Source organism: Pseudomonas sp. MSSRFD41 (assembly GCF_014230245.1).
Classification (GTDB): Bacteria; Pseudomonadota; Gammaproteobacteria; order Pseudomonadales; family Pseudomonadaceae; genus Aquipseudomonas; species Aquipseudomonas piscis.
The window spans coordinates 1-113,670 of record NZ_JACKZK010000018.1 but is presented as its reverse complement, the minus strand read 5'-3'; the positions used below and the strand labels follow the sequence as shown (position 1 = coordinate 113,670).

Annotated in this window: 111 protein-coding genes and 1 pseudogene; 92 read left to right on the top strand and 20 right to left on the bottom strand. The window is 63.1% G+C overall.

Going from position 1 to position 113,670, the window contains the following annotated elements; all coding sequences use genetic code 11:
* Window positions 1–18 precede the first annotated feature (18 nt).
* The 51 genes and pseudogenes from rfbF (at window position 19) to H7A76_RS23395 (ending at window position 50,657) form a co-directional block, all read left to right on the top strand.
* A complete protein-coding gene (gene rfbF / locus H7A76_RS23645; protein WP_185700734.1) occupies window positions 19–792 on the top strand; it encodes a glucose-1-phosphate cytidylyltransferase in 774 nt (257 codons plus the stop codon).
* Entirely contained in the window at window positions 774–1,856 is a 1,083-nt protein-coding gene (gene rfbG, locus H7A76_RS23640; protein ID WP_185700733.1) for a CDP-glucose 4,6-dehydratase, read from the top strand. The genes rfbF and rfbG overlap by 19 nt, the downstream gene beginning before the upstream one ends.
* Window positions 1,853–2,413, top strand: coding sequence for a dTDP-4-dehydrorhamnose 3,5-epimerase family protein (locus tag H7A76_RS23635; protein WP_185700732.1), 561 nt, complete (start codon window positions 1,853–1,855; stop codon window positions 2,411–2,413). Before rfbG ends, H7A76_RS23635 begins: the two co-directional genes overlap by 4 nt.
* Window positions 2,410–3,636 carry a class I SAM-dependent methyltransferase gene (locus H7A76_RS23630; RefSeq protein ID WP_185700731.1) on the top strand — a complete coding sequence of 409 codons (1,227 nt, stop codon included), beginning with the start codon at window positions 2,410–2,412 and terminating at the stop codon, window positions 3,634–3,636. Before H7A76_RS23635 ends, H7A76_RS23630 begins: the two co-directional genes overlap by 4 nt.
* 5 nt (window positions 3,637–3,641) lie before the next feature.
* The gene (locus H7A76_RS23625) at window positions 3,642–4,499 is read left to right on the top strand and encodes an NAD-dependent epimerase/dehydratase family protein (protein ID WP_185700744.1); all 858 of its coding nucleotides are present in this window, start codon (window positions 3,642–3,644) and stop codon (window positions 4,497–4,499) included.
* Window positions 4,489–5,559: a class I SAM-dependent methyltransferase gene (locus H7A76_RS23620; RefSeq protein ID WP_185700730.1), complete on the top strand. Its 1,071-nt coding sequence runs from the start codon at window positions 4,489–4,491 to the stop codon at window positions 5,557–5,559. Before H7A76_RS23625 ends, H7A76_RS23620 begins: the two co-directional genes overlap by 11 nt.
* A gap of 20 nt (window positions 5,560–5,579) precedes the next feature.
* Window positions 5,580–6,317, top strand: a complete 738-nt coding sequence (locus H7A76_RS23615; protein WP_185700729.1) for a cephalosporin hydroxylase family protein — start codon at window positions 5,580–5,582, stop codon at window positions 6,315–6,317.
* A gap of 47 nt (window positions 6,318–6,364) precedes the next feature.
* Complete coding sequence (locus H7A76_RS23610) at window positions 6,365–9,301, top strand: TIGR00180 family glycosyltransferase (RefSeq protein ID WP_185700728.1); 2,937 nt, start codon at window positions 6,365–6,367, stop codon at window positions 9,299–9,301.
* 351 nt (window positions 9,302–9,652) lie between these two features.
* On the top strand, window positions 9,653–10,579 hold the full coding sequence (locus H7A76_RS23605) for a ketoacyl-ACP synthase III (protein WP_185700727.1): 927 nt from the start codon (window positions 9,653–9,655) through the stop codon (window positions 10,577–10,579).
* A gap of 80 nt (window positions 10,580–10,659) precedes the next feature.
* Window positions 10,660–11,949 carry a motility associated factor glycosyltransferase family protein gene (locus H7A76_RS23600; protein ID WP_185700726.1) on the top strand — a complete coding sequence of 430 codons (1,290 nt, stop codon included), beginning with the start codon at window positions 10,660–10,662 and terminating at the stop codon, window positions 11,947–11,949.
* Complete coding sequence (locus H7A76_RS23595; RefSeq protein ID WP_185700725.1) at window positions 11,946–12,215, top strand: hypothetical protein; 270 nt, start codon at window positions 11,946–11,948, stop codon at window positions 12,213–12,215. The genes H7A76_RS23600 and H7A76_RS23595 overlap by 4 nt, the downstream gene beginning before the upstream one ends.
* A gap of 227 nt (window positions 12,216–12,442) precedes the next feature.
* Window positions 12,443–13,294 (top strand): flagellin domain-containing protein, encoded by an 852-nt coding sequence (locus H7A76_RS23590; protein WP_185700724.1) that lies wholly within the window; start codon window positions 12,443–12,445, stop codon window positions 13,292–13,294.
* 73 nt (window positions 13,295–13,367) lie between these two features.
* Window positions 13,368–13,754 (top strand): flagellar protein FlaG, encoded by a 387-nt coding sequence (locus H7A76_RS23585; protein ID WP_185700723.1) that lies wholly within the window; start codon window positions 13,368–13,370, stop codon window positions 13,752–13,754.
* Between the two features lie 81 nt (window positions 13,755–13,835).
* Window positions 13,836–15,293 (top strand): flagellar filament capping protein FliD, encoded by a 1,458-nt coding sequence (fliD, locus tag H7A76_RS23580; RefSeq protein ID WP_185700722.1) that lies wholly within the window; start codon window positions 13,836–13,838, stop codon window positions 15,291–15,293.
* A 128-nt stretch (window positions 15,294–15,421) separates the two neighbouring features.
* Window positions 15,422–15,817 (top strand): flagellar export chaperone FliS, encoded by a 396-nt coding sequence (gene fliS, locus H7A76_RS23575; RefSeq protein WP_185700721.1) that lies wholly within the window; start codon window positions 15,422–15,424, stop codon window positions 15,815–15,817.
* A gap of 11 nt (window positions 15,818–15,828) precedes the next feature.
* Window positions 15,829–16,125 carry a flagellar protein FliT gene (locus H7A76_RS23570; protein ID WP_185700720.1) on the top strand — a complete coding sequence of 99 codons (297 nt, stop codon included), beginning with the start codon at window positions 15,829–15,831 and terminating at the stop codon, window positions 16,123–16,125.
* 175 nt (window positions 16,126–16,300) lie between these two features.
* Entirely contained in the window at window positions 16,301–17,776 is a 1,476-nt protein-coding gene (locus H7A76_RS23565; protein WP_185700719.1) for a sigma-54 dependent transcriptional regulator, read from the top strand.
* Window positions 17,777–17,885: 109 nt separating this feature from the next.
* The gene (locus tag H7A76_RS23560) at window positions 17,886–19,103 is read left to right on the top strand and encodes a sensor histidine kinase (RefSeq protein WP_409519203.1); all 1,218 of its coding nucleotides are present in this window, start codon (window positions 17,886–17,888) and stop codon (window positions 19,101–19,103) included.
* Window positions 19,103–20,509: a sigma-54 dependent transcriptional regulator gene (locus H7A76_RS23555; protein WP_185700718.1), complete on the top strand. Its 1,407-nt coding sequence runs from the start codon at window positions 19,103–19,105 to the stop codon at window positions 20,507–20,509. The genes H7A76_RS23560 and H7A76_RS23555 overlap by 1 nt, the downstream gene beginning before the upstream one ends.
* 128 nt (window positions 20,510–20,637) lie before the next feature.
* Window positions 20,638–20,964: a flagellar hook-basal body complex protein FliE gene (gene fliE / locus H7A76_RS23550; protein ID WP_031321153.1), complete on the top strand. Its 327-nt coding sequence runs from the start codon at window positions 20,638–20,640 to the stop codon at window positions 20,962–20,964.
* 15 nt (window positions 20,965–20,979) lie between these two features.
* A pseudogene (fliF, locus tag H7A76_RS23545) lies at window positions 20,980–22,768 on the top strand (flagellar basal-body MS-ring/collar protein FliF).
* Window positions 22,761–23,780 carry a flagellar motor switch protein FliG gene (fliG, locus tag H7A76_RS23540; protein WP_011059975.1) on the top strand — a complete coding sequence of 340 codons (1,020 nt, stop codon included), beginning with the start codon at window positions 22,761–22,763 and terminating at the stop codon, window positions 23,778–23,780. The pseudogene fliF and the gene fliG overlap by 8 nt, the downstream one beginning before the upstream one ends.
* A gap of 9 nt (window positions 23,781–23,789) precedes the next feature.
* Window positions 23,790–24,638 (top strand): flagellar assembly protein FliH, encoded by an 849-nt coding sequence (gene fliH / locus H7A76_RS23535; RefSeq protein ID WP_185700717.1) that lies wholly within the window; start codon window positions 23,790–23,792, stop codon window positions 24,636–24,638.
* Window positions 24,628–25,986: a flagellar protein export ATPase FliI gene (gene fliI, locus H7A76_RS23530; RefSeq protein WP_185700716.1), complete on the top strand. Its 1,359-nt coding sequence runs from the start codon at window positions 24,628–24,630 to the stop codon at window positions 25,984–25,986. The genes fliH and fliI overlap by 11 nt, the downstream gene beginning before the upstream one ends.
* A gap of 6 nt (window positions 25,987–25,992) precedes the next feature.
* Entirely contained in the window at window positions 25,993–26,442 is a 450-nt protein-coding gene (gene fliJ / locus H7A76_RS23525; RefSeq protein WP_185700715.1) for a flagellar export protein FliJ, read from the top strand.
* Window positions 26,443–26,529: 87 nt separating this feature from the next.
* A complete protein-coding gene (locus tag H7A76_RS23520) occupies window positions 26,530–26,835 on the top strand; it encodes an STAS domain-containing protein (RefSeq protein ID WP_022643029.1) in 306 nt (101 codons plus the stop codon).
* A gap of 5 nt (window positions 26,836–26,840) precedes the next feature.
* Window positions 26,841–28,547, top strand: a complete 1,707-nt coding sequence (locus H7A76_RS23515) for a fused response regulator/phosphatase (RefSeq protein WP_185700714.1) — start codon at window positions 26,841–26,843, stop codon at window positions 28,545–28,547.
* 30 nt (window positions 28,548–28,577) lie between these two features.
* A complete protein-coding gene (locus tag H7A76_RS23510) occupies window positions 28,578–28,922 on the top strand; it encodes an Hpt domain-containing protein (RefSeq protein ID WP_185700713.1) in 345 nt (114 codons plus the stop codon).
* A 97-nt stretch (window positions 28,923–29,019) separates the two neighbouring features.
* Window positions 29,020–30,423: a flagellar hook-length control protein FliK gene (locus H7A76_RS23505; RefSeq protein WP_185700712.1), complete on the top strand. Its 1,404-nt coding sequence runs from the start codon at window positions 29,020–29,022 to the stop codon at window positions 30,421–30,423.
* A gap of 193 nt (window positions 30,424–30,616) precedes the next feature.
* Complete coding sequence (gene fliL, locus H7A76_RS23500; protein WP_185700711.1) at window positions 30,617–31,117, top strand: flagellar basal body-associated protein FliL; 501 nt, start codon at window positions 30,617–30,619, stop codon at window positions 31,115–31,117.
* A gap of 9 nt (window positions 31,118–31,126) precedes the next feature.
* Window positions 31,127–32,095: a flagellar motor switch protein FliM gene (fliM, locus tag H7A76_RS23495; protein WP_185700710.1), complete on the top strand. Its 969-nt coding sequence runs from the start codon at window positions 31,127–31,129 to the stop codon at window positions 32,093–32,095.
* A gap of 54 nt (window positions 32,096–32,149) precedes the next feature.
* Complete coding sequence (fliN, locus tag H7A76_RS23490) at window positions 32,150–32,611, top strand: flagellar motor switch protein FliN (RefSeq protein WP_185700709.1); 462 nt, start codon at window positions 32,150–32,152, stop codon at window positions 32,609–32,611.
* Complete coding sequence (fliO, locus tag H7A76_RS23485; protein WP_185700708.1) at window positions 32,612–33,061, top strand: flagellar biosynthetic protein FliO; 450 nt, start codon at window positions 32,612–32,614, stop codon at window positions 33,059–33,061. It begins immediately after the preceding gene.
* Window positions 33,061–33,810 carry a flagellar type III secretion system pore protein FliP gene (gene fliP / locus H7A76_RS23480; protein ID WP_185700707.1) on the top strand — a complete coding sequence of 250 codons (750 nt, stop codon included), beginning with the start codon at window positions 33,061–33,063 and terminating at the stop codon, window positions 33,808–33,810. The genes fliO and fliP overlap by 1 nt, the downstream gene beginning before the upstream one ends.
* A 24-nt stretch (window positions 33,811–33,834) precedes the next feature.
* Window positions 33,835–34,104, top strand: a complete 270-nt coding sequence (gene fliQ / locus H7A76_RS23475; RefSeq protein ID WP_022643038.1) for a flagellar biosynthesis protein FliQ — start codon at window positions 33,835–33,837, stop codon at window positions 34,102–34,104.
* Between the two features lie 4 nt (window positions 34,105–34,108).
* Entirely contained in the window at window positions 34,109–34,891 is a 783-nt protein-coding gene (gene fliR, locus H7A76_RS23470) for a flagellar biosynthetic protein FliR (protein ID WP_185700706.1), read from the top strand.
* Window positions 34,892–34,894: 3 nt separating this feature from the next.
* Window positions 34,895–36,070, top strand: a complete 1,176-nt coding sequence (flhB, locus tag H7A76_RS23465) for a flagellar biosynthesis protein FlhB (RefSeq protein ID WP_185700705.1) — start codon at window positions 34,895–34,897, stop codon at window positions 36,068–36,070.
* A 211-nt stretch (window positions 36,071–36,281) separates the two neighbouring features.
* Window positions 36,282–38,411, top strand: a complete 2,130-nt coding sequence (gene flhA / locus H7A76_RS23460; RefSeq protein ID WP_185700704.1) for a flagellar biosynthesis protein FlhA — start codon at window positions 36,282–36,284, stop codon at window positions 38,409–38,411.
* A gap of 11 nt (window positions 38,412–38,422) precedes the next feature.
* A complete protein-coding gene (gene flhF / locus H7A76_RS23455; protein WP_185700703.1) occupies window positions 38,423–39,745 on the top strand; it encodes a flagellar biosynthesis protein FlhF in 1,323 nt (440 codons plus the stop codon).
* Between the two features lie 118 nt (window positions 39,746–39,863).
* Window positions 39,864–40,694: a flagellar synthesis regulator FleN gene (gene fleN / locus H7A76_RS23450; RefSeq protein ID WP_016963180.1), complete on the top strand. Its 831-nt coding sequence runs from the start codon at window positions 39,864–39,866 to the stop codon at window positions 40,692–40,694.
* Complete coding sequence (gene fliA, locus H7A76_RS23445) at window positions 40,691–41,431, top strand: RNA polymerase sigma factor FliA (protein WP_011060003.1); 741 nt, start codon at window positions 40,691–40,693, stop codon at window positions 41,429–41,431. The genes fleN and fliA overlap by 4 nt, the downstream gene beginning before the upstream one ends.
* Window positions 41,432–41,597: 166 nt before the next feature.
* Complete coding sequence (locus H7A76_RS23440) at window positions 41,598–41,969, top strand: chemotaxis response regulator CheY (protein WP_003183998.1); 372 nt, start codon at window positions 41,598–41,600, stop codon at window positions 41,967–41,969.
* Window positions 41,970–41,999: 30 nt separating this feature from the next.
* Window positions 42,000–42,788 (top strand): protein phosphatase CheZ, encoded by a 789-nt coding sequence (locus H7A76_RS23435; RefSeq protein ID WP_085595848.1) that lies wholly within the window; start codon window positions 42,000–42,002, stop codon window positions 42,786–42,788.
* A 12-nt stretch (window positions 42,789–42,800) separates the two neighbouring features.
* A complete protein-coding gene (locus H7A76_RS23430; protein WP_185700702.1) occupies window positions 42,801–45,089 on the top strand; it encodes a chemotaxis protein CheA in 2,289 nt (762 codons plus the stop codon).
* Window positions 45,090–45,136: 47 nt separating this feature from the next.
* Complete coding sequence (locus tag H7A76_RS23425; protein WP_185700701.1) at window positions 45,137–46,255, top strand: chemotaxis response regulator protein-glutamate methylesterase; 1,119 nt, start codon at window positions 45,137–45,139, stop codon at window positions 46,253–46,255.
* Window positions 46,255–46,995, top strand: a complete 741-nt coding sequence (locus H7A76_RS23420; protein ID WP_022643060.1) for a flagellar motor protein — start codon at window positions 46,255–46,257, stop codon at window positions 46,993–46,995. Before H7A76_RS23425 ends, H7A76_RS23420 begins: the two co-directional genes overlap by 1 nt.
* A 2-nt stretch (window positions 46,996–46,997) precedes the next feature.
* Window positions 46,998–47,882 carry a flagellar motor protein MotD gene (gene motD, locus H7A76_RS23415; protein ID WP_185700700.1) on the top strand — a complete coding sequence of 295 codons (885 nt, stop codon included), beginning with the start codon at window positions 46,998–47,000 and terminating at the stop codon, window positions 47,880–47,882.
* Between the two features lie 50 nt (window positions 47,883–47,932).
* Window positions 47,933–48,721, top strand: coding sequence for a ParA family protein (locus tag H7A76_RS23410; RefSeq protein WP_185700699.1), 789 nt, complete (start codon window positions 47,933–47,935; stop codon window positions 48,719–48,721).
* 84 nt (window positions 48,722–48,805) lie between these two features.
* Window positions 48,806–49,702: a CheW domain-containing protein gene (locus H7A76_RS23405; protein ID WP_185700698.1), complete on the top strand. Its 897-nt coding sequence runs from the start codon at window positions 48,806–48,808 to the stop codon at window positions 49,700–49,702.
* 79 nt (window positions 49,703–49,781) lie between these two features.
* Window positions 49,782–50,264 carry a chemotaxis protein CheW gene (locus tag H7A76_RS23400; RefSeq protein WP_011060011.1) on the top strand — a complete coding sequence of 161 codons (483 nt, stop codon included), beginning with the start codon at window positions 49,782–49,784 and terminating at the stop codon, window positions 50,262–50,264.
* A complete protein-coding gene (locus H7A76_RS23395) occupies window positions 50,265–50,657 on the top strand; it encodes a DUF2802 domain-containing protein (protein ID WP_185700697.1) in 393 nt (130 codons plus the stop codon).
* A gap of 39 nt (window positions 50,658–50,696) precedes the next feature.
* Here the strand turns inward: H7A76_RS23395 and H7A76_RS23390 are convergent, their stop codons facing one another.
* Window positions 50,697–51,026: an EscU/YscU/HrcU family type III secretion system export apparatus switch protein gene (locus H7A76_RS23390; RefSeq protein ID WP_185700696.1), complete on the bottom strand. Its 330-nt coding sequence runs from the start codon at window positions 51,024–51,026 to the stop codon at window positions 50,697–50,699.
* Window positions 51,023–52,609, bottom strand: coding sequence for a flagellar hook-length control protein FliK (locus H7A76_RS23385; RefSeq protein ID WP_185700695.1), 1,587 nt, complete (start codon window positions 52,607–52,609; stop codon window positions 51,023–51,025). The genes H7A76_RS23390 and H7A76_RS23385 overlap by 4 nt, the downstream gene beginning before the upstream one ends.
* A 196-nt stretch (window positions 52,610–52,805) precedes the next feature.
* Here H7A76_RS23385 and ccmA point away from each other — a divergent pair, with 196 nt between their 5' ends.
* From ccmA to H7A76_RS23330, 11 genes are all read left to right on the top strand, one after another.
* Window positions 52,806–53,441: a cytochrome c biogenesis heme-transporting ATPase CcmA gene (ccmA, locus tag H7A76_RS23380; RefSeq protein WP_085595838.1), complete on the top strand. Its 636-nt coding sequence runs from the start codon at window positions 52,806–52,808 to the stop codon at window positions 53,439–53,441.
* Window positions 53,438–54,106 (top strand): heme exporter protein CcmB, encoded by a 669-nt coding sequence (ccmB, locus tag H7A76_RS23375; protein ID WP_185700694.1) that lies wholly within the window; start codon window positions 53,438–53,440, stop codon window positions 54,104–54,106. The genes ccmA and ccmB overlap by 4 nt, the downstream gene beginning before the upstream one ends.
* A 78-nt stretch (window positions 54,107–54,184) precedes the next feature.
* The gene (locus H7A76_RS23370; protein WP_068578478.1) at window positions 54,185–54,940 is read left to right on the top strand and encodes a heme ABC transporter permease; all 756 of its coding nucleotides are present in this window, start codon (window positions 54,185–54,187) and stop codon (window positions 54,938–54,940) included.
* A complete protein-coding gene (gene ccmD / locus H7A76_RS23365; RefSeq protein ID WP_022643069.1) occupies window positions 54,937–55,113 on the top strand; it encodes a heme exporter protein CcmD in 177 nt (58 codons plus the stop codon). Before H7A76_RS23370 ends, ccmD begins: the two co-directional genes overlap by 4 nt.
* Complete coding sequence (gene ccmE, locus H7A76_RS23360; RefSeq protein WP_022643070.1) at window positions 55,110–55,565, top strand: cytochrome c maturation protein CcmE; 456 nt, start codon at window positions 55,110–55,112, stop codon at window positions 55,563–55,565. The genes ccmD and ccmE overlap by 4 nt, the downstream gene beginning before the upstream one ends.
* A 3-nt stretch (window positions 55,566–55,568) precedes the next feature.
* Window positions 55,569–57,557: a heme lyase CcmF/NrfE family subunit gene (locus H7A76_RS23355; protein WP_185700693.1), complete on the top strand. Its 1,989-nt coding sequence runs from the start codon at window positions 55,569–55,571 to the stop codon at window positions 57,555–57,557.
* Window positions 57,554–58,090, top strand: coding sequence for a DsbE family thiol:disulfide interchange protein (locus tag H7A76_RS23350; RefSeq protein ID WP_022643072.1), 537 nt, complete (start codon window positions 57,554–57,556; stop codon window positions 58,088–58,090). Before H7A76_RS23355 ends, H7A76_RS23350 begins: the two co-directional genes overlap by 4 nt.
* Entirely contained in the window at window positions 58,087–58,557 is a 471-nt protein-coding gene (locus H7A76_RS23345; RefSeq protein ID WP_185700692.1) for a cytochrome c-type biogenesis protein, read from the top strand. The genes H7A76_RS23350 and H7A76_RS23345 overlap by 4 nt, the downstream gene beginning before the upstream one ends.
* A complete protein-coding gene (gene ccmI / locus H7A76_RS23340; protein ID WP_185700691.1) occupies window positions 58,554–59,759 on the top strand; it encodes a c-type cytochrome biogenesis protein CcmI in 1,206 nt (401 codons plus the stop codon). Before H7A76_RS23345 ends, ccmI begins: the two co-directional genes overlap by 4 nt.
* A 12-nt stretch (window positions 59,760–59,771) precedes the next feature.
* Window positions 59,772–60,185, top strand: coding sequence for a hypothetical protein (locus H7A76_RS23335; RefSeq protein WP_185700690.1), 414 nt, complete (start codon window positions 59,772–59,774; stop codon window positions 60,183–60,185).
* 111 nt (window positions 60,186–60,296) lie between these two features.
* The gene (locus H7A76_RS23330) at window positions 60,297–61,364 is read left to right on the top strand and encodes a hypothetical protein (RefSeq protein ID WP_260498063.1); all 1,068 of its coding nucleotides are present in this window, start codon (window positions 60,297–60,299) and stop codon (window positions 61,362–61,364) included.
* A 106-nt stretch (window positions 61,365–61,470) separates the two neighbouring features.
* Here H7A76_RS23330 and H7A76_RS23325 read toward each other — a convergent pair whose 3' ends face one another.
* Complete coding sequence (locus H7A76_RS23325) at window positions 61,471–62,382, bottom strand: LysR family transcriptional regulator (RefSeq protein ID WP_185700689.1); 912 nt, start codon at window positions 62,380–62,382, stop codon at window positions 61,471–61,473.
* Between the two features lie 175 nt (window positions 62,383–62,557).
* Here H7A76_RS23325 and H7A76_RS23320 point away from each other — a divergent pair, with 175 nt between their 5' ends.
* The 5 genes from H7A76_RS23320 to H7A76_RS23305 all read left to right on the top strand — a co-directional run bounded on the left by H7A76_RS23320 (window position 62,558) and on the right by H7A76_RS23305 (window position 66,560).
* Window positions 62,558–63,745, top strand: coding sequence for a M20 aminoacylase family protein (locus H7A76_RS23320; protein ID WP_185700688.1), 1,188 nt, complete (start codon window positions 62,558–62,560; stop codon window positions 63,743–63,745).
* Window positions 63,746–63,830: 85 nt separating this feature from the next.
* On the top strand, window positions 63,831–64,793 hold the full coding sequence (locus H7A76_RS23315; RefSeq protein WP_221775353.1) for an MFS transporter: 963 nt from the start codon (window positions 63,831–63,833) through the stop codon (window positions 64,791–64,793).
* Entirely contained in the window at window positions 64,790–65,167 is a 378-nt protein-coding gene (locus H7A76_RS32220) for a hypothetical protein (protein WP_221775352.1), read from the top strand. Before H7A76_RS23315 ends, H7A76_RS32220 begins: the two co-directional genes overlap by 4 nt.
* 175 nt (window positions 65,168–65,342) lie before the next feature.
* Entirely contained in the window at window positions 65,343–65,963 is a 621-nt protein-coding gene (locus H7A76_RS23310; protein ID WP_185700687.1) for a hypothetical protein, read from the top strand.
* A 147-nt stretch (window positions 65,964–66,110) separates the two neighbouring features.
* Entirely contained in the window at window positions 66,111–66,560 is a 450-nt protein-coding gene (locus H7A76_RS23305) for a RidA family protein (protein WP_185700686.1), read from the top strand.
* 63 nt (window positions 66,561–66,623) lie between these two features.
* Here the strand turns inward: H7A76_RS23305 and H7A76_RS23300 are convergent, their stop codons facing one another.
* From H7A76_RS23300 to gcl, 8 genes are all read right to left on the bottom strand, one after another.
* Entirely contained in the window at window positions 66,624–67,625 is a 1,002-nt protein-coding gene (locus H7A76_RS23300) for a sulfate ABC transporter substrate-binding protein (RefSeq protein WP_068578499.1), read from the bottom strand.
* Window positions 67,626–67,716: 91 nt separating this feature from the next.
* Window positions 67,717–68,541 (bottom strand): ion transporter, encoded by an 825-nt coding sequence (locus H7A76_RS23295; RefSeq protein ID WP_022643080.1) that lies wholly within the window; start codon window positions 68,539–68,541, stop codon window positions 67,717–67,719.
* Window positions 68,542–68,562: 21 nt separating this feature from the next.
* Window positions 68,563–69,480 carry an urea transporter gene (locus H7A76_RS23290; protein ID WP_185700685.1) on the bottom strand — a complete coding sequence of 306 codons (918 nt, stop codon included), beginning with the start codon at window positions 69,478–69,480 and terminating at the stop codon, window positions 68,563–68,565.
* 107 nt (window positions 69,481–69,587) lie between these two features.
* Window positions 69,588–71,003 (bottom strand): pyruvate kinase, encoded by a 1,416-nt coding sequence (pyk, locus tag H7A76_RS23285; protein WP_185700684.1) that lies wholly within the window; start codon window positions 71,001–71,003, stop codon window positions 69,588–69,590.
* Complete coding sequence (locus tag H7A76_RS23280) at window positions 70,993–72,273, bottom strand: glycerate kinase (protein ID WP_185700683.1); 1,281 nt, start codon at window positions 72,271–72,273, stop codon at window positions 70,993–70,995. Before H7A76_RS23280 ends, pyk begins: the two co-directional genes overlap by 11 nt.
* 141 nt (window positions 72,274–72,414) lie before the next feature.
* On the bottom strand, window positions 72,415–73,308 hold the full coding sequence (locus H7A76_RS23275) for a 2-hydroxy-3-oxopropionate reductase (RefSeq protein ID WP_022643085.1): 894 nt from the start codon (window positions 73,306–73,308) through the stop codon (window positions 72,415–72,417).
* A gap of 100 nt (window positions 73,309–73,408) precedes the next feature.
* Window positions 73,409–74,191 carry a hydroxypyruvate isomerase gene (hyi, locus tag H7A76_RS23270; protein ID WP_185700682.1) on the bottom strand — a complete coding sequence of 261 codons (783 nt, stop codon included), beginning with the start codon at window positions 74,189–74,191 and terminating at the stop codon, window positions 73,409–73,411.
* A gap of 144 nt (window positions 74,192–74,335) precedes the next feature.
* Complete coding sequence (gene gcl / locus H7A76_RS23265; RefSeq protein ID WP_185700681.1) at window positions 74,336–76,111, bottom strand: glyoxylate carboligase; 1,776 nt, start codon at window positions 76,109–76,111, stop codon at window positions 74,336–74,338.
* A 267-nt stretch (window positions 76,112–76,378) separates the two neighbouring features.
* Here gcl and H7A76_RS23260 point away from each other — a divergent pair, with 267 nt between their 5' ends.
* Window positions 76,379–76,819, top strand: coding sequence for a GlcG/HbpS family heme-binding protein (locus H7A76_RS23260; RefSeq protein WP_185700680.1), 441 nt, complete (start codon window positions 76,379–76,381; stop codon window positions 76,817–76,819).
* Window positions 76,820–77,017: 198 nt separating this feature from the next.
* On the opposite strand, the gene H7A76_RS23255 is transcribed toward H7A76_RS23260, so the two are convergent.
* Window positions 77,018–77,629, bottom strand: coding sequence for a TetR/AcrR family transcriptional regulator (locus tag H7A76_RS23255; RefSeq protein WP_185700679.1), 612 nt, complete (start codon window positions 77,627–77,629; stop codon window positions 77,018–77,020).
* Window positions 77,630–77,832: 203 nt separating this feature from the next.
* Here H7A76_RS23255 and H7A76_RS23250 point away from each other — a divergent pair, with 203 nt between their 5' ends.
* Window positions 77,833–78,759, top strand: coding sequence for a DUF808 domain-containing protein (locus H7A76_RS23250; RefSeq protein ID WP_185700678.1), 927 nt, complete (start codon window positions 77,833–77,835; stop codon window positions 78,757–78,759).
* Between the two features lie 8 nt (window positions 78,760–78,767).
* Here the strand turns inward: H7A76_RS23250 and H7A76_RS23245 are convergent, their stop codons facing one another.
* The 3 genes from H7A76_RS23245 to H7A76_RS23235 form a co-directional block, all read right to left on the bottom strand.
* Window positions 78,768–80,801, bottom strand: a complete 2,034-nt coding sequence (locus H7A76_RS23245; RefSeq protein WP_185700677.1) for an FUSC family protein — start codon at window positions 80,799–80,801, stop codon at window positions 78,768–78,770.
* A 151-nt stretch (window positions 80,802–80,952) separates the two neighbouring features.
* Window positions 80,953–81,741, bottom strand: coding sequence for a VacJ family lipoprotein (locus H7A76_RS23240; RefSeq protein ID WP_185700676.1), 789 nt, complete (start codon window positions 81,739–81,741; stop codon window positions 80,953–80,955).
* Window positions 81,734–83,032, bottom strand: a complete 1,299-nt coding sequence (locus H7A76_RS23235) for a serine/threonine protein kinase (RefSeq protein ID WP_185700675.1) — start codon at window positions 83,030–83,032, stop codon at window positions 81,734–81,736. The genes H7A76_RS23240 and H7A76_RS23235 overlap by 8 nt, the downstream gene beginning before the upstream one ends.
* 241 nt (window positions 83,033–83,273) lie before the next feature.
* Here H7A76_RS23235 and H7A76_RS23230 point away from each other — a divergent pair, with 241 nt between their 5' ends.
* Window positions 83,274–83,639, top strand: a complete 366-nt coding sequence (locus tag H7A76_RS23230; protein WP_185700674.1) for a hypothetical protein — start codon at window positions 83,274–83,276, stop codon at window positions 83,637–83,639.
* Window positions 83,640–83,648: 9 nt separating this feature from the next.
* Here H7A76_RS23230 and H7A76_RS23225 read toward each other — a convergent pair whose 3' ends face one another.
* Window positions 83,649–85,202, bottom strand: coding sequence for a beta (1-6) glucans synthase (locus tag H7A76_RS23225; RefSeq protein WP_185700673.1), 1,554 nt, complete (start codon window positions 85,200–85,202; stop codon window positions 83,649–83,651).
* Between the two features lie 316 nt (window positions 85,203–85,518).
* Here H7A76_RS23225 and H7A76_RS23220 point away from each other — a divergent pair, with 316 nt between their 5' ends.
* The 3 genes from H7A76_RS23220 to H7A76_RS23210 all read left to right on the top strand — a co-directional run bounded on the left by H7A76_RS23220 (window position 85,519) and on the right by H7A76_RS23210 (window position 88,525).
* Window positions 85,519–86,367 carry a glycine betaine ABC transporter substrate-binding protein gene (locus H7A76_RS23220; protein WP_185700672.1) on the top strand — a complete coding sequence of 283 codons (849 nt, stop codon included), beginning with the start codon at window positions 85,519–85,521 and terminating at the stop codon, window positions 86,365–86,367.
* A gap of 191 nt (window positions 86,368–86,558) precedes the next feature.
* Window positions 86,559–86,870 (top strand): DUF485 domain-containing protein, encoded by a 312-nt coding sequence (locus H7A76_RS23215; RefSeq protein ID WP_022643099.1) that lies wholly within the window; start codon window positions 86,559–86,561, stop codon window positions 86,868–86,870.
* A complete protein-coding gene (locus H7A76_RS23210) occupies window positions 86,867–88,525 on the top strand; it encodes a cation acetate symporter (protein ID WP_185700671.1) in 1,659 nt (552 codons plus the stop codon). The genes H7A76_RS23215 and H7A76_RS23210 overlap by 4 nt, the downstream gene beginning before the upstream one ends.
* 262 nt (window positions 88,526–88,787) lie before the next feature.
* Here H7A76_RS23210 and gltA read toward each other — a convergent pair whose 3' ends face one another.
* Window positions 88,788–90,077, bottom strand: coding sequence for a citrate synthase (gene gltA / locus H7A76_RS23205; protein WP_185700670.1), 1,290 nt, complete (start codon window positions 90,075–90,077; stop codon window positions 88,788–88,790).
* A gap of 350 nt (window positions 90,078–90,427) precedes the next feature.
* On the opposite strand from gltA, the gene sdhC reads away from it, so the two are divergent.
* From sdhC to H7A76_RS23145, 12 genes are all read left to right on the top strand, one after another.
* Window positions 90,428–90,814 carry a succinate dehydrogenase, cytochrome b556 subunit gene (gene sdhC / locus H7A76_RS23200; protein WP_015634665.1) on the top strand — a complete coding sequence of 129 codons (387 nt, stop codon included), beginning with the start codon at window positions 90,428–90,430 and terminating at the stop codon, window positions 90,812–90,814.
* Entirely contained in the window at window positions 90,808–91,176 is a 369-nt protein-coding gene (sdhD, locus tag H7A76_RS23195; protein ID WP_022643102.1) for a succinate dehydrogenase, hydrophobic membrane anchor protein, read from the top strand. Before sdhC ends, sdhD begins: the two co-directional genes overlap by 7 nt.
* A gap of 3 nt (window positions 91,177–91,179) precedes the next feature.
* Complete coding sequence (gene sdhA / locus H7A76_RS23190) at window positions 91,180–92,952, top strand: succinate dehydrogenase flavoprotein subunit (protein ID WP_185700669.1); 1,773 nt, start codon at window positions 91,180–91,182, stop codon at window positions 92,950–92,952.
* A gap of 11 nt (window positions 92,953–92,963) precedes the next feature.
* Complete coding sequence (locus H7A76_RS23185) at window positions 92,964–93,668, top strand: succinate dehydrogenase iron-sulfur subunit (protein ID WP_185700668.1); 705 nt, start codon at window positions 92,964–92,966, stop codon at window positions 93,666–93,668.
* A gap of 263 nt (window positions 93,669–93,931) precedes the next feature.
* Entirely contained in the window at window positions 93,932–96,763 is a 2,832-nt protein-coding gene (locus tag H7A76_RS23180) for a 2-oxoglutarate dehydrogenase E1 component (RefSeq protein WP_185700667.1), read from the top strand.
* 42 nt (window positions 96,764–96,805) lie between these two features.
* Window positions 96,806–98,026 (top strand): 2-oxoglutarate dehydrogenase complex dihydrolipoyllysine-residue succinyltransferase, encoded by a 1,221-nt coding sequence (gene odhB, locus H7A76_RS23175; protein ID WP_185700666.1) that lies wholly within the window; start codon window positions 96,806–96,808, stop codon window positions 98,024–98,026.
* A 99-nt stretch (window positions 98,027–98,125) separates the two neighbouring features.
* On the top strand, window positions 98,126–99,562 hold the full coding sequence (lpdA, locus tag H7A76_RS23170) for a dihydrolipoyl dehydrogenase (RefSeq protein WP_085597244.1): 1,437 nt from the start codon (window positions 98,126–98,128) through the stop codon (window positions 99,560–99,562).
* Between the two features lie 229 nt (window positions 99,563–99,791).
* The gene (gene sucC / locus H7A76_RS23165) at window positions 99,792–100,958 is read left to right on the top strand and encodes an ADP-forming succinate--CoA ligase subunit beta (protein ID WP_022643107.1); all 1,167 of its coding nucleotides are present in this window, start codon (window positions 99,792–99,794) and stop codon (window positions 100,956–100,958) included.
* The gene (sucD, locus tag H7A76_RS23160; RefSeq protein WP_022643108.1) at window positions 100,958–101,839 is read left to right on the top strand and encodes a succinate--CoA ligase subunit alpha; all 882 of its coding nucleotides are present in this window, start codon (window positions 100,958–100,960) and stop codon (window positions 101,837–101,839) included. The genes sucC and sucD overlap by 1 nt, the downstream gene beginning before the upstream one ends.
* 352 nt (window positions 101,840–102,191) lie before the next feature.
* Entirely contained in the window at window positions 102,192–103,505 is a 1,314-nt protein-coding gene (gene brnQ / locus H7A76_RS23155; RefSeq protein WP_185700665.1) for a branched-chain amino acid transport system II carrier protein, read from the top strand.
* Window positions 103,506–103,672: 167 nt separating this feature from the next.
* Window positions 103,673–104,410, top strand: a complete 738-nt coding sequence (locus tag H7A76_RS23150) for a DUF599 domain-containing protein (RefSeq protein ID WP_185700664.1) — start codon at window positions 103,673–103,675, stop codon at window positions 104,408–104,410.
* A 47-nt stretch (window positions 104,411–104,457) separates the two neighbouring features.
* Window positions 104,458–104,931, top strand: a complete 474-nt coding sequence (locus H7A76_RS23145; protein ID WP_185700663.1) for a hypothetical protein — start codon at window positions 104,458–104,460, stop codon at window positions 104,929–104,931.
* Window positions 104,932–105,045: 114 nt separating this feature from the next.
* Here the strand turns inward: H7A76_RS23145 and H7A76_RS23140 are convergent, their stop codons facing one another.
* A complete protein-coding gene (locus tag H7A76_RS23140; protein ID WP_185700662.1) occupies window positions 105,046–105,297 on the bottom strand; it encodes a hypothetical protein in 252 nt (83 codons plus the stop codon).
* A 157-nt stretch (window positions 105,298–105,454) separates the two neighbouring features.
* Here H7A76_RS23140 and H7A76_RS23135 point away from each other — a divergent pair, with 157 nt between their 5' ends.
* The 4 genes from H7A76_RS23135 (at window position 105,455) to H7A76_RS23120 (ending at window position 109,169) form a co-directional block, all read left to right on the top strand.
* A complete protein-coding gene (locus H7A76_RS23135) occupies window positions 105,455–105,922 on the top strand; it encodes a PaaI family thioesterase (protein ID WP_185700661.1) in 468 nt (155 codons plus the stop codon).
* On the top strand, window positions 105,919–106,371 hold the full coding sequence (locus H7A76_RS23130; protein ID WP_185700660.1) for a PaaI family thioesterase: 453 nt from the start codon (window positions 105,919–105,921) through the stop codon (window positions 106,369–106,371). The genes H7A76_RS23135 and H7A76_RS23130 overlap by 4 nt, the downstream gene beginning before the upstream one ends.
* Window positions 106,372–106,461: 90 nt before the next feature.
* Entirely contained in the window at window positions 106,462–108,366 is a 1,905-nt protein-coding gene (gene htpG / locus H7A76_RS23125; RefSeq protein WP_185700659.1) for a molecular chaperone HtpG, read from the top strand.
* Between the two features lie 74 nt (window positions 108,367–108,440).
* Entirely contained in the window at window positions 108,441–109,169 is a 729-nt protein-coding gene (locus H7A76_RS23120; protein WP_185700658.1) for a dienelactone hydrolase family protein, read from the top strand.
* Between the two features lie 53 nt (window positions 109,170–109,222).
* Here H7A76_RS23120 and H7A76_RS23115 read toward each other — a convergent pair whose 3' ends face one another.
* Window positions 109,223–110,095: a pirin family protein gene (locus tag H7A76_RS23115; protein WP_185700657.1), complete on the bottom strand. Its 873-nt coding sequence runs from the start codon at window positions 110,093–110,095 to the stop codon at window positions 109,223–109,225.
* A gap of 61 nt (window positions 110,096–110,156) precedes the next feature.
* Window positions 110,157–110,573, bottom strand: a complete 417-nt coding sequence (locus tag H7A76_RS23110) for an OsmC family protein (RefSeq protein WP_185700656.1) — start codon at window positions 110,571–110,573, stop codon at window positions 110,157–110,159.
* Between the two features lie 190 nt (window positions 110,574–110,763).
* Here H7A76_RS23110 and H7A76_RS23105 point away from each other — a divergent pair, with 190 nt between their 5' ends.
* From H7A76_RS23105 to H7A76_RS23095, 3 genes are all read left to right on the top strand, one after another.
* Complete coding sequence (locus H7A76_RS23105) at window positions 110,764–111,732, top strand: amidohydrolase family protein (RefSeq protein WP_185700655.1); 969 nt, start codon at window positions 110,764–110,766, stop codon at window positions 111,730–111,732.
* 78 nt (window positions 111,733–111,810) lie between these two features.
* Window positions 111,811–112,275, top strand: a complete 465-nt coding sequence (locus tag H7A76_RS23100) for a DUF3859 domain-containing protein (RefSeq protein ID WP_185700654.1) — start codon at window positions 111,811–111,813, stop codon at window positions 112,273–112,275.
* A 139-nt stretch (window positions 112,276–112,414) separates the two neighbouring features.
* Window positions 112,415–113,670, top strand: a 1,256-nt coding sequence (locus H7A76_RS23095; protein WP_185700653.1) for a methyl-accepting chemotaxis protein, incomplete at its 3' end; no start/stop codon positions are given.

The window sequence follows — 113,670 nt, the reverse complement described above, 5'->3', positions numbered from 1 at the left end:
GAGTCAGAAGGGGGGAAAATGAAGGCAGTAATTCTGGCAGGTGGATTGGGCACGCGTATCAGCGAGGAATCCCACCTCAAGCCCAAGCCCATGATCGAGATCGGTGGCAAGCCAATTCTTTGGCACATCATGAAGCAGTATTCCGCCCATGGGATCCATGATTTCGTGATTTGCCTGGGCTACAAGGGCTACGCGATCAAGGACTTCTTTGCCAACTACTTCCTGCACACCTCGGATGTGACCTTCGACATGCGCAACAACCGCATGGACGTGCACCAGAACTACAGCGAGCCCTGGAGCGTGACGCTGATCGACACCGGCGAGGAGACCATGACCGGCGGACGCCTACGCCGGGCCGGACGCTACCTGCAGGATGAAGAGGCGTTCTGCTTCACCTACGGCGATGGCGTATCGGATCTGGATATCGGTGCGCTGGTGCAGTTCCACAAGGCCCACGGCAAGCTGGCTACGGTCACCGCGGTGCAGCCGCCCGGCCGCTACGGTGCCTTGGAGCGCGATGGCGACCAGGTCCGGGGCTTCGTCGAGAAACCCCGTGGCGACGGTGGCTGGATCAACGGCGGGTTTTTCGTCCTTTCACCCAAGGTGCTGCCCTACATCCAGGGCGACAGCACCACCTGGGAAGCGGAGCCGCTGATGCAATTGGCCCGGGACCAGCAATTGCGGGCCTTCGAGCACAACGGTTTCTGGCAGCCGATGGATACCCTGCGTGACAAGAACCACCTTGAGCAACTCTGGCAAAGCGGGGAGGCCCCGTGGAAGCAGTGGGACTGAGTGCGCAATTCTGGCGGGGCAAGCGTGTCCTGCTCACCGGCCATACCGGCTTCAAGGGCAGTTGGCTGAGCCTGTGGCTGCAAGGCATGGGGGCCCAGGTCAGCGGCTTCGCCCTGGATCCGGGGACCGAGCCGAGCCTATTCGAGCTGGCTCGAGTGGCCGAGGGCATCGAGGACCATCGTGGTGACCTGCGCGACCTGGGCCGTCTGCTGGAACTGATGGCCCGGGTAGAGCCGGAAATCGTCCTGCACCTGGCCGCCCAGCCGCTGGTACGCGAAGCCTATCGTGACCCGTTGGGGACTTATTCGAGCAACGTCATGGGAACCCTGAACCTGCTGGAGGCGATCCGCCAGGTCGGTGGGGTGCGGGCTTGTGTGCTGGTGACCACCGACAAGGTCTACGCCAACCAGGAGTGGCTGTGGCCCTACCGGGAAAACGAGCCCCTGGGCGGGCACGATCCCTACAGCAGCAGCAAGGCTTGCTGCGAGTTGCTGGCCCAGTCCTACGCGTCATCGTTCTTTTCTGTCCAGCGCTATGAGGAGCACGGCCTGGCCTTGGCTACGGCGCGTGCGGGCAATGTCCTGGGCGGCGGTGATTTCGCGCCCGAGCGGTTGATCCCCGATGTACTCAAGGCCTGGTCCGCCGATGAGCCGGTGATCTTGCGTTATCCCCAGGCGGTGCGCCCCTGGCAGCATGCCCTGGAGCCGCTGGCCGGTTACCTGCAACTGGCCGCCAGGCTGTACCAGCAGGGGCCGGAGTTCGCCGGGGCCTGGAACTTCGGACCCGGCGAACAGGACATGTGCAGTGTCGGCGACGTGGTGGAGTTGTTGGCCCGGCGTTGGCCGGCCGCGCCGGGCCTGCGTATCGAACCCAGCGAGTTGCACGAAGCCGGGCTGTTGCGCCTGGACAGCAGTCGCGCGCGCCAGGTGCTGGGCTGGCAGCCGCGCTGGAGCCTGGAGCAGTGCCTGGCACAGACCCTGGATTGGCACCTGGCGTGGAAGAGCGGTGCCGACATGCGCGCCGTTACCCTGGGGCAACTGGATCTGTACCGAGGTGTGCTGTGAGCGAATTCCAGGTCCTGGCCCTGCCATTGCCCGGACTGTATGAAGTGCGCCACAAGCGTTTCGAGGACCAGCGTGGGCATTTCTCCCGACTGTTCTGCGAAGGCAGCTTGAGCGCGTTCGGCCAGCCGTTCCACATCCGCCAGATCAACCATTCCTGCACCCGCGAACGAGGCAGTGTGCGGGGCTTGCATTACCAGACCGCGGCCCGGCCCGAGGCCAAGCTCATCACCTGCCTGCGTGGCGAGGTCTGGGACGTGGCGGTGGACCTGCGTAGCGACTCGCCGACCTTCCTGCACTGGCATGCCGAACACCTGCGCGCGGGTGACGGTCGCAGCCTGTTGTTGCCTGCCGGTTTCGCCCATGGCTTCCAGACCCTGAGCGACGATGCCGAGTTGCTGTACCTGCACAGCGCCGACTATGCCCCGGACCATGAGGCGGGTTTGTCGGTACTGGATCCGAGGCTGGCGATCGATTGGCCACTGCCTGTCAATAATCTGTCGAGCCGTGATGCCAGCCATCCGTTGCTCGATGCCGCCTTCGCTGGAGTGAAACTATGAATTGCCGCGGTTGTGGCGCCTGCCTGAGCCTGCCCCTGATCGACCTGGGCACGTCGCCGCCGTCCAATGCCTACTTGCGCGAGGGACAACTGGACCAGGCCGAGCAATGGGTGCCGCTCAAGGTCCAGGTCTGCCAGCGGTGCTGGTTGGTGCAGACCGAGGATTACACCCGCGCCGACCATCTGTTCGACGCCGACTACGCTTACTTCAGCTCGTTCTCCAGCACCTGGCTCAAGCATGCCCAGGGCTACGTGGCGCAGATGGTCGAGCGTTTCGGGCTCGATGCGCAGAGCCGGGTGGTCGAGGTCGCGGCGAACGATGGCTACCTGTTGCAGTACGTGGCCGAGCGCGGCATTCCCTGCCTGGGGGTCGAGCCGACTCGCAGTACCGCCCAGGCGGCGCGGGACAAGGGCTTGCTGATTCGTGAATCGTTCTTCGGCCTGGACACCGCCCGCCAATTGGTGGAGGAGGGCTGGGCCGCGGACCTGATGGCGGCCAATAACGTCTTGGCCCATGTCCCGGACATCAACGACTTCCTGGCCGGATTCGCCGCCTTGCTCAAGCCAGCGGGCGTGGCTACCTTCGAATTCCCGCAACTGCTGAGCCTGATGGCCGGGCAGCAATTCGACACCCTGTACCACGAACACTATTCCTACCTGTCGCTGATCGCGGTCCAGGCGTTGTGCCAGCGCAATGGCCTGGAAGTCTTCGATGTGCAGACCCTGGCGACCCACGGCGGTTCGCTGCGGGTCTTCGTCCAGCGCCAGGAGGCCTCGCGCCGGCCGGTGCACGACAGTGTCGCCCAGCAACTGCGGTTGGAGCGCGAGGCCGGGGTCGACACTGCCGGTTACTACGGGACCCTGGCGCCGGCCGCCGAGCGGATCAAGCATGAGCTGCTGCGCTTCCTGCTCCAGGCCAAGGCCGAGGGCAAGCGCGTGGTGGGCTATGGCGCGGCGGCCAAGGGCAACACCTTGCTCAACTACGCCGGGGTCCGTTCCGACCTGCTGGCCTGGGTTGCCGATGCCAGCCCGCACAAGCAGGGCAAGTTCCTGCCCGGCAGCCGGATTCCGGTCGTCGCCCCCGAGCGCATCGACCAGGAGCGGCCGGACTATGTGCTGGTGCTGCCATGGAACCTGCTCGCCGAGGTCAGCGAGCAACTGGCCCAGGTTCGCCAGTGGGGCGCGCGCTTCGTGATCGCCGTACCCGAGTTGAAGCTGCTGTGAGCGCCATGACGGTCCTGGTCACCGGTGCCACGGGTTTCGTCGGCCAGCATCTGGTCACGGCGCTGCTGGCCCGGGGTTGCCGGGTACGTGCCGTGGCCCGGAACCTGGACAAGGCGCAGCGGTTGCCATGGTTCGATGCCGTGGAGTTTCGTGCGCAGGACGTGCATGACGCGAGCCTCGACATGGCGGCGCTGGTGGATGGGGTCGATGCCCTGGCCCACCTGGCCTGGCCCGGGTTGCCCGACTACCGGGCGCTGTTCCACCTGGAGCACAACCTGATGGCCGACTACCGCTTCATCAAGGCAGTGGTCGAGGCGGGAGTGCCCCAGGTGCTGGTCACCGGCACCTGCTTCGAATACGGCATGCAGAGCGGGCCGCTGGACGAGCAGGCCGAGGCCCGGCCAGACAATCCCTATGGCCTGGCCAAGCACAGCCTGCATCTGTTCCTCCAGGCCCTGCGCCAGCAGTTGCCGTTCAATCTGCAATGGGCCCGGCTGTTCTACCTGCACGGCCCGGGGCAGAACCCCAGGAGCCTGCTGGCGGCGCTGGACCGCGCCATCGATGCCGGCGATCCGGTTTTCGACATGTCCGGTGGGGAGCAACTGCGCGACTACCTGGCCATCGAGGAGGCCGCCGGTCACCTGGCGGCATTGCTCCAACGGCGGGATTTTTCCGGGGTGGTCAACTGTTCCAGCGGGCGGCCGATATCCGTGCGTGCGCTGGTGGAGCAGCGCATTGCCGAGCGCCGCTCGGCGATCCGCCCGAACTTGGGTCACTACCCCTATCCCGACTACGAACCCATGGCGTTCTGGGGCTTGAACCAGCGCCTGCTGCAATTGACAGGAGCCGAACATGGCGCATGAGTTGTATCGGGTCGCCGACCTGCCGGTCTTGCAGAACCGGACTTTCGCCGATGCCCGCAGTGCCCGGCAGTCTGCCAGCGCGGACATGATCCTGGTGCAGGACCTTGAGAGCGGGCTGATCTACAACCAGGCCTTCGATGCCGACAAGCTCAGCTATGACAGCGACTATCAGAACGAACAGGCGCATTCGGCGCAGTTCCAGCAACACCTGATGGCTGTCGAGGGCATCGTCGCTCGTCATTTCAAGGACCGGCAACTGATCGAAGTCGGTTGCGGCAAGGGCTACTTCCTCGAACTGCTGCGCGGCCTGGGCTACTCGATCACCGGCATCGACCCCGCTTACGAGGGCGATAATCCGCAGGTGATCAAGGCGCCTTTCACGCGCCAGCTGGGGTTGTCCGCCGAGGCCATCGTGTTGCGTCACGTGCTGGAGCACATCGCCGATCCGCTGGCTTTCCTGCAGGCCATCGCCGAAGCCAACCAGGGTGGGCAGATCTACATCGAGGTGCCCTGTTTCGACTGGATCCTCGAGCACCAGGCCTGGTTCGACGTGTTCTACGAGCATGTGAACTATTTCCGCCTCGAAGACTTGCAGCGGATGTTCGGCACCGTGCACGAGGCCGGGCATCTGTTCGGCGGCCAGTACCTGTATGTGGTGGCAGACCTGGGCAGCCTCAAGGCGCGCCTGCAAGCGCCCGAGCGACCCTTGCAGATGCCGGCTGGTTTCACCGCCAGCCTCGAGCGGGCCAAGCGCATCATCGAGTCGGCGCCGGGGACCGGCGCCGGCATCTGGGGCGCGTCCTCCAAGGGCGTGATCTATTCGCTGTTCCTGCAACGAGCCGGGGTGACAGTGGACCAGGTGGTGGATATCAACCCCGCCAAGCAGGGCCGCTACCTGCCGCTGAGCGGCATGCGCGTGTCCTCACCGCAGGAGGCCATGGAGGCGCTGCCGGCGCAGGCCAACCTGTTCGTGATGAACTCCAACTACCTAGAAGAAATCAAGCGCATGACCGATGGCCGTTATGTCTATCACGCCGTCGACAGCGCGTCGTTCCGATAATTTGCCTCGAGAAACCGAACATGAGCGAGAACAACGTCATTCAAGCCTTCGAACAAGAGTGCCAGGCGCAGGTCAGCGCCCAGGGCCAGGATGAGAAGCTCAAGGGGCTGGCCCGGGACTTCTTCAACCAGTCCGCGCAGCACAAGTACAGCTACCACTTCTCCTGGATGGGCCGGCCGATCATCCAGCTGCCCCAGGACATGCTGGCGATGCAGGAGATCATCTGGCGGGTCAAGCCGGACCTGGTGATCGAGTGCGGTATCGCCCACGGCGGGTCGATCATCTACTACGCCTCGCTGCTGGAGTTGCAGGGCCATGGCGAGGTGCTGGGCATCGACCTGGATATCCGTCCGCACAACCGTGAGGCCATCGAGCAGCACCCGATGAGCAAGCGTATCCGCATGATCGAGGGCTCGAGCATCGATCCGGCCATCGCCGAACAGGTGCGGGCCGCGGCAGCCGGCAAGAAGGTGATCCTGGTGCTGGACTCCAACCACACCCATGAGCACGTGCTCGAAGAGCTGCGCCTGTATGCGCCGCTGGTGTCGGTGGACAGCTACTGCGTGGTGATGGATACCGTGGTCGAGGACATGCCGGCGGATTTCTTCCCGGATCGTCCATGGGGCCCGGGCGACAACCCGAAGACCGCGGTCTGGGCCTACCTGGAAGAGAATCGCGATTTCGAGATCGACCAGCAGATGCAGAACAAGCTGCTGCTGACCGTGGCGCCGGACGGCTACCTGCGCCGGGTTCGCTGAACATCAATGGTTGCAGCAGGCTGTCGGCCGGTTGTGGGGAAATACCTATGTGGGTTGAAGATAAAGAAATGAATGACACAGTACCGCTCGATCAACGTTTCACCCTGGTGTTGTTGTCCCACAACCGCCAAGCGTTCATGCGGCGCGCCTTGCAGTTCTACAGCAGCTACCCGTGCTCGATCCTGGTGCTGGACTCCTCGCCCGAGGCGGATGAGTCCATCGCCCAGCGCTATCCGCGGGTGGATTACCGGCACTTGCCGCAATACGCCTACAGCGGCCTGCAGGACAAGCTGACCTTCGGCGTGAACCTGGTGACCACGCCCTACATGGCGTTCGCCGCCGATGACGATTTCCTGATCCATGATGCGTTGACCGCATCGGTGGAGTTCCTCGAAGAGCATCCCGACTACGGGCTGTGCCACGGCTACGGGATGATGTACCTGGCCAGGGCCACGCAGACCAATTACTACCGCCGCGACCGCCGGGTACCCGAGGACTATGCCAGCGCCGACCCGAAGGAGCGGGTCATGGACTTCCTGGGGCACTTCCTGCCGCCGTTCTACGCGGTGACTCGTACCCAGTTGCTGCAGCGCTGGTACAGCCAGTTGCCGGCCGGCACCAGTTTCGAATGGCAGGAAATCGGCCACAGTTTCTACTTGCTGGCCTGTGCCAAGGCGCGGATCCTGCCGATCCCCTCTGCCGTGCGCGAGGTCGCCTATGGGGCTTCCGAGCACAATACCAACGTGTTGACGGTCTTGACGTTCAAGGATGCCCGGTCGGTGGCGCAACGAGAAGCGTTCGCCGAGTTCCTCGCTTCGCTGCCCACCGATTTCAGCGGCCGGGATCCGGCACTGGTCAAGCAGATTGCCCTGGACAGCTTCGCCGCCATGGCCGAGTGCCTGCTCAGCGGGCGTTCGCTCAAGATGACTGCGATCATCAGTTCGGCCTGGACCCAGGTAGGGGAGGAGCCGGTGCGTTCCTTCGGGCCGGAACAGTTCGTCGAGATGCCGTTCTACAACAAGCCGATGTTCGACCTGTTGACCGAGTTCGAATTCCTGTTGCATGCCATGCCCGCCGGGCGCCTGCAACTGCAGGAACTTGAAGGCGTCCTGTTGCGCCAGCAAGAGCTGATGCGGGTGCAGCCCAACGATACGCCGCGTTCCCTGCGCAGCCGGTTGTGGGAAGCCCTGGGGCTGAACCTGTTCAACCGCCAGGTCGTCAAGCGCCTGGCCGAATCGATGCAGGACAGCGATGAGCCCGAGGAGGCGCGCAAGTTGCAAGCCTGGGCCGAGCGCCTGGACTCGGTGCCGGGGCCGGACAGCCACGAGTTGCTCGCTGCGACCGAGTCGGGGCGACTGCTCGCCTGGCTCGAGGGGCGTGTCCCGCAGCCGGCACAACTGAGCGCCATCGCCGCGTACCAGGCTCGCCAGGGGGACGTGCCCCAGGTGCAGATCCTGTTGCTGGACCTGGATGCCGACATGGTCAAGTTGCAGGCCACCCTCGACAGCCTGGTCGCCTGTCACTACAAGGCGTTCAAGCTGGTGGTCTTCACCACCGGCGACTTGCCGGCCACCACCAGCGCCCAGGATACCCTGCATTTCGTCAGGGTCACCCAGGGTAACCATGTGGAGCGCCTCAACCAGGTGCTGGCGCAGTCCCGCGCGGACTGGGTACTGTTGGCCGAGGCGGGCGATCAGTTCACTGCCAGCGGCTTGTTGCGGGCCAGCCTGGAGTTGGCCGGCGCCGAGGGTATTCGCGCAGTGGCCATGGATGAGATCCAACGGCGCGGCGACTCGACGCTGGAGATGGTATGGCGCCCCGGGATCAATCTGGATCAGTTGCAGGGCGCGCCATCGTTGATGGCGCGGCATTGGCTGCTGCAGCGCGAAGCCCTGCTGGAGATCGGCGGTTTCTCCACTGAGCTCAAGCAGGCGCTGGAGTTCGATGTGTTGCTGCGCCTGATCCAGCAAGGCGGCCTGGGTGGTCTGGCGCACCTGGCCGAACCGCTGCTGATCTGCCGCGTTCCGGGCGAGGAAGCCCATGCCGAGGAGCGCCAGGTACTGACGCGCAGCCTTGCGGCGCGGGGCTATCGAGCCCAGGTCTCTTCGGCGCAGCCGGGCACCTACCAGATCGATTACCAACATGCCGAGCGTCCTCTGGTGTCCATCATCCTCGCCAGCCAGGACAACTTCGCCCAGTTGCAACGCTGCCTGGTCAGCGTGCTGCAACGTACCCGCTACCAGCGCTACGAAGTGTTGATCGCCGAGAACCACAGCCAGGACGCCGAACTCGACGGCTGGCTGGCCAGCCTCGAGAGCCGTGGCGAGCGTATCCGCGTGTTGCGCAGCAAGCAGCGCGTGAGCCAGTCGGCGCTTTACAACACCGCTTCTCGGGAGGCCAAGGGCGAGTACCTGGTGCTGTTGTCCTCCGAGGCTGAGGTGGTCAACGCCAACTGGATGGAAAGCCTGCTCAACCAGGCCCAGCGCCCGGAAGTCGGGGTGGTCGGTGCACGGTTGGTGGACGAACGGGGCGCGACGACCCAGGCCGGCCTGGTGCTGGGGCTCGATGGCCACCTGGGCGCGGCATTCGCCGGGGCCGCCAGGGATAGCCAGGGTTACATGAAGAGCCTATGGGTGGAGAAGAACTACTCGGCGGTGTCCGGTGCTTGCCTGATGATCGCCAAGGCGCTCTACGAGGCTGTGGGCGGGCTGGACGAAGGGCACTTCGACCAGGCTTTCGCCGATGTCGACCTGTGCCTGAAAAGCGCTGATGCCGGTTATCTCACCGTGCTCACGCCACAGGCGCAGATCCTGCATCCGGGCACCCTGGCCGATGATTCGCAAGCCGCGGCGGCGTTGCGGGACAAGTGGGCGGAACGCTTTGCCCATGACGCCAATTACAACGAGAACCTCACACTGGCTGGCAAGGGGTTCGCCCTGGATGCTGGTCGCCAGGTGGACTGGCAACAACTGATTGCCGGCTGACCCCTCCCTGAGCCCCTGGCCGGATTCGCAGCCTGTGCTACCAGGTTGCGAATCCGGGGTGGGACACAAGTTTCGATTCCCGATGGCTGGCGCAACGGGCACGGTTGACGATCCTGCTGGCCGGTCTTTATGTGACAGATTGGCAAAATGGCGTGACCTGCGGGTCAGAACGTGCATCTTCACTGTAATGTATGGCCCGGGAAGATGGCGCCAGCGCTGCGTGCCAGGTCCGTGATAGCCCTTGGTTCTTCCCGATGACGCTGTGCTCGACGGAAGTATCCGTGTTTTTTCGGCAGCCCCTGCCAGGCGACTGAGCGGGGGTATTGAGCTGTTTTTTATTGGGAAGCCGTGATGATTGGCATAAAAAGCATTGCGAGCTACGTGCCTGTAGCCGGCCTGGACAATTACGCACAAGGTGCAAAATTCGGCAAGGATGAGGAGTTCATCCTGGGCAAGATCGGTTCGGCCTTCCTGCCGCGCAAGGAGGCTACGCAAGAGACCTCCGATCTGTGTGTCGAAGCTGTCAATGCATTGTTCGCCGCCAACCCCGAACTGAAGCGCGAAGCTGTCGATGCGCTGATCGTCGTTACCCAGAACGGCGACGAAGAAGGCTTGCCCCATACGGCGGCGATCGTCCAGGACAAGCTCGGCCTGCCGACCAACGTGGCGGCGTTCGATATCTCCCTGGGCTGCTCCGGCTACGTCTATGGCATCTATGCCATCAAGGGCTTCATGGAGGCCGCGGGGCTGAAGAACGGCCTGCTGGTGACCGCGGACCCTTATTCGAAGATCGTCGATCCCGAGGATCGCAATACCACCATGCTGTTCGGCGATGCCGCCACCGCCACCTGGCTGGGCGAGGATGCGACCTGGCAGCTGGGCAAGGCCAAGTTCGGCACCGATGGTTCCGGGGCGCCGCACCTGAAGGTCACTGACGGTGTGTTCTTCATGAACGGCCGCCAGGTGTTCAACTTCGCGCTGCTCAAGGTTCCAGCCCACCTGCATGAATTGCTGGAGGAGTCTAACCTTGAGCCTGGGGATATCGACGCGTTCTGCATCCACCAGGGCAGTGCGGCCATCGTCGACGCCGTGGCCCGGCGTTTCGAGGGCGATCCGGACAAGTTCGTCAAGGATATGGTGGAGACTGGCAATACCGTTTCCTCGAGCATCCCCCTGTTGCTGGAGAAACATATGTTCGACTCCAGCTGGCAGCGAGTGGCCCTGAGTGGCTTTGGCGTCGGCTTGTCCTGGGGGTCGGCGATCATTTATCGCGCCTGATACCCGGCCCGCGGCGGCATAACAAGCGCTCGAGGTGTATCTTGAGCGCTTTTTTTTGCATGAAGGATAAGCGAGGCAACATGAGCGACAGCTTTGAACGCAACGCGGCGGTACTGCAAAGGCGCTGGCCAGCGCTGCTGGCGCGGGTGGTGACAGAGGATAGCGCTTCGCTGCAGGCAAACCTGGTGGAGGGGCTGGGCTCGACGCTGAGCATCGCCGGCATCCAGCTCACCAGTCGCCATGATCGTGCGCACGAGGCCCGGCTGCAGGCCGACAACATGCCCGATGAGCCTGTCCTGCATGTGTATGGCTGTGGACTGGGCGATCTGCAGCAGGTGCTATTGGAGCGCCCCGGGTTGCAGCGCCTGTATGTGCATATTCTCAACGGTGCGGTGTTCAAGCTGGTGCTGCAATTGCTGGAGCAGGATGCCTGGTTGGCCGATCCGCGGGTGGAGTTGCTGTATGCCGGCGATTTGCACGAGATCCGGCTGCCATTCTTCGCGCTTCCTGCCGAGTTGGTGCTGGCGGACGATTACAATGCGAAGATTCGCGATCGGCTGATCAGCGAGACTCATCTGGAGTTCAACAACCGATCGTTCAATTTCGATACAACCTCGATCAACGAGCGCTTGGCAGCTGTCGAGCCTTGGGTGGCGTGCGATCGCGATGTAGCCCAGTTGTTCGACACCTGCACCGGGCAGGAGGTCTTCGTGATTGCCACCGGGCCGAGCCTGGAGCGTCATTTTCCTGCGCTGCGCGCGTTGGCTGGACAAGCACGACGACCGCTGTTGATCTGTGTCGACACGGCCTACCAGCCGCTGCTCAGGCAGGGGATCCGGCCCGACCTGGTGTTGAGCATCGATCAGCGTATCTCCAGCCGGCACCTGCCGTCCTTGGGGAGTGAAGGCACGGCCTTGGTCTACTTGCCGTTGGCCGATCCGCAGGTCCTGGAAGGTTGGCGTGGGCCGCGTTATGTGGGGTATTCCACCAGCCCGCTTTTTCAACAGCTACGCCAGCGCTTGCCGCGGGCCTTGCTGCATGCAGGAGGCAGTGTGATTCACCCGGCGGTGGATCTGGCGGTGAAGATGGGTGGCAAGCGTGTCACCTTGTTCGGTGCGGACTTCGCTTTTCCAATGAACCGCACCCATGCCGGCTGGCAGGATGGTGATTTGGGGCCACAGCTCGGTGCTGCCAGGCATTGGGTTCTGGATGGCCATGGCCGGCGGGTGAAGACTCAGCTTAACTTCCGCAGTTATCTGTGCGAGCTGGAGCGTTACATCGGCAGTCAGCCTGAGGTGGCTTTCTTCAATACCAGTCGTGATGGCGCGATGATCGCCGGAACTACTTTCCATGCGGATTTTGTCCAATGAGTCGACTTGAGCCTTTGCTGAGCCGTGCCAGGAACGTTGCCGAACTGTTTCGGCTAGGACGTGATGTCGAGGCGGCGATGGAGATGGTGGAGCTGTTCGAGTCTGTCCAGGTCCTGGTGGATACCGCTGTCGCATCGATGCAACAGGAGTGGGCCCACTTGCTGGGCCTGCTGCTGGCCTGTCAGGAAGCCCAGGACTGGTTGGGCCTGGCAGATTATCTGGAGTACGAACTGGTGGAGTGGTTGCAGGCCTCGTTTGCAGGGTGAGCTTTGCTCGTGGGGTTGGGAGGGCACTTTTTCTGACGTCAGTTTTTCGTTCGGCCGGGGCTTAAGCCCTTGTATTTAAAGGGGTGGCAGGGTGATGGCAAATTTTTTTGAAAAAGCCCTAAAGCAACTTGCATCCGCGACGATAACTATTACGAAGGTTCTCTAGGCCATTACCCGGCGGTTGCCAGGGCCGGAAGCCGCAGTACCCAACCAACGAGGAATTCGTCATGGCTTTAACAGTAAACACCAACGTTACGTCGCTGAACGTTCAGAAAAACCTGAACCGCGCTTCCGACGCTCTGTCGACTTCGATGACTCGCCTGTCTTCCGGCCTGAAGATCAACAGCGCTAAAGACGACGCCGCCGGCCTGCAGATCGCTACCCGTATGACCTCGCAGATCCGTGGCCAGACCATGGCGATCAAGAACGCCAACGACGGTATCTCCATCGCCCAGACCGCTGAAGGCGCGATGCAAGAATCCACCAACATTCTGCAGCGTATGCGTGAACTGGCCGTTCAGTCCCGTAACGATTCCAACGGCACTGCAGACCGCGCCGCTCTGAACAAAGAATTTGCTCAGATGTCGGACGAACTGACCCGTATCGCCAAGTCGACCAACCTGAACGGCAAGAACCTGATCGATGGTTCCGCCGGCACCATGACCTTCCAGGTCGGTTCCAACACCGGTGCTGACAACCAGATCACCATCACCCTGGCCAGCGGCTTCGACGCTTCGACCCTGGGCGTTGATTCCGGCGCTATCGCCATTACCGGTACCGACAGCACCACTGCTGAAGCCAGCACCAAGGCTGCCATGGTCGCTATCGACAAGGCGCTGCAGACCATCAACTCCAGCCGTGCCGACCTCGGTGCCGCTCAAAACCGTCTGACCAGCACTATCTCCAACCTGCAGAACATCAACGAAAACGCCAGTGCTGCACTGGGTCGCGTACAAGATACCGACTTCGCTGCTGAAACTGCCCAGCTGACCAAGCAGCAAACTCTGCAACAAGCTTCGACCGCAGTTCTGGCCCAGGCCAACCAACTGCCATCCGCTGTACTGAAGCTGCTTCAGTAATAGCTGGCTAAGCTTTGGCGGGGGAGTGCGCTGGTCGTGCTCTCTCGCTTTTTTACTTTGAGAGGTGGTGGACATGGATATGAGCGTGAAGCTGAACTTGTCTTATCCTGTGGCCAAGTCCGCGATTCCGGTTGCCGACAAGCCCGTGGAGAAGCCTCGAGATGACGTTTCTGCGGTTCCTGCCATTGCAGAAGTGGCGGTGTCCACGCAGGACAGCAAGAAAGAGGCGCAAGCCGAACAGGAAAAACTGAAGATGGCCGTCCAGGAGATCGAGAAGTTTGTCCAGTCGGTCAAGCGCAACCTGGAGTTCTCCATCGACGAGCCCTCCGGGAAGGTTGTAGTCAAGGTCATTGCCAGCGATTCGGGAGAGGTGGTTCGTCAGATCCCCAACGAAGAAGTCCTGAAGTTGGCCAATAGCTTGAACGATGCCAGCAGCCTGCTGTTTAGCGCCAAGGCTTGATAGCTGGCACGAATTTTGTTTTTTAATCTTTTGATCGCTGTGGTGGTCAAAAGACCGGCGGCATACTGAAGGGAGATACACATGGCAAGTCCAATTCTACCGGGTACCGGTCTGGGTTCTGGTCTCGACACCGGTGCTATCGTCAAGGCGTTGGTGAATGCCGACAAGGCAGCCAAGCAGGGCCAGATCGACCGTGCGACCGAGACCAACAGCGCGAGTATCTCCGGCATCGGTACTTTGCAGTCGTTGTTGTCCTCCTTCCAGAGCACTCTTTCGGTCACTGGCTTGGGCAGCGCTGTAAGTCCTGCCTTTGCTGGTTTTGCCGCCACTTCCAGCGATGCCAAGTTTGTTGATGCCACCGCAACCAATGCTGCGGTAGCCGGTAAGTACAGTGTCAGTGTTTCGCAACTTGCAACTTCATCAAAGGTGGCCACCGCAGCTTTTGCCGGCGGTGCTTCCAGTGCTATTCCGAGTGGTACCTTGAACATCACTCAAAATGGCACTAGCTACTCGCTGGCCATCGGTGCCAATGCGACCCTGCAATCGGTGCGGGATGCGATCAACGCCGACTCCAAGTTGTCCTTGGCGGGGTTCAACGCCAACATCGTTACCGATTCCTTCGGTTCGCGCCTGGTGATCGGTTCGGACAAGACCGGGGCTGGTTCGGATATCTCCGTGAGCGGCATTGCCGGGCTGGAGATCGATGGCACCAAGCCGATGCCGACTGGCAGCCCTACCGATCCCATGAAAGCCGACTCTTCCGGCGCCATTGGTGGTTTGGCCAAGGATGCAATGTTCACCGTCGACGGCATGCCGTTGACCAGCAAGAGCAATACCGTCACCCAGGCTGTTTCCGGCTTGAAACTGAACCTGGTGGCGGTCACCACTGCTCCGATCACCGTGGAAGTGAAGACCAACACCGACGGTCTCAAGGCTTCGATCCAGAAGTTCATCGAGTCCTACAATTCGGTGGTCAACGGTATCAGTTCCCTGACCAAGCCGTCCCTGGACGATAATGGCAAGCTGACCGTGCCGGCGCAGCTGACGGGTGATCCGCTACCACGTTCGATCTTGTCGGCTATTCGAGCGCCACTGTCGGAAGTCGGTGCCGGCGACAAGCTCACCGTGCTGTCGCAGTTGGGTATCACTACCAACCAGAAAACCGGTGCATTGGACTTCGACGAGAAAAAGTTCACGGCAGCGTTGAACGATAAGAAGCTTGGTGGCGAAGTGCAGAAGCTGTTTACCGGCGATGGCACCAGTCCGGGTTTGCTGGATCGCATGACCACCGCGATCAAGCCCTTCACTCAGGGTGTGGGTTCGACCGAGGGGATCCTGGTCACTCGAACCAAGAACCTGGATGTCACCAAGAAGAAGCTCGCTGACCAACAGGCATCGCTGGATCGTCGTGTTGCCACCCTGACCGCTGTATTGACCAAGAAGTACAATGACATGGATACGCTGGTGGGCAAGCTGAAGGCTACCGCCAGCAATATCACTTCCATGTTCGAGGCCATGAACGCGCAGAAGAAAGGCTGATATATAATCTGCGCCAAAAGCCCGGCAGCGTTTTCCAGCGCTCCGGGCTTTTGCATTTGATCTAAAGTTTTTTGACGTTGCGTCGATACGCTGTTTATACGAACCCTTGAGTTTTGAAGAGGTACCACATGAATCCGATGTTAGCCCTTCGGCAATATCAAAAGGTGGGTGGACAGGCACAGACTTCCGAGGCCAGCCCGCATCGCCTGGTGCAAATGCTGATGGAAGGTGGCCTGGACCGTATCGCTCAGGCCAAGGGCGCGATGGAGCGCGGTGATATCGCCAACAAGGGCATCTTCATCACTAAGGCCATTGGCATTGTGGGGGGCTTGCGCGAAGGCCTGGACCTGGAGAACTCCATGGACAGCCTGGCGGACCTGGACGGTCTGTACACCTACATGATGAAGCGCCTGGCCGAGGCCAATATCAAGACCGATCCGAAGATCCTCGACGAGGTGGCAGGTCTGCTGCGTACGGTCAAAGAGGGCTGGGATGCCATTGCGGCTCCAGGCCCGCAGTTTTAAGGAGAAACACCATGAGTGCTGTCCTGCAACGCATTGAAGAAACGCGCGTGGCCCTGGTTGACGCCTTGGCCGAGCGTAATTGGCAGGCTATAGGTGAACTGGACCTGGCTTGTCGTTCATGCATGGAGGACGTGCTCGGGGAGGTCGGGGTCGACGAGGTTGCCCTCCGGAGCAATCTTGAAGAATTGCTGGGGGTCTACCGGCAGTTGCTGGAAGTGGCGACCGGTGAGCGCCAGGCGATATTCGACGAGATGTCGCAGATCCATCAAGCGCAGAACGCGGCAAAGGTTTACCATTTGTTCGGTTAATGTCGAGTTGATCCGAACACTGCGCGCCATAAATTTGACTGTGCACGCTTTTTTGACTTAACTAGTGGCTGTTTTCAGATTTCAGGCGTCTATGAAGGCAGGTAAATGTCTTCAAGCGCGTCTAGCTTGCCCCTTAATTTCCGGGCATTGAGTTGACTAGGGAAGTTGCTATTGCATGTGGCGTGAAACCAAAATTCTGCTGATCGATGACGATAGCGTTCGCCGCCGCGACTTGGCGGTGATTTTAAATTTTCTCGGTGAAGAAAATTTGCCCTGCGCTAGCCATGACTGGCAGCAGGCTGTCGGCTCTTTGTCGTCTAGTCGGGAAGTGATCTGTGTCCTCATCGGGACTGTAAACGCTCCTGGTGCACTGCTGGGCTTGTTAAAGACACTCTCGACCTGGGATGAGTTCCTTCCAGTTTTGCTAATGGGCGAAAATTCTTCTGTCGAGCTGCCGGAAGACCAGCGTCGCCGGGTGTTGTCTACCCTGGAGATGCCTCCCAGCTATAGCAAGTTGCTCGATTCCCTGCACCGGGCCCAGGTCTACCGCGAGATGTACGACCAGGCGCGCGAGCGCGGGCGTCATCGCGAACCCAATCTGTTCCGCAGCCTGGTCGGCACCAGTCGGGCGATCCAGCACGTGCGGCAGATGATGCAGCAGGTGGCGGACACCGATGCCAGCGTATTGATCCTGGGTGAATCGGGTACTGGCAAGGAAGTGGTTGCGCGCAACTTGCACTATCACTCCAAGCGCCGCGACGCGCCTTTCGTGCCAGTCAATTGCGGGGCGATCCCTGCCGAGTTGCTGGAGAGCGAGCTGTTCGGTCATGAGAAGGGGGCCTTCACCGGGGCCATCACCAGCCGGGCCGGGCGTTTCGAACTGGCCAACGGCGGGACCCTGTTTCTCGACGAGATCGGCGATATGCCGCTGCCGATGCAGGTCAAGCTGCTGCGCGTGCTGCAGGAGCGCACCTTCGAGCGCGTGGGCAGCAACAAGACCCAGGGCGTCGACGTGCGCATCATCGCGGCCACCCACAAGAACCTGGAAAGCATGATCGAGGTGGGCAGTTTCCGTGAGGACCTGTACTACCGCCTCAATGTGTTCCCCATCGAAATGGCGCCGTTGCGTGAGCGGGTAGAAGATATTCCGCTGCTGATGAATGAGCTGATTTCGCGCATGGAGCACGAAAAGCGCGGTTCGATCCGTTTCAATTCGGCCGCCATCATGTCCCTGTGCCGCCATGGCTGGCCGGGCAACGTCCGCGAGCTGGCCAACCTGGTGGAGCGCATGGCGATCATGCATCCCTATGGGGTGATCGGCGTGGTCGAGCTGCCGAAGAAGTTTCGCTACGTCGATGACGAAGACGAGCAACTGGTGGATAGCCTGCGCAGCGATCTGGAAGAGCGGGTGGCGATCAACGGCCATGCGCCGGACTTCTCCGCCACTGCCATGCTGCCGCCAGAGGGCCTTGACCTCAAGGATTACCTTGGCAGCCTGGAGCAGGGCCTGATCCAGCAGGCGCTGGATGATGCCAATGGCATCGTGGCGCGGGCCGCCGAGCGCTTGCGCATTCGTCGTACCACCCTGGTGGAAAAGATGCGCAAGTACGGGATGAGCCGTCGTGAAGGGGATGAGCAGGCGGATGATTGACGCCTGTTTTCCAGATCGCTGAAATCCGGGCGGTTTTTTTCGGCACGGGTATTGCTAAGTCTCTCGCAACGTTCCGTTTAACTGACGGTCAGCCACGCGAGAGAGTCCCATGTCCCAAGCCGCCCAGATGTCTCCTGCCCCCGATACCCAGGGGCAATCGTCGTCCGTAGAGCAGGCGAGCCGGCTTGGCCTCGAGCAGGCCTTCGCCCTGTTCAACCAGATGTCGAGCCAACTTACTGACTCCTACAGCATGCTCGAAGCCCGGGTCACCGAGCTCAAGGGCGAGTTGGCGGTGGTCAGTGCCCAGCGCATGCAGGAGCTGGCGGAAAAAGAACGCTTGGCCAATCGTCTGCAGAACCTGCTGGACCTGCTGCCGGGCGGGGTCATCGTCATCGACGGCCATGGCATCGTCAGCGAAGCCAATCCGGCGGCCTGCGAGTTGCTGGGCTTGCCTCTGGAGGGGCAGTTGTGGCGCAGCATCATCGCCCGTAGCTTCGCTCCCCGCGAGGATGACGGTCATGAGATTTCCCTGCGCGACGGTCGGCGCCTGTCCATCTCCACCCGTTCGCTGGATGCCGAGCCTGGGCAGCTCGTGCTGCTCAACGACCTGACTGAAACCCGTCACCTGCAAGACCAGCTGGCGCGCCACGAGCGGCTGTCCTCACTGGGCAAGATGGTCGCTTCCCTGGCCCACCAGATTCGTACACCGCTGTCCGCGGCATTGCTGTACGCCAGTCACCTGACCGAGCAGCAACTGCCGGCGGCCACCCACCAGCGTTTTGCCGGACGGCTCAAGGAGCGCCTGCATGAGCTCGAACACCAGGTGCGCGACATGCTGGTATTCGCCCGCGGCGAGCTGCCGCTCACCGATCGCCTGACGCCCAGATCGCTGTTGCAATCCCTGCAGGCCGCCGCCCAGACCCATGTCCAGGACGTTGCCGTACGCTGGCAGTGCGACAGCCATGAGGGTGAGCTGCTGTGCAATCGCGACACCCTGGTGGGGGCCTTGCTCAACCTGATCGAAAACGCGGTCCAGGCCAGTGCCGGTACTGCGCGGCTGAAGGTGCACCTGTATCGCCGGGACGACGCCTTGCGCCTGTGCGTCAGCGACAGTGGCAGCGGTATCGAGGCCGAGGTGCTGGAGCGTCTGGGTGAACCGTTTTTCACCACCAAGGCCAACGGTACCGGGCTCGGCCTGACGGTGGTCAAGGCAGTGGCGCGTGCCCATCAGGGAGAATTGTCGCTGCGCTCGCGTCCCGGGCGCGGTACTTGTGCACTGGTGACCCTGCCTCTGTTTTCCAGTGCCCCTGGTATGGAGGCAAGGTAATGGCAATCAAGGTTCTACTGGTTGAAGACGATCGTGCCCTGCGCGAGGCCCTCGCAGACACGCTCTTGCTGGCCGGTCATGACTACAAGGCCGTGGGTAGTGCGGAGGCGGCTCTGGAGGCCACGTCGGCCGAGTCCTTCAGCCTGGTGGTCAGTGATGTCAACATGCCGGGCATGGACGGCCATCAGTTGCTTGGCCTGTTGCGTGCACGCCAGCCACAACTGCCGGTGTTGCTGATGACCGCCCATGGCGCGGTGGAGCGTGCGGTGGACGCCATGCGCCAGGGGGCTGTCGACTACCTGGTCAAGCCTTTCGAGCCCAAGGCGCTGCTCGACCTGGTGGCGCGCCATGCCCTGGGTTGCTTGGGGGCGGTCGAGGAGGAGGGGCCGGTAGCCTTCGAGCCTGCCAGCGTACAGTTGCTGGAGTTGGCGACACGGGTGGCGCGCAGCGATTCCACTGTGCTGATTTCCGGCGAGTCCGGCACGGGCAAGGAGGTGTTGGCGCGTTATATCCACCAGCATTCCCATCGTGCCGGGCAACCGTTCATCGCCATCAACTGCGCGGCGATCCCCGACAACATGCTCGAGGCCACCCTGTTCGGGCATGAAAAGGGTTCGTTCACCGGCGCCATCGCGGCCCAGCCTGGCAAGTTCGAGCAGGCCGACGGCGGCACCCTCCTGCTCGACGAGATTTCCGAGATGCCCCTGGGGCTGCAGGCCAAGTTGCTGCGGGTTTTGCAGGAGCGCGAGGTGGAGCGGGTAGGGGCGCGCAAGCCGATCAACCTGGATATCAGGGTGGTGGCCACCACCAACCGTGACCTGGCCGCAGAAGTGGCCGCTGGTCGCTTCCGTGAAGACCTCTATTACCGCCTGTCGGTTTTCCCTCTGGCCTGGCGTCCATTGCGCGAGCGGCCTGCCGATATCTTGCCGCTGGCCGAGCGCTTGTTGGTCAAGCACGTCAATAAAATGAAGCATGCCAGCGCCAAGCTGTCCGCCGAGGCCCGGGCCTGCCTGTTGGGTTACCCCTGGCCGGGCAATGTACGGGAACTGGACAACGCGTTGCAGCGAGCCTTGATCCTGCAGCAGGGCGGGGTGATCCGTCCGCAGGACTTCTGCCTGGCCGGCCCTGTGGCGTGCGCCCCGCTGCCGGCGCTGGCGTCCGTCAGTCGGGGGGCGGTGCCTGCCGTAGCGGGTGAAACCGAGGTCGGGTTCCAGGAGCCGGGCGGCCTGGGCGACGACCTGCGGCGCCGGGAGTTCCAGATGATCATCGATACCCTGCGCTCCGAGCGCGGGCGGCGTAAGGAAGCAGCGGAGCGCCTGGGCATCAGTCCGCGCACCTTGCGTTACAAATTGGCGCAGATGCGTGACGCCGGGATGGATGTCGAGGCTTATCTGTTCGCTACTTGAAGAGTGGCCTGCAAGGCCCGGGATGGCTTTTGTGGGGATGGGCCATGGAGCTGGCACCCTTGTTGCTAACACCTCACTAACCGCGGAGTGAGCGTCAAAAAAATGCGGGTCGTCAGAGAGAGTAGACCATGAGCCAAGGTATTGAATTTAATCGGTTGATGCTGGATATGCGGGCCATGCAAATGGACGCCATGTCGCAGCCAAAATCCGCCGCAGTAGCACAGGTCAGCGGTAGCAGCTTCGCTGATCTGCTTGGCCAGGCCGTGAACAAGGTCAACGACACCCAGCAGGCGTCCAATCAGTTGGCCAGCGCCTTCGAGATCGGCAAGAGCGGCGTCGATCTGACGGACGTGATGATTTCCTCGCAAAAGGCCAGCGTGTCTTTTCAAGCCTTGACCCAGGTGCGTAACAAGCTGGTTCAAGCGTATCAAGACATCATGCAGATGCCGGTTTAAGGACGAGATTGAGTCATGGCAGAAGCAGTCGCCGATAACGTACCGGCCAAGACCACACCGCCGGTAGACGGGAAACCGCCGCTGTTCGGTTTGTCGTTCCTGGAAAACCTGTCCCAGATGACCATGTTGCGTCAGGTTGGCCTGTTGGTGGGCCTGGCCGCCAGCGTGGCGATCGGCTTCGCCGTGGTGTTGTGGTCCCAGCAGCCCGATTATCGGCCGCTGTATGGCAGCCTGGCGGGGATGGATGCCAAGCAGGTCATGGATACCCTGGCCTCTGCCGACATTCCCTACACCGTCGAGCCCAACTCCGGCGCTCTCCTGGTCAAGGCCGACGACCTGCCCCGGGCGCGCCTGAAGCTGGCCGCCGCTGGCGTGGCGCCGGGCGATGGCAACGTCGGCTTCGAGATCCTCGATAAAGAACAAGGCCTGGGTACCAGCCAGTTCATGGAGGCCACCCGTTATCGTCGTGGCCTGGAGGGCGAGCTGGCTCGGACCATCTCCAGCCTGAACAACGTCAAGGGTGCCCGGGTGCACCTGGCGATTCCAAAAAGCTCGGTATTCGTCCGTGACGAACGCAAGCCCAGCGCCTCGGTTTTGGTCGAGTTGTATGCCGGCCGTTCCCTGGAGCCTGGCCAGGTCATGGCCATCGTCAACCTGGTGGCTACCAGCGTCCCGGAATTGAGCAAGTCCCAGGTCACCGTGGTCGACCAGAAGGGCAACTTGCTGTCCGACCAGGCGGAAAACTCCGCGCTGACCATGGCTGGCAAGCAGTTCGACTACAGCCGCCGCCTGGAAAGCATGCTGACCCAGCGGGTGCACAACATCCTGCAACCGGTGCTGGGCAATGATCGCTACAAGGCCGAAGTCTCGGCCGATGTCGACTTCAGTGCGGTGGAGTCCACTTCCGAACAGTTCAACCCTGACCAGCCGGCCCTGCGCAGCGAACAGTCGGTCAACGAGCAGCGCTCCAGCAGCAATGGCCCGCAAGGCGTGCCCGGTGCCTTGAGCAACCAGCCACCGTCGCCCGCTTCGGCTCCGCAGACCACCGGTGGCGCCACCGCCTCGGCAGGCATGGTGCAGCCAGGCCAGCCTTTGCTGGACGCCAATGGCCAGCAGGTGATGGACCCGGCCCGGCCAGCCGATGTTGGCGCCGTATCCGTCGGACAAGCGTCAACAATCCACCAAGAACTTCGAGCTCGACCGTTCCATCAGCCATACCAAGCAGCAGCAAGGTCGCCTGAGCCGCCTGTCGGTGGCCGTGGTGGTGGACGATCAGGTCAAGGTCAACCCGGCCAATGGGGAAACCACCCGTGCGCCGTGGAGCGCCGACGAATTGGCGCGCTTCACTCGCCTGGTCCAGGACGCCGTGGGCTTCGATGCCAGCCGTGGCGACAGCGTCAGCGTGATCAACGTGCCATTCTCCGCCGACCGCGGGGAGGTGGTTGCCGATATTCCGTTCTACTCGCAGCCCTGGTTCTGGGACATCGTCAAGCAAGTGCTGGGCGTGCTGTTCATCCTGGTGCTGGTGTTCGGGGTCTTGCGTCCGGTGCTCAACAACATCACCGGCGGCGGCAAGGGCAAGCAACTGGCAGGCCTGGGCAGCGACGTCGAACTGGGCGGCATGGGCGGCCTGGATGGCGAACTGGCCAACGACCGGGTCAGCCTGGGTGGTCCGCAAAGCATCCTGCTGCCTAGCCCGAGCGAGGGTTATGACGCTCAGTTGAATGCAATCAAGAGTCTGGTGGCAGAAGATCCGGGTCGTGTGGCCCAGGTCGTGAAAGAGTGGATTAACGCAGATGAGTGATAACCGAGCCGCTACCGCCAAACTGACCCGGGTCGACAAGGCCGCGATCCTGCTGCTGTCCCTGGGTTCCACCGATGCCGCGCAGGTGCTGCGCCACATGGGGCCCAAGGAGGTCCAGCGGGTAGGCGTGGCCATGGCCCAGATGGGCAACGTGCACCGCGAGCAGGTCGAGCAGGTGATGAGCGAGTTCGTCGACATCGTCGGCGACCAGACCAGCCTCGGCGTGGGCTCCGACGACTATGTGCGCAAGATGCTCACCCAGGCCCTGGGCGAGGACAAGGCCAACGGCCTGATCGACCGTATCCTGCTGGGCGGCAACACCAGTGGCCTGGACAGCTTGAAGTGGATGGAGCCGCGGGCCGTGGCCGATGTGATCCGCTACGAGCACCCGCAGATCCAGGCCATCGTGGTGGCCTACCTGGATCCGGACCAGGCGGGCGAGGTGCTGGGCAATTTCGACCATAAGGCGCGCCTGGATATCATCCTGCGCGTTTCCTCGCTCAATACCGTGCAACCCGCGGCCCTCAAAGAGCTGAACCAGATCCTCGAGAAGCAGTTCTCCGGCAACTCCAACGCTTCGCGTACCACCCTGGGCGGTATCAAGCGTGCGGCCGACATCATGAACTTCCTCGACAGCTCGATCGAAGGCCAGCTGATGGATTCGATCCGCGAAGTGGACGAGGACCTGTCCGGCCAGATCGAGGACCTGATGTTCGTCTTCAACAACCTGGCCGACGTCGACGACCGCGGTATCCAGGCGCTGTTGCGCGAGGTGTCTTCCGACGTACTGGTGCTGGCCCTCAAGGGGTCGGACGAAGGGGTCAAGGAAAAGATCTTCAAGAACATGTCCAAGCGTGCCGCCGAGCTGCTGCGCGACGACCTGGAAGCCAAGGGCCCGGTACGCGTCAGCGACGTGGAGACCGCGCAGAAGGAAATCCTCACCATTGCCCGCCGTATGGCCGAAGCCGGAGAGATCGTTCTCGGTGGGAAGGGCGGCGAAGAAATGATCTAAGGTCGCTTTATGTCGTCCAGCAGTGATGAAACCCAGAGCGGCCTGATCCGTGCTCGGGACGTCGAGGGTTTCGACGTCTGGGCGTTGCCCAGCTTCGATCCGGAACCCGAGCCCGAGCCGGAACCGGAGCCAGAGGAGGTCGAGGAAGAAATCGAGGAAGTGCCGCTGGAGGAAGTCCAGCCACTGACCCTCGAGGAACTCGAAAGCATTCGCCAGGAAGCCTATAACGAAGGTTTCGCCACCGGTGAGCGGGAGGGCTTCCACAGCACCACGCTCAAGGTCCGCCAGGAAGCCGAAGTCGCGCTGAACGCCAAATTGCAGGCGCTCGAGCGGTTGATGGGCAACCTGTTCGAACCGATCGCCGAGCAAGACACCCAGATCGAGAAAACCCTGGTGGACCTGGTCAGGCATATCGCCCACCAGGTGATCCAGCGCGAACTGGCGATGGACTCCAGCCAGATCGAGCACGTGATGCGCGAGGCCCTGAAGTTGCTGCCCCTGGGTGTTGGCAACGTGCGGCTCTACATCAACCCGCAGGATTTCGAGCAGGTCAAGAGCCTGCGCGACCGGCATGAAGAAAGCTGGCGCATCGTCGAGGACGAGTCCCTGTTGCCGGGCGGTTGCCGGGTCGAGACTGAGCACAGTCGCATCGACGCCAGCGTCGAGACCCGGATCACTCAGGCCATGGGCCAGCTCTTCGATCAATTGCACGAACAATCGCTGCATCCGGCATCGGCGGACCTGAGCCTGGAGCTCGGTCCGCGCACTCCGGACCTGCCGCAGGCTGCGGAAGTCGATCCTGACGTCGCCCCGGATGCCGGGCAACCCGAGCCCGCAGGCCCCGACCATGCGTCTTGAGCGCACCAGCTTCGGCAAGCGCCTGGGTGGCTACGCCGAGGCGATCGCACTGCCGGCCCAGCCGATCCTCGAAGGGCGCCTGCTGCGCATGGTCGGCCTGACCCTGGAGGCCGAAGGCCTGCGGGCCGCCATGGGCACCCGCTGCCTGGTGATCAACGATGACAGCTACCATCCGGTCCAGGTCGAAGCCGAGGTCATGGGCTTCTCCGGGAGCAAGGTCTTCCTGATGCCGGTGGGCAGCGTCGCCGGGATCGCCCCGGGCGCCCGCGTGGTGCCTTTGGCCGATACCGGGCGCCTGCCCATGGGCATGAGCATGCTTGGCCGGGTACTGGACGGGGCTGGCCGGGCGCTGGATGGCAAGGGCGGCATGCGCGCCGAAGACTGGGTGCCCATGGATGGTCCCACCATCAACCCACTCAACCGCGATCCCATCAGCCAGCCACTGGATGTGGGCATTCGCAGCATCAACGGTTTATTGACGGTGGGTCGCGGCCAGCGCCTGGGCCTCTTCGCCGGTACCGGCGTGGGCAAGAGTGTGCTGCTGGGGATGATGACCCGCTTCACCGAGGCCGACATCATCGTGGTCGGGCTGATCGGCGAGCGGGGCCGCGAGGTCAAGGAGTTCATCGAGCATATCCTCGGCGAGGAAGGGCTCAAGCGCTCGGTGGTGGTGGCTTCGCCAGCCGACGACGCGCCGCTGATGCGCCTGCGGGCCGCGATGTACTGCACGCGGATCGCCGAATACTTTCGCGACAAGGGCAAGAATGTCCTGTTGCTGATGGATTCCTTGACCCGTTTCGCCCAGGCCCAGCGGGAAATCGCCCTGGCGATCGGCGAGCCACCGGCGACCAAGGGTTATCCGCCGTCGGTGTTCGCCAAGCTGCCCAAGCTGGTGGAGCGCGCGGGCAATGCCGAGGCCGGTGGGGGCTCGATCACCGCGTTCTATACCGTGCTGTCCGAAGGCGACGACCAGCAGGACCCGATCGCCGACTCGGCGCGAGGCGTGCTCGACGGGCATATCGTGCTGTCCCGGCGTCTGGCCGAGGAGGGGCATTACCCGGCGATCGATATCGAGGCTTCCATCAGCCGGGTCATGCCGGCGGTGATCAGCCCTGAAAACATGGGACGGGCCCAGTACTTCAAGCAACTGTGGTCGCGTTACCAGCAGGCGCGCGACCTGATCAGCGTCGGGGCCTACGTCGCCGGTGGCGACCGCGATACCGATACCGCGATTTCCCTGCATCCGGCGATGGTGACCTACCTGCGCCAGGGACTGAACGACAACGTCAGCCTGGGCCATAGCCAGACCCATCTGGAGATGCTGTTCTCCCAGATCGCGGGCGGGTAATCGATCATGGCCGATAGCCGCGCGGCGCGCCTGGCGCCAGTGGTGGACATGGCGGAAAGCGCCGAGCGCACCGCCGCCCAGCGCCTGGAATACTTTAACGGCCAAGTGCGGGTCGCGGAGAGCAAGCTGGGCGACCTGGAGCGTTTTCGTAACGACTACCAGGAGCAATGGGTCGAACGCGGCAAGCGTGGGGTTTCCGGCCATTGGCTGCTGAACTATCAGTTTTTCCTCAGCCAGCTGGACACTGCCGTGAGCCAGCAGCGCCAGAGCCTGGCCTGGCACCAGAACAATCTCGACCGCGCCCGCGAGACCTGGCAACAGGCCTATGCCCGCGTCGAAGGCCTGCGCAAACTGGTGCAGCGCTACCTCGACGAGGCCCGGGCCCTGGAAGACAAGCGCGAGCAGAAGTTGCTGGACGAGCTGTCCCAGCGCTTGCCCCGGCAATCCCCCTACTGATACGACGGATTTTTTCCCGGCAGGTTGTTCGACCGCTTAGTGGGTGCTACACCTTCTAGACGTCGTCAATGACAAGGAAGCAGTCTCATGTCGGTCGTTACAGAAATATCCCCGGACGGGCAGAAGCTCACGATTTCCATCAAGGGTCGTTTCGATTTCGGGCGGCACCAGGAGTTTCGTGAATCCTACGAACGGCTCAACAAGACGCCGGAGTCCATCGTGGTGGATCTCAAGGAAGCCACCTATCTCGATAGTTCGGCCCTGGGCATGCTGTTGCTGCTGCGGGACCACGCCGGTGGCGACAATGCCGATGTCCGGGTGATCAACAGCAATTCGGACGTGCGCAAGATCCTCGCCATCTCCAATTTCGACAAGCTGTTCGATATCAGTTGAGCGGTATGCGGTCGATGACCGAGTCCTTGTGCGTGCTGATCGCCGAAGATGGCGCGGCCGATCGCCTGCTGTTGTCCAGTATCGTCCGGCGCCAGGGGCATCAGGTGCTGGCGGCGAGCAATGGGGTCGAGGCGCTGGAACTGTTCCAGCGCGAGCGTCCGCAGATCGTGCTGATGGACGCGATGATGCCGGTGATGGACGGGTTCGAGGCCGCTCGGCGGATTCGCGACCTGGCTGGAGAGGCCCTGGTGCCGATCATCTTCCTGACGTCCCTGAGCGAAGGGGAGGCGCTGGCTCGTTGCCTGGAGGCCGGGGGTGACGATTTTCTGGCGAAACCCTACAACCCGGTGATCCTGGCCGCCAAGATCAACGCCATGGACCGCCTGCGGCGCTTGCAGGACACGGTGCTGCGCCAGCGCGACCAGATCACCCGTCACCATGACTACCTGCTCAACGAGCAGCGAGTGGCCAAGGCGGTGTTCGACAAGGTCGCCCATTCCGGTTGCCTGGATGCACCGAACATCCGCTACCTGCAATCGCCCTATGCCCTGTTCAATGGTGACCTGCTGCTGGCCGCCTATACCCCCGCCGGGGACATGCATGTGCTGCTCGGCGATTTCACCGGTCACGGCCTGCCGGCGGCGGTGGGCGCCATGCCCCTGGCCGAGGTGTTCTATGGCATGACCGCCAAGGGTTATGGCCTGCCGGAAACCCTGCGGGAGATGAACGCCAAGCTCAAGCGCATCCTGCCGGTTGACATGTTCTGCTGCGCCACCATGGTCTGCCTGAGTGTCCAGCGGCGCTCCCTGGAGGTCTGGAACGGCGGCATGCCCGAGGGTTATCTCTATGCATGCGCCAGTGGCGGGCGTACGCCCCTGGTGTCCCGCCACCTGCCGCTGGGGGTGCTGAGCGCCGAGGTCTTCGAGGATCGTACCGAGGTGTTTGCCATGGCGCCGGGCGATCGGGTGTTCTTGCTCTCCGACGGGGTGATCGATACCTGCAATGCCGCCGAGGAGCTGTTCGGTGTGCAGCGCTTGCAGCAGGTCTTTGGCGCCAACCGGCACCCGCAGCATTTGCTCGACGAGGTCCGCCAGGCCCTGGAGGATTTCGGCGGTCAGGCCCGGGATGACCTGAGCATGGTCGAGGTCAGCCTGCCGGAGCTGGCCGAACTGGCGCCGCCAGCCCTGGTGTATTCCGACAGCGGCCAGTCGTGCCCGCTGGACTGGTCGGTGAGTTTCGAGTTCCGGGCCCAGACTCTCAAGCGCTTCAATCCCTTGCCTTACCTGTTGCAGCTATTGCTGGAGGTGCACGGCCTGCGCTCCCAGAGCGGAGCCTTGTACAGTGTGCTCGCCGAGCTTTACTCCAACGCCCTGGAGCATGGCGTACTCAAGCTCGACTCACGGCTCAAGCGCGATGCCGAGGGTTTCACCCGCTACTATCGGGAGCGCACTTGCCGCCTGGACGAGCTGCGCGACGGCTTCGTCCGCGTCCACCTGCGGGTCGAGCCGCTGGAGACCGGAGGGCGCCTGACCGTGCGGGTCGAGGACAGCGGCGAAGGTTTCGACGTGGCGGCGGTGATGGCCCGGCCCAGCGATATCGGGCGCCTGTCCGGACGCGGGGTCAGCCTCATTCGGCAGATGAGCCGCCAGGCACAGTGGGCGGACGACGGACGTAGCGTCTGCGTGGAGTTTTCCTGGGAGGCTCTGGCATAATTTCCCGGTTCTTGATCAAGGAGTGAACAAGTGGCTGAGATCCATCTGGACCACACTGTGCTCAACGCATTGCAGGAAGTCATGGAGGACGAGTATCCCGTCCTGCTGGATACCTTCGTCTGCGATTCCGAGGAGCGAGTGCGCTTGCTGCACAAATCCGCGGACAGCATCCAACTGGTGGCCACCGCCCATAGCCTCAAGGGCAGCAGCAGCAACATGGGCGCCATTCGCCTGGCCGAACTGTGCCATCAACTGGAGTTGCGTGCCGCCCGTTCGGGCGATGATGACGTGCGCGAGCTGGTGGGCGCCATCGACGGCGAGTTCGCCATTGTCCGGCAGCTGTGTGAGCAGGAGTTGCAGCGCTTTCATTGCTGATGCCGGTGTTTTTACTGGTGGCCTGGTGAAACTGGCCCAGCCCTTGCATTGAAGTCTCGTACTGTACCTATGATTTCAGTGCAGCGGAGGCTGTTCCATGGCTGTTACCCCCAATTCGCTTCTTCAGGCCACCGCCCAGGCCAGCCCTCAGGCCAAGACGCCAGCGGTCCCTGTCAGCCCTTTGGCAAACGTCGCCCAGCCTGGGGACAAGGCGCCCAGCTTCGCCCAGCTCTATGCCAAGGAATCCCAAGGCAAGCCCCAGGGCAAGTTCCAGGCCGTCGCCGATAACGCTTCGCAGCCGGTGCGCGACCAGGGCGCCGGCGTCGCGCAGAAGCAGGAGGTCGGTAGCGATCAATCTGCCGCGCCGCAACCAGCGGTTGCCGATAGCGGCAAATCCTTGCCTGCCGACAAACCGGCTGGCGACGACAAGCCCGCGGCCAGCGATGATGCCAAGCCGGCCCAGACCGCCCAGGCTGAAACGCCGCCCAGCGCACAACCGCCGTTGGACCCGAGCCCGGTGCAGGGCCCGCCTGTGGTCGCGGTCGAGCCGGCTCCTGTCGTGCCGCCAGCCCAGCCCCAGGTCGAGGCCGCCGCGGTGGCGGTGCCAGCCCAAGTGGCGGCGGCAGTGATGCCGATCCCGCCGCCGACACCGGCGGCGGAACCGTCCAAGGAGGCATTCGATCCAGAGGCCGATCCCCTGGATGCGCTGCCGGCGGTGCGCCTGGCCATGGAGCAGAGTGGCCATGTGTCCGAATCCAGCCGTTCGCAACCCAAGGCAGCCCCGGCCAGTGACAACCCTGATACCCGGTTGGCCTCGACGCAGAACATCGCCAGCGGCATGGCTGGCATGCTCGAGCAGGTTGGCAAGGGCAGCGCCGAGCAGGGTGGCGAGAAGGCCTTCAGTGGCTTGATCGCCGAAGGCCTGAAAGACCTCAAGGGCGCGTCCAGCGATACCCGGGTGGACGACTTCGCCAACCGCCTGGCAGCCCTCACGCAGGCGGCAACGCCCAAGACCGCCAACGCGGTCCCGGTCAACCAGCCACTGGCCATGAATCAGGGTGGCTGGACCGATGAGGTGGTCAATCGGGTGATGTACCTGTCCAGTGTCAATCTCAAGTCGGCGGATATCCAGCTCCAGCCGGCCGAGCTCGGGCGCCTGGATATCCGCGTGCACATGATTCCCGACCAGCAGACCCAGGTCAGCTTCATGAGTGCTCACGCCGGTGTTCGCGAAGCCCTGGAAGGGCAGGTGCACCGCATGCGGGAAATGTTCCAGCAACAGGGGTTGGGCCAGGTGGACGTCAACGTCTCCGACCAGTCCCGTGGCTGGCAGGGCCAGGAGCAGGCGCAGCAGGGCCAGAACCGTGCCAATGGTTCCTCGGGCAACGGCGCGCGCCTGGATGGCGAGATCGGCGATGACGGGCAGCCCCATGCCGTGGCCGAAGTCGCGGCGCCGGTACAGACCGTGATCGGCAGCAGCGTCGTGGACTACTACGCCTGACCTGCTGAGCGGGCGGCCAGGTAAGCTGGCCCCCGCTTCGATCCTCATGACCGCGAGCCGGCTGCCCGGCTGGTCAACTTCGCAGGACGCTCCCGTGCCTGCTTTCTCCTGTCATTCCTGACAAATCTGGCATAACACTTGCTCTTGCCTTGCCGTGCGACTGTGAACCCCCGAATAGTGACGGATTATTGGCATGGCGAAGAGCGAAGCAGCAGAAAAACCCACCGCAGGGAAAAGCAAACTCAAGCTTATCCTGTTGATTGTCTTGGCGTTGTTGCTGGCCATCGGCCTTTCGGTCGGTGCGACCTGGTATTTCATGCACAGTGCCCAGAGCAAGCCCGACCCGGCTGCGCAAACCGCTACCAACGTCAAGCCCGCGGCGATCTACGAGCCCATGGCGCCGGCCTTCGTCGCCAACTACACACAGAATGGCCGGCAGCGCTACATGCAGGTGAGCATCACCCTGCTGGCGCGCAACCAGGCGGACCTGGACGCACTGAAAGTGCATATGCCAGTGATCCGCAACAACCTGGTGATGCTGTTCTCCGCGCAGAATTTCGACACCCTGGCGACCCCGGTCGGCCAGGAAATGCTCCGTCAGAAAGCCACCGCCAGCGTCCAGGAGGTGGCCCAGAAAGAAGTGGGCAAGGTAGTGGTCGAGCAGTTGCTCTTTACTAACTTCGTATTGCAGTAGGAACACGACATGGCCGTGCAGGACCTGCTGTCCCAGGATGAGATCGACGCGCTGTTGCATGGCGTCGACGACGGTCTGGTACAGACCGAACACGCTGCCGAACCCGGCAGTGTCAAAAGCTACGACCTGACCAGCCAGGATCGCATCGTCCGTGGACGCATGCCGACCCTGGAGATGATCAACGAGCGTTTCGCCCGCTACACCCGGATCAGCATGTTCAACATGCTGCGCCGTTCCGCCGACGTGGCGGTGGGTGGGGTGCAGGTCATGAAGTTCGGCGAGTACGTGCACTCGCTGTACGTCCCCACCAGCTTGAACCTGGTGAAGATCAAGCCTCTGCGCGGCACGGCGCTGTTCATCCTCGATGCCAAGCTGGTGTTCAAGCTGGTGGACAACTTCTTCGGCGGCGATGGTCGCCACGCGAAGATCGAAGGGCGTGAGTTCACCCCTACCGAGCTGCGAGTGGTGCGCATGGTGCTGGAGCAGGCCTTCATCGACCTCAAGGAAGCCTGGCAGGCGATCATGCCGGTCAACTTCGAGTACATAAACTCCGAAGTGAACCCGGCCATGGCCAACATCGTCGGCCCCAGCGAGGCGGTGGTGGTCTCGACCTTCCATATCGAACTCGATGGCGGTGGCGGCGATCTGCACGTGACCATGCCGTACTCGATGATCGAGCCGATCCGGGAAATGCTCGATGCCGGTTTCCAATCCGACCTGGACGACCAGGACGAGCGCTGGAGCAAGGCGTTGCGCGAGGACGTACTGGATGTGGCGGTGCCGCTCAGTGCCACGGTCGCCCGTCGCCAGTTGCGCCTGCGGGACATCCTGCACATGCAGCCCGGCGATGTGATTCCCGTGGAACTGCCGGAAGACATGATCATGCGCGCCAACGGCGTACCCTCGTTCAAGGTCAAGCTGGGCTCCCACAAGGGCAACCTGGCGCTGCAAGTGATCGAAGCGATCGAGCGCCGCTGAGGGCGCTCCAACCTGTTTGCTGTTCAATGAATTTTTGCCCGTCGAGGACCCAAGATGGCTGACGAAATTAACCCACAGGACGACCAGGCGCTGGCCGACGAATGGGCTGCTGCCCTGGAAGAGACCGGTGATGCCGGCCAGGCCGATATCGACGCCTTGCTGGCTGCCGATGCCGCTACCGCGCCCACCCATGGCCGCTTGCCGATGGAAGAGTTCGGCAGCATGCCCAAGAGTCATGAGCCGGTGAGCCTCGATGGGCCGAACCTGGACGTGATCCTCGACATCCCGGTGTCGATCTCCATGGAAGTGGGCAGTACCGATATCAACATCCGCAACCTGCTGCAGCTCAACCAGGGTTCGGTGATCGAGCTTGATCGCCTGGCCGGCGAGCCGCTGGACGTGCTGGTCAACGGCACCCTGATCGCCCACGGCGAGGTGGTGGTGGTCAACGAGAAGTTCGGCATTCGCCTGACTGACGTGATCAGCCCCAGCGAACGCATCAAGAAGCTGCGCTAAGTGAACAAGCTGCTTGGCGTACTGCTTGGCTTGCCGCTGAGCGCTCTGGCCGCGGAGCCGGTGGCCAGCGCCGGGGCCGCCGCGACGGCCACGGCCCCGGCGGTGGGTAGCCTTGGCGGGCAGTTGGTCCAGCTGTTGCTGGGCCTGCTGCTGGTGATCGGGCTGATCTTTTTCCTCGCCTGGTTGTTGCGCCGTGTGCAGCAGGCCGGTCCTGCCGGCAAGGGCCAGGTGATCGAGCTGATCGGTTCCCGGGTCCTCGGGCCGCGCGATCGCCTGGTGCTGGTGCAGGTGGGCAAGGAGCAGATCCTCCTGGGCCTGACCCCGGGCACCATCACCCCGTTGCATGTGCTCAAGGAGCCGGTGCAGGTGCCCGCTGCCGAGCAGGCGACGCCCGAGTTCGCCCAGCGCCTGATGGAGCTGTTGGGCAAGGACCAGAAGGATAGGAAGTAATGCCGTTGCGCATCATCTTGATGTTGGCCCTGATGCTGGCTGCGCCGCTGGCGCTGGCGGCCGATCCGTTGTCGATCCCGGCGATCACCCTCGGCACCAATGCCGATGGCCAGCAGGAATACTCGGTCAGCCTGCAGATCCTGCTGATCATGACCGCGCTGAGCTTCATCCCGGCGTTCGTCATGCTGATGACCAGCTTCACCCGGATCATCATCGTCTTCTCGATCCTGCGCCAGGCCCTGGGCCTGCAGCAGACGCCGTCGAACCAGATCCTCACCGGCATGGCGCTGTTCCTCACCCTGTTCATCATGGCCCCGGTGTTCGACCGGGTGAACCAGGACGCACTGCAGCCTTACCTCGCGGAGAAGATCACCGCCCAGGATGCGGTGGCCAAGGCCGAGGTGCCGATCAAGGACTTCATGCTGGCGCAGACGCGCAGCAGCGACCTGGAGTTGTTCGTGCGCCTGTCCAAGCGGACCGACATCGCCAGTCCCGACCAGGCGCCGCTGACTATCCTGGTCCCGGCCTTCGTCACCTCGGAGCTCAAGACGGCGTTCCAGATCGGCTTCATGATCTTCATCCCGTTCCTGATCATCGACCTGGTAGTGGCCAGCGTGCTGATGGCCATGGGCATGATGATGCTGTCGCCGCTGATCATTTCCCTGCCGTTCAAGATCATGCTGTTCGTCCTGGTGGATGGCTGGGCCTTGATCATCGGTACCCTGGCCGGCAGTTTCGGCGGTGTCTAGAACCTTGTTTGCGGGTGATCGATCATGACTCCTGAAGTCGCGGTAGACCTGTTTCGCGAAGCCCTGTGGTTGACCACCATGATGGTTGCCGTACTGGTGGTGCCCAGCCTGCTGGTGGGCTTGATCGTGGCCATGTTCCAGGCGGCCACGCAGATCAACGAGCAGACCCTGAGCTTCCTGCCGCGCTTGCTGGTGATGCTGGTGACGCTGATCGTCGCTGGCCCCTGGCTGGTGCAAACCTTCATGGAATACATCCGTCAGTTGTACGGCAGTATTCCGCAGTTGATTGGCTGACCCCGTGTCATTGCTGGCGCTGACCGATACCCAGATCGGCAGTTGGGTGGCGAGTTTCATGCTGCCGTTGTTTCGCGTCACCTCGCTGCTGATGGTGATGCCGATCTTCGGTACCACCCTGGTGCCGCGGCGGGTGCGCCTGTATTTCGCCCTGGCGATCACCGTGGTGATCGCCCCGGCACTGCCACCCATGCCCGAAGTGCACGCCCTGGACCTCAGCGCCTTGCTGCTGGTGGCCGAACAGATCCTGGTCGGCGCGGTGCTGGGGTTCTCTTTGCAGTTGTTTTTCCAGGCCTTCGTGGTCGCCGGGCAGATCGTGGCGATCCAGATGGGCATGGGCTTCGCTTCCATGGTCGACCCCACCAACGGGGTCTCGGTGGCGGTGATCGGGCAGTTCTTCACCCTGCTGGTCACCCTGTTGTTCCTGGCCATGAACGGCCACCTGGTGGTGTTCGAGGTGCTGACCGAGAGCTTCACCACCTTGCCGGTCGGTGGCGGCCTGATGGTCAATCACTACTGGGACCTGGCGGGCAAGCTGGGCTGGGTCCTGGGGGCGGCGCTCTTGCTGGTGCTGCCGGCGATCACCGCGCTGCTGGTGGTCAACATCGCCTTCGGCGTCATGACCCGGGCGGCGCCGCAACTGAATATCTTCTCCATCGGCTTCCCGCTGACCCTGGTGCTGGGCATGGGCATCGTCTGGATCAGCCTGGCCGACATCCTCAACCAGTATCAACCGCTGGCCTCCGAGGCCCTGCAGTTCTTGCGCGAATTGGCGAGGGCCCGTTGAGCCATGGCTGAGAGCGAGAGCGGTCAGGACAAGACGGAAGACCCCACGGAGAAACGCAAGAAGGACTCCCGGGAAAAGGGCGAGATCGCTCGCTCCAAGGAGCTCAACACCCTGGCCATCATGCTGGCCGGGGCCGGCGGGCTGCTGGTGTTCGGCGCGAGCCTGGCGCAGACCCTCCTGGAAATCATGCGCCTGAACTTCTCCCTGCCGCGCGAAGTACTGCTCAGCCCGGGAGCCATGGGCCTGTATCTGTTGCATTCGGGCAAGATCGCCATTCTGGCGGTGCAGCCGGTGCTGCTGACCCTGTTGCTGGCGGCCATCGTCGGGCCGATCTCCCTTGGGGGCTGGCTGTTCGCCGGCAAGAGCCTGGCGCCGAAGTTCAGTCGCATGAACCCGGCCAATGGCCTGAAGCGGATGTTTTCCTCGACGGCCGTGATCGAATTGCTCAAGGCCCTGGCCAAGTTCAGCCTGGTGCTGTTCGTGGCGCTGTCGGTGCTCTCGGCGGATATCGACGATCTGCTGCGCATCGCCCATGAGCCCATGGAGCTGGCGATCATCCACAGCGTCCAGGTGGTGGGCTGGAGCACCTTGTGGATGGCTTGCGGGCTGATCCTGATCGCCGCGGTGGACGTGCCGGTGCAGCTGTACCAGGCCCACAAGAAGCTGCTGATGACCAAGCAGGAAGTGCGCGACGAGCACAAGGACCAGGAAGGGCGCCCGGAGGTCAAGCAACGGATTCGCCAAGTGCAGCGCGAGATGTCCCAGCGGCGGATGATGGCGGCGATCCCGGAGGCCGACGTGGTCATCACCAACCCGACCCACTACGCCGTGGCGCTCAAGTACGACGCCGACAAGGGTGGGGCGCCGGTGCTGCTGGCCAAGGGTACGGACTTCCTGGCGCAGCAGATCCGCGAGATCGCCACTGCCCACGAGATCATGCTGCTGCAGTCGCCGGCCCTGGCGCGTTCGATCTACTACTCCACCGAGCTTGAGGAGGAGATTCCGGCCGGCTTGTACCTGGCGGTAGCCCAGGTGCTGGCCTACGTCTACCAGATCCGCCAATACCGCGCGGGCAAGGGCAAGCGTCCGGAGCCGCTCAAGGAGCCGCAGATTCCCGGCGACTTGCAGCGTGATAGCGCCGGCAATCGACCGGCCTCGGGTCCGGCCAGCCCTGCCTAATGCAGGGCTTGTCCAAGTCGGACGGGCTCGCCGGAAAAATGGCTATTGCCACAATCCCTCTCCGTGGCCTGTGGGGCGCTTCTCCCTCCGTGATGAAATGCGCGTAAATGCTTGATTGAGCTGCCCGGGTGAAAGTTGGAAGGCTTCTTGCAGTAGCCGTCCTGTATCGCTTCAGGCGTCAAAAGTTTGCTTTACGGAACGGGGTAAATCGGTGGATCGCACTCAGTTAATCAACACGGCTCGCAGTAACCTGGCCGACCTTGGTCGGGGCAACCTGGGTGTGCCGGTGCTGTTGTTGGTCATGCTGGCCATGATGATGCTGCCGGTACCGGCGTTCCTGCTGGATGTGTTCTTCACGTTCAACATCGCCTTGTCGATCGTGGTCCTGCTGGTCTGCGTCTACGCCCTGCGACCGCTGGATTTCGCGGTATTCCCCACCATCCTGCTGGTGGCCACCTTGCTGCGCCTGGCGCTCAACGTGGCCTCGACGCGGGTGGTGATGCTCCATGGCCAGGAAGGGCATGCCGCCGCGGGCAAGGTGATCCAGGCCTTCGGCGAGGTGGTGATCGGCGGCAACTACGTCGTGGGTATCGTGGTCTTCGCGATCCTCATGATCATCAACTTCGTGGTAGTGACCAAGGGGGCCGGGCGGATCTCCGAGGTGAGCGCACGCTTCACCCTGGATGCCATGCCCGGCAAGCAGATGGCCATCGACGCCGACCTCAACGCTGGCCTGATCGACCAGAACCAGGCCAAGGCGCGCCGGGCCGAGGTGGCCCAGGAGGCCGAGTTCTACGGTTCAATGGACGGTGCCAGCAAGTTCGTCCGCGGTGATGCCATCGCCGGCTTGCTGATCCTGTTCATCAACCTGATCGGCGGTATGGCGGTCGGTATCTTCCAGCACGACATGACCTTTGCCGACGCTGGCCGGGTCTATGCCTTGTTGACCATCGGTGACGGTTTGGTGGCGCAGCTGCCTTCGCTGTTGCTGTCCACCGCGGCGGCGATCATGGTCACCCGTGCCTCGGGTTCCGAGGACATGGGCAAGCAGATCAACCGGCAGATGTTCGCTTCGCCCAAGGCCCTGGCGGTGGCCGCCGGGCTGATGGCGGTCATGGGCGTGGTGCCGGGCATGCCCCATGTGTCCTTCCTCAGCCTGGCCCTGGTGGCCGGCGGTGCGGCGTACCTGCTCTGGCGCCAGCAGAACCAGGCCAAGGTCCGCGCCCAGGAAGAGCTCCAGCGCCAGCAAGACCTGCTGCCTTCGCCGGCACGGGCCCTGGAAACCAAGGAGCTGGGCTGGGACGACGTGACTCCGATCGACATGATTGGCCTGGAAGTGGGTTATCGCTTGATTCCCCTGGTGGATCGCAACCAGGGCGGGCAGTTGCTCGCGCGGATCAAGGGCGTGCGCAAGAAGCTGTCCCAGGACCTGGGTTTCCTCATGCCCACCGTGCATATCCGTGACAACCTCGACCTGGCCCCCAGCGCTTACCGCCTGACGCTGATGGGGGTGATCCTGGCCGAGGCCGAGATCTATCCGGATCGCGAATTGGCGATCAACCCGGGGCAGGTCTACGGCACGCTCAACGGTATCGCCGCCCGGGATCCGGCCTTCGGCCTGGAAGCGGTGTGGATCGAGATCAGCCAGCGACCCCAGGCCCAGTCCCTGGGCTATACCGTGGTGGACGCCAGTACCGTGGTCGCCACGCACCTGAACCAGATTCTGTACAAGCACTCCAGCGAGCTGATCGGCCACGAGGAGGTCCAGCAACTGATGCAGGTGCTGGCCAAGAGTTCGCCGAAGCTGGCTGAAGAGTTGGTGCCGGGCGTGCTTTCGCTCTCGCAACTGCTCAAGGTGCTGCAAGCCTTGTTGGCCGAACAGGTGCCGGTGCGTGATATCCGCAGCATTGCCGAAGCTATCGCCAACAATGCCGCTAAGAGTCAAGATACTGCCGCTTTGGTGGCCGCGGTGCGCGTCGGATTGTCTCGCGCTATCGTCCAAAGCATTGTAGGTACTGAGTCCGAGCTGCCTGTGATCACTCTGGAGCCAAGGTTGGAACAGATTTTGCTCAGCAGTCTGCAGAAGGCAGGACAAGGCCAGGAAGAAGGCGTTCTGCTCGAGCCAAGCATGGCAGAGAAGCTGCAGCGTTCGCTGATCGAAGCGGCGCAGCGTCAAGAGATGCAAGGTCAACCGGTGATTCTGTTGGTTGCGGGTCCGGTCCGCGCCATGCTCTCGCGGTTCGGTCGCCTGGCCGTCCCGGGTTTGCATGTGCTGGCGTACCAGGAAATTCCCGACAACAAGCAAGTGACCATCGTCGCGACAGTAGGGCCCAACGGCTGAGGTAGTGGGTTATGCAAGTTAAGCGTTTTTTCGCCGCCGATATGCGCCAGGCCATGAAACTGGTTCGTGATGAGTTGGGGGCCGAGGCTGCCATCATCGGTAACCGCCGGATCGCCGGTGGCGTCGAGCTGACGGCGGCCCTGGATTACAAGTTGTCGGCCTTGTCGCCACGGATTCCGAACATGGAGCTCGAAGACGAGCTACGCAAGACCCAGTCGCGGATCGTCACCGCCCAGGCCGAGCTGAGCCTGCGAGGCGAAGGCGACACGGCCTCGATCAGCAATCGCCAGTTGTTCGCCGGCCTGCCGCTCACGGCGGCCGAGCCCTTGATCGAGCCCACCCTGGCCGAGCGCCCGCGCCCGGCTCCGGCCCCGGTCGCGCCGGCGGTGGACAACCGGGCCCTGGACTCCATGCGCTCCGAGCTCAACGGCTTGCGCGAGTTGCTGGAGGTGCAGCTCGGCTCCCTGGCTTGGAGCCAGTTGCAGGGCAGTCGTCCCGAACAAGCCAACCTCTGGCGCCGCCTGCAGCGCATCGGCCTGTCCGGTCCGCTGGCTCGCGACCTGCTCGCGCTGATCACCGATATCGACGAGCCGCGCCAGGCCTGGCGCATGCTCCTGGCGCACCTGGCACGAATGATCCTGACGCCTGAAATCGAGCCCCTGGAAGAGGGCGGGGTGATTGCCATGGTCGGTCCTGCCGGCATGGGCAAGACCACCACCCTGGCCAAGCTGGCGGCCCGCTACGTGCTCAAGTACGGCGCGCAGAACATCGCGCTGGTGAGCATGGACAGCTACCGTATCGGTGCCCAGGAGCAGCTCAAGACATTGGGGCGCATCCTCAATGTCTCGGTGACCCATGTCGATCCTGGCCAGTCCCTGGCGCAGGCCCTGGACCCACTGTTGCGCAAGCGCGTGGTGTTGATCGATACCGCCGGCCTGCAGGCCAGCGACCCGGCGCTGCGCATGCAACTGGAAAGCCTGGCCGGTCGCGGGATCCGGGCGAAGAATTACCTGGTGCTGGCCACCACCAGCCAGAAACAGGTGCTGACCGCTGCCTACCACAGCTACAAGCGCTGTGGCCTGGCTGGGTGCATCCTGACTAAACTGGATGAAACGGCCAGTCTTGGCGAGGTGTTGAGCCTGGCCATCAGTCACGAATTGCCGGTTGCCTATCTGACCGATGGCCCGCGGATTCCTGATGACCTGCACCTGCCTCGCCGGCATCAACTGGTGAGTCGCGCCGTGAGCGTGCAGATGCAGGAAGAACCCAGCGAAGAAGCCATGGCCGATATGTTCGCTGACCTGTACCACAACCCGGCCAAGCGGGTCGGCTGAGGTACTCATGAATAGATTGCAGTGTATCTACATCGATGGTCTGCCAGGCATTGTTCTCACGGTGAACACGCAGCCAGTTATGTGGCCCCGTCTAAGTAAGACAAGGTAAAGAAAGAACATGGGCAGCATGCATCCCGTACAGGTGATTGCGGTGACCGGCGGCAAAGGTGGCGTCGGCAAGACTAATGTGTCAGTGAACTTGTCCCTGGCTCTGGCTGAGCTCGGTCGACGGGTCTTGCTGCTGGATGCCGACTTGGGATTGGCCAACGTCGATGTCTTGTTGGGCCTGACTCCCAAGCGCACCCTGGCCGATGTCATCGAGGGGCGTTGCGAACTGCGCGATGTGCTGCTCCAGGGGCCTGGCGGCATCCGCATCGTTCCGGCCGCCTCGGGCACCCAGAGCATGGTGCACCTGAGCCCCGCCCAGCATGCCGGCCTGATCCAGGCCTTCAGCGACATCGGCGACAACCTCGATGTCCTGGTGATCGACACTGCCGCGGGTATTGGTGACTCGGTCGTCAGTTTCGTTCGCGCGGCCCAGGAAGTGCTGCTGGTGGTCTGCGACGAACCCACTTCGATCACCGACGCCTACGCCCTGATCAAGCTGCTCAACCGTGACTACGGCATGAACCGCTTCCGGGTCCTGGCCAACATGGCCCAGAGCCCCCAGGAAGGGCGCAACCTGTTTGCAAAGTTGACCAAGGTCACGGATCGCTTCCTGGACGTGGCCTTACAATATGTCGGCGCAGTTCCCTACGACGAAAGCGTGCGCAAGGCCGTGCAAAAGCAGCGTGCGGTCTATGAAGCCTTTCCTCGTTCGAAGTGTGCATTGGCGTTCAAGGCCATCGCACAGAAAGTCGATACCTGGCCGTTGCCGGCGAACCCACGCGGGCACCTGGAATTCTTTGTCGAGCGGCTAGTGCATCAAACAGCGGGACCGGTGCTATGACTGCCAGTGGCTACAACCTCTACAAGAAGTCGGCGCGTGACAGCCAATACGAACTGATCGAGCGCTATGCGCCCCTGGTCAAGCGTATCGCCTATCACCTGCTGGCGCGGTTGCCGGCCAGTGTCCAGGTGGAGGACCTGATCCAGGCCGGGATGATCGGTTTGCTCGAGGTGTCGACCAAGTACGACGCGAGCAAGGGCGCGAGTTTCGAGACCTACGCGGGTATCCGTATCCGTGGGGCGATGCTCGACGAGGTTCGTAAGGGCGACTGGGCGCCGCGGTCGGTGCACCGTAATACACGCATGGTCAGTGATGCCATTCGCGCAATTGAAGCGAAAACCGGTCGTGACGCTAAAGATCACGAGGTTGCGGCCGAACTTCAATTGAGTCTCGACGATTATTACGGGATTTTGAACGACACCCTGGGCAGCCGGCTGTTCAGTTTCGACGACCTGTTGCAGGACGGCGAACATGAAGGGCTGCACGAGGATGGCGCCAGTGCTCATCTCGAGCCGTCACGGGACCTGGAGGACGAACGCTTCCAGGCCGCGTTGGCGGATGCGATTGCCAATTTGCCGGAGCGCGAGCGACTGGTGTTGGCGCTGTACTACGACGAAGAGCTGAACCTCAAGGAAATCGGTGAGGTCCTGGGAGTCAGCGAGTCGCGGGTCAGCCAGTTACACAGCCAGTGCGCGGCCCGCTTGCGGGGGCGTTTGGGGGAGTGGCGAGCGCGCTGACAGGCAGTGTGGGGACACTGCGCCCAAGACCGGTCAGGCCTTGTGCCTTGCCGGTCTTGCAGTATGTGCTCCATGCAGTCGTTGCGTGTTATGCCGGATTGATTGAATGGCGCGTCCAGGAACTGGATGTGTTTAAGACTGCTTGGAGGTCGAATTGGACAAGAACATGAAAATCCTCATCGTTGATGATTTCTCAACGATGCGGCGGATCATAAAAAACCTGTTGCGTGATCTGGGTTTCACCAACACGGTCGAGGCCGACGATGGCACTACCGCCATTCCGGTACTCAACAGCGGGAGCATCGACTTTCTGGTAACGGACTGGAACATGCCGGGCATGACCGGTATCGATCTGCTGCGCCACGTGCGCGCCGATGAAAAGCTCAAGCACCTGCCGGTACTGATGGTGACTGCCGAAGCCAAGCGCGAGCAGATCATCGAAGCCGCCCAGGCCGGTGTTAACGGCTATGTCGTCAAACCATTCACGGCCCAGGCGCTGAAAGAGAAGATCGAGAAGATCTTCGAACGCATCGGTTGAGATGCGTAGCCATTGCGCCACGGGGGAGCTATGGAGCATAACGAATCTTCACTGGGCGACTTTGAGTCGACCCTGAAAAAACATGCGCTGGAACTGGTCGAGAGTCTGGAGAAGGGCAGGTTCGGCGAAGCCGTGCAACTGATCCATGAGCTCAATCAGACCCGTGACCGCGGCCTGTACCAGGAAGTGGGCAAGCTCACCCGCGAGCTGCATAGCGCGATCGTCAATTTCCAGATTGACCCGCACATGCCGCAAGCCGAGGAAGTTTCACAGATCACGGATGCCACTGAGCGCCTGTCCTATGTGGTCCGGCTGACGGAAGCCGCGGCCAACCGCACCATGGACTTGGTGGAGAGCAGCACCCCGCTGGTCAATGGCCTGAGCGCTGAAGCCCAGGCCTTGAGCGTGGACTGGGGCCGTTTCATGCGGCGCGAGGTCGGTGCCGAGGAGTTTCGCGAACTGGCGCGTCGGGTCGACGGTTTTCTGACTCGTAGCGAGCAGGAGACCCGTACCATTTCCGGCCACCTCAACGACATTCTGCTGGCGCAGGATTACCAGGACCTCACCGGCCAGGTGATCAAGCGTGTGACCCAGTTGGTCACCGAAGTCGAAAGCAATTTGCTCAAACTCGTCTTGATGGCCAGTCAGGTCGATCGTTTCGCTGGTATCGAACATGACCGCGCGTCGATCCTGGCGGAAAAAGATCCGCAAAAACATCTCGCCAAGGGTGAAGGTCCGCAGATTCATGCCGATAAACGGGAAGACGTTATGTCCGGTCAGGACGATGTTGACGATTTGCTTTCCAGCCTTGGATTCTAGGAGCACCCATTAATGAGCTTCGGCGCCGATGAAGAGATCCTTCAGGATTTCCTGGTTGAGGCCGGCGAGATTCTAGAGCAACTGTCCGAACAATTGGTCGAGCTGGAAAGCCGGCCAGATGATGCGGATCTGCTCAATGCAATTTTTCGCGGTTTTCACACTGTTAAAGGGGGCGCCGGCTTCCTCCAGCTCAATGAGCTGGTGGAGTGCTGCCACATCGCCGAGAACGTTTTCGACATCCTGCGCAAAGGTGAGAGACGAGTCGACTCGGAACTGATGGACGTGGTGCTCGAGGCTCTGGATACGGTGAACAGCATGTTCGGCCAGGTCCGCGAGCGTACCGAGATCACTCCTGCGACACCTCAATTGCTATCCGCCCTGGCGCGCCTGGCCGAACCGGCCGGTGCGCAGCCCGCTCCTGCCCCTGTGGAGGAGGTCGTCGAGGCCGTGGCGGAACCCGAGCCCGAGCCGCAAGCCCCGGCGGGCGATATCACCGACAACGAATTCGAACTGTTGCTCGACTCGCTGAGCGCTGCCAAGGCCGACGCCGATGCCGCGCCCGCCGCCGTGGCGGCCACCGAGGGTGAGCCGGATGGCGACGAGATTACCGACGCCGAGTTCGAGTCCCTGCTGGACCAACTGCACGGCAAGGGCCAGTTCGCTCCCGATGCGCTCGCTCCCGCCGCGGCCGATGCCGAGGGTGGCGCCGCTGCCGGCAGCGATGAAATCACCGATGACGAATTCGAAGCCCTGCTGGACCAGTTGCATGGCAAGGGCAATTTCGCCGTCGACGCACTGGAGTCGGCAGTGGCCGCCGCACCTGCCGCCGCTGCGCCAGATGCAGCCGCGGCCGGCAGCGACCTGATCACCGATCACGAATTCGAGTCCCTGCTCGATGAGCTGCACGGCAAGGGCAAGTTCTCCGACACCCCGGGCACTGCCAAGCCAGCGGCTGCGGTCGCTGCGGCTCCTGCAGCAGCGGCACCGGCCAGTGCTGCCGTGGCCAAGCCGGCCGCCGCCGCTGCCGCCAAGCCTGAGGCCAAGGCCGAGGCGCCAAAACCCGCCGCGGCTCCTGCTCCTGCTCCGGCCCGTGCTCCAGCTGCCCCGGCCGCCGAGAAACCGGCCAGCGAAGCGGAAACCACGGTGCGCGTGGACACTGCGCGGCTGGACGAAATCATGAACATGGTGGGCGAACTGGTGCTGGTGCGTAACCGCCTGGTGCGCCTGGGTCTCAACAGCGGCGACGAAGCCATGTCCAAGGCGGTGTCGAACCTCGACGTGGTCACCGCCGACTTGCAGACCGCGGTGATGAAGACCCGCATGCAGCCGATCAAGAAGGTCTTCGGGCGCTTCCCGCGCCTGGTTCGCGACCTGGCCCGGCAGCTCAAGAAAGAGATCAACCTGGAGCTGGTGGGGGAGGAAACCGACCTCGACAAGAACCTGGTGGAAGCCCTGGCCGACCCGTTGGTGCACTTGGTGCGCAACGCAGTGGACCACGGTATCGAGTCGCCAGAAGAGCGCGAGGAATCGGGCAAGTCCCGCCAGGGCAAGGTGGTACTGGCCGCCGAGCAGGAAGGCGACCACATCCTGTTGTCGATTTCCGACGACGGCAAGGGCATGGACCCCAATGTCCTGCGCGCCATCGCGGTCAAGCGCGGCGTGATGGACAAGGACGCCGCCGATCGCCTGAGCGATACCGAGTGCTACAACCTGATCTTCGCTCCCGGCTTCTCGACCAAGACCGAGATCTCCGATGTCTCCGGCCGCGGTGTGGGCATGGACGTGGTCAAGACCAAGATTTCCCAGCTCAACGGTTCGATCAACATCTATTCGACCAAGGGCCAGGGTTCGAAGATCGTGATCAAGGTGCCGCTGACCCTGGCGATCATGCCGACGCTGATGGTGATGCTCGGCAACCAGGCGTTCGCCTTCCCGTTGGTCAACGTCAACGAAATCTTCCACCTCGACCTGTCGCGCACCAACGTGGTGGACGGCCAGGAAGTAGTGATCGTGCGGGACAAGGCCTTGCCCTTGTTCTACCTCAAGCGCTGGCTGGTCAGTTCCGCCGCTCATGAAGAGCAGCGCGAGGGCCACGTAGTGATCCTTTCGGTGGGCACCCAGCGGATCGGCTTCGTCGTCGATCAACTGGTGGGCCAGGAAGAAGTGGTCATCAAGCCCTTGGGCAAAATGCTCCAGGGGACCCCGGGCATGTCCGGCGCCACCATTACCGGTGACGGTCGCATCGCGCTGATCCTCGATGTCCCGAGCATGCTCAAGCGTTACGCCGCACGGCGTATTTGATTCGGCGGGGAGGGGCGCTTGGCCTCGCCCCACCTAACGGAGTGTTTATGGCAGTCAAAGTCCTGGTGGTGGACGATTCGGGTTTTTTCCGCCGCCGCGTCTCGGAAATTCTTTCAGCGGATTCGAGCATCCAGGTGGTCGGTACCGCGACCAATGGTAAAGAGGCGATCGATCAGGCCCTGGCCCTCAAGCCGGACGTGATCACCATGGACTACGAGATGCCGATGATGGATGGCATCACCGCAGTGCGGCACATCATGCAGCGCTGCCCGACCCCGGTCCTGATGTTCTCTTCCCTGACCCATGAAGGCGCGCGGGTGACCCTCGATGCGCTGGACGCCGGGGCGGTGGATTTCCTGCCGAAGAATTTCGAGGACATTTCGCGCAACCCCGAGAAGGTCAAGCAACTGTTGTGCGAGAAGGTCCATAGCATCTCGCGCAGCAACCGGCGCTTCAGCAGCTACAGTGCCCCGGCACCGCAGAGCAGTGCGCCAGCTCCGGCCACCTCGAGCTTCGCCAGCAGCCGTCCGGCCGCACCGGCCCCGGTTCCGAGCCGTGCCCCGGCGCCCGCCGCGAGCCCGGCTGCGCCTGCGCCCAAGCGCAAGGCCTACAAGCTGGTGGCCATCGGTACTTCCACCGGCGGCCCGGTGGCGCTGCAGCGGGTGCTGACCCAACTGCCGGCCAACTTCCCGGCGCCGATCGTGCTGATCCAGCACATGCCGGCGGCCTTCACCAAGGCTTTCGCCGAGCGCCTGGACAAGCTCTGCAAGATCAGCGTCAAGGAAGCCGAGGACGGCGATATCCTGCGTCCCGGCCTGGCGCTGCTGGCCCCCGGTGGCAAGCAGATGATGGTCGACGGTCGTGGCGCGGTGAAGATCCTGCCTGGCGACGAGCGCCTGAACTACAAGCCGTGCGTGGACATCACTTTCGGTTCCGCAGCCAAGTCCTACAACGACAAAGTCCTGGCGGTGGTGCTCACCGGCATGGGCGCCGACGGTCGTGAGGGCGCGCGCCTGCTCAAGCAGGGCGGCAGCGCGGTCTGGGCCCAGGATGAAGCCAGTTGCGTGATCTATGGCATGCCCATGGCTATCGTCAAGGCCAACCTGGCGGACGCGGTGTATAGCCTGGACGATATCGGCCGGCACCTGGTCGAGGCTTGCCTGTAATGGATGTACTGAGCCTTATCGGGATCATCATGGCGTTCGTCGCCATCATCGGCGGCAACTACCTCGAAGGTGGCCATCTTTCGGCCCTGGCCAACGGCCCGGCTGCGCTGATCGTGCTCGGCGGCACCATCGGCGCGGCCTTGCTGCAGTCGCCGTTGAGCGCCTTCAAGCGCGCCATGCAGATCCTCGCCTGGATTCTGTTCCCGCCGCGGGTCGACCTGCCGGCGGGCATCGATCGGGTGGTCAACTGGAGCCTGACCGCGCGCAAGGAGGGCTTGCTGGGCCTGGAAGGCGTGGCGGATGCCGAGCCCGATACCTATTCGCGCAAGGGCCTGCAGTTGCTGGTCGATGGCGCCGAGCCGGAAGCCATCCGCAGCATCCTCGAAGTGGACTTCTATACCCAGGAAAGCCGGGATATCGAGGCCGCCAAGGTGTTCGAGAGCATGGGCGGCTACGCGCCGACCATCGGGATCATCGGTGCCGTGATGGGCTTGATCCATGTCATGGGCAACCTGGCCGATCCATCGCAGCTGGGTAGCGGTATCGCCGTGGCCTTCGTCGCCACCATCTATGGCGTGGCCAGCGCCAACCTGGTGCTGTTGCCGATCGCCGCCAAGCTCAAGTCCATCGCCCTGCGCCAGTCGCGGTACCGGGAAATGCTCCTCGAGGGGCTCCTGTCGATCGCCGAAGGCGAGAACCCGCGTTCCATCGAGTTGAAGCTGCAAGGCTTCATGGACTGATCATGGCTCGTCGTCGTCAACATGAAGAACACGTCAACCACGAGCGTTGGTTGGTTTCCTACGCCGACTTCATCACCCTGTTGTTCGCGTTTTTCGTGGTCATGTACTCGATTTCCTCGATCAACGAGGGCAAGTACAAGGTCATTTCCGAAGCGCTGGTCGGGGTCTTCACCGACTCCGATCGCGCCCTCAAGCCGATTCCCATTGGGGACGAACGGCCCAAGACCGTGACTCCGGCCAAGCCGCTGGTCAAGGACAGCGAGCAGATCGATGCCGGCATCTCGGGTGGCAGCGACCCGCTCAAGAGCATCGCCGACGATGTCAACGCCGCTTTCGGCGACCTGATCAGCTCCGACCAGATGACTGTGCGTGGCAACGAGCTGTGGTTGGAGATCGAGCTCAATTCCAGCCTGCTCTTCGGCAGCGGCGATGCCATGCCCAGCGACAAGGCGTTCAACATCATCGACAAGGTGGCGAAGATCCTCAAGCCCTTCGACAACCCTATCCATGTCGAGGGTTTTACCGACAACCAACCGATCCAGACCATGCAGTACCCCACTAACTGGGAGCTGTCTTCGGCCCGTTCGGCAAGTATCGTGCGCATGCTGGCGATGCAGGGGGTGAACCCGGCACGCATGGCTTCGGTGGGTTATGGCGAGTTCCAGCCGGTGGCCAACAATGCCACTGCCGAGGGCCGGGCACGCAACCGCCGGGTGGTGTTGGTGGTATCGCGCAACCTGGATGTGCGCCGTAGCCTGACCGGTACTGGCAGCGCCAATGCAACGCCGGATGCGGCACTCAAGCGGGCTGGCACACAAACTGCACCAACCGCGGTGAGATCGCCGGTACAGGGCAGTGCCGTCAATTCTCCGTCACCTGCTTTATAACTTTGCGCTATGTCTCGCCCTGCTGTGGCTGGGCGGGAGGAACAAACTGAATGAGAGTCTGGGCTGTTGCCAATCAAAAGGGTGGTGTCGGTAAAACCACCAGTTCCATCGCTTTAGCCGGCTTGCTGGCGGAGGCGGGCAAGCGCGTGGTCGTGGTCGACCTCGATCCCCATGGTTCCATGACCAGCTATTTCGGTTATGACCCCGACAGCCTGGAGCACAGCAGCTACGACCTGTTCCTGCACAAGGGCAACGTGCCCGAGGATCTGCCTGGGCAACTGTTGCTGGGCACCAGCCACGAGCGGATTTCGCTGTTGCCGTCGAGCACGGCCCTGGCCACCCTGGAGCGCCAATCCCCCGGGCAGAGCGGCCTGGGCCTGGTAATCGCCAAGAGTCTGGCGCAGCTGTGGCAGGATTTCGACTACGCGGTGATCGACAGCCCGCCGTTGCTTGGGGTGTTGATGGTCAACGCCCTGGCGGCCAGCCAGCAACTGGTGATTCCGGTGCAGACCGAGCACCTGGCGGTCAAGGGGCTGGAGCGCATGGTCAATACCCTGGCGATGGTCAACCGCTCGCGCAAGCAGCCATTGCCGTTCACCATCGTGCCGACCCTGTTCGACCGACGGACCCAGGCCTCGTTGGGTACCCTGCGGATCCTGCGGGACAAGTTCCCGGAGCAGATCTGGCAAGGCTACATTCCGGTCGATACGCGCTTGCGTGATGCCAGCCGGGCGGGGGTCACGCCTTCGCAATTCGATGGCAAGAGCCGTGGTGTGCTGGCCTACAAGGCCTTGCTCAAGCATCTGCTGGCGCAACAAGCTGTGGCGCAGGTGGCCTGACGTGAAGTGCCATTCAAGTCGTCCGGCAGCCCGGCCGATAACCCCTACAGTTCACTGTGTGGGGTTTTGTGCGTGGGTGTCCTCATGAATCGTCCACTGGATGTCAAGAACCGGCCGCAGCTGGCGCTGCAGTCGTACCTGGACGCCTTGCTGCAAGAAGCCACCGAGGACGAGCCGCTTCCCGAGGTCGTTGCAGAGCCGGCTCTGCCTGTCATTGAGGCCCGTACCGATGCCTCCAGCGAGGTGCTGGACGAATTCCAGGCCGCGGTACTGGAGGAGCAGGCCCGGGATGCACGGATCCACTACCAGGCACCGCCTGCCGTTCAGGCCGAGGCACCTGCTGCGGTGCCCGTGGCTCCCGTGCAGGATGCACCGGCACCCCTGCCGGCCTCGATCTCACCCGTGGTGCCGATGCTCCAGGCCTTGGTGCCGCCCGTGGTGGAGGTCCACCTGCCACCTGGCAACACGCCGCCACCGGTCGCCGGTAGCGATCGGCCGGCTTGGGCGGCCGAACCTTTCGAATGCCTGTTGTTCGATGTCGCCGGCCTGACCCTGGCGGTGCCCCTGGTGTGCCTGGGGTCGATCTACTCCCTGGCGGGCCAGGACCTGACGCCGTTGTTCGGCCAGCCGGAATGGTTCCTCGGCATCCTGCCGAGCCAGGCCGGCAACCTGAAGGTGCTGGACACGGCGCGCTGGGTCATGCCGGATCGTTATCGCGACGATTTCCGCCAGGGCTTGCAATACGTTATTTCGGTCCAGGGCTATGAGTGGGGGCTGGCCGTGCACCAGGTCAGTCGTTCGCTGCGCCTGGACCCCAATGAAATCAAGTGGCGCAGCCACCGGGGCCAGCGTCCGTGGCTGGCCGGTACGGTAATCGAACACATGTGCGCGTTGCTCGACGTCGCCGAGTTGGCGCAATTGATCGCCACCGGTGGTGCCAAGCAGCTGGCGATCAGTCAAGCGGCCCACAAGCCGAAGTGAACCAACAACAGGTCGCGCCAGTGGGGCGGGGCCATACAGAACACACGCCGTTGCCAACGGTATTTTGAGGGGTCAGGGTATGAATAAGTCGTCGTCTGCACAGGGTTCCGAAGATCCGATCCTGCAATGGGTCACCTTCAAGCTGGATAACGAGTCCTACGGCATCAACGTGATGCGCGTCCAGGAGGTCCTGCGCTACACCGAGATCGCCCCGGTGCCGGGGGCTCCGAGCTATGTGCTGGGCATCATCAACCTGCGCGGCAACGTGGTGACCGTGATCGACACTCGCCAGCGTTTTGGCCTGGTGCCCACCGAAGTCAACGACAACACCCGGATCGTCATCATCGAGGCTGACAAGCAGGTGGTCGGGATCATGGTCGACAGCGTGGCCGAGGTGGTCTACCTGCGCCAATCCGAAGTCGAGACCGCGCCGAATGTCGGCAACGAAGAATCCGCCAAGTTCATCCAGGGCGTCTGCAACAAGAACGGCGAGCTGCTGATCCTGGTAGAGCTGGACAAGATGATGAGCGAAGAGGAATGGTCGGAACTGGAGAGTATCTGATTGATCCTCGAGGTAGCGGTAATCATCCTGGCGATCCTCTGGGTCGCCACCCTCGCGCTGTTCCTGTCCTTTGCCCGCAACCAGCGGCAGATCGCTGCGCAGCAGGCCGAAGGCGATGCCCTGCGCGACCTGCGAATCAAGGAACTGGCCAAGCGGGTCGATCATTACCAGAACGGCACGGTGCGCATGGGCGAGGACTTGCACGAGCTGCGGGCGGTGGTGGCGCCGTTGCCGGACAAGCTGGCCCAGCTGGAACAGCGCGATCCCTCCACCTTGTCCTTTGCCCAGGCCGTACGGTTGGTGGGCATGGGCGCCAGCGTCGACGAGCTGACCCAATCCTGCGGCCTGACCCAGGCCGAGGCCGAGTTGGTGAGCAAGCTGCATAGAGGCTGAGCATCAGCTTCAAGCATGCAGCTTGCGGCTCATGCTCTTCTAGTCATCGTCGCCGCGCTCGGTGACGTCCTTTTCCGTCTCTATCTGCCGTGGATCGTGGCCTGCCGGGAACTTGCCCTTGAGGTTCCAGGCGAAGGCGATGATCTCGGCGATGGTCCGGTACAGCTCCGGCGGGATGCTGTCGCCCAATTCCAGGCGCGCCAGCAATCTGACCAGTTCGGCGTTCTCATAGATCGGCACTTCATAGTCGCGGGCGATCTTCAGGATCGCTTCGGCCAGTTCGTCATCGCCCTTGGCGGTGAGTGTCGGAGCCTGCTGGCCATCGTATTTGAGGGCGATGGCCTGGCGAGGTGGGGCAGAGTGCTTCATGCGGTTTCGTCGACCCAGCGTTGTTCCAATCGGGTGCGCGGGCCTTGGGGCGGGATGCCGAGATGGCAATCCAGGTCGCCGACATCCAGGCCCGAGGCCAGCAGGCGCTCGCGCAGGCTGCCCAGGTGGCTTTCGATCAGGCTCGCGGTGTAGGGGCGCTCGGCCCATAGTTGGCTGGACAAGCGGCCCTGGAGCAGTTGCGCCTGGACCTGCAGCGGCCCCAGCGGCTCGAGGTCGAAGGCCAGGTCGACCCGCCACAAGGCTTGCCGGGGCTCGCGTTCTTCGCGTTTGTCCTGGGCTTGCTGTTCTGCTTGCGCCGGTTCCTCACGCTGCAACTTGACCTGCAGGGGCACGATGTCCTGCAGGTTGCGCATCGGGATTTCCAGCTGCCAGGTGGTCAGCTGGCGGCCATCGTCGGTACGCCCGCTTTGTTCCAGCCCCGCCAGTTGGTGGCTCTGCAGGCGCGACACCGCCGCGGCGGCCAGGCGCAGCAGTTGTTCCAGGCTGCCCGCGCCTTCCAGGCTTTGCAGCAGGCGCTCCGGCAGCGGGAATCCCCCGGGCGTGGTTTTGGCGCTCACCTGGCCCAGGGTGCCCAGGGCGCTGCGTACAAAGCTGGGCAGGGACTGGGCCAGGGTATTGGCGGCGAGGATCGCGTTGAAACTGGTGGAGGAGGGCAGGGCCGGGGTCAATTGGGCGATCAGGCGCAGCAGGTCGGTCTTCAGATCCGCGGCCTGGCCCGGGTTGCCGGCAGCCAACCGGGCCTCGAGGAACACGCCGCTGCCCAGCAGCGCCTGGGCCACTCCACGGGCGCTGCTCATTTGCTGTGCGTTGGGCAGGTTGCCCAGCAGGCGTTCGACCGCGGCGCGCAGATCGCTGGTCGGGCCGGGCTGGCCGTTGTCGACGGGCAGGTTCTGCAGGGCGTTGAGCAGGCCGCCCAGGGAGCCCTGGCGACTTTGCTGGCTGGCCAGCTGGGCGGCGATCGCCAATTGCTCCTGGCGGTTGCTCAAGGGGACGAAACTCAGGGTCTGGGCATCCGTCACCAGGGCGCTCAGCAGGCTGCCGATACGCAACGGCTGCGGGCTTTCGATGGCCAGGGTGCTGCCGCTCTGGGCGGTATTGAGCAGGCTCACCAGGGAGCGGTACAGCGCTGGCTGGTTGTCGCCCTGGGGCAGCAGTTGCGAGGTCAGGACCTTGCCCTGCAACAGGGTGCCCGGAGGCAGTTGGCTGGTATCCAGGCGGGTCAGGGCGGCGACGCTGGAGGCGATGGCCTGTTGCACGGTAATGGCCAGGTTGGCTGCCGATGGCTGGGTCACCGCCAGGCTGGTGCCCTGGGGCAGGGGTTGGTTGCTGGTGGCTTGCAGGGTGGTTTGCCGGCCATTGTCCAGGGTCAGCTTGAGCAGCAGCTCGAAGGTCTGGTCCGTCTGCTTGAGCGACAGCACTTCGGCCCGGGCGCTCTGGCCGGGCGCGATCAACCCCTCCAGCGGTGGCGTCAGCTTGAGCAGTTCACCGCTGGGCAGCTGCGCGCGCGAGGCTCCGGGAGCGGGCGTCGACGGCAGCGGGAGGATGTTCATTTCGCCTGTCATTCGGACACAACCTGTGGAAATTAACCCCCTGTAAAGTAGGGACTCACATGTATAATGCCGCCCGTCTTTTAAGGAGTGGTAAAAACAATACAATTGTTTGACGCAGCTCTCTAGAACAGGCCGCCAATGCATTTATCCTGCATTCCTTTAACGGCCGCTCCACTGCCGACTTGAACCCGTAAAGGCCCGCTATCCCTTGACCAGCCCTCTTCTCGAAGCCGTTGCACTCGCTTGTGAGCGCGATTGGCGGATGCTCTTTGAACACCTCGAGTTGCGCTTGACGGCTGGAGACATGGTGCAGATCAGCGGTCCCAATGGCAGCGGCAAGACCAGCCTGCTGCGCCTGCTCGCCGGGTTGATGCAGCCCACCAGTGGCCAGGTGCTGCTCAACGGCCAGCCGTTGCAGGCCCAGCGCGCCGAACTGGCCCGCAATTTGTTGTGGATCGGCCATGCCGCCGGCATCAAGGACTTGCTCACCGCCGAAGAGAACCTCAGCTGGCTCTGTGCACTGCACCAGCCGGCCCGGAGCGAGGCGATCTGGCAGGCCCTGGCCGCCGTCGGCCTCAAGGGGTTCGAAGACGTTCCCTGCCATACCCTGTCCGCCGGCCAGCAGCGCCGTGTGGCCCTGGCCCGCTTGTACCTGGACAGTCCGCCGCTGTGGATCCTCGATGAACCCTTCACCGCCCTGGACAAGCAGGGCGTGGCGCAACTCGAGGAACACCTGGCTGCCCATTGCGAGCGTGGCGGCACGGTGGTGCTGACCACCCACCACACGCTTGGCCGCATGCCCTCGGGATACCGCGATATCGACCTGGGACGGTGGGCCGCATGAGTGTCTTTGCCTTGTTGGTGGCCCGTGAGGCACGGCTGCTGTGCCGGCGCCCGGCAGAGTTGGCCAACCCCCTGGTATTTTTCGCGATAGTCGTCGCCTTGTTTCCGCTGGCGGTGGGACCTGAGACACAATTGTTGCAAACCTTGTCTCCTGGCCTGGTCTGGGTGGCGGCGCTGTTGTCCGTCCTGCTCTCGCTGGACGGGCTTTTCCGCAGTGATTTCGAGGATGGATCCCTCGAGCAGTGGGTCCTTTCGTCGCACCCCCTGGCCCTTCTGGTGCTGGCCAAGGTGCTGGCACACTGGATTTTCTCCGGGTTGGCCCTGGTCTTGCTCGCGCCCTTGCTGGCGGTGATGCTCGGGCTGCCGGCCGCCTGCCTGCCCGTGCTGCTGCTCTCGTTGTTGCTGGGGACGCCGGTCCTCAGTTTGCTGGGGGCGGTGGGCGCGGCGCTGACGGTAGGGCTCAAGCGCGGCGGCCTGTTGTTGGCGCTGTTGATCCTGCCCTTGTACATCCCGGTATTGATTCTCGGCAGTGGCGCCTTGCAGGCGGCATTGCAGGGCTTGCCGACTACAGGGTTCTTGCTGTGGCTTGGTAGCCTGGCTGCGCTGGCAGTGACCCTGACACCCTTTGCAATAGCGGCTGGCCTGAAGATCAGCGTCGGCGAATAATGAGGTCTGGTTGTTTTTTAACCAGTAAAGACCCTGGCTGTTCGTGTAGACGAAGAGCAACCGTGATGGAAACAACGAATGAACTGGACCTGGTTTCACAAGCTCGGCTCGCCTAAATGGTTTTACGGCATCAGCGGCAAGCTGTTGCCCTGGCTGAGCGTCGCCGCCGTGTTGCTGATTGGTATCGGCGTGGTCTGGGGCCTGGCCTTCGCGCCACCGGACTACCAGCAAGGCAACAGCTTTCGCATCATCTATATTCATGTGCCGATGGCGATGCTGGCCCAGTCTTGCTATGTGATGCTGGCGGTGTGTGGGGTGGTCGGGCTGGTATGGAAAATGAAGCTGGCCGACGTTGCCCTGCAATGCGCCGCGCCCATCGGTCATTCCATCACGTTCCTGGCGCTGGTGACCGGGGCCATCTGGGGCAAGCCGACCTGGGGTTCCTGGTGGGTCTGGGATGCCCGGCTGACCTCGATGCTGATCCTGCTGTTCCTGTACGCCGGCCTCATGGCCCTGAACGCCGCCATCAGCAACCGTGACAGCGCCGCCAAGGCCTGTGCGGTGCTGGCGATCGTCGGGGTGGTGAACATCCCGATCATCAAGTACTCGGTGGAGTGGTGGAACACCCTGCACCAGGGGGCGACCTTCACCCTGACCGAAAGGCCCGCCATGCCGGTGGAAATGTGGCTGCCGCTGTTGCTGACGGTACTGGGTTTCTATTGTTTCTTCGCCGTGGTCCTGCTGCTGCGCATGCGCCTTGAGGTACTCAAGCGCGAAGCCCGGACCAGCTGGGTCAAGGCCGAAGTCCAACGCAGCCTGGAGGCCGCACAATGAGTTTTGCATCCTTCAGCGACTTTCTCGCCATGGGCCATCACGGCCTGTACGTCTGGTCGGCCTACGGTATCTGCCTGGTGGTCCTGGTGCGTGAGCTGGTGGCGCCGATCCTCGACCGCAGGAGCTATCTGCAACAAGAGGCGCGTCGTCTGCGCCGGGAGAACGGTAAGTGAATCCGCTGCGTAAAAAGCGTCTTTTGATCATCCTGGCGATCCTGGTGGGTGTCGGCATCGCCGTCGGCCTGGCCCTCAGCGCACTGAAGGAAAACATCAACCTGTTCTACACCCCGACCCAGATCGCCAATGGCGAAGCCCCCCATGACACCCGCATCCGCGCCGGTGGCATGGTCCAGGCCGGCTCGCTGGAGCGCTCCGCCGACTCGCTGGACGTCAAGTTCGTGGTCACCGACTTCAACAAGTCGGTGACCATCACCTACCGTGGCATCCTTCCGGACCTGTTCCGCGAAGGGCAGGGCATCGTCGCCCTGGGCAAGATCAACGCCGATGGCGTGGTGGTCGCCGATGAAGTACTGGCCAAGCACGACGAGAAGTACATGCCGCCGGAAGTCACCAAGGCCCTGAAAGACAGCGGCCAGTCGGCACCGACACCGGCCAAGGAGGGTTGAGCCATGAGTTCCGCTTTGTTCGTTCCCGAGCTCGGCCACCTGGCGATGATCCTGGCGTTGTGCCTGGCCCTGGTCCAGGCGGTGGTGCCGTTGCTGGGCGCCTGGCGTGGCGACCGGTTGTGGATGAGCCTGGCGCAGCCGGCGGCCTGGGGGCAGTTCGCCTTCTTGGTATTTGCCTTCGGCTGCCTGACCTACGCCTTCATGAATGACGATTTCTCGGTGGCCTACGTCGCCCACAACTCCAACAGCGCCTTGCCCTGGTACTACAAGTTCAGCGCCGTATGGGGCGCCCATGAAGGCTCGCTGCTGCTCTGGGCGCTGATCCTGGGTGGCTGGACCTTCGCCGTGTCGGTGTTCTCGCGGCAGTTGCCGCAAGTGATGCTGGCCCGGGTGCTGGCGATCATGGGCATGGTCAGTACCGGCTTCCTGTCGTTCCTGATCGTCACCTCCAACCCCTTCGCGCGGATCCTGCCCCAGGTCCCGGCCGATGGCCGCGATCTCAACCCGCTGTTGCAGGACATCGGCCTGATCGTCCACCCACCGATGCTCTACATGGGCTACGTGGGATTCTCGGTGGCCTTCGCCTTCGCCATCGCCGCGCTGCTCGGCGGTCGCCTCGATGCCGCCTGGGCCCGCTGGTCGCGGCCCTGGACCATAGTCGCCTGGGCCTTCCTCGGCATCGGCATCACCCTGGGCTCCTGGTGGGCCTACTACGAGCTGGGCTGGGGTGGCTGGTGGTTCTGGGACCCGGTGGAAAACGCTTCCTTCATGCCTTGGCTGGTAGGCACGGCGCTGATCCACTCCCTGGCCGTCACCGAAAAGCGCGGGGTGTTCAAGAGCTGGACCGTGCTGCTGGCCATCGCCGCCTTCTCCCTGAGCCTGCTGGGCACCTTCCTGGTCCGCTCCGGGGTGCTGACCTCGGTCCATGCCTTCGCCGCCGACCCTGAGCGCGGCGTGTTCATCCTGTTCTTCCTGTTGTTCGTGGTGGGTGGCTCGCTGACCCTGTTCGCCCTGCGCGCACCGGTGGTCAAGAGCCAGGTGGGCTTCAACTTGTGGTCCCGGGAAACCCTGTTGCTGGGCAACAACCTGGTGCTGGTGGTGGCGGCCTCGATGATCCTCCTGGGGACCTTGTACCCGCTGGTGCTGGACGCCCTGAGCGGCGCCAAGCTGTCGGTGGGGCCGCCGTACTTCAATGCGCTGTTCATCCCGCTGATGGCCCTGTTGATGGTGGTGCTGGCGGTGGGCGTGCTGGTGCGCTGGAAAGACACCCCGGTCAAATGGCTGCTGGGCATGCTGGCTCCGGTGTTGCTGGGCAGCGTGGCCCTGGCCGTGGTGGCGGGCATCGCCTATGGCGACTTCAACTGGGCGGTGCTGGCGACTTTCCTGCTGGCGGCCTGGGTGGTGTTGTCCGGAGTGCGGGATATCTTCGACAAGACTCGCCACAAGGGCTTGCTCAAGGGCCTGCCGAGCCTGACCCGCAGCTACTGGGGCATGCACCTGGCGCACCTGGGGATCGCGGTCTGCGCCCTGGGCGTGGTGCTGTCGAGCCAGAGCAGCGCCGAGCGCGACCTGCGCCTGGAGCCGGGCGAGTCCATGGAACTGGCCGGCTACCACTTCATCTTCGAAGGCGCCAAGCACTTCGAAGGACCGAACTTCACCTCGGACAAGGGCACTGTCCGCGTCGTGCGCAACGGCCAGGAAGTGGCGGTGCTGCATCCGGAAAAGCGCCTGTACACCGTGCAGAGCTCGATGATGACCGAGGCCGGGATCGACGCCGGTTTCACCCGTGACCTGTATGTCGCCCTCGGCGAGCCCCTGGGCAATGGCGCCTGGGCGGTGCGGGTGCACGTCAAGCCGTTCGTGCGCTGGATCTGGCTCGGCGGCCTGCTGACCGGCCTGGGCGGGGTGCTGGCGGCGCTGGACCGGCGTTATCGAGTCAAGGTCAAGAGCCGGGTGCGTGAAGCGCTGGGCATGACAGGAGCCACTGCATGAAACGCTGGATGATGATGTTGCCCCTGGCGCTGTTCCTGGTGGTGGCGGTGTTCCTCTATCGCGGGTTGTACCTGGACCCCGCCGAGCTGCCATCGGCGATGATCGGCAAGCCGTTCCCGGAGTTTTCCCTGCCTTCGGTGCAGGGCGACAAGACCCTGACCCGCGCCGACCTGCTGGGCAAGCCGGCGCTGGTCAACGTCTGGGGCACCTGGTGCATTTCCTGCCGGGTCGAGCACCCGGTGCTGAACAAGCTGGCCGAGCGTGGCGTGGTGATCTACGGGATCAACTACAAGGACGTCAACGCCGATGCCCTGAAGTGGCTGGCCGAGTTCCACAATCCCTACCTGCTGGACGTGCGCGACGAGGAGGGCTCCCTGGGCCTGAACCTCGGCGTGTATGGCGCCCCGGAAACCTTCTTCATCGACGCCAAGGGCATCATCCGCGACAAGTACGTCGGGGTGATCGACGAAGTGGTCTGGCGCGAGCAACTGGCCGCCAAGTACCAGGCCCTGGTCGACGAGGCCAAGCCATGAAGCGCTGGTTGATCGCGGCCCTGCTGGGCCTGGGTATCGTCGGGGTGGCCCGGGCGGCCATCGACACCTACCAGTTCGCCAATGACGGCGAGCGTGAGCGGTTCCACGAGCTGACCAAGGAGTTGCGCTGTCCCAAGTGCCAGAACCAGGACATCGCCGACTCCAACGCGCCCATCGCCGCGGACTTGCGCAAGGAAATCTTCCGCATGCTCGGCGAAGGCAAGGACAATCAGCAGATCATCGACTTCATGGTCGATCGCTACGGTGATTTCGTGCGCTACAACCCGGCCCTGACCGGCAAGACCGCCTTGCTCTGGTTCGGCCCCGCCGGGCTGCTGCTGGGCGGCGTGGTGATCATCGCCGTGATTGTCCGGCGCCGCCGCGCTCAGCGTAGCGACAGCCCGAACACGCTTTCCGCCGAAGAGCGGCAGCGCCTCGACCAACTGCTGGATAAAAACCACCCATGACTGATTTCTGGCTCGCGGCAGGCCTCTTGCTCCTGATCGCCTTGAGTTTCCTGCTGATCCCGATACTGCGTGAGCGTCGCGTCCAGCGCGAAGAGGACCGGACCGCGCTCAACGTTGCGCTGTATGAAGAACGCCTGGCCGAGTTGCAGGGCCAGCAGCAAGAAGGTGTGCTCAGCGCCGAACAACTGGACAGCGGCCGGGCCGAGGCCGCCCGCGAGCTGTTGGCGGACACCGAAGGCAACGGCCAGGTGCGCAGTACGCGGCTGGGCAAGCCGCTGCCCTTGCTGGCGGCGGTGCTGGTGCCGCTCCTGGGCCTGGGCCTGTACCTGCACTTCGGCGCCAGCGACAAGGTCGAGCTGACCCGCGAGTTCGCCCAGGCGCCGCGGACCATGGAGGAAATGACCCAGCGCCTGGAGCGTGCGGTGGCGGCCCAGCCGGACTCCGCCGAAGGCCTGTACTTCCTCGGGCGCACCTACATGGCCCAGGATCGGCCGGCGGATGCGGCGAAGATCTTCGAGCGCACCGTGGCCCTGGCCGGGCGCCAGCCCGAGCTGCTGGGGCAGTGGGCCCAGGCCCAGTATTTCGCCGATGACAAGAAGTGGTCGGACAAGGTACAGGCCCTCACCGACGAAGCGCTCAAGGCCGATCCCAATGAGGTCACCAGCCTGGGCCTGCTGGGTATCGCCGCCTTCGAAAGCGAGCGGTTCCAGGACGCCATCGACTATTGGAAGCGCCTGCAGGCGCAACTGCCGCCGGACGACAAATCCCGTGCAGCCCTGCAAGGCGGGATCGACCGGGCCAGCGAGAAGCTGGCGGCAAGCGGTGGCAAGGTGGCCGTCGAGCCCGCGACCAAGGCCAAGGGGGCGCTGCTCAAGGTCCGGGTCGACCTGGCCGCCGAACTCAAGGCCAAGGTCCAGCCGGGCGACAGCGTGTTCATCTTCGCCCGCGCCACCCAGGGGCCACCGGCGCCCTTGGCGGCCAAGCGCCTGACCGTGGCCGACTTGCCGGCCAGCGTCGAGCTGGGGGATGCCGACGCGATGATGCCGCAGCTGAAACTGTCGAACTTCCCTGAAGTCCAACTGGTTGCGCGTGTTTCCCGCGCTGGCCAGCCAACGGCCGGTGAATGGGTCGGACACAGCCAGCCCCTGGCCAGCAGCACCACCACGGCCCAGCAGCTGACCATCGACAGCCCGGATAAATAAAGAGAAACCACCATGACCGCCATCGCTCGCATCACCCTGTTATCCCTGGTCCTGGGGTTGAGCGCTTGTACGGTCCAGCGGCCGCTACCCAGCAGTTCCGAGCCCATCCCGCCTGCGGGGCCGAGCACCCGCCCGGCTCCGTCCACGGCGCCCTCCGGCAAGCCTGCCACGCCCCATGCGCCAGCGCCTGCAACCAAGGCCTTGCCACGCACCTCGGCCAGCTTCGCTCCGCCTCCGGGCGGGCACAGCCACTGGGACCCTCGACTGGGGGTCTACGTGCTGGACAACCAGGACAACACCTTTTATCGCCAGCGCACCTACTATCGTTGGAACAACGGCTGGAGCCGCTCCATCAGCCCCGACGGCCCCTGGGAAGACACCGATATCCATGGCGTGCCCGCCGGGCTCGGCCGCCAGTTCCAGTAAAGCCCTACCCTCGCCAAGGCCCATCCCAGGGCCTTTGTCGCACATGCTTAAGCCTCGTGGACCTTGGCCGATACAGCGAGGTGTTCCTGAGCCGCTGCCGTTGAGCGACCGATGAAAAAATCCCTGAACAAACCCTATTTCCTGCCGATGCTGTTCTGGCTGGCGCTAAGCAGCGTGCTGTTGCTGCTCTACGGATCGGGCCCGGCCGAAGTGCCGGAACTGATCTACCTGTCGGTGCAGCCATTGTCCTTGCTGGTGGTCTTCGCGTTTTTCTATTACTTCTGTTGCTGGACCTTCATCTCGGTATTCCCGCTGACCGAGGTGGGTTGGAAGAAGGTGGACTACGGCTGGCTGACGCTGGCGTCCCTGGCCCTGATCAGTGCCACCCAGGTGGTGCGGGTGGATTGGTTCCAGAGCGACTATCGCCTGGCGCAGGGCGCCCAGGCCGGATTGCAGCGGCGGGTAATGGCGGACATCGACGACCTGCTGGCCCCCGAACTGTGCAAGTCGGCGCCCCAGCGCCTTGAACCCCAGGACGCCGCCCAGGTGCTCAACCTGTGCGAGCGTTTTGCCAGCTTGCCGCGCATGGACGATGGTCGTTTGTCGATACTGGCGGTGACCCAGGTGCAGCAGGCCCTGGGGGATCTGCGCGGCGAGTACTCCTCGGCCGTGGTTGGCCAGTGGCTGGAGCGCCTGGCCGAAGACTTCGCCGAACAGCAGCGCCAGGGCAAGGAGGTCGATCGCCTGCGCGCGCTGACCGAAACCAGCCGGGCCGAAAAAATCTATAGCTACTTCGCCCCCTTGCTGCTGGTGTTCGCCCTGGCCCTGCGGGCCTCGAAGGTCACCGGCGAAGTACGGCTCAAGGTGCCGAAGCGGCGCAAGCTGTGGCTGATCGTCAACCGCCGGGTGGTGCTCGACGGCCTGGGCTTTGCCCGGGGCGCCCGGGCCCGGCTCGACGAGGCGCTGGGCAATTGGCGGGTGGCGGGTGGCGGGTTGGGGCGTGGTGCACCTGGCCTGCGATTTCATCATGGCGGCCGGCCCCCAGGACACCCCGGTGGCGGTGAGCGCCGGCTTCTACGAGAACGAATTCCACCTCGCCAGCCCGGCCGACTTCGATGGCAGCGAGTTCGTCGAGTGGGCGGCCACCCAGGTCATCGACACCCTCTACCTGGTGGGTGAAACCGATCCGCAACTGCTCGCGCTGGTTCGCCGCTGGGGCGCGGCGGCGAACATCGAGGTGCTGATCCGCGAGCGGATCTGAGCCTGGGCCATGCCAAAGCCCGGGTTACCAGCCGAACACCGGGCTTTGGCCGAACCATTGCACCGCCTGTTCCCGCAAGGCGTTGACCAGCTGCGAGTCGCTATGGCTCTGCAACTGCGCCAGGACGATACGCTGCAACGGCAAGGCTTCGCTGATGGGGCGCACCGCCAACGGTTGGCCGTCGTAGCTGTGATCGCCAAATGGCCGGGTATAGGCCAAGCCCACGCCCAGGCCGTTGGCCACCAGCCCGCGTTGCAGTTCGAAGGATTGGGTCTTGGTCAGGCTCCGGGGCTGCAGCCCATGGAAACGCAACAGGTCCAGGAAGTGCTGCCTACTGTAGGCCTGCCCGGTCAGGACCAAGGGGTGCTTGCACAGCTGGCCCAGGCTGACCGCTTGCTGGGCCGCCAGGGGATGCCCGGCCGGCAACAAGGCATGGGCCGCCAGTTCGCATAGCACGGTGGTCTGCACGCCATCCGGCAGGCCCAGGTCGTAACTCAGCGCGGCGTCCAGGCTGCCGTTGCCCAACTGCTTGCCGATCTGGTCGAACCCGCACTCGCGAATGCTCACCTTGATCCCTGGATGGCGCTGTCGCAGGCCGCGCAGCAGCTGCGGCAGGCAGTAGGGGGCCAGGTCTTCGAAGCACGCCAGCATCAGTTCGCCGGACAGTGAATGACCGCTGTCCGCCAGGTGTTCCAGTTCATCTACGCCGGCCAGGATCTGCCGGGCCTTGTCCATCGCCAAGCGGCCGAAGGGAGTGAGGCTCATGCCTTGCCCACGTTGGCGGATGAACAGCAACTGCCCCAAGTGGCTCTCCAGTTCGCCGATCGCCGCCGAAATCGCCGGCTGGGACACGCTCAAGTGCTCGGCGGCCTGGGTGATGTTGGTGTGGCGAGTGACCGCCAGGGCATATCGCAGGTGGCGCAGGCTGATCTTCATAAGAAATTCCGAGGAGCCAGATCGGAACATATTATTTTATTTTTGCCAGGACCTGGGGCGATAGTCGGCGTGCCGTAGCGACGGGGTCCGCCCTGGCGCGCTGGCGACTTCCTACAAGAGCCTGACAGCGTCTCAGCCGACGATCGGGCCGTACGACATCGCTGAGGAGTAACCCATGCCGAACCAAGCGATCCTGCCTGAAGTACAGGCGTTGACCCCCGCCATGACTGCCCTGCGCCAACACCTGCATGCCCACCCCGAACTGAGCTACGAAGAATTCGAAACCAGCCGCCTGGTAGCCGCCAAGCTGCGCGAGTGGGGCTACGAAGTCCACCAGGGATTGGCCGGCACCGGGGTGGTCGGCTCGCTGCGCAAGGGCCGCAGTGCTCGGGTCATCGGCCTGCGGGCGGACATGGACGCGTTGCCGATCCTGGAGACCAGCGGCCTGCCTTATGCCAGCCGCCACGAGGGCAAGATGCACGCCTGTGGCCACGACGGGCATACGGCGATGCTGCTCGCCGCCGGCCAGTGCCTGGCTCGGGATATCGACTTCGATGGCACTGTGCGCCTGATTTTCCAGCCCGCCGAAGAGGGGCATGTGGGGGCGCGCAAGATGATCGAGGACGGCCTGTTCCAGCTGTTCCCCTGTGATGCGGTATTCGCCATGCACAACTGGCCGGGCCTGCCGGTGGGGCGCTTCGGCTTCCTGGCCGGGCCGTTCATGGCGTCGGCCGATACCGTCACTATCCGCATCCATGGTCGTGGTGGGCATGGCGCCATGCCCCACGACACCGTGGACCCGGTAGTCACCGCCGCTTCACTGGTCATGGCCTTGCAGACGGTGGTGGCACGCAACGTACCACCGCTGGACATGGGCGTCGTCGGGGTCGGAGCGATCCACGGCGGCAGCAGTTCGTCGGTGGTACCCGCCAGTGTCGAACTGGCCGTGACGGTCCGGGCCTTGAAGAACGCCACCCGCGACCTGCTGCTCAGGCGTATCGACGAACTGGCCCACGCCCAGGCCCGGGCCTATGGGGCCAGGGCCGAAGTGCTGGTCAGCCCCAATGCCTTTCCGGTGCTGTACAACCATCCGCGCGAAACCGCGCTGGCCCGTGGGGTGGTCCAGGATTGGCTGGGCGACGAGGGCTTGGTGGCCGATATGCAGCCGATGACCTGCAGCGAGGATTTCTCCTTCATGTTGCAGGCCTGCCCCGGCAGCTACCTGGTCATGGGCAACGGCGAGGGCAGCGAAGGCGGTTGCCTGCTGCACAACCCCGGTTATGACTTCAACGATGCCAGCCTGCCCTATGGCGCCACCTACTGGGTGAAGCTGGTGAGCACCTTCCTGGGGCCGGACGACTGATCCGTAGCCGTTGACCGTGATCCGGCCGGGCCTGCCCGGGCTGGCCGGTGGTGAGTGTCTATTGCCTTGTGCCCAGGAGAACGTCATGAGCATTGTTCAGCAGTCCTATGCGCCGCTGGTGGCGCCTGGTCTTCGCGTATCCCGCCGCCGGGTGATTGTCGGTACCACTATCGGCAACGCCCTGGAATTCTTCGACTTCACGGTGTTCAGCTTCCTGATGCTGTTCATCGGCCCGTTGTTCTTTCCCTCGGCTTCCTCCTACGGCCAATTGCTCTTGACCACCGCCACCTTCGGCGTGGGGTTCCTGATGCGTCCGGTGGGTGCGCTGCTGATCGGTTCCTATTCCGATCGTTTCGGCCGGCGTTCGGCGTTGACCCTGACGTTGCTCCTCATGGGCCTGGGTTGCGCGATGATGGCCCTGACCCCGACCTATGCCCAGATCGGCATGGCCGCGCCGCTGGTGATGGTCCTGGCGCGGCTGATCCAGGGGTTCGCCGCCGGGGGCGAGGTGGGGGCGGCGACCACCTTGCTGGTCGAGCATGCCCCGGCATCGCAGCGAGGCTTCTATGCCAGCTGGCAGTTCGGCAGCCAATCCCTGGGGATTTTCCTCGGCGCGATCATGGTCGCCGCCCTGGTGGCTGGCCTGGGCCAGGCGGCGATGGCTGGATGGGGTTGGCGCATCCCGTTCTTCATCGGCATGCTCACCGCCCCGGTGGGTTGGTACATTCGCCGGCACCTGGAAGACACGCTCGTGGCCGGCGTATCCAGCGCCCATAGCCGGCAGGCCATGGAGCGGGCCGCCCGCAGCAGCCCGTTGCGCGAATTGTTCGGCCAGCACAAGGCCACCCTGGGCAAGAGCGTGCTGCTGATGCTGGGCGCGATGGTCTCGACCCAGATCATCGCGTTCTACATGCCGGCCTATGCCGCCCGGGTGCTGGGCTTGCCCACCACCTCCAGCCTGCTGGCCAGCGTGGTGGTGGGAGCCGTGTGCTTCCTCTTGTCGCCGCTGGTGGGCTGGCTGGCCGATCGCTGGGGCGCAAGCGGGTGATCTTCCATTCGCGGCTGTGGACCCTGGTGGCGATCGTCCCGTGCTTCCAGTGGTTGATCGCCGCTCCCAGCCTGGCCAGCCTGTTGCTGATCATCGGTTTGTTATCGGTGCTGCTGACGCTGCAGACCGTGCCGGGGATCACCATGCTGCCGGAAATGTTCCCCAAGTCCGTACGCACCTGCGGCATGGCTGCGGCCTACGGCATCGGCGTCTCGGTGTTCGGCGGTTTCGCCCAATTCTTCGTGACCTGGTTGTTGCAGGTGACCGAACAACCCCTGGCCCCGGCCTGGTACATGATGGGGACGGTCGCCTTGTCCACCCTGGTGCTGGTGTGGGTTCGCGATCGAACCGGTGAAGACATCGACGCCAGCTGAGCCCGGGGCGAGGCATCTCGAGCAACGGCAAAAGCGGGACGTGCCTGGCCGCCATTCCACCCAGGCGCCGGCCAGGCATTTACTTGGCTCACGCCTGGTAGCAGGCTGGTGGTCTTTCCGGGCCGGCTGCTGGCTCGGTCCTGTACCGCTTCGCTCTGCCGAGGACCTTGTTGCCATGAAACCATCTCTGCCTGTGTTGTGCGTTATCCAATGCTTCGCCCTGATGGCCCTGCTCGGCAGTGCCCTGGCCCAGGAGGCGCCCGGCATGCGCATTGGCGTGCGGGGGGAGATCACCGGTGTTAGCGGCGATGTGCTGCGGGTGCATGCCAATAGCGGGGAGAACGTCAGCATCGAGTTGACGCCGCAGACCCAGGTCCGCGCCGTGACCCTGGCCAACATCGAGGACATCAAGCCGGGCAGCTACATCGGCTCGGCGGCCATGCCCATGGCCGATGGCACCCTCAAGGCCCTGGAAGTGCATGTGTTCGCGCCGCAGATGGCCGGCACCGGTGACGGCCACCGGCCTTTCGACCTGGCCCGGGGCAGCAGCATGACCAATGGCAGCGTCGGCGACCTGGTGGTGAGCAATGGCCGGACCCTGACCGTCAACTACAAGGGCGGCCAGCAGAAGATCCTGGTGCCGGACGACGTGCCCATCGTCAACCTGGTGCCGGGGGATCGCAGCTTGCTCAAGGCCGGGGTCAAGGTGGTGATGTTCGTCATCCAGGGCGCCGACGGCAAACTGATCGCGCAATCGATTTCCGCCGGCAAGGACGGGGTGGCTCCGCCCATGTAAGGCCGTTGTCTGCGGCGTGGAAGATCCCGCTCCGGCTCTGCGGTGCCCAGGCTTGCATTGCCAAATGTTGCAGCACGCGGGTTGCAGTGGAAGTCGCCAAAGCCTTGGTTTACGGTTTCCGGTCGTTCAATGCGCCGGGAGTGCCTTATGGAAAAGTCGACGTTCAATCCAGCCAGTGTGTTCAATTCGCTGCAATACGGCTTCAGCCAGGCCGTGGAGGTGCGGGGCGGGCGGCGCCTGCTGCTGTCCGGCCAGGTGGGGGTGGATGAACATGAACGCACCGTGGGCACGGGCCTGCGGGAGCAGACCGAGCAGGCCTTCGACAATATCCAGCGGGTGTTGGCCGAGGCCGGTGGAACGCTGGCGGATGTGGTGATGCTGCGGATCTACATCGCCGAAGCCGCCCGCGACCAGCAGGAACACATCAGCGCGGTGCTGCTGGAGCGCTTTGCCAGCCAGCCGCCGGCGTCTTCGTGGATCATCGTCAGCGGCCTGTCGCTGCCCGAGTGGCTGATCGAAGTCGAGGCCGAGGCGGTGCTGGAGGAGCAGCATCAGGTGGCCACGGCGGCGTTGTTCAATCCGGCACGGGCACTCTGAACTCGCCATCAGGCATGAAAAAAGCGACCGCCAGGGTCGCTTTTTTCATTCACCCGCGAGGGGTCACTTGGCGTTGGTGTAGATCTGGTCGAAGATCCCGCCATCGTTGAAGTGGGTCTTCTGTACGCTGCGCCAGTCGCCGAAGGTCTTCTCCACCGAGAGGAAGTCGACTTTCGGGAAGCGGTCGGTGAACTTGGCCAGCACCTTCGGATCCCGTGGGCGCAGGTAGTTGTTGGCGGCGATCTCCTGGCCTTCCGGCGACCACAGGTACTTCAGGTATTCCTCGGCGGCGGCACGGGTGCCTTTCTTCTCCACCACCTTGTCCACTACCGACACCGGAGGCTCGGCTTCGGCGGAGACGCTCGGGTAGATCACCTCGAACTGATCGCGGCCGAATTCGCGGGCGATCATTTCCGCCTCGTTCTCGAAGGTCACCAACACGTCGCCGATCTGGTTGGTCATGAAGGTCGTGGTGGCGGCGCGGCCACCGGTGTCCAGCACCGGCGCCTGCTTGAACAGCTTGCCGACGAAGTCCTTGGCCTTGTTCTCGTCGCCGCCGTTCTTGAGCACGTAGCCCCAGGCCGAGAGGTAGGTGTAGCGACCGTTACCCGAGGTCTTGGGGTTGGGCACGATCACCTGCACGCCGTCCTTGAGCAGGTCCGGCCAGTCCTTCAATGCCTTGGGGTTGCCCTTGCGCACGATGAACACCGTGGCCGAGGTGAAGGGGGCGCTGTTGTCCGGCAGGCGGGTGACCCAGTTGTCCGGGACCAGCTTGCCGTTGTCCGCCAGGGCGTTGATGTCGGTGGCCATGTTCATGGTGATGACATCCGCCGGCAGGCCGTCGATCACCGAGCGCGCTTGCTTGCTGGAGCCGCCGAAGGACATCTGCAGGGTAATGTTCTCGTTGTGCTCGGCCTTCCAGTGTTTCTGGAAGGCGGCGTTGTAGTCCTTGTAGAAGTCGCGCATCACGTCGTAGGAAACGTTGAGCAGGGTCGGTGCGGCCTGGGCGGCGCCAGCCAGGGCCAGGCCGGCGGCCAGGAGCGAAGCGCTGAAGAGTTTTTTCACTGCACATTTCCTTTTATTCGAGAGTGAAGGCAATTTGCCGCCGACTATAGCCGGGGCGCTATATCTCTTTAAAGATTGAAAGGGACTTTGCTTATTCCATTTTCTTGAACAGCGCATTGCCGCAACGTGAGCAGAAGGCGGCGGCCGGCTCGTGGCTGTTCTTGCGGCACACCGGGCAGTCGTGCTTCTGCTGCTCGCCGCGCATGGCGCTGGCCAGCTCGGCGGTGAAGATCCCGGTGGGCACGGCGATGATCGAGTAACCGGTGATCATCACCATGGACGAGATCACCTGGCCGATCACCGTCTTGGGCACGATATCGCCGTAGCCCACGGTGGTGAGGGTGACGATGGCCCAGTAGATGCCCTTGGGAATGCTGGTGAAGCCGTGCTCCGGACCTTCGACCACGTACATCAGGGTGCCGAACACCGTGACCAGGGTGCAGACGCTGAGCAGGAACACCAGGATCTTCTGCTTGCTGCCGCGCAGGGCATCGAGCAGGTAGTGGGCCTGCTTGAGGTAGGGCGCCAGCTTGAGCACGCGAAAGATCCGCAGCATGCGGATGATGCGGATGATCAACAGGTACTGGGCGTCGCTGTAGTACAGGGCGAGGATCCCGGGGACGATCGCCAGCAGGTCCACCAGGCCGTAGAAGCTGAAGGCATAGCGCAGCGGCTTGGGCGAGCAGTACAGGCGCAGCCCGTACTCGATGGCGAAGATCAGGGTGAAGCCCCATTCGATGTACGCCAGGACGTTGGCGTAGTCGCGGTGCACCTGGTCGATGCTGTCGAGGATCACGATCACCAGGCTGGCGAGGATGATCAGCAGCAGGGTGGTATCGAAGCGTCTTCCAGCCACGGTGTCGGTCTGGAAGATCATCACGTAGAGGCGTTGCCGCCAGTTGTCGCTGTTACCCATGGAAATCGCCTGAATCGAAGATCAGCGAAGCCTAGGTGGATTCGTTGCGCTAGCGCAAGGCGCGTCGCGGCGCGGGGTGCGGCCCAACACCCGGTTGCAGGCCAGCACCAGCCAGCAGGCGAGGACGAAGGGGCCGGTGAGTGGGGGCAAGCCTATCGCGGCGATGCCGGGGGTGATCAGCAGCGCCAGGACCATGCCCAGCAGCGGCCACCAGGGGCGCAGGCCGATCTGCCCCAGCGCCAGGGCCACCAGCGCGCAGTTGTAGCCGGCCAGTCCCGAGAGCGCCTGGCCGGGCTCCTGCAGCATCGCCGCTACGCCCAGGCCGAACCCCGAGCCGCCCAGGGCCCAGATCGCCGCCCGGCGGTTGGCCAGCAGCAGGCCGGCGAAGACCAGCAGCCCCGCCAGCCAGTCGCCGAGGAACATCACCTGGCCCAGGCCCTGGAACAGGCCGCCCAGCAGCCCCATGGGCGATAGTCCGGTGGGCGCCGGGTTGGCGGCCAGCGGCGTGAACAGGCCGGCCAGGAGCCAGCCGAGGCCGACGAAGGGCGCGGTATAGGCCGGCAGCCGGGCGGGTTGCCGGGCGCGCTTGAGCCACTGCTGGGTGAGGATCGCGCTCAGGCCGCCGGCGGCGATGATCAAGGGCGGCAGCAAGATCGTCCAGGGCAGGTACAGGCTCAGCAGCAGCCCGAGCAACACGCCGTTGTAGCTGAACAGCCCGGCTTGCCGGTCGGCCTTGGCGTAGCCCCGTTGCTGGGCCGTCAGCAGCCCGGCCAGGGCGCCGAGCAGGGCGCCACCGAGCAGCGCCGGGGCGCAGGCCAGGATCGCCAGCAGGCACAGCAGGCCGCACAGCGGGTCGCGCTGGAGAAAGATCTGGCTGAAGCCATTGAGCAGGGCAGTGGCCCAATCGGGGCAGAAAGCGTTGAACGACTGTGACGGCATGATGGATATCGGTCAGTGCGGCCGCTGTTGGCTGCGTCCGGTCCATCCGGCTCCCTCTCTGGAGAGTTCTGGATGGACCGGGGCCGCAGCACCGGCAGTGGGGCAGGTCAGAGAAGGGTTTCGACACGCAAGGAGTTAGTCGTCCCCGGCTGGCCGAACGGCACACCGGCGGTGATCACCACCGTGTTCCCACGCTGCGCCAGGCCCTGGGCCTGGGCGATCTCCAGGGCCGTACTGCAGACTTCGTCGACCTGGCGCAGGCGGTCGTTGACCACCGAGTGCACGCCCCAGGCCAGGGACAGGCGGCGCGCGGCCTGCAGGTTGGGGGTCAGGTTGAGGATCGGCACCGACGGCCGTTCCCGGGCGGCGCGCAGGGTCGAGCTGCCGGACTCGCTGTAGTTCACCAGTACCGCCACCGGCAGGATGCTGCAGATACGCCGGATCGCGCAGCTGATGGCATCGGACACCGTGGCTTCGGCCTGGGGCCGGTTGACGTCCAGTTGGGTTTGGTAGTCCGGCCCGGTTTCCACCTGGCGGATGATCTTGCTCATCATCTGCACGGCCTCCAGCGGGTATTCGCCGGAGGCGGTTTCCGCCGAGAGCATCACCGCGTCGGTGCCTTCGGCCACGGCATTGGCGACATCGGTGACTTCGGCCCGGGTGGGCGCCGGGGAGAAGCGCATGGACTCCAGCATCTGCGTGGCCACCACCACCGGCCGGCCCAGCTGGCGGCAGGTGGCGATGATGTCCTTCTGGATCTGCGGCACGGCTTCGGCCGGCACCTCGACCCCCAGGTCGCCCCGGGCCACCATGATCGCGTCGCTGAGCTCGGCGATGTCCCGCAGTTGCGCCACCGCCGAGGGTTTCTCGATCTTGGCCATCAACAAGGCCTGGTTGCCGATCAGTTCCCGGGCTTCGCGAATATCCTGCGCGCGCTGCACGAACGACAGCGCCACCCAGTCCACCCCCAGTTCCAGGCCGAAGCTCAGGTCGCGGCGGTCCTTGGCGGTCAGCGGGCTCAGCTCCAGCACCGCCTGGGGCACGTTGACGCCCTTGCGATCCGACAGCTCGCCACCGGCCAGCACCGTGGTGTCGATGGCCTCGGCATGCCGGGCGTCGACCCGCAGGCGCAGCTTGCCGTCATCCAGCAGCAGGTCCATGCCGGGCTCCAGCGCGGCGATGATTTCCGGATGGGGCAGGTTGACCCGCCGGGCATCGCCCGGGGTCGGGTCCAGGTCCAGGCGCAGCGCCTGGCCGCGTATCAACTGGACCTTGCCGGCGCTGAAGGTGCCGACCCGCAGCTTCGGCCCCTGCAGGTCCATGAGAATCCCCAGGGGTTGGTTCAGCTCGCTTTCCACCTGGCGGATCCAGGCGTGGCGCTGGGCGTGGTCGGCATGGCTGCCGTGGCTGAAGTTGAGGCGGAAGATGTTCACCCCGGCTTGCACCAGCTCACGGATATCCTCGATACCGTCGGTGGCCGGGCCCAGGGTGGCGAGGATCTTGACCTTCTTGTCAGGCGTCATGTTGGGTGGTCTCGAGAATCAGGATGGCGCGGAAGTCGTTGACATTGGTGCGGGTCGGCTCGGTGACGATCAGGCTGTCCAGGGCCGCGAAGTAGCCGTAGCCATTGTTGTTGTCCAGCTCGTCGCTGGCGTTCAGGCCCAGGGCCGTGGCACGGGCGAAGCTGTCCGGGGTCATGATGGCCCCGGCGTTGTCCTCGGAGCCGTCGATGCCGTCGGTGTCCCCAGCCAGGGCGTAGATGCCGGGATGGCCCTTGAGGCTGTCGGTCAGGCTCAGCAGGAATTCGGCATTGCGTCCGCCACGGCCGTTGCCGCGGACTGTGACCGTGGTCTCGCCGCCGGACAGGATCACGCAGGGCGCGGCCAGGGGGTGGCCATGCAGGGCCACCTGGCGGGCAATCCCGGCGTGGACCTTGGCCACCTCGCGGGACTCGCCCTCCAGGTCGCCGAGGATCAACGGGCTGAAACCGGCTTGGCGCGCCTTGACCGCGGCGGCCTCCAGGGATTGCTGGGGCCGGGCGATCAGCTGGAAATGACTGCGGGCCAGGCACGGGTCGCCGGGCTTGACGGTTTCCGACTCGGGGCTCTGCAGCCAGGCGCGCACCGCCGGCGGTACCTCGATGGCGTAGCGCTGGAGAATCGCCAGGGCCTGGGCCGACGTGCTGGGATCGGCCACCGTGGGCCCGGAGGCGATGACCGTCGCCAAATCGCCGGGAACATCGGAAATCGCGTAGGTGTGCACTGTGGCCGGCCAGCAGGCCTTGGCCAGGCGCCCGCCCTTGATCGCCGAGAGATGCTTGCGTACGCAATTCATCTCGCCGATGGTGGCGCCGGACTTGAGCAGCGCCTTGTTCAGCGCCTGCTTGTCGGCCAGGGTGACGCCGGCGGCGGGCAGGGCCAGCAGCGCCGAGCCACCGCCGGACAGCAGGAAAATCACCCGGTCCTGTTCCGTCAGGTCGCTGACCATCTCTAGCACGCGGCGGGCCACGTCCAGGCCGGCGGCATCGGGCACCGGATGGGCGGCCTCGACCACTTCGATCTTGTGACAAGGGGCGCCGTGGCCGTAGCGGGTCACCACCAGCCCGCGGACTTCGCCCTGCCAACTGCGTTCGACCACCTGGGCCATGGCCGCGGCGGCCTTGCCGGCGCCGATGACGATGACCCGGCCGCTGCGGTCGCTGGGCAGGTGGGCTTCGAGGACATGTTGCGGATGGGCGGCGTCGATGGCTGTGGCGAACAGCTCACGCAGCAATTGTTGCGGATCGGCCGGCATGGCGGGCTCCCGGATTCTTGTTATGGGGGACGTAGTCGCCGCCGGGGGCGGCGCCAGGGTCGGCGGGGCCCGTCCATGGCCCGCAGCGATGCGTTTCCCGCGGACCTCGGCACAGCCCGGGGCGGCGACTACGAATACGGCTTACTGCTTGTCGCGGATCGAGAAGTTGGCCATGTGCTCCAGGCCCTTGATCAGGGCCGAGTGGTCCCAGTTGCCACCACCGATGGCGTTGCAGGTGCTGAACACCTGCTGGGCGTTGGCGGTGTTGGGCAGGTTGATGCCCAGCTCGCGGGCGCCGCTGAGGGCCAGGTTGAGGTCCTTCTGGTGCAGGTTGATACGGAAACCCGGGTCGAAGGTGCCCTTGATCATGCGTTCGCCATGCACTTCCAGGATGCGTGAGGAGGCGAAGCCGCCCATCAGCGCTTCGCGCACCTTGGCCGGGTCGGCGCCGTTCTTCGCGGCGAACAGCAGCGCTTCGGCCACGGCCTGGATGTTCAGGGCGACGATGATCTGGTTGGCCACCTTGGCGGTCTGGCCGTCGCCATTGCCGCCGACCAGGGTGATGTTCTTGCCCATGCTCTGGAACAGCGGCAGGGCGCGTTCGAAGGCCTGGCTGTCGCCGCCGACCATGATGCTCAGGGTCGCGGCCTTGGCCCCGACTTCACCGCCGGACACCGGGGCGTCCAGGTATTGCGCGCCTTTTTCGTTGATCTTGGCGGCGAAGGCCTTGGTCGCGGTGGGCGAGATCGAACTCATGTCGATGACGATCTTGCCCTTGCCGATCCCGGCGGCCACGCCGTCGGCGCGCAGCAGCACGTCTTCGACCTGCGGGGTGTCGGGCACCATGATGATCACGAACTCGGCTTCCTGGGCCACGTCCTTGGGGGAGGCCAGGGCCACGGCGCCGGCGGCGATCAGGTCGGCCGGGGCCTTGCCGTGGTGTTCCGAGAGCAGCAGGCTGTGGCCGGCCTTCTGCAGGTTGGCGGCCATGGGGTGGCCCATGATGCCGGTGCCGATGAATCCGATTTTAGCCATGGGGAAAATCCTCTTTTTATTGCTCTATCAGGTTGCGGGGTGCCAAGGCATCCATCTCGCGGGCAGCCTGGCCCTCGATGAACGATGACGCGATGGCCGATCAGATGGCGTTGTGGCTCTTGAGCCAGCCCAGGCCCGCTTCGGTGGTGGTCAGCGGCTTGTACTCGCAGCCGACCCAGCCCTGGTAGCCGATGCGCTCCAGGTGCTCGAAGAGGAAGCGGTAGTTGATCTCGCCGGTGCCCGGTTCGTTGCGCCCGGGGTTGTCCGCCAGCTGCACGTGGTTGATCTGCTCCAGGTGGTTGGCCAGGGTCCGGGCCAGGTCTCCTTCCATGACCTGCATGTGATAGATGTCGTACTGCAGGAACAGGTTGGCACTGCCGACCTGTTCGCGGATCGACAGCGCCTGGGCGGTGTTGTTCAGGTAGAAGCCGGGAATGTCGCGGGTGTTGATGGCTTCCATCACCAGCTTGATGCCCACGGCCTGGAGCTTGTCGGCGGCGTACTTGAGGTTGTCGACGAAAGTCTTTTGCACCAGGGCCTCATCCACGCCTTGGGGGCGGATGCCGGCCAGGCAGTTGACCTGGGTGTTGCCCAGGACCTGGGCATAGGCGATGGCCAGGTCGACCCCGGCGCGGAACTCCGCGACCCGGTCGGGCAGGCAGGCGATGCCGCGCTCGCCCTTGGCCCAGTCGCCGGCCGGCAGGTTGAACAGCACCTGGGTCAGGCCGTGGGCGTCGAGCTGGGCCTTGATCTCGGCCGAACTGAACTCATAGGGAAACAGGTACTCGACCCCGCTGAAGCCGGCATCGGCGGCGGCCTTGAAGCGAGCGAGGAAATCCTGCTCGGTGAACAGCATGGACAGGTTGGCGGCAAAACGCGGCATGGTGGTCTCCTGTGGATCTATCAAGTCCTGTAGTCGCCGGGGCAGTAGGCGCCAAGGCCCGGTGGACCCTGGCGGCGCTCGAAGACGGGGTTGGCTTGGCGCTCGAGCGCGGGCCTGGACGGCTACGGGAGTCGTGCTGGCTGGTTAGTCGAGCAGGGCGATGGCGGTGGGGGCGTCGTTGCCCACCAGCGCCAGGTCCTCGAATTCGTTGATGGCGTTGATCTCGGTCCCCATGGAAATATTGGTCACCCGTTCCAGGATGATCTCCACCACCACTGGCACCTTGAAGGTTTCGACCAGTTCCTGGGCCTGGCGCAGGGCCGGTTGGATGTCCTTGGGCTCGAATACTCGCAGGGCCTTGCAGCCCAGGCCTTCGGCCACCGCGACATGGTCCACGCCGTAGCCATTGAGCTCGGGAGCGTTGAGGTTGTCGAAGGACAGCTGTACGCAGTAGTCCATGTCGAAGCCGCGCTGGGCCTGGCGGATCAGCCCCAGGTAGGAGTTGTTCACCACCACGTGGATATACGGCAGGTTGAACTGCGCACCCACCGCCAGCTCTTCGATCATGAACTGGAAGTCGTAGTCCCCGGACAGTGCCACCACCTTGCGGCTCGGATCGGCCTTGACCACCCCCAGGGCCGCCGGAATGGTCCAGCCCAGCGGGCCGGCCTGGCCGCAGTTGATCCAATGGCGCGGCTTGTAGACGTGGAGGAACTGCGCGCCGGCGATCTGCGACAGGCCGATGGTGCTGACGTAGCAGGTGTCCTTGCCGAACACCTGGTTCATTTCCTCGTAGACCCGCTGCGGCTTGACCGGCACGTTGTCGAAGTGGGTCTTGCGTTGCAGGCTGGCCTTGCGTTGCTGGCAGTCATGCAACCAGGCGCTGCGGTCCTTGAGCTTGCCGGCCGCTTGCCATTCGCGGGCCACTTCCAGGAATACGGTGAGGGCGCTGCCAGCGTCGGAAACGATGCCCAGGTCGGGAGTGAAGACCCGGCCGATCTGGGTTGGCTCGATGTCCACGTGGATGAACGTGCGACCTTCGGTATAGACGTCCACCGAGCCGGTGTGGCGGTTGGCCCAGCGGTTGCCGATGCCCAGCACCACATCGGACTTGAGCAGGGTGGCGTTGCCGTAGCGATGGGAGGTTTGCAGGCCGACCATGCCCACCATCTGCGGGTGATCGTCGGGAATGCTGCCCCAGCCCATCAGGGTCGGGATCACCGGGATGCCGGTGAGTTCGGCGAACTCCACCAGCAGTTCGCTGGCATCGGCATTGATCACCCCGCCGCCGGCCACCAGCAGCGGCCGCTCGGCCTGGGCCAGCATGGCCAGGGCTTTCTCGGCCTGGACCCGGGTGGCCGAGGGTTTAGCCAGGGGCAGGGGCTGGTAGGCGTCGATATCGAATTCGATTTCCGCCATCTGCACGTCGAACGGCAGGTCGATCAGTACCGGGCCCGGGCGGCCGGAGCGCATTTCATGAAAGGCTTTCTGGAAGGCGTAGGGCACCTGGCCCGGCTCCAGCACGGTGGTGGCCCACTTGGTCACCGGCTTGACGATGCTGGTGATGTCCACGGCCTGGAAGTCTTCCTTGTGCAGGCGGGCCCGTGGTGCCTGGCCGGTGATGCAGAGGATCGGGATGGAGTCGGCCGAGGCGCTGTACAGGCCGGTGACCATGTCGGTGCCGGCCGGGCCCGAGGTGCCGATGCACACGCCGATGTTGCCGGCCTTGGTGCGGGTGTAGCCCTCGGCCATGTGCGAGGCGCCTTCGACATGACGAGCGAGCACATGATCGATGCCGCCGACCTTCTGCAAGGCAGAGTACAGCGGGTTGATGGCGGCGCCCGGGATGCCAAAGGCGGTGTCGACCCCTTCGCGGCGCATCACCAGAACGGCGGCTTCGATTGCTCTCATTTTGCTCATTATTTTGTGCCTCTTACGTTTTGTAATTGTATACAAGTGGCTTTGCGCAGAGTGTATTCACGGCAAGCTACGCAGGTCAATGGCTTTTCTTGGACGCTATCGGCTGCGCTTTCAGCCCTGATAAAGCGGTGTCATTTTGTCGCATGGGTTATATTTCAGTAAATATTGTATACAAAAACAATGTTCATTGTGTTCTATTCAGTGCATCGGGCTTCTCCTGAAAGAAGCTCCACCAGGCTTTCCAATAACAAGATGAGGACGGCACCCATGAGCGCTTTAACCTTGAAAGTCGCGGTCAACCTGGCCAATCAGGCCATCCAGGCGGGGCGCAAGATCAGTGCCGCGCCGCTGGCCATCGCGGTACTCGATGCCGGTGGTCACCTGGTGGCCTTGCAAAGGGAGGATGGCGCCAGCCTGCTGCGCCCGCAGATCGCCATCGGCAAGGCCTGGGGGGCGATCGCCCTGGGCAAGGGCTCGCGCTTGCTGGCGCTGGATGCCCAGCAGCGCCCGGCCTTCATCGGCGCGCTCAACGGCCTGGGGCAGGGCTGCGTGGTGCCGGCACCGGGCGGGGTATTGATCCGTGATCAGGCGGGCTTGGTGATTGGCGCCATCGGCATCAGTGGCGACACCTCGGATATCGACGAGCAGTGCGCCATCAGCGCCATCGAGGCCCAGGGCCTGGCCGCGGATGCCGGCGTCGGCGCCTAGGTCGCGCAGTACGTGTAGCCGCTGTCGAGCCTGCGAGGCTGCGATCGACTGCGCAGCGCCCGCCAAACCGGGCGACGCGGAACCTCAGGTTGATTGCCGAGAGCCACCAGGCGGCTCGTGTCGAGCCGTGCGCAGCCTGCGGCAGCGGCTACACGAACCCAGCAGCGCCCGTGGACCGGGCGGCGTCAGGAGGGCGGGTCATGCGGATTCGGGTTCGCAGCCCTTGAGCACCAGGCGGATGATGGTCTGGGCGGCGGCTTCGTAGTCTTCTTCGGTCAATTTGGTCTTGCCGGTGACCACCGAGATCTGCCAGTCGAAGTCGGCGTAGGTCTGGGTCGCGGCCCAGATGCTGAACATCAGGTGGTGCGGGTCCAGCGGGGCGATCTGGCCACGGTCGATCCAGGTCTGGATGCACTCGATGTTGTGCTTGGCCTGGGCGTTGAGCTGTTCCACCTGGTCCGGACTCAGGTGCGGCGCGCCATGCATGATCTCGCTGGCGAATACCTTGGAGGCGAAAGGCAGGTCGCGGGAGATGCGGATCTTCGAGCGGATGTAGCCGCTGAGCACCTCGCTGGGCACGCCATCGGCATTGAACGGGGTGGACGCCTGGAGGATCGGCTCGATGATGCTTTCGAGCACCTCGCGGTAGAGGTTTTCCTTGGACTTGAAGTAGTAGTAGACGTTGGGCTTGGGCAGCCCGGCCTTGGCGGCGATGTCGCTGGTCTTGGTCGCGGCGAAGCCCTTGTCGGCGAATTCTTCACTGGCGGCCCGCAGGATCAGTTCTTTATTGCGCTCGCGGATGGTGCTCATAAACCGGGGGATTCCTTGCCTGTTCGGCGGTTGCGCATGGTAGCACCGGGCTCGCGAAGGGCTCAAGAATGCCCATTGGCCGTGGTCTTGCCTGCATTCGAGGAGCGCGCCGACCGTTTGCCGAGCGGTTCGCCGACATCTCGCCTGGCCCTCCTGCGGCGCGGTATGCTGCGCGCCTCATTTCACGCAGGGAAGCCTGGCCCATGGCAGGAAGCAGTTTGCTGGTTTTGCTCGACGATATCGCCGCGGTGCTGGACGACGTGGCCCTGATGACCAAGATGGCGGCGAAGAAGACCGCCGGTGTGCTGGGCGATGACCTGGCCCTTAATGCCCAGCAGGTGTCCGGGGTTCGCGCCGAACGGGAGGTCCCGGTGGTCTGGGCCGTGGCCAAGGGCTCGTTTCGCAACAAGTTGATCCTGGTGCCGGCGGCCCTGGCCATCAGTGCCTTGGCTCCCTGGCTGGTGATTCCGCTGCTGATGCTCGGGGGCGCCTACCTGTGCTTCGAGGGTTTCGAGAAGCTGGCCCACAAGTTCCTCCACAGCAAGGCCCAGGACCAGGCGGCCCATGACCAGCTGATCGAGGCCGTGGCGGATCCGGCCACCGACCTGGTGGCCTTCGAAAAGGACAAGATCAAGGGGGCGGTGCGCACCGACTTCATCCTCTCCGCCGAAATCATCGCCATTACCCTGGGCACGGTGGCCGACGCGCCGCTGGCCCAGCAAGTGGTGGTGCTGTCGGGCATCGCCATCGTCATGACCGTCGGCGTCTATGGCCTGGTGGCCGGCATCGTCAAGCTCGATGACCTGGGCCTGTGGCTGGCGCGTAAGCCGGGACAGCTGGCCAGGAGCGTGGGCGGGGCGATCCTGCGTGCGGCGCCCTACATGATGAAGAGCCTGTCGGTGATCGGCACCGCGGCCATGTTCATGGTCGGCGGCGGCATCCTGACCCATGGGGTTCCCGCCTTGCATCACTTGATCGAAGGCGTGGCCGAACGCAGTGCCTCGCTGCTCGGCGCCATTGCGGTGCTGACGCCGACCCTGCTCAATGCGGTGGCCGGGGTCATTGCCGGGGCCCTGGTGCTGGCGGTGGTGACGCTGGCGGGCAAGCTCTGGCGTGGCGTGCGCGGTTGAGCCTGGCCTCAGGCCACGGCTTGCGCTGTCCGTGGTCGCGGTGCCTGGGCCTGTCGACGGCACCAGCGGCGCCAGGTGAACTGCAATTGCACGAGTGCGGCGCGGGCCATCTCCCGTGAGGTTTCGGGGAGGGTGGGCGCGGTTGTCAGTGCCTGGAGCAAGGATCGCGTCGGGGCATCCAACTGGTCGTGGCGCAGGGCCGTAGGGCCGCCGTTCCTGAGCAGCAGGGCCAGGTGACTCAGATAGCGATCTCGCTCGATGGCCAGGGCGCCGCGAGTGGTATCCAGGCAGCCGCGCAGTTGTAGCAGCTCGTCTCCCAGGTCCAGCCCCTGGAGGCCATTGTCCCAGTGGTCGCGGCGGTGCTCGGGTTGCATCTGCCAATACCGGGACACGCGGATCAGACGGTCGGCCATGCGTCCGCCGAACCAGCTTTCCGCCTGCTCCAGCGGCCTTGAGGTGAGCTGTGCCAGGTCGAACAACGAGGCTTTGAACATCCGGCGGTAGTGATGCTCCCCCGGGTTCAGGCTGACCAGGCGCAGCACCACCACGGCAATAGCGACGCCCACCAGGGTGGCCATGGCCTTGTTCAGGAACGCGGCCAGGTCATAGGTCATCAGGTTGCCGGGGCCGACGTTGTTGACGAAGAAGATGCAGAAGGCCGACGCGATCGGTGCCAGTTTGGGCCGGCTCATGCAGAGCGACGCGAAAAACAGCGGCACGCCAAGGCCCAGGCACAGCAGGGGAAAGCCATCCCAGCCGGGGAGCAGGCCGAGGCCGACGAAGCCTGCGACAGGAATCGACAGGGCGATGCCCTTGAGGAAGTTCAGGCAGGCCGCTGCGGGGTTCTCGCGGCCGGCGAACAGGCTTAGCACTACACCGCAGATGGAGACCGCCCCCAGGCCCGAAGGCCAGGCGCAGAGGAGCCAGAAAGCGGCCACGGCGAGAAAGGCCAGGGCACTGCGCAATCCGCCCAGCACGCCGTGCTCAAGGTCTCGGTGCCAGGACAAGGCTCCGGGGGCGCCGGGGGGGACCAGGCCCTGCTCCAGGGCACTGACGCTACGAGCGCTTTGCGCCACCAGGTCCAGCACCTGTGACAGTTGCAGTTGGCAGAGACGGGCTTCAGCCGATTGCGAGCGATCGGCCAAGCCTTGTTCCAGGCGCTGGGCCAGGGCGGCCAAGGGTGACTGATGCTCGGTTGCCAGGGCCTGGCTGGTTTCGCGGATCAGCGCTTGCATCGATTGTGCTTCCTGGGGTTCGAGCAACTGTCGCTGTCGGGCCACACTCCTGGCGGCGCGCATCAGGCCCAGCAGATCACGGCTGAGAACGCGCAATGCCTGGGAGCGGCGACGCCCCTGTGCTCCTTCGAACCAGGCGTGGTCGCGCTGGGCATCCACGGTGACGATGCTGCCCAGGGCGAGCAGCAGGCCCTGGCGCTGGTCTTCTCCCAACAGTTCCGAGGCCGCGGCGCGGCGCCCGGCCAGCCAGGCTGCCCGGCCCTGGGCGGCGAGGGTCTGCTCGACCCGGCGTGGCCAGAGCACGATGCTGGCCACGCAGGCGCAAATGATCCCCAGGCCGATTTCCGAGCAACGTGCCACGGCTTGGTCGAACACCTGCAAGGGCGCCACGGTGGCGGGCAGGGCAATGATTGCCGCGGTATAGCCGGCCAGTACGAAACCGTAGGCGGCATGGTTGCGCAGCAGCGAGGCGCCGGTGGTACACAAGGCCAGCCAAAGGGCCATGGCCAGCAGGAACAGCAGTGGTGCCTGCCCCAGCAGACCGATGAGCAGGACCGATGCCAGGGCTCCGACCACCGTGCCCAAGAGGCGATAAACCCCCTTGGCCAGGACCATGCCACTGCTGGACTGGCTGACGATGAACACGGTGGTCAGGGCCCATTGCGGTTGTTGAAGGTCCAGGCGCAGGGCCAGGTAGAGCGCCAGCCCACCGGCAATCAGGTTCCGGGTGGCGAACAGCAGGTCCGACGGCGTGGGAGCGAAGAGGGCTTGCCAGGCATCGGCGACACGAAAGGTCGGCAGTTTCATGTTCTGGTCATATAGGTAGCTAGCTAACGATTAGCATCGTATCTACATTGCCTGAAGCTGCCAATGGGTGTCTTGAGCCTGGCGGAGCCAGTTGAAAGGTAAGGCTGAATGGCGGGAATTGGCCGCCCTGTGATGAAGGGCGGCCGGGTATTTACTCGGCGATCTGTAGCTTGCGCGCTTCGGTGTAGACGTAGCGCACTTGTTCGTACTCGAACGGCGAGTTCAGCTCGCCATAGCGGAAGTTGGTCTGGTAGCGCTTGTCGACGCCACGCAATAGCCAGAGCTCCGGATGGTTCTTGCTGACTTCGGCGACGTTGAGGAAGTTGATCGCCGACTCGGCGCTGTAGTCCACCGCCAGGCCGGCGGTGTCGCGCAGGTTCGACGGGCCGAGGATTGGCAGCATCAAGTAGGGGCCGCCAGGAACGCCATAGAAGCCCAGGGTCTGGCCGAAGTCCTCGCTCTGGCGTGGCAGGCCCATCTTGGTGGCCGGGTCCCACAGGCCGGCGATGCCGATGGTGGTGTTGACCAGCAGGCGGGCGGTGGTCTCCATGGAGCGCTGGCCCTTGAACTGCAGCAGGCTGTTGAGCAGGCTGGGTACATCGCCCAGGTTGTTGAAGAAGTTGCTTACCCCGGTGCGCAGGAAGCTCGGGGTGATGTAGCGGTAGCCGTCCACCACGGGCAGGAACACCCATTGGTCGAAGCGATAGTTGAAGTGGTAGACCCGGCGGTTCCAGGACTCCAGCGGGTCATAGACGTTCAGTGCGCTGAGGGTCGAGCGTTCGAATTCACGCTGGTCCAGGCCCGGGTTGAACTTGAGTTGTTGCAGCGGCTCGGTGAAGCCGTCGGGATCGGGCGCGCGGGTGGTGCCGGCCTGGCTGTTATCGGCCTGGGCATAGCCTGTGCAGAGCAACGCAGCGATAAGCAGGAGATGTTTAGCCACGGAAGAACTCCAGCATGGCGTCGCTATTGACGCGATAGTTGAGGTTGCCGCAATGGCCACCATGGGGGTAGACGGTCAGGCGATCGCCGAAGGTCCTGCGCAGGAAGCCCAGGTCGCCCGGGCCCAGGATGACGTCGTCGGCATTGTGCATCACGGCGATCTTCGGGCTGGCCTTGAGATAGTCCTGCAGGGCGTACAGGCTCACCTGGTCGACCAGTTGCAGCAGGCTGCCGCCATCGGTACGGGCGCGCCACATCGGGATCACCTGTTCGGTCAGGTAGCAGTCGAAGTCGCATTGCAGGGCGCGCTTGAAGAATGGCGTGAGGCTGGTGCCCTCGCGGATCGGGTACTTGGGCGGGGTGATCAGGCCGCGCCGGTTGATCAGGTCCGAGGTGAAGGCGATGTCCGCCGCGGAGAAGCGGAAGGCGGTGCCGATCAGCATCGCCAGTTGCTCGTTGCTCAGGTGCTGCTTGGATTGCTGCAGGTCATAGAGCAGGGCGTCGTTGAGATCGATATAGCCCTTCTGCTGGAAGTAGCGGGTCAGCTTGGCCAGCATCAGCTCGTAGAACGTGGTGCTACTGCTGATGCCCTTGACCTCGGTCTGTACCAGCTTGTCCAGGTTGGTGATCGAGGTGTAGAGGTTGACCGGCGGGTTGAGCAGCAGGACCTTCTTGAAGTTGAAGGTGCGCCGGGTCTCGTCGAGCTTGCTGATGAACGCTGCGTCCAGGGCGCCCAGGCTGTAGCCGGTGAGGTAATAGTCGGTGACCGGCAGCTTGGAGTTCTGCGCGCGCACCGCTTGCATCACCCGGTACATGTCCTGGGCGTCCTCGGCGGTGACCCCGGGGGTGGCGAAGCGCGACGCGGCGCTGATGAAGTCGAAGCTGGTGGGCGAGGACAGCTGCACCACGTGGTAGCCGGCCTTGTAGTAGAGCTTCTTCAGGTATTCGTTGAGGGTGCTGTCGTAGCGCGCGCCGGTACCGGCGATCAGGAAGATCAGCGGGGCGGCGTGGTCCTGGGTGGCGATGCGGTAGGTGAGTTTCTTCACTGCCCAGAAATTGTCCGGCAGGGTGAATTCGCGTTCCGGGCGCAGGGTCAGGCTGTAGTCGGACTGGCGGATGTCATCGTCCGAGGGCAGCTCCGGGCGTAAGTCCGGCGGCGTGGTGGCGATGGTGGCTTCGAAGGGATTGGTCAACGGGTAGCCGTAGCTGGCTGGGTCGACATCGACCGCCAGGGCGGACGCACTCAGGATAAGGCCACCGAACAGAGCGGTGAGGCGCAAGGAACGAAGCATGACTGTATCCCTAGAAGGAAGGTGCCGAATGAGATTCGCAGGCTATGACCACCGCGTTGCTGCCGAAGTGCCATGTGCGGGCGCAAATAACGTCCATGGCGGTCTGGCCTGGGGGTGATGGTGATAGTAGCCGGACGATACACGTTGCCACCCTCGGCTGAATAGCTATGCGCGCATGGTGCTTGCCAAGTGTTTCCGGGGGATTATGCTGGGCGCCGTTTTGATTGCCTGGAGTGCCCCCATGTCCCGCCGCTTTCCCCTGATCTTGTTGCTGTTGGCCCTGGCGCTCTGGCTGGCCGCCAGCTATGGCCTGCGCTATGGCTTCATGGAGGATGCCCGCTGGGTGGGCGTATGCATCGACGAGGCCGGCCGCTGGGAGTGCGCGTTGCGTTCCAGCCTGGGTTGGATGATTCATTTCAAGGTGTTGGGCTGGAGTGCCCTGGGCGCGGCGCTGCTGGCCTTCGTCGTGCCAGGGCGGCTGGGCTGGGGGCTGGCGCTGCTGGCCATGGCGGCCGGGCTCCCGGCGCTGGTGCTGTACAACACCAGCCTGGCGGTCTTCGCCCTGGTGATCGCCAGCCTGCGCCTGGTGCGCGCTCCTCGCCCCTAGCCGGGCGGATCAGCCGATCCGCGCCCGCAAGCTGCGCCACAGCGCGGCGACCATCAGCAGGCTGACCAGGGCCCAGCCCCAGGCCTGCTGGTTGGCCAGGCCTTCCTGGTACAGCTGCGGCGCGATGCCGGCACCGATGATGAAGGTCAGCAGGGCGACCTCGCGCCGCGGTACCCGCACCGGTCGGCAGAGGAAGGCCAGGGCCGGCAGCAGCAGGGCGGCGCTGGGGAAGCTGCGGTAGCGCGGATCGAACACCAGCTCGAGCATCATCACCGCCGCGGCGAAACCGGCTGCCGCCAGGAGCCAGCCGGCACGCTTTTCCAGGATGCAGAACAGCCGCTGGCGCCAGCCTTCACGCGAGCCCAAGGCCAGTGCGGCGTGGGCCAGGACCAGCAGGTTCAGGCCCAGTAGCAGGGCGGCCCAAGCCCACTCGCTGGCGAAGCGGCTGGTGACCCGCGCCAGTTCGGCGAAGGTGCCGATGCTGCATGCCGCCACAGCACCCAGCAGTGGCAGGAGGAAGGCCGCCCGGGTGCTGCCGACCCCGCCGCCCAGCAGCAGGGTGCTGGCCAGGAGCGCCGCTCCCAGGCCCAGCCACAGGGACCAGTAGGGCAGGTTGGATACCGGACCTTCGAGAATCCCCTTGTCCTGGCGATCGGCGTCGAACAGCCCCCAGTAACCACCGACCGCGCCTTCGCTGGCGCGTTTCCAGGGTTGGTCGAAGGCCTCGATCAGGTTGTAGTGCCAGCCATTCTGCTCGGCCAGGGCGACGAAACCGCGGATGAACCGGGCTTCGTTGACCCGGCTGGGGATCGCGGTCTCGCGCTGGCGGCCTTCGCTGGGCCAGCCGGTCTCGCCGATCAGCACATCCTTGGGGGCGAAGCGGTTGCCGAACACCTGGCGCACCTGGGCCACATGGTCCAGGGCCACGTCGATGTTCGAGGGATCGTCTTCCCAGTAGGGCAGCAGGTGGATGGTCAGGAAATCCACGGCCGGGGCCACTTCCGGGTGCTTGAGCCAGAACTCCCAGACGTCGGCGTAGGTCACTGGCTGCTTGACGTTGTGCTTGACCTTGGTGATCAGCCGGGCCAGTTGGGCGCCGGTGATTTCCTTGCGCAGCAGTGCTTCGTTACCGACGATCACCGCGCTGACCACATCCGGGTTGGCGTTGGCCGAGGCGATCAGCAGGTCCACCTCTCTTTCGTTATCCGCCGGGTTGCTGTTGATCCAGGCTCCGATCATCAGCTTCAGGCCATGCTTGCGCGCCAGCTCCGGCAGGGCCTCCAGGCCGCTCATGGAATAGGTGCGGATGCACTCGAAGCGGCTCGCCAGCCGCGCCAGGTCGGCGTCCATGCGCTCTGGGCGCAGCTTGAACGGCTGGTCGAACGGCGACTGGTCCTTGTCGAACGGGGTATAGGAGGCGCATTGCAGCTTGTGGCTGGCGCTGGCGACGTCGGGCAACTGCACCGGCCGGCCGAGGCCGTACCAGTAGCTGCACAGGGCTAGCAGGGCGATCAGGCAGGCGCACAGGTAGGCGAGGAGGGGGAAGCGTGGAGTGGCGGGCATGGTCAGGCCGTCAGGAGGAACAAAGCCGGGCATCTTACCTGTATTCGGCTGCGCCTTGGTGCTGCCATGCGAAGTTCGCGCGGGCTTGTCGTCGTGGGGCGCAAGGGGGCTACTGGCTTTCTGATGTCGCTGGCTGTTGCCTTGAGGTCGCAGTCAGAGCAGGTCGTCGCCGGTGGCGGGTTGATGATCCAGGCATCAGTACTCCGCTGATGATCGAACGTGTTCGCGGTCGGGCGTGATGGAGGCGCCGAGCACCATAACCATACGTTGATGTGTCCGGCAGCCGCCTGGCACTGCACTTTTCGGGGAAGTAACGATGAAGATGCGACGACTCTTAGGCGCAGGTGCCGCAATGGTACTTGCCATCAGCTCCACCTTGGCCAGCGCTGACAGCAAGACCCTGAGCATCGGCTATGTCGACGGCTGGTCCGACAGCGTGGCGACGACCCACGTGGCGGCGGAGGTGATCAAGAAGCTCGGTTATGACGTCAAGCTGCAGGCCGTGGCGACCGGGATCATGTGGCAGGGCGTGGCCACCGGCAAGCTCGACGCCATGCTCTCGGCCTGGTTGCCGGTGACCCATGGCGAGTACTGGGCCAAGAACAAGGACAAGGTGGTGGACTATGGCCCCAACTTCAAGGACGCCAAGATCGGCCTGATCGTGCCGGAGTACGTCAAGGCCAAGTCCATCGCTGACCTGAAGGGCGATGCCAGCTTCAAGAACAAGATCGTCGGGATCGATGCCGGCTCAGGGGTGATGCTCAAGACCGACCAGGCGATCAAGGACTATGGGCTGGACTACAAGCTGCAGGCCAGCTCCGGGGCGGCGATGATCGCCGAGCTGACCCGCGCCGAGGAAAAACAGGAGTCCATCGCGGTGACCGGCTGGGTGCCGCACTGGATGTTCGCCAAATGGAAACTGCGTTTCCTCGAGGACCCCAAGGGCGTGTATGGCGCCGCCGAGACCGTCAACAGCATCGGCAGCAAGGAGCTGGAGAAGAAGGCGCCTGAGGTGGCGGCGTTCCTGAAGAAGTTCCAGTGGGCGTCGAAAGATGAAATCGGCGAAGTGATGCTGGCCATCCAGGAGGGCGCCAAGCCTGATGCTGCGGCCAGGGATTGGGTGGGCAAGCACCCGGAGCGGGTGGCCGAGTGGACCGCTAAGTAAGTAGCGCAGCGTCTATTCCAAGGGTCTTGGGGGCATCCGCGACGGCGTCGCGGATGCCCCCGTTTTTTTGCGGGGGAGCATTGGCGCGGGGGTTAATGTCGTTCTAATACTAAGGTCGTCTAGAACGCGTTTGAGAGCTGCATAGAGTGGATTGCGTTCCACCTAAAATCTGTGCTGCGAGGATAAAAACAATGAACGACAGCATTTACCTCTCGATTCAAAACAGCCCGCGCTTCAAGGAGCTGGTGAGCAAACGGGAGCGGTTCGCCTGGATTCTTTCGGCGATCATGCTTGGGCTTTACTCGGCTTTCATCCTGTTGATCGCCTATGGACCCCAGATCCTGGGGAGCAAACTCAGTCCTTCATCATCCATCACCTGGGGCATTCCCATCGGTGTCGGCTTGATTGTCTCGGCCTTCATCCTGACGGCCATCTATGTGCGGCGCGCCAACGGTGAGTTCGATGAGCTGAACAACGCGATCCTGAAGGAGGCTCAGCAATGATCCGCCGTCTATTCGCAGCGCTCGGCCTGGCCACCTTCGCTCCCGCTCTATGGGCCGCAGACGCCCTGACGGGAGAAGTCCACAAGCAACCTCTGAACGTATCGGCGATCGTGATGTTCGTGGTGTTCGTCGGTGCCACCCTGTGCATCACCTATTGGGCTTCCAAGCGCAACAAGTCGGCTGCCGACTACTACGCGGCGGGTGGCAAGATCACCGGCTTCCAGAATGGCTTGGCGATTGCCGGCGACTACATGTCGGCGGCGTCCTTCCTGGGGATTTCCGCCCTGGTGTTCACGTCGGGCTATGACGGGCTGATCTACTCCATCGGCTTTCTGGTGGGCTGGCCGATCATCCTGTTCCTGATCGCCGAGCGCTTGCGCAACCTGGGCAAGTACACCTTCGCCGACGTGGCGTCCTATCGCCTCGGGCAAACCCAGATCCGCACCCTGTCGGCCTGCGGTTCGCTGGTGGTGGTGGCGTTCTACCTGATTGCGCAGATGGTGGGTGCCGGCAAGCTGATCCAGCTGCTGTTCGGCCTCGACTACCACGTGGCGGTGATCCTGGTGGGCATCCTGATGTGCCTGTACGTACTGTTTGGCGGCATGCTGGCCACCACCTGGGTGCAGATCATCAAGGCCGTGCTGCTGCTCTCCGGTGCGTCGTTCATGGCGTTGATGGTGATGAAGCACGTGGGCTTCGACTTCAACGTGCTGTTCTCCGAAGCGATCAAGGTCCACCCCAAGGGTGAGGCGATCATGAGCCCCGGTGGCCTGGTGAAGGATCCGATCTCGGCGTTCTCCCTGGGTCTGGCGCTGATGTTCGGTACCGCCGGCCTGCCGCATATCCTGATGCGCTTCTTCACCGTGAGCGACGCCAAGGAAGCTCGCAAGAGCGTGCTCTACGCCACTGGTTTCATCGGCTACTTCTACATCCTGACCTTCATCATCGGTTTTGGCGCGATCTTGCTGGTGAGCACCAATCCGGACTTCAAGGACGCCACGGGCGCCTTGCTGGGCGGTAACAACATGGCGGCGGTACATCTGGCCAATGCCGTGGGCGGCAGTGTATTCCTGGGCTTCATCTCGGCGGTGGCCTTCGCCACTATCCTGGCGGTGGTGGCGGGCCTGACCCTGGCCGGTGCTTCGGCGGTGTCCCACGACCTGTATGCCAGTGTGATCAAGAAGGGCAAGGCCAACGAGAAGGACGAGATCCGCGTCTCCAAGATCACCACGGTGACCCTGGGCGTGCTGGCTATCGGCCTGGGCATCTTGTTCGAGAGCCAGAACATCGCGTTCATGGTGGGCCTGGCGTTCTCCATTGCAGCCAGCTGCAACTTCCCGGTGCTGTTGCTCTCCATGTACTGGAAGAAGCTCACCACCCGTGGCGCCATGATCGGTGGCTGGATGGGGCTGGTAAGTGCGGTGGCGCTGATGATCATCGGCCCGACCATCTGGGTGCAGATCCTGCATCATGAGAAGCCGATCTATCCGTACGAGTACCCGGCGCTGTTTTCGATGATCATCGCCTTCGTCGGTATCTGGTTCTTCTCCATCACTGACAAGTCGGCGGCGGCGGCCAATGAACGGGCGCTGTTCTTCCCGCAGTTCGTGCGTTCGCAAACTGGCTTGGGAGCCAGTGGGGCGGTGTCGCACTAAGCTCCTGGCACTGGGCTTCTATCTATATAGAGGCCTGATGATGGCGAAATGCCCTGGTCGCAAGGCCAGGGCATTTTTTATTGGCCATGGGGCTGCAGGTGTCGTTGGGGGCAGGGGCTGGGGATGATTCGGTGGGGCTTGTACAGGCTCCTGCGCTGATCAGCAGACCCTGTGCCGTGGGTGGGAAGGGGAGGGGCAAAAGAATACGGCCTCTGTCAGAGGCCGTATGCGGTGTAGCTAAGACGGGAGCGCAAGGCCGGTCTTACTTGCGGTCTTCCAGCTTGGTGATGTCGCGCGACTCGTAGCCGGTGTACAGCTGGCGAGGACGGCCGATCTTGTAAGGGCTGGAGAGCATTTCCTTCCAGTGGGAGATCCAGCCGACGGTACGCGCCAGGGCGAAGATCACGGTGAACATGCTGGTTGGAATGCCGATCGCCTTGAGGATGATCCCCGAGTAGAAGTCGACGTTCGGGTACAGCGAGCGCTCGATGAAGTATGGGTCGGTCAGGGCGATCTCTTCCAGGCGCATGGCCAGTTCGAGTTGCGGATCGTTGTTGATGCCCAGTTCCTTGAGGACCTCGTCGCAGGTCTGCTTCATCACGGTGGCGCGCGGGTCGCGGTTCTTGTAGACACGGTGGCCGAAGCCCATGAGCTTGAACGGATCGTTCTTGTCCTTGGCCTTGGCGATGAACTTGTCGATGTTCGACACGTCGCCGATTTCATCGAGCATGGTCAGCACGGCTTCGTTCGCACCGCCGTGGGCCGGACCCCAGAGGGCCGCGATACCGGCAGCGATACAGGCGAACGGGTTGGCACCCGAGGAGCCAGCCAGGCGCACGGTGGAAGTGGAGGCGTTCTGCTCGTGGTCTGCATGGAGGATGAAGATCCGGTCCATCGCCTTGGCCAGTACCGGGCTGATCGGTTTGATCTCGCACGGGGTGTTGAACATCATGTGCAGGAAGTTCTCCGCGTACGACAGGTCGTTGCGCGGATACATCATCGGCTGGCCCATGGAGTACTTGTAGACCATCGCTGCCAGGGTGGGCATCTTGGCGACCAGGCGCACGGCGGAGATCTCGCGGTGCTGCGGGTTATTGATGTCCAGGGAGTCGTGGTAGAACGCCGAAAGGGCGCCGACTACGCCGCACATGACGGCCATCGGGTGGGCGTCGCGACGGAAGCCGTTGAAGAAGCTCTTCAGTTGCTCGTGAACCATGGTGTGGTTCTTCACGGTGCTGACGAACTGGGCCTTCTGCTCGGCATTGGGCAGTTCGCCGTTGAGCAGCAGGTAGCAGGTTTCCAGATAGTCCGATTTCTCGGCCAGCTGTTCGATCGGGTAGCCGCGGTGCAGCAGGACACCCTGGTCGCCGTCGATATAGGTGATCTTCGACTCGCAGGAGGCGGTCGACATGAAACCGGGGTCGAAAGTGAAGCGGCCCGTGGCCGTCAGGCCCCTAACATCGATTACATCGGGACCAACGGTGCCGGTTAAAATGGGCAGCTCGACGGGGGCTGCGCCCTCGATGATCAACTGCGCTTTTTTGTCAGCCATGTGGCCTCCTATTTATGCTTGAAATCATCAGACAGACCCCCCACGCAGGGCCCGCACCACTATAGTGGGATAAATCTGAATGTCAATTTGCCTAAAGTCTTGTCCCAGAAGGCTTTGAGAGGGATTTTTTAGCGAAATTCACTGCCATTTACGCCTTTTGCAAAGCTAACGCAATCAGCTATTAGGGGAAGGGGTTTGCGTTGTCATTAGTAGCCTAACTGTCTATACTCGGCCACCGACCGCCATGGGCTTCTGGGCCCGTTTTGATGGGGGTCGCACTCCCTGGGTGGTGGTTACCTGACCAGTGCACTCCCCAACAACTTTGCCCTGATTGTTAGGGGCTCTTCAGTGTGAAAAAAGCCGTGAATAGCCAACGACCTGTAAACCTAGACCTAAGGACCATCAAACTCCCCATTACCGGCGTTACGTCGTTTCTCCACCGTGTTTCCGGCATCATCCTCTTCCTGGGCATTGGCATCATGCTGTACGCATTGAGCAAGTCCCTGGGCTCCGAGGAAGGTTATGCCGAGGTGAAGGCGTGCTTGACCAGTCCGCTGGCCAAATTCGTTGCATGGGGCCTCCTGTCCGCCTTGCTGTATCACTTGGTGGCCGGTGTACGCCATCTGATTATGGACATGGGCATCGGTGAGACGCTGGAAGGCGGCAAGCTGGGCTCGAAAATCGTTATCGCCGTATCCGTGGTGGTAATCGTTCTGGCGGGAGTTTGGATATGGTAACCAGCGTTACGAACCTGTCGCGTTCGGGCCTTTATGACTGGATGGCGCAGCGTGTCTCTGCGGTCGTTCTCGCGGCTTATTTCATTTTTCTGATCGGGTACCTCGTAGCGAATCCGGGCATTGACTACACCCAGTGGCATGGCCTGTTCGCAAACAACTGGATGCGTATCTTCAGTCTGCTGGCCCTGGTGGCCCTTGGCGCTCACGCCTGGGTCGGCATGTGGACCATCTCCACCGACTACCTGACGCATATGGCGCTGGGCAAGTCGGCGACAGCGGTACGTTTCCTTTTCCAGGCAGTATGCGGCGTCGCAATGTTCGCTTACTTCGTCTGGGGTGTGCAGATTCTCTGGGGTATCTGATTCATGGCTAACATTCCAACCATTTCTTTCGACGCCATCATCATTGGCGGCGGTGGCGCCGGCATGCGTGCCGCACTGCAGCTGGCCCAGGGCGGTCACAAGACCGCTGTAGTCACCAAGGTCTTCCCGACCCGCTCGCATACTGTATCCGCCCAGGGTGGCATCACCTGCGCGATCGCCTCGGCCGACCCGAACGATGACTGGCGCTGGCACATGTACGATACCGTCAAGGGTTCCGATTACATCGGCGACCAGGATGCTATCGAATACATGTGTCAGGAAGGTCCGGCCGCGGTCTTCGAGCTGGACCACATGGGCCTGCCGTTCTCCCGTACCGAAACCGGCCGTATCTACCAGCGTCCGTTCGGCGGTCAGTCCAAGGACTTCGGTAAAGGTGGTCAGGCCGCCCGTACCTGTGCCGCTTCCGACCGTACCGGTCACGCGCTGCTGCACACCCTGTATCAGGGCAACCTGAAAGCCGGTACCACTTTCCTCAACGAGTACTACGCAGTTGACCTGGTGAAGAACCAGGACGGCGCGTTCGTTGGTGTGATCGCGATCTGCATCGAAACCGGCGAAACCCTGTACATCAAGTCCAAGGCCACCGTTCTGGCCACCGGCGGTGCGGGCCGTATCTACGCCTCCACCACCAACGCCCTGATCAATACCGGCGATGGTGTCGGCATGGCCCTGCGTGCCGGCGTTCCGGTGCAAGACATCGAGATGTGGCAGTTCCACCCGACCGGTATCGCCGGCGCTGGTGTTCTGGTTACCGAAGGTTGCCGTGGCGAAGGTGGCTACCTGATCAACAAGCACGGCGAACGCTTCATGGAGCGTTATGCTCCGAACGCCAAGGACTTGGCTGGCCGCGACGTAGTGGCACGCTCCATGGTCAAGGAAATTATCGCCGGTAATGGTTGTGGCCCTAACGGCGACCACGTGATGCTCAAGCTGGATCACCTGGGCGAGGAAGTGCTGCACAGCCGCCTGCCTGGTATCTGCGAGCTGTCCAAGACCTTCGCCCACGTTGATCCTGTCGTCGCTCCGGTTCCGGTCGTGCCTACCTGCCACTACATGATGGGCGGCGTTGCCACCAACATCCATGGCCAGGCCATCACCCAGAACGCCGCTGGCGAAGACACCATCATCCCTGGCCTGTTCGCGGTGGGTGAAGTGGCTTGCGTATCGGTACACGGTGCCAACCGCCTGGGCGGCAACTCGCTGCTGGACCTGGTTGTATTCGGTCGTGCGGCTGGCCTGCACCTGGAAAAAGCGCTGACCGACGGTATCGAATACCGCGATGCCAGCGATACCGACGTGGACGTTGCCCTGAGCCGCCTGGCCAAGCTCAACGAGCGCACCACCGGCGAAGACGTCGCCAGCCTGCGTCGCGAGCTGCAGAGCTGCATGCAGAACTACTTCGGTGTATTCCGTACCGGTGAATACATGCAGAAGGGTATTGCCCAGCTGGCCGGCCTGCGCGAGCGCATCGCCAACGTCAAGATCAACGACAAATCCATGGCGTTCAATACTGCCCGTATCGAAGCTCTGGAACTGCAAAACCTGCTGGAAGTGGCTGAAGCCACCGCCATCGCCGCTGAAGTGCGTAAAGAGTCCCGCGGAGCTCATGCTCGTGAAGACTACGAAGATCGCGACGATGAAAACTGGCTGTGCCACACCCTGTATTTCCCGGGTGAGAAGCGCGTTGCCAAGCGTGGTGTTAACTTCTCGCCGAAAACCGTACCGGCTTTCGAGCCTAAAGTCCGGACTTACTAAGGGTGGCAGTCATGTTGCAAGTCGAAGTTTATCGTTACAACCCTGACACCGACGCTGCCCCGAAAACCCAGGTTTTCCAGGTCGATACCGGTGGCAAGGACCTGATGGTGCTGGACGTGCTGGCGCTGATCAAAGAGCAGGACGAGGGTTTCTCCTATCGTCGCTCCTGCCGTGAGGGCGTTTGCGGTTCCGACGGCATGAACATCAACGGCAAGAACGGTCTGGCGTGCATTACGCCGCTGTCCGCCGTGGTCAAGAAGAACAAGCTGGTCATCCGTCCTCTGCCAGGCCTGCCGGTTATCCGTGACCTGGTCGTCGATATGAGCATCTTCTACAAGCAATACGAGAAGGTGAAGCCATTCCTGCAGAACGATACTCCGGCTCCAGCCATCGAGCGTCTGCAGTCGCCGGAAGAGCGTGAGAAGCTCGACGGTCTGTACGAGTGCATCCTGTGCGCTTGCTGCTCGACCTCCTGCCCATCCTTCTGGTGGAACCCGGATAAGTTCCTGGGTCCAGCCGCTCTGCTGCAAGCTTATCGCTTCCTGGCAGACAGCCGTGACACCAAGACCTCCGAGCGTCTGGCTTCGCTGGATGACCCGTTCAGCGTATTCCGCTGCCGGGGCATCATGAACTGCGTCAACGTTTGTCCGAAAGGCCTGAACCCGACTAAGGCCATCGGTCACATTCGTAACATGCTGCTGCAGAGCGGCGTGTGATTCAGCTGTTGTACCCGTAGGACCGCTGTACCGTAAAAGCCGAGGCGCGGGCTTCAACCCGCGTCCTGGCTCTAACCTGAGCAGCAGCTCACAAAGTGGCTGCTCTATATTTTTGAAGAAATGAGACAAGCAGGGGCATCCGGGCTGGTACCCGGACTATCAGCGTGATCCTAAGTGGCTTGTTTTGGTCGCTGCATTCGGACTTCTGCAAGCTTGCTCGGTGTCATCGCCGGTGGCGTTCCCCTAACCGAGGGTGACCAAGCATGCAAGAAAGCGTGATGCAGCGCATGTGGAACAGCGCCTACCTATCCGGTAGCAACGCTGCATATGTGGAAGAGCTCTACGAGCTCTACCTGCACGACCCTAACGCTGTGCCAGAAGAGTGGCGCACTTACTTTGATAAGTTGCCTGCCGACGGCAACACTGCCATCGATGTTTCGCACTCGACGATCCGCGATCATTTCGTCTTGCTGGCAAAGAACCAGCGCCGCGCTCAACCGGTTTCCGCCGGGAGCGTGAGCAGTGAGCACGAGAAGAAGCAAGTTGAAGTGCTGCGATTGATCCAGGCCTACCGGATGCGGGGCCACCAGGCATCCCAGCTGGACCCGCTGGGACTGTGGCAGCGTCCTGCACCTGCAGACCTGTCGATCAATCATTACGGCTTGACCAATGCCGATCTTGATACGACCTTCCGTGCCGGCGACCTGTTCATCGGCAAAGAGGAAGCGAGCCTACGCGAAATTCACGAAGCGTTGCAGCAGACATATTGCCGCACCATCGGCGCTGAATTTACGCACATCACCGATTCCGAGCAGCGCCAGTGGTTCCAGCAACGTCTGGAAAGCGTACGTGGCCGTCCAGCCTATTCGGCCGACATCAAGAGCCATCTGCTCGAGCGCGTAACCGCGGCGGAAGGCCTGGAGAAGTACCTGGGCACCAAGTACCCGGGCACCAAGCGTTTCGGTCTGGAAGGCGGCGAAAGCCTGATCCCGATGCTTGACGAGCTGATCCAGCGTTCCGGTTCCTACGGCACCAAGGAAGTCGTGATCGGCATGGCCCACCGTGGCCGCTTGAACGTGCTGGTCAACACCTTCGGCAAGAACCCGCGCGAGCTGTTCGACGAGTTCGAAGGCAAGAAGAAGGTCGAGTTGGGCTCCGGCGACGTGAAGTATCACCAGGGCTTCTCCTCCAACGTGATGACTTCCGGTGGCGAAGTGCACCTGGCCATGGCTTTCAACCCATCCCACCTGGAAATCGTTTCCCCGGTGGTCGAGGGTTCGGTACGTGCCCGCCAGGACCGCCGCAACGATTCCAGCGGCGACAAGGTCCTGCCGATCTCCATCCACGGTGACGCGGCATTCGCTGGTCAGGGCGTGGTCCTGGAAACTTTCCAGATGTCGCAGACCCGCGGTTTCAAGACCGGTGGTACCGTGCACATCGTGGTCAACAACCAGGTTGGTTTCACCATCAGCAACCCGCTGGACTCGCGTTCCACCGAGTACGCCACCGATGTTGCGAAGATGATCCAGGCGCCGATCCTCCATGTGAATGGCGATGATCCGGAAGCCGTGCTGTTCGTCACCCAACTGGCCATCGACTACCGCATGCAGTTCAAGCGTGATGTGGTCATCGACCTGGTCTGCTACCGCCGCCGTGGCCACAACGAGGCCGACGAGCCAAGCGGCACCCAGCCGCTGATGTACCAGCAGATCACCAAGCAGCGCACCACTCGCGAGCTGTACGCCGAGCGCCTGACCCAGGGCGGCGTGCTCGACGCCGAGCGCGTCCAGGCCAAGGTCGACGAGTATCGCAATGCGCTGGACAACGGCCTGCATGTGGTCAAGAGCCTGGTCAAGGAGCCGAACAAGGAGTTGTTCGTCGACTGGCGTCCATACCTGGGGCACACCTGGACTGCGCGTCACGACACTCGCTTCGATCTGAAGACCCTGCAGGAACTGTCCGCCAAGCTGCTGGAAGTGCCTGAAAGCTTCGTGGTCCAGCGCCAAGTCTCGAAGATCTACGAAGATCGCCAGAAGATGCAAGCCGGCGGCCTGCCCATCAACTGGGGTTATGCCGAGACCATGGCCTACGCCACCCTGTTGTTCGAAGGCCACCCGATCCGCATGACCGGCCAGGACATCGGCCGCGGTACGTTCTCGCACCGCCATGCCGTCCTGCACAACCAGAAGGATGCCAGCACCTACGTGCCGCTCAAGCATCTGTTCGAAGGTCAGCCGCGTTTCGATCTGTACGACTCGTTCCTGTCGGAAGAGGCCGTGCTGGCATTCGAATATGGCTACTCCACCACCACGCCGAATGCGCTGGTGATCTGGGAAGCCCAGTTCGGTGACTTCGCCAACGGTGCCCAGGTGGTGATCGACCAGTTCATCACCAGTGGCGAGCACAAGTGGGGTCGCCTGTGCGGCCTGACCATGCTGCTGCCACATGGCTACGAAGGACAGGGCCCAGAGCACTCCTCGGCACGCCTGGAGCGTTACCTGCAGTTGTGTGCCGAGCACAACATCCAGGTGTGCATGCCGACCACGCCGGCGCAGATCTACCACTTGTTGCGCCGTCAGGTGATCCGCCCGCTGCGCAAGCCGCTGGTGGTCCTGAGTCCGAAGTCGCTGCTGCGCCACAAGCTGGCCATCTCGACCCTGGAAGATCTGGCCGAAGGTTCGTTCCAGACCGTTATCCCGGAAATCGATGCTCTGGATCCGAAGAAGGTCGAGCGCGTGATTCTGTGCAGCGGCAAGGTCTACTACGACCTGCTGGAAAAACGCCGTGCCGAAGGCCGCGAAGATATCGCCATCGTGCGTATCGAGCAGTTGTACCCATTCCCTGAGGACGACTTGAACGAAGTCCTGGCTCCTTACACCAATGCCAAAGCGGCTGTCTGGTGCCAGGAAGAGCCGATGAACCAGGGCGCCTGGTACTGCAGCCAGCACCACCTGCGTCGCAGCATCAGCAACCTCAACAAGTCTCTCGTACTCGAGTACGCGGGCCGTGAGGCTTCTGCTGCTCCAGCATGTGGTTACGCATCGATGCACGCCGAGCAGCAGGAAAAACTGCTGCAAGACGCGTTTACCGTTTAACGCCTTCGCGCACCTGAAACCGAATTTAAGGAACCACAGATAATGGCTATCGAGATCAAAGCCCCCACTTTCCCGGAATCGGTTGCCGATGGCACCGTTGCCACCTGGCACAAGCAACCGGGCGATGCCGTCAAGCGTGACGAGCTGATCGTCGACATCGAGACCGACAAAGTCGTACTGGAAGTGCTGGCTACCGCCGACGGCGTGCTGGGCGCTATCGTCAAGAACGAAGGCGACACCGTTCTGTCCGACGAAGTCCTGGGCTCCATTGTCGAGGGCGGTGCTGCCGCCGCTCCAGCCGCCGCTGCTGCTCCGGCCGCCGCTGCCGCTGCCCCGGCTGCCGCCGAAGGCGAAGACGATCCAATCGCCGCGCCTGCTGCCCGCAAGCTGGCTGAAGAAAACGGCATCAACATCGCTTCCGTTGCCGGCACCGGCAAGGGCGGTCGTGTGACCAAGGAAGACGTAGTGGCTGCCATCGCCGCCAAGAAAGCCGCTCCGGCCGCCGCGCCTGCCAAGGCTCCGGCTCCAGCCGCCGCTGCTCCAGTCTTCGCTGCCGGCGATCGCGTCGAGAAGCGCGTACCCATGACCCGCCTGCGTGCCAAGGTTGCCGAGCGTCTGGTCGAAGCCCAGTCGAACATGGCGATGCTGACCACCTTCAACGAAGTCGACATGACCGAAGTCATGGCCCTGCGTTCGAAGTACAAGGACCTGTTCGAGAAGACCCATAACGGCGTGCGCCTGGGCTTCATGTCGTTCTTCGTGAAAGCTGCCACCGAAGCCCTGAAGCGCTTCCCGGCGGTCAACGCGTCGATCGACGGTGCGGACATCGTCTACCACGGCTACTCGGACATCGGCGTCGCCGTTTCCAGCGATCGTGGCCTGGTGGTACCGGTACTGCGCAACGCCGAGCTGATGAGCCTGGCCGAGATCGAGAACGGCATCGCCACCTTCGGCAAGAAGGCCCGTGATGGCAAGCTGTCGATGGAAGAGATGACTGGCGGTACTTTCACCATCACCAACGGTGGTACCTTCGGTTCGATGATGTCGACCCCGATCGTCAACCCGCCGCAAGCGGCCATCCTGGGCATGCACAACATCATCCAGCGTCCTATGGCGATCAATGGCCAAGTGGTCATTCGCCCGATGATGTACCTGGCATTGTCCTACGATCACCGCCTGATCGACGGTAAAGAAGCCGTGTCGTTCCTGGTGACCATCAAGAATCTGCTGGAAGACCCGGCGCGTCTGCTCCTGGACATCTAAAAAGCAGTTGCAGGTCGCAAGCGCCAAGCCACTGCCTCTAGGCAGTGGTTTGGAGCCTATGGCTTGCAGCTTCTAGCTTGCCGCTAAAAGGAACCTTTTATGACTCAGAAATTCGACGTGGTAGTGATTGGTGCGGGCCCAGGTGGTTATGTTGCCGCCATCAAGGCCGCACAGCTTGGTCTGACGACTGCCTGCATCGAGAAGTACACCGACAAGGAGGGCAAGCTGGCCCTCGGCGGTACTTGCCTGAACGTCGGTTGCATTCCTTCCAAGGCTCTGCTGGACAGTTCATGGAAATTCCACGAGGCCCAGGACGGCTTTGCCATCCACGGTATCAGCCACTCCGGCGTGAGCATGGACGTACCGGCCATGGTCGGCCGCAAGGCCAACATCGTCAAAGGCCTGACCAGCGGTGTCGCCACCCTGTTCAAGGCTAATGGCGTCACTTCGATCCAGGGCCACGGCAAGCTGCTGGCCGGCAAGAAGGTCGAAGTCACCAAGCCTGACGGCTCGGTCGAAGTGATCGAAGCCGAAAACGTGATCCTGGCTCCAGGTTCGCGTCCGATCGACATTCCACCGGCTCCGGTCGACCAGAACGTGATCGTGGATTCCACCGGCGCCCTTGAATTCCAGGCAGTGCCCAAGCGCCTGGGCGTGATCGGCGCTGGCGTCATCGGCCTGGAACTGGGTTCGGTCTGGTCGCGCCTGGGCGCACAAGTGACCGTCCTGGAAGCCCTGGACACCTTCCTGATGGCCGCTGACACCGCGGTTTCCAAGGAAGCGCTGAAGACCCTGACCAAGCAAGGCCTGGACATCAAGCTGGGTGCTCGCGTGACCGGCTCCAAGGTCAATGGCGAAGAAGTCGTGGTGACCTACACCGACGCCAATGGCGAGCAGAACATCACCTTCGACAAGCTGATCGTTGCCGTTGGTCGTCGTCCGGTGACCACTGATCTGCTGGCTGCCGACTGCGGCGTGACCTTGGACGAGCGCGGTTTCGTGCACGTCGACGATCACTGCGCCACCACCGTACCGGGCGTCTACGCCATCGGTGACGTGGTGCGCGGCATGATGCTGGCGCACAAGGCCTCGGAAGAGGGCATCATGGTCGCCGAGCGCATCAAGGGCCATAAGGCTCAGATGAACTACGACCTGATCCCCTCGGTTATCTATACTCACCCGGAAATCGCGTGGGTCGGTAAAACCGAGCAGGCCTTGAAAGCTGAAGGCGTAGAAGTTAACGTCGGCACCTTCCCGTTCGCCGCCAGCGGCCGTGCCATGGCAGCCAACGACACCGGCGGTTTCGTCAAGGTCATCGCCGATGCCAAGACTGATCGCGTATTGGGCGTCCACGTGATTGGCCCAAGCGCTGCGGAACTGGTTCAGCAAGGTGCGATCGGCATGGAATTCGGCACCAGCGCCGAAGACCTGGGCATGATGGTTTTCTCCCATCCGACCCTGTCCGAAGCCCTGCACGAAGCAGCCCTGGCTGTGAATGGCACCGCCATCCACATCGCCAACCGCAAGAAACGCTAAGCAATAATAAGAAACCACGGCGGTTGGCCCGTCGTGAGCCTTGTGCGCAAGACTCACCGCGGAATATCCGCTGGACTCGACCTCTCAGGGTAGCGCCACACACTGGACCGGGGCCCAGGCTCTGGAACCCAGGTGTGGCGCTGGTTTGAGAGTAGCGGTCACAGGTGGTGCGGCACTCATCTGGAGTGCAGCGCCGAATGCGCAGTACCTAACGAAGACGGTAAAAAGCATGAATCTTCACGAGTATCAGGGTAAGCAGCTGTTCGCTGAATACGGCCTGCCAGTATCCAAAGGCTACGCGGTAGACACCCCGGAAGAAGCAGCAGAAGCTTGCGACAAGATTGGCGGCTCCGAGTGGGTTGTCAAAGCCCAGGTTCACGCCGGTGGTCGCGGTAAAGCGGGCGGCGTCAAGCTGGTTCGCAACAAGGAAGACGCCAAGGCATTCGCGCAGCAGTGGCTGGGCAAGCGTCTGGTGACCTATCAGACTGACGCCAATGGCCAGCCTGTCACCAAGATCCTGGTTGAATCGTGCACTGATATCGCTAAAGAGCTGTACCTGGGCGCTGTCGTTGACCGTTCCAGCCGTCGCATCGTGTTCATGGCTTCCACCGAAGGTGGCGTGGACATCGAGAAGATCGCTCACGACACTCCAGAAAAAATTCTCAAGGCCACTATCGATCCACTGGTTGGCGCCCAGCCATTCCAGGGTCGCGAGCTGGCATTCCAGCTGGGTCTGGAAGGCAAGCAAGTTGCCCAGTTCGCCAAGATCTTCGTAGGTCTGGCCAAACTGTTCCAGGATCACGATCTGGCCCTGCTGGAAGTGAACCCACTGGTCATCAAGGCCGACGGCGATCTGCACTGCCTGGACGCGAAGATCAACATCGACGCCAACGCCATGTACCGCCAGCCTAAGCTGAAGACCTTCCACGATCCGTCCCAGGACGATCCGCGCGAAGCTCACGCTGCCAAGTTCGAACTGAACTACGTAGCCCTGGACGGCAACATCGGTTGCATGGTCAACGGTGCTGGCCTGGCCATGGGCACCATGGACATCGTCAACCTGCACGGCGGCAAGCCAGCCAACTTCCTCGACGTAGGTGGTGGTGCTACCAAAGAGCGCGTGACCGAAGCCTTCAAGATCATCCTGTCCGACGCCAACGTCGCTGCAGTACTGGTCAACATCTTCGGCGGCATCGTTCGCTGCGACATGATTGCCGAAGGCATCATCGGCGCCGTGAAAGAAGTCGGCGTGAAAATCCCGGTTGTTGTTCGCCTCGAAGGCAACAACGCTGAACTGGGCGCTAAAGTACTGGCAGAAAGCGGCCTGAACATCATCGCTGCTACCAGCCTGACCGACGCTGCTCAACAAGTTGTCAAAGCTGCGGAGGGCAAATAATGAGCGTCCTGATCAATAAAGACACCAAGGTTATCTGCCAAGGTATCACCGGTTCGCAGGGTAGCTTCCACACCCAGCAAGCCATCGAATACGGCACCCAGATGGTCGGTGGCGTAACCCCAGGCAAAGGCGGTACCGAGCACCTGGGCCTGCCGGTGTTCAACACCGTCAAGGACGCTGTAGCTGCCACTGGCGCCACCGCCAGCGTGATCTACGTTCCAGCTCCTTTCTGCAAGGACTCGATCCTGGAAGCGGCTTTCGGCGGCATCAAGCTGATCGTCTGCATCACCGAAGGCATCCCTACCCTGGATATGCTGGACGCTAAAGTTAAGTGCGACGAACTGGGCGTGACCCTGATCGGCCCTAACTGCCCAGGCGTGATCACTCCGGGCGAATGCAAGATCGGCATCATGCCAGGTCACATTCACTTGCCAGGCAAGGTCGGTATCGTTTCCCGTTCCGGCACCCTGACCTATGAAGCCGTCAAGCAGACCACTGACGCCGGTTTCGGCCAGTCCACCTGCGTCGGCATCGGTGGTGACCCGATTCCAGGCTCCAACTTCATCGACATCCTGAAGCTGTTCCAGGAAGACCCGAAGACCGAGGCGATCGTGATGATCGGCGAGATCGGCGGTTCGGCTGAAGAAGAAGCGGCTGCCTACATCAAGGCCAACGTGACCAAGCCGGTTGTTTCCTACATCGCTGGTGTGACTGCTCCTCCGGGCAAGCGCATGGGCCACGCAGGTGCGATCATCTCCGGCGGCAAAGGCACTGCGGACGAGAAGTTCGCTGCCCTGCAAGACGCTGGCGTGAAAACCGTGCGTTCGCTGGCAGACATCGGCAAGGCCCTGGCCGAGCTGACTGGCTGGACTGTCAAGTAAGCCTCTCGCTTAGCTTGCAGCCCTGCTGACAAAGGCCACCTTCGGGTGGCCTTTGTGCTTTCTGCGACCCGCCAGCAGCCCAGGGCCGGAGCTGGAGCGAGGAGGGGATTAATACCCGCGGAAATATAGTTTCAAAAAAGCGACATTTGCGATGTCGCATATAAGAAAATTCGCACCGCGGCGGTGCGTTCGTCTTACAGATTCGTTACGCTAGCTGCCTCTTTGATGTGTTTGCTACCCACAAGGCTGCGGCACGCTAAACGGGTCAGTCCTATACGGATTGACAGCATTTCCCTCACCCCAAAGGGAAATCCCTCTCTAAATTCCGATTCAGTAGTGTGGTATTTCCTTAATGAAAGTGTTGAAAGGCCAGGACATCCTGGCGCTCGGATTCATGACCTTCGCCCTCTTCGTCGGGGCCGGCAACATCATCTTCCCGCCTATCGTCGGCTTGCAGTCCGGACCTAATGTCTGGATGGCGGCGCTGGGCTTCCTGATCACCGCGGTCGGCCTGCCAGTGATCACCGTGGTGGCCCTGGCCAAGGTCGGCGGTGCCATGGACTCCCTGAGCAGCCCCATCGGCAAGGTCGCCGGCGGCCTGTTGGCGGCAGTGAGCTACCTGGCCGTGGGCCCGTTGTTCGCCACCCCGCGCACGGCCACCGTATCCTTCGAAGTAGGCCTGGCCCCGCTGACTGGCGAAAGCCCGCTGGCGCTGGCGCTCTACAGCACCGCCTACTTCCTGCTGGTGTTCTTCATCTCCCTGTACCCGGGACGCCTGCTGGATACCGTCGGGCGTTTCCTGGCCCCGCTGAAGATCATCGCCCTGGCGGTCCTGGGCATTGCAGCCTTCGCCCTGCCGGCAGGTGGCATTGGCCAGGCCACTCCGGAATACGTAGCGGCGCCGTTCTCCCAAGGCTTCATCAATGGCTACCTGACCATGGATACCCTGGGCGCGCTGGTGTTCGGCATCGTCATCGTCAACGCCATCCGTTCCCGTGGGGTGGAGTCGCCGCGGCTGATCACCCGTTATGCGGTGATCGCCGGCCTGATTGCCGGTGTTGGCCTGGCGCTGGTCTACGTCAGCCTGTTCCGCCTGGGCTCTGGTAGCCATGAAGTGGCCGTCGGTGCCACCAACGGCGCGGCAGTGTTGCATGCCTATGTGCAGCACACCTTCGGTTCACTGGGCAGTGGTTTCCTCGCGGTGCTGATCTCCCTGGCGTGCCTGGTGACCGCCGTCGGCCTGACCTGCGCCTGTGCCGAATATTTCAGCCGGGTCTTGCCGCTGTCCTACAAGACCCTGGTAGTGATCCTCGCGGGCTTCTCGCTGGTGGTGTCGAACCTGGGCCTGACCAAGCTGATCGCATTCTCGATCCCGGTGCTGACCGCCATCTATCCGCCATGCATCGTCCTGGTGGCCCTGAGCTTCTGCAAGGACTTCTGGCAGGATCAGCGCCGCATCGTTGGCCCGGTGATGCTGGTATCGTTCATCTTCGGCTTGATCGACGCCATCAAGGGCACCGCGTTTGCCGGCCTCATTCCCAGCCAACTGTCCCACCTGCCACTGAGCGAGCAGGGCCTGGCCTGGCTGGTGCCTTCGGTGATCGTCCTGGCGCTGGCCGTGGTCTGCGATCGCCTGCTGGGCAAGCCCAGCGAAGCCCTGGCTTGATTTGAGCTGAGCCCGCCGGCCGTCATGAGCGGCCGGCCAGCGCTGATGAAGAATGCCCCGTATCCATCGATACGGGGCATTTTTCATGGGCCTTGCACGGTGCCTTTTTCTCCGGCGGGGCGTCGAAACAATGCTCCTAGCTTCCGCCAATGCCTACAGGAATTTGCATGTCGTTCATCCAAGCCAACCAGATTCACTTATTGGCCGCCCTCTGGTTCATCGTTTGCTGGGGCGGCTACACCCGCTACGCCACCTGGAAAGGCCGTGACACACCTTGCCTGGCCAGCGTCCTGCACCTGTATCGCGAAGACTGGATGCGCCGCATGCTGTTGCGGGATAACCGCATCGCCGATGCCAGTGTGATCGGTAACCTGGAGCGCAATGCTTCGTTCTTCGCCTCCAGTACCCTGATCATCCTGGCCGGCATCATCACTGTGCTGGGAGCATCGGAGCGCGCGGTCTCGCTGCTGGCGGACATTCCCATGGTCCAGCAGGCATCCCAGGGCATGTCAGAGATCAAGCTGCTGTGCCTGGCGCTGGTGTTCGTCTATGCCTTCTTCACCTTCAGCTGGTGCATGCGCCAGTACAACTTCGCCGCGGTGCTGGTGGGGTCGGCGCCGATGATCGGCGAACGGCATGTGTCCGAACAGGAGCGCAAGGCCTTTGCCTCCCGCGCCGCGCGGGTGATCTCCATGGCGGCCAACCAGTTCAACTTTGGTTTGCGTTCCTATTATTTCGGCATGAGCATGCTGGCCTGGTTCGTCAGTCCCTGGCTATTCATGCTGATGAGTGCGGGGGTGGTGTTTGTCCTGTATCGCCGGGAGTTTCATTCCGACGTACTTGAGGTCATGGTTTATACCCCGACGGAACCCCCTCTGGTCGATAGCGGCAAAGATCCCGTGTGAGCGGTGAGGGCTGAGTGGCCTGTTGCCCGGTTAAAAGGAAGTGGTCAATGAGCCGTTCACGTGTCCTGAAGTATTTGTGCTGGTCGTTCTTGCTGTTGTCGGGCTGCCGGATGCAAACCCTGTATCTCAATGGTGAAGCGCGGGGCCGGGTGGTGGATGCATTGAGCGGCCTGCCGATCGCCGGTGCCAGGGGCACCTTGTGTGGCGGGGAGTTCCTCACCGCTGAGGACGGCAGTTTCCAGCTTGATCCGGCAATGGATTGGGAATGGGTGATGCTGCTGGCCGGTCGCTCGCCACGGGACACCCCGCACCCTTGCCCCATGCGTATTGCCGCGGCGGATTACCAGACTCGCCAATGGGTGGCGCCCTTTACCGCCAACTATGACTTTCCCATCAGCTTGTTGCCTGCTTCCAGTGCCTTGCGCTATGCGCTGCCTGCGGCGCAGAACCCTTCCATGGCGGCCAGTGTGCTGCAAGCCGAACCGCGCCCGGATGAAGTGTTCCAGAGCCCAGGCTCATGAGCCGCGCTGCTTAGTTGCTTAACCGGTAACTAAGCAGCGTTGTATTGGCGCTGTTTGCGCACAGAACAAAGCCCGCACTTGGCGGGCTTTGTTCTGTGTTGCGCTAAGACCGAATTAGTTGGTCTTGGGGGCTGCTTCCTTGGCGCTTTCTTCAACAGCGGCCTTGTTGGATTCAGCCTGATCTTTGGCTGCTTCGGCGTTTTCTTTCGCCGCTTCGTTCACTTTATCCTGAGCTTCGTTCATTTTCTGTTGAGCTTGCTCAGCGTGTTGATTGGCATCTTGAGCTTTGTCCTCGGATTTCTTGTCGCAGGCAGCCAGACCGAGGGAAGCGGTCAGCATCAGGGCAATAGCTAAAGTCTTACGCATGGGGTGTTTCTCCTGAGTGAAGATATCTACTGGCCGTTCGATCATGACCTTGTGAGTTAAGTTCCTTGGCTGCGCAGATATATTAAAGATTGATGTCACGGAACTTTTTTCAGAGTTGTCGAGCGCACATTCCTGATAATAACTAGAGGCATTCGCCATGGTGCAAGATCTTATTTTCGAACGAGCGCAACGCTTTATTTCCGCATTGCGCCATTGCCAAGTACTGGGTATCGGCGTCCATAGCGCCTCCCCCGAGGGGCTGACCCTGACCTTGCCCTATAGCCCGCAAATCGTTGGCGACCCCCAGAGCGGGGTCATCCATGGCGGGGCCTTGACCACGCTGATGGACACCGCCTGCGGCCTGGCCACCCTTTGTGTACTGCCGGAGTTCGAGGTGTGTCCGACCCTGGACCTACGCATAGACTATATGCACCCGGCGCAACCGCATCAGGCCGTGCACGGGTTTGCCCAGTGTTACAGGGTCACCACCGATGTGATCTTCACCCGCGGTTTTGCCTACCAGGACGATCCCGAGCATCCGCTGGCCCATGTGGTAGGAACTTTCATGCGCATGGGCAAGGGCTTGCCGGGTGCCTCCGCTGCCAGGAAGGGGGAGCGGCCATGAGCGAGGATCTCAAGACCCTGCTGGAGCAGGCCCACCATCAGGGCGATTACGCAGCTTTGCTGCAGCGCATTCCCTACGCCGCGTTGATCGGTATCGAGTGCTCGCGCCTGGGCGATGAGCTGCTGTTTCGCCTGCCGGCCAACAAGGACAACATCGGCAATCCCTTGTTGCCGGCGCTGCATGGCGGGGTAATCGCCGGTTTCATGGAATTGGCGGCAGCCCTGCACTTGTTGATCTTCACCGGTTCTCCCGAGGTGCCGAAGATCATCGACTTTTCCCTGGACTACCTGAGCGCCGGGCGCTTTCGCGACACCTTCGCCCGTTGCCAGGTATGCCGCCAGGGGCGGCGGGTGGCCAATGTCGCGATTGCGGCGTGGCAGAGCACTGCCGACGAGCCGATCGCCACCGCTCGTGCACATTTCAAGATCCAGGATCGGACCGGCTCTTGAAATCTGCCGAGTGATCCCCACTTTCATGTCATCCCGCCGCTCACCGCTCCCGGAGTGCGGCCAATGCCATCTGATTGGAGTTTGATGACCATGAGTGTGGAAACTCAAAAGGAAACCCTGGGCTTCCAGACCGAGGTGAAGCAACTGCTGCACCTCATGATCCATTCGTTGTATTCCAACAAGGAAATCTTCCTGCGCGAGCTCATCTCGAACGCCTCCGACGCGGTCGACAAGTTGCGTTTCGAAGCCCTGTCCAAGCCCGAGTTGCTGGAAGGTGGCGCCGAACTGAAAATCCGCGTGAGCTTCGACAAGGACGCCAAGACCGTCACTCTCGAAGACAACGGCATCGGCATGAGCCGTGACGATGTGATCACCCACCTGGGTACGATCGCCAAGTCCGGCACCGCCGATTTCATGAAGAACCTCACCGGCGACCAGAAGAAGGATTCGCACCTGATCGGCCAGTTCGGCGTCGGGTTCTATTCCGCGTTCATCGTCGCCGACCAGGTCGACGTGTTCAGCCGCCGTGCCGGCCTCGCTGCCAGCGAAGGCGTGCACTGGTCCTCCAAGGGTGAAGGCGAGTTCGAAGTCGCCACCATCGACAAGGCCGAGCGCGGCACCCGCATCGTCCTGCACCTGAAGTCCGGCGAAGACGAATTCGCCGACGGCTGGCGCCTGCGCAACATCATCAAGAAGTACTCCGACCACATCGCCCTGCCAATCGAACTGCCCAAGGAAGCCGCGGCTGCCGAAGGCGAAGAGCAGCCGGCGCTGGAGTGGGAAACCGTCAACCGTGCCAGCGCCCTGTGGACCCGTCCGCGTACCGAGATCAGGGACGAGGAATACCAGGAGTTCTACAAGCACATCGCCCACGATTTCGAGAACCCGCTGAGCTGGAGCCACAACAAGGTCGAAGGCAAGCTGGAATACAGCTCGCTGCTCTACGTACCGGCCCGCGCGCCGTTCGACCTGTACCAGCGCGAAGCGCCGAAAGGCCTGAAGCTGTACGTGCAGCGCGTGTTCGTGATGGACCAGGCCGAGTCGTTCCTGCCGCTGTACCTGCGCTTCATCAAGGGCGTGGTGGACTCCAACGACCTGTCGCTGAACGTGTCGCGGGAAATCCTGCAGAAAGACCCGATCATCGATTCCATGAAGTCGGCGCTGACCAAGCGCGTGCTGGACATGCTGGAAAAACTGGCGAAGAACGAGCCTGAGCAATACAAGGGCTTCTGGAAGAACTTCGGCCAGGTGATGAAGGAAGGCCCGGCCGAAGACTTCGCCAACAAGGAAAAGATCGCCGGCCTGCTGCGCTTCGCTTCCACCCAGGGCGACGACGGCGAGCAGAATGTTGCCTTGGCCGAGTACCTGGCGCGTGCCAAGGAAGGCCAGGACAAGATCTACTTCCTCACCGGCGAATCCTACGCCCAGGTCAAGAACAGCCCGCACCTGGAAGTCTTCCGCAAGAAAGGCATCGAAGTGCTGCTGCTCACCGACCGGATCGACGAGTGGCTGATGAGCTACCTCAACGAGTTCGACGGCAAGAGCTTTGTCGACGTGGCGCGTGGTGACCTGGACCTGGGCAACCTGGACTCCGAAGAAGACAAGAAGGCCGCCGAGGAAGTCGCCAAGAGCAAGGAAGGCCTGGTGGAGCGGATCAAGACCGCCCTGGGCGAGAGCGTCAGCGAAGTGCGGGTTTCCCACCGCCTGACCGATTCGCCGGCGATCCTGGCGATCGGCGAGCAGGACCTGGGCCTGCAGATGCGCCAGATCCTCGAGGCGAGCGGGCAGAAGGTGCCGGACTCCAAGCCGATCTTCGAATTCAACCCAAGCCACCCGTTGATCGAGAAACTCGACGGTGAGCAGAGCGAAGAGCGTTTTGGCGACCTGTCGCACATCCTCTTCGACCAGGCGGCGCTGGCGGCCGGTGATAGCTTGAAAGACCCGGCGGCTTATGTCCGCCGGTTGAACAAGCTCCTGGTCGAGCTGTCGGTTTAAGCAAGTAGCAGGAAAAACCCGCCCTAATGGCGGGTTTTTTCATTCTGGTGTCCCTTTACTGGAGGAGCTGAATCATGAGTCAAATCACTGTGCGTTCCGTGGTGTATCAGATCGATGGGCAACCCTATGAAGGGCGCCTGGCCTTCGATGCCGCCCACAAGGGCGCTCGCCCGGGCCTGCTGATGGCGCCGAACTGGATGGGGGTTACCGCCGGCGCGGAGAAGATCGCCGAGGCTGTCGCTGCCAAGGGTTATGTGGTGCTGGTCGCCGATCTCTACGGGCAGGCGCTGAGGCCTCGTGACTTCAACGAAGCGGGGGCGGCGATGACCCCGTTGAAGGATGACCGGGCGCTGCTGCGCCAGCGCATGCAGGCCTCGTTCGCGGCCTTGCAGGCTCAGGGGGAGGCGGCAGTCGACACCTCGAAGCTGGCGACCTTCGGTTTCTGCTTCGGTGGCTGCTGTGCCCTGGAGCTGGCCCGTAGCGGCGCGCCGGTGAAGGCGGCAGTGTCTTTCCACGGCACCCTGGACACTCCCGAGCCCGCCGATGCGCGCAATATCAAGGGCGCTGTGTTGGTGCTGCATGGGGCGGCCGATCCGTTCGTGGCCAAGGAGCAACTGCCGGCCTTCGAGGCGGAGATGGATGCCGCCGGGGTGGACTGGCAACTGGTGAGCTACGGTGGCGCGGTGCATTCCTTCACCGATACCCATGCCAATGTGCCGGGCAAGATGATGTACGACGCCAAGGTCTCCAGCCGGGCCTTCGCCACCATGCATCACCTGCTCGAAGAAGTGTTCCAGGGCTGACAGCCGTCCTGCGCCCGCCGCGACCCGTCCATCGGCCGTGGCGGGCAGGGGGCTCAGCGTTTGCCAGGTGGCAGCTCGATCCGCTCGCTTTCTCCCGGGACCTGCGGCCAGTCCCCGGCCGCCCAGCGTCGGCGGGCCTCGTCGATCAGGGCCGGATCGCTGGCGACGAAGTTCCAGTTGATGCGGCGTGGCCCATCCAGGGGCGCGCCACCGATCAACACCGCATGGCAATCGCTTTCGGCGAACAGGGTCGCGGTTTCGCCTTCCGGCAGGATCACCAGCGCATTCAGCTCCACCGGCTGGCCATCCAGCTGGGCCTCGCCTGCCAGCACATACAGTGCCCGTTCCTGATGCTCGGTAGGAATCAGCAGGCTGGTGGCGGTTTGCAACTGCAGTTCGGCATACAGGGTCGGTGACAGTACCGGCACTGGCGACTCCAGGCAGAAGCCATGGCCGGCGATCATGCGGATGCTCACGCCGAGGTTGTCGTTCACCGGCAGGCTGGCGGCGGGGTGATGGCTGTAGTGCCCCGGCCCCTGTTCCTGCTCCCGGGGTGAAGCCAGCCATACCTGCAGCCCATGCATGCGCCGCTCCCGGTCCAGTTGCGCCGGTGGCGTGCGCTCGACGTGGGCGATGGCGCTGCCGGCGGTCATCCAGCTGACGTCCCCGGCCTCCACGACCTGATCCGAGCCCAGGCTGTCCTTGTGCTGGATCTGCCCGCTGAACAGGTAGGTCAGGGTGGACAGGCCGATATGCGGATGCTGGCGGATGTTCATGCCCTGGCCCGCCGGATAGGTGGTTTCCAGCATGTGGTCGAAGAACACGAAAGGCCCGACGCTGCGGCATTGCGCCGAGGGCAGGGGGCGGAGGATGGGCTGGCCTTCGACGTCCTCGGCACGGGGACGGATCACGAGGGGGGAATTCATGGCGGGCTCCAGGCTGGTCGGGTTATGCCCGGGAGCATAACCCGCTTGCCCGAGCCACGCGCTACTGGCTGAAGGCGCCTTCGGAGAGGTGGGTCTCGATGCTCACTTCGCTGGTGGTCATCAGCTTGTGGATCGGGCAGCGATCGGCCACTCGATGCAGTTCTTCGCGCTGGGCATCGGTGAGCACGCCCTTGAGGGTCAGCTTTACGTGCAGGGCGTACTTGCCCTTGGGTTCCTCGCTGTTGTCATGCTTGATCTCCACCGTGACGCCGGTGAGCGGGATGTTCTTTTTCTGCGCATAGAGCTTGAGGGTCAGGGCCTTGCAGGCCCCCAGCGCGGCGTCGAAGTAATCATGGGGCTCGGGAGCGGTGCCTTCGCCACCTGCGGATTTGGGCAGGTCGGTGAAGAAGTGGTGGTCGTCCACCTGGATGCTGTGGCGGTAACCTTCGCTGGACTCGGTGTTGACGGTGATGGTCATGGCAAACCTCAGGCAGTGATTGATGGAATCAGGCATTAAAGGTGCTGAAGTTATAGAGCATCGCACGACTCGAGTGTTCCCCATTTGCTGAACCTGCGACCTGGCGCCACGGTCTATCCTGCTTCGATCCTCGGGAGTCAGGGCGGTGCACTGGAGCCATTTTCACGCAAGCTGTCTGTCTGTTCTGCTGATGCTGCCCCTGGCCGCGGCCCACGCACGGGACTACATCTACAGCGATGCGCACCTGCACTATGTCGATTTCTTCCAGGAAACCCAGGGCATGCAGGCCTTGCTCGAGGCCATGGACGACAACCGGATCGAGCAGGCGATGATCTCCGGGATCCCAGTGGCCAAGAAATGGCACGAGGACGAACCCAAGCGCCCGCGCTACTACGCCGGGGATGACGCCGGTGCCTACTGGTACAGCGCCACCGATGTGCTGGTGGCCGCCGCGGTCAAGCAACTACCGGTCGAGCAACGCCGGCGCCTGCATCCGTTCCTTTCGGGGTTCAATCCCAACGACAAGAATTCCGCCGCCCATATCCAGCGCATGCTCGATCTCGATCCGGGATTGTGGCAGGGCATCGGCGAAGTCTTCACGCGCCATGATGACCTCACCGCGCTGATCGATGGCGATACGCCACGGGCCAACAACGAGGCCATGGCCAAGGTCTATCGCCTGGCGGCGGAGCATGATCTGCCTGTGCTGCTGCATTCGAACATCACGTCCAAGCGCGAGCGCAATCCCCTGTACCTGGCAGAGATCGAGGAGGCCTTGGGCCAACATCCGCAAACCCGGTTCATCTGGGCCCACGCCGGCACGAGCGCGGAAATCCATCGTCACCAGGAGCGCCTCAAGTTCCTGCTGCCGACCCTGGAGCGGTTGCTGGAGCGCTACCCCAACCTCTACATAGACCTGTCCTGGAGCCTGCTCACTCCCTATCTGCTGGACGAGCAGGGTATCCCGCGCCGGGAATGGCTGCGCTTGGTGGAGCGCTTTGCGGAGCGCTTCATGCTGGGTTCGGATATGGTCGGGCGTTTCGACAAGCTGGGGCGGGAGCTGCACGGCTTCGATGGGTTCCTCGATGCCCTGCCGGCCGAGGTGGCCCGCAAGGTGGCCCATGACAATTTCCTGGCCGTGCTCCCGGCTTCCCGCTGAGCCACTGTCCAGGCTGATTGTCATCAGCCTGTCACCCTTTATTCATATGCTCGCGCCATCTCAATCAAGGAGCGCGATATGCATTTCACTCGTTCGAGCGTCCTGGCGGCGCTGATGATCGTCAGCGGCCTGGCCAGTGCCGATGTCCGCATTGAAGGGCCCGTGGAGTACGGCGTGTTCGAAGGCCCCGCGGCCGAGCTGCAATCGGGGGAGCGGGTGCTGCGTCGCAGCAACGAGAAGATCCAGCAGACGACCGTGGTACCGGCCCGGTTGGGCACCAAGTTCGGCATGCGCTACCAACTGCTGGGCAAGGTCGCCGATGGCCAGCCGCTGACTCTGTTGTACCTGACGCCGGGCATTCGCACTCCCGATGGGTTGCGCCATGACAAGCTGGAAGTGACCCAGAAGCTGGTGCCCAATGCTCCTCAGGATGTGATGGCCTACGAGTTCACGGAAAACCACGAAGTGGTGCCGGGTGAATGGCACTTTATGGTGTTCCAGGGCGACCGTTTGTTGGCAGAACAGCGATTTTCGGTGCGCTGAATCGTTTTATGCCCAGGTATCGAAGTACTTGGGCGTTTTGATATCACTTTTTCGTCTTACGCAAATTTCATCCGGCCCGATACCGTCTAAGAGCACCCTGCTGCAAGATCTTGCAGCGCTCTAGGAAGGAGCCAGAGGAATGAGCCTCAGAAGTCTGAATATTGCGCCACGGGCAAGCCTGGGTTTTGGTTTGCTGGCGCTCATGGTGTTTATCCTCGGGGCATTCGCCCTGATGCAAATGGCCAACATGCGCCAGCAGTCCGATGAGGTGGAGAGTAATTGGCTGCCCAGTGTCATGTTCGTTGGCGATATGAACCAGGACCTGTTGCGGATCCGCGCCTTGACCTTGCGCCTGCTGCTCAATCGCGAGCCGCAGGCGATCACCCAGAACGAAACCAAGATCAACGACATCAAGAAAGGCCTGGGCATCGCCCAGGGACGCTATGAGTCGCTGATCGTATTGCCCCAGGAGCGGGTGCTGTTCGACCGCTTCAAGTCCGCGGAGAAACGCTATCTGGAGCATCAGGCCCAGGTCATGGCGTTGTCCAGCCAGAACCGGGTGGAGGAGGCGGTCAAGGTCGTCAACGGCGAGATGAGCCAGCTGGCCGACGAGCTGGCCGCGACCCTGCACGACTTGGTCGAACTGAACAAGCAGAGCGCCACCCAGGCCACCGACCTGGCCCAGGAGGTGTTCAGCAAGTCACGGGTCTGGGTGGTGATCATGATTGTGGTGGCCGCGCTGGTGACCGTCGCCCTGGCGCTGCTGCTGACCCGCAGCATCGTCCTGCCCCTGGCGCAATCGTTGAGCGTGGCCGAGGTCGTGGCTGGCGGCGACCTGACCGGCGATATCCGGGTGAGCGGCAAGGATGAGCCGGCGCGCTTGCTTCATGCGCTCAAGGCCATGCAGCAGAGTCTGCGGGAAACCATCAAGCGTATCTCCGATTCTTCCAGCCAGCTGGCCTCGGCCTCGGAAGAGCTCAGCAGCGTGACCGAGGATGCGACCCGGGGCCTGCACCAGCAGAACCTGGAAATCGAACAGGCGGCCACGGCGGTGAACCAGATGACCGCGGCGGTGGAGGAGGTGGCCAGCAATGCCGTGGCCACGTCCCAGGCTTCCCGGGAGTCCGACCGGATCGCCAAGCATGGGCGCGAGCAGGTGCAGCAGACGGTGCTGTCCATCGAGTCCCTGGCGCAGGATGTGACGGCCAACGCCAACCAGGTGGAGGAACTGGCCCAGAAAGTCTATGGCATCAGCAAGGTACTGGAAGTGATTCGCGCCATTGCCGAGCAGACCAACCTGCTGGCCCTGAATGCGGCCATCGAAGCGGCGCGGGCCGGGGATGCCGGGCGCGGTTTCGCGGTGGTGGCCGACGAGGTGCGGGCCCTGGCCCATCG

Coding starts and splice junctions, on each gene's coding strand:
- H7A76_RS23250 (WP_185700678.1), top strand. CDS start 77,833: ATGGCAGGAAGCAGTTTGCTGGTTTTGCTCGACGATATCGCCGCGGTG.
- odhB (WP_185700666.1), top strand. CDS start 96,806: ATGGCTATCGAGATCAAAGCCCCCACTTTCCCGGAATCGGTTGCCGAT.
- sdhA (WP_185700669.1), top strand. CDS start 91,180: ATGGCTAACATTCCAACCATTTCTTTCGACGCCATCATCATTGGCGGC.
- H7A76_RS23100 (WP_185700654.1), top strand. CDS start 111,811: ATGCATTTCACTCGTTCGAGCGTCCTGGCGGCGCTGATGATCGTCAGC.
- H7A76_RS23345 (WP_185700692.1), top strand. CDS start 58,087: ATGAAGCGCTGGTTGATCGCGGCCCTGCTGGGCCTGGGTATCGTCGGG.
- H7A76_RS23610 (WP_185700728.1), top strand. CDS start 6,365: ATGTGGGTTGAAGATAAAGAAATGAATGACACAGTACCGCTCGATCAA.
- H7A76_RS23145 (WP_185700663.1), top strand. CDS start 104,458: ATGAGCCGTTCACGTGTCCTGAAGTATTTGTGCTGGTCGTTCTTGCTG.
- H7A76_RS23405 (WP_185700698.1), top strand. CDS start 48,806: ATGAATCGTCCACTGGATGTCAAGAACCGGCCGCAGCTGGCGCTGCAG.
- H7A76_RS23325 (WP_185700689.1), bottom strand. CDS start 62,382: ATGAAGATCAGCCTGCGCCACCTGCGATATGCCCTGGCGGTCACTCGC.
- H7A76_RS23280 (WP_185700683.1), bottom strand. CDS start 72,273: ATGCCGGCCGATCCGCAACAATTGCTGCGTGAGCTGTTCGCCACAGCC.
- H7A76_RS23185 (WP_185700668.1), top strand. CDS start 92,964: ATGTTGCAAGTCGAAGTTTATCGTTACAACCCTGACACCGACGCTGCC.
- fliM (WP_185700710.1), top strand. CDS start 31,127: ATGGCCGTGCAGGACCTGCTGTCCCAGGATGAGATCGACGCGCTGTTG.
- H7A76_RS23440 (WP_003183998.1), top strand. CDS start 41,598: ATGAAAATCCTCATCGTTGATGATTTCTCAACGATGCGGCGGATCATA.
- H7A76_RS23515 (WP_185700714.1), top strand. CDS start 26,841: ATGCGGTCGATGACCGAGTCCTTGTGCGTGCTGATCGCCGAAGATGGC.
- H7A76_RS23555 (WP_185700718.1), top strand. CDS start 19,103: ATGGCAATCAAGGTTCTACTGGTTGAAGACGATCGTGCCCTGCGCGAG.
- H7A76_RS23430 (WP_185700702.1), top strand. CDS start 42,801: ATGAGCTTCGGCGCCGATGAAGAGATCCTTCAGGATTTCCTGGTTGAG.
- sucC (WP_022643107.1), top strand. CDS start 99,792: ATGAATCTTCACGAGTATCAGGGTAAGCAGCTGTTCGCTGAATACGGC.
- H7A76_RS23150 (WP_185700664.1), top strand. CDS start 103,673: ATGTCGTTCATCCAAGCCAACCAGATTCACTTATTGGCCGCCCTCTGG.
- H7A76_RS23400 (WP_011060011.1), top strand. CDS start 49,782: ATGAATAAGTCGTCGTCTGCACAGGGTTCCGAAGATCCGATCCTGCAA.
- H7A76_RS23245 (WP_185700677.1), bottom strand. CDS start 80,801: ATGAAACTGCCGACCTTTCGTGTCGCCGATGCCTGGCAAGCCCTCTTC.
- H7A76_RS23505 (WP_185700712.1), top strand. CDS start 29,020: ATGGCTGTTACCCCCAATTCGCTTCTTCAGGCCACCGCCCAGGCCAGC.
- H7A76_RS23110 (WP_185700656.1), bottom strand. CDS start 110,573: ATGACCATCACCGTCAACACCGAGTCCAGCGAAGGTTACCGCCACAGC.
- fliP (WP_185700707.1), top strand. CDS start 33,061: ATGCCGTTGCGCATCATCTTGATGTTGGCCCTGATGCTGGCTGCGCCG.
- H7A76_RS23560 (WP_409519203.1), top strand. CDS start 17,886: ATGTCCCAAGCCGCCCAGATGTCTCCTGCCCCCGATACCCAGGGGCAA.
- H7A76_RS23105 (WP_185700655.1), top strand. CDS start 110,764: ATGCTGCCCCTGGCCGCGGCCCACGCACGGGACTACATCTACAGCGAT.
- H7A76_RS23410 (WP_185700699.1), top strand. CDS start 47,933: ATGAGAGTCTGGGCTGTTGCCAATCAAAAGGGTGGTGTCGGTAAAACC.
- H7A76_RS23520 (WP_022643029.1), top strand. CDS start 26,530: ATGTCGGTCGTTACAGAAATATCCCCGGACGGGCAGAAGCTCACGATT.
- fliQ (WP_022643038.1), top strand. CDS start 33,835: ATGACTCCTGAAGTCGCGGTAGACCTGTTTCGCGAAGCCCTGTGGTTG.
- H7A76_RS23600 (WP_185700726.1), top strand. CDS start 10,660: ATGAGCGACAGCTTTGAACGCAACGCGGCGGTACTGCAAAGGCGCTGG.
- lpdA (WP_085597244.1), top strand. CDS start 98,126: ATGACTCAGAAATTCGACGTGGTAGTGATTGGTGCGGGCCCAGGTGGT.
- flhF (WP_185700703.1), top strand. CDS start 38,423: ATGCAAGTTAAGCGTTTTTTCGCCGCCGATATGCGCCAGGCCATGAAA.
- H7A76_RS23590 (WP_185700724.1), top strand. CDS start 12,443: ATGGCTTTAACAGTAAACACCAACGTTACGTCGCTGAACGTTCAGAAA.
- fliH (WP_185700717.1), top strand. CDS start 23,790: ATGTCGTCCAGCAGTGATGAAACCCAGAGCGGCCTGATCCGTGCTCGG.
- rfbF (WP_185700734.1), top strand. CDS start 19: ATGAAGGCAGTAATTCTGGCAGGTGGATTGGGCACGCGTATCAGCGAG.
- gltA (WP_185700670.1), bottom strand. CDS start 90,077: ATGGCTGACAAAAAAGCGCAGTTGATCATCGAGGGCGCAGCCCCCGTC.
- H7A76_RS23275 (WP_022643085.1), bottom strand. CDS start 73,308: ATGGCTAAAATCGGATTCATCGGCACCGGCATCATGGGCCACCCCATG.
- fliI (WP_185700716.1), top strand. CDS start 24,628: ATGCGTCTTGAGCGCACCAGCTTCGGCAAGCGCCTGGGTGGCTACGCC.
- H7A76_RS23220 (WP_185700672.1), top strand. CDS start 85,519: ATGAAGATGCGACGACTCTTAGGCGCAGGTGCCGCAATGGTACTTGCC.
- H7A76_RS23225 (WP_185700673.1), bottom strand. CDS start 85,202: ATGCCCGCCACTCCACGCTTCCCCCTCCTCGCCTACCTGTGCGCCTGC.
- fliA (WP_011060003.1), top strand. CDS start 40,691: ATGACTGCCAGTGGCTACAACCTCTACAAGAAGTCGGCGCGTGACAGC.
- H7A76_RS23295 (WP_022643080.1), bottom strand. CDS start 68,541: ATGGGTAACAGCGACAACTGGCGGCAACGCCTCTACGTGATGATCTTC.
- gcl (WP_185700681.1), bottom strand. CDS start 76,111: ATGAGCAAAATGAGAGCAATCGAAGCCGCCGTTCTGGTGATGCGCCGC.
- sdhD (WP_022643102.1), top strand. CDS start 90,808: ATGGTAACCAGCGTTACGAACCTGTCGCGTTCGGGCCTTTATGACTGG.
- H7A76_RS23330 (WP_260498063.1), top strand. CDS start 60,297: ATGAAAAAATCCCTGAACAAACCCTATTTCCTGCCGATGCTGTTCTGG.
- fliE (WP_031321153.1), top strand. CDS start 20,638: ATGAGCCAAGGTATTGAATTTAATCGGTTGATGCTGGATATGCGGGCC.
- H7A76_RS23235 (WP_185700675.1), bottom strand. CDS start 83,032: ATGCTTCGTTCCTTGCGCCTCACCGCTCTGTTCGGTGGCCTTATCCTG.
- H7A76_RS23310 (WP_185700687.1), top strand. CDS start 65,343: ATGAAACCATCTCTGCCTGTGTTGTGCGTTATCCAATGCTTCGCCCTG.
- H7A76_RS23390 (WP_185700696.1), bottom strand. CDS start 51,026: ATGAAGCACTCTGCCCCACCTCGCCAGGCCATCGCCCTCAAATACGAT.
- H7A76_RS23215 (WP_022643099.1), top strand. CDS start 86,559: ATGAACGACAGCATTTACCTCTCGATTCAAAACAGCCCGCGCTTCAAG.
- ccmB (WP_185700694.1), top strand. CDS start 53,438: ATGAGTGTCTTTGCCTTGTTGGTGGCCCGTGAGGCACGGCTGCTGTGC.
- H7A76_RS23350 (WP_022643072.1), top strand. CDS start 57,554: ATGAAACGCTGGATGATGATGTTGCCCCTGGCGCTGTTCCTGGTGGTG.
- H7A76_RS23210 (WP_185700671.1), top strand. CDS start 86,867: ATGATCCGCCGTCTATTCGCAGCGCTCGGCCTGGCCACCTTCGCTCCC.
- pyk (WP_185700684.1), bottom strand. CDS start 71,003: ATGACGCCTGACAAGAAGGTCAAGATCCTCGCCACCCTGGGCCCGGCC.
- H7A76_RS23230 (WP_185700674.1), top strand. CDS start 83,274: ATGTCCCGCCGCTTTCCCCTGATCTTGTTGCTGTTGGCCCTGGCGCTC.
- fleN (WP_016963180.1), top strand. CDS start 39,864: ATGGGCAGCATGCATCCCGTACAGGTGATTGCGGTGACCGGCGGCAAA.
- H7A76_RS23630 (WP_185700731.1), top strand. CDS start 2,410: ATGAATTGCCGCGGTTGTGGCGCCTGCCTGAGCCTGCCCCTGATCGAC.
- sucD (WP_022643108.1), top strand. CDS start 100,958: ATGAGCGTCCTGATCAATAAAGACACCAAGGTTATCTGCCAAGGTATC.
- H7A76_RS23180 (WP_185700667.1), top strand. CDS start 93,932: ATGCAAGAAAGCGTGATGCAGCGCATGTGGAACAGCGCCTACCTATCC.
- ccmD (WP_022643069.1), top strand. CDS start 54,937: ATGAGTTTTGCATCCTTCAGCGACTTTCTCGCCATGGGCCATCACGGC.
- H7A76_RS23135 (WP_185700661.1), top strand. CDS start 105,455: ATGGTGCAAGATCTTATTTTCGAACGAGCGCAACGCTTTATTTCCGCA.
- fliL (WP_185700711.1), top strand. CDS start 30,617: ATGGCGAAGAGCGAAGCAGCAGAAAAACCCACCGCAGGGAAAAGCAAA.
- H7A76_RS23320 (WP_185700688.1), top strand. CDS start 62,558: ATGCCGAACCAAGCGATCCTGCCTGAAGTACAGGCGTTGACCCCCGCC.
- H7A76_RS23255 (WP_185700679.1), bottom strand. CDS start 77,629: ATGAGCACCATCCGCGAGCGCAATAAAGAACTGATCCTGCGGGCCGCC.
- H7A76_RS23425 (WP_185700701.1), top strand. CDS start 45,137: ATGGCAGTCAAAGTCCTGGTGGTGGACGATTCGGGTTTTTTCCGCCGC.
- H7A76_RS23615 (WP_185700729.1), top strand. CDS start 5,580: ATGAGCGAGAACAACGTCATTCAAGCCTTCGAACAAGAGTGCCAGGCG.
- fliS (WP_185700721.1), top strand. CDS start 15,422: ATGAATCCGATGTTAGCCCTTCGGCAATATCAAAAGGTGGGTGGACAG.
- H7A76_RS23435 (WP_085595848.1), top strand. CDS start 42,000: ATGGAGCATAACGAATCTTCACTGGGCGACTTTGAGTCGACCCTGAAA.
- H7A76_RS23305 (WP_185700686.1), top strand. CDS start 66,111: ATGGAAAAGTCGACGTTCAATCCAGCCAGTGTGTTCAATTCGCTGCAA.
- H7A76_RS23595 (WP_185700725.1), top strand. CDS start 11,946: ATGAGTCGACTTGAGCCTTTGCTGAGCCGTGCCAGGAACGTTGCCGAA.
- H7A76_RS23420 (WP_022643060.1), top strand. CDS start 46,255: ATGGATGTACTGAGCCTTATCGGGATCATCATGGCGTTCGTCGCCATC.
- H7A76_RS23140 (WP_185700662.1), bottom strand. CDS start 105,297: ATGCGTAAGACTTTAGCTATTGCCCTGATGCTGACCGCTTCCCTCGGT.
- H7A76_RS23355 (WP_185700693.1), top strand. CDS start 55,569: ATGAGTTCCGCTTTGTTCGTTCCCGAGCTCGGCCACCTGGCGATGATC.
- H7A76_RS23120 (WP_185700658.1), top strand. CDS start 108,441: ATGAGTCAAATCACTGTGCGTTCCGTGGTGTATCAGATCGATGGGCAA.
- fliJ (WP_185700715.1), top strand. CDS start 25,993: ATGGCCGATAGCCGCGCGGCGCGCCTGGCGCCAGTGGTGGACATGGCG.
- motD (WP_185700700.1), top strand. CDS start 46,998: ATGGCTCGTCGTCGTCAACATGAAGAACACGTCAACCACGAGCGTTGG.
- H7A76_RS23570 (WP_185700720.1), top strand. CDS start 15,829: ATGAGTGCTGTCCTGCAACGCATTGAAGAAACGCGCGTGGCCCTGGTT.
- H7A76_RS23605 (WP_185700727.1), top strand. CDS start 9,653: ATGATTGGCATAAAAAGCATTGCGAGCTACGTGCCTGTAGCCGGCCTG.
- fliD (WP_185700722.1), top strand. CDS start 13,836: ATGGCAAGTCCAATTCTACCGGGTACCGGTCTGGGTTCTGGTCTCGAC.
- H7A76_RS23335 (WP_185700690.1), top strand. CDS start 59,772: ATGACCGCCATCGCTCGCATCACCCTGTTATCCCTGGTCCTGGGGTTG.
- H7A76_RS23385 (WP_185700695.1), bottom strand. CDS start 52,609: ATGACAGGCGAAATGAACATCCTCCCGCTGCCGTCGACGCCCGCTCCC.
- flhB (WP_185700705.1), top strand. CDS start 34,895: ATGGCTGAGAGCGAGAGCGGTCAGGACAAGACGGAAGACCCCACGGAG.
- H7A76_RS23115 (WP_185700657.1), bottom strand. CDS start 110,095: ATGAATTCCCCCCTCGTGATCCGTCCCCGTGCCGAGGACGTCGAAGGC.
- H7A76_RS23625 (WP_185700744.1), top strand. CDS start 3,642: ATGACGGTCCTGGTCACCGGTGCCACGGGTTTCGTCGGCCAGCATCTG.
- fliN (WP_185700709.1), top strand. CDS start 32,150: ATGGCTGACGAAATTAACCCACAGGACGACCAGGCGCTGGCCGACGAA.
- H7A76_RS23260 (WP_185700680.1), top strand. CDS start 76,379: ATGAGCGCTTTAACCTTGAAAGTCGCGGTCAACCTGGCCAATCAGGCC.
- fliG (WP_011059975.1), top strand. CDS start 22,761: ATGAGTGATAACCGAGCCGCTACCGCCAAACTGACCCGGGTCGACAAG.
- H7A76_RS23370 (WP_068578478.1), top strand. CDS start 54,185: ATGAACTGGACCTGGTTTCACAAGCTCGGCTCGCCTAAATGGTTTTAC.
- brnQ (WP_185700665.1), top strand. CDS start 102,192: ATGAAAGTGTTGAAAGGCCAGGACATCCTGGCGCTCGGATTCATGACC.
- H7A76_RS23290 (WP_185700685.1), bottom strand. CDS start 69,480: ATGCCGTCACAGTCGTTCAACGCTTTCTGCCCCGATTGGGCCACTGCC.
- H7A76_RS23585 (WP_185700723.1), top strand. CDS start 13,368: ATGGATATGAGCGTGAAGCTGAACTTGTCTTATCCTGTGGCCAAGTCC.
- ccmI (WP_185700691.1), top strand. CDS start 58,554: ATGACTGATTTCTGGCTCGCGGCAGGCCTCTTGCTCCTGATCGCCTTG.
- H7A76_RS23565 (WP_185700719.1), top strand. CDS start 16,301: ATGTGGCGTGAAACCAAAATTCTGCTGATCGATGACGATAGCGTTCGC.
- htpG (WP_185700659.1), top strand. CDS start 106,462: ATGAGTGTGGAAACTCAAAAGGAAACCCTGGGCTTCCAGACCGAGGTG.
- H7A76_RS23620 (WP_185700730.1), top strand. CDS start 4,489: ATGGCGCATGAGTTGTATCGGGTCGCCGACCTGCCGGTCTTGCAGAAC.
- hyi (WP_185700682.1), bottom strand. CDS start 74,191: ATGCCGCGTTTTGCCGCCAACCTGTCCATGCTGTTCACCGAGCAGGAT.
- H7A76_RS23315 (WP_221775353.1), top strand. CDS start 63,831: ATGAGCATTGTTCAGCAGTCCTATGCGCCGCTGGTGGCGCCTGGTCTT.
- H7A76_RS23130 (WP_185700660.1), top strand. CDS start 105,919: ATGAGCGAGGATCTCAAGACCCTGCTGGAGCAGGCCCACCATCAGGGC.